Here is a 115,343-nt window from a genome sequence, read left to right as displayed (position 1 = left end):
ACCATGCTCGCGCTCTGGGTAATAGGTCTTGCTGTAATTTGGTGCTTTACTTTAACTCTGCCAAGTCATGATGCTGGCACCTTCTTTTCTCCAGCGCTCGTAGCACAAGCACCCGAAGTTAATTTTGTTCAACAGTATATTCCCTCTAACCCTTTCGCATCGATGGCTGAGGGCAATGTACCTGCATTGGTAATATTTTGTATCGCGCTCGGTCTTGCCCTCATTTCAAACGGCAGAAAAAACCAGCTGCTTGATGTACTTGAAGTTGTCGGGCAAGGTTTGACTGTTATGTCAAAAAAAGTGATTAAATTTTTCCCAATCGGTATTTTCTCAATGACTGCAAGTACCGCAGGTACCATCGGCCAAGAAGAGCTCAGCAATCTGCAAATTTATTTGGTGCTGGTTATTTGCCTAGGTTTTTACCTGATGTTTGCGTTACTGCCGATGTTGGTTGCAGCCTTGACGCCAGTAAAATACCGTGACTTAATCAAGGTAATGCGTAATGCATGGATAACCGCATTCAGTACCGGCAACGTGTTTATCGTACTGCCAGTTATTACTGAAGGGATCAAAGCACACTTACAAAAAATTAAACGCAGCGATGAAGAGTCTGATCATATTGCCGAAGTCTTGGTGCCTATCGCGTACACCTTCCCAAGCCTCGGTAAATTAACAACTTTAATGTTTGTCACCTTTGCAGCATGGTTGACCGGGAGCCCTATTTCGTTAGAACAAATTCCAAATGTTACCCTCTCTGCAATGCTTAGCTATTTCGCGAATGTGCACATCGCCATCCCCTACATGCTGGATAGCTTAAAGATCCCCGCTGATAGTTATCAGTTGTATTTATCTATGTCCGTATTGACTGCTAAGGTCGTCTCCCCGACGACTGTTGTGTATATTTTCGCAGTAACTTTGCTGTGTATTTTCTACAATAAAAAGCAATTACACTTAAAACGCATTCGCTCTGTGTACTACCTGACATTGCTTTCAGTATGCTTACCGGCCTTTATGGTCTTAAGTTTTGCGACCAACAATTACTTAGCCAAAAGTACCAAAGGTGCCGATGATGTAATTGCAAACATGGTGGTTTCAGATCAAGTGCCTAGCGATGTATTAAACCATGTACCTAAAGCCTACCAGAGCGGCGAACTGTCATTGACTAACATAGATATTATTAAAAAACGAAACCTACTGCGGGTAGGGTATTTAGTAGATAATGTGCCGTTCAGTTATTTTAATCAAAAAGATGAACTCGTTGGCTTTGACATTGGGCTTGCGCATAAACTTGCATCTGATTTACAAGTAAAAGTTGAGTTTATTCCTTTTAAAAAGCACCAACTGGCCGAGTACTTAAACAAAGGCTATTTTGACATTGCCATGTCAGGTCTAGAGATGAGTGTTGTAGACTTGAGTAGTGTGCGCTTCACCAACCCTGTCATGGAATTACAACTGGCATTGGTTGCAAAAGATCATAGGCTCAAAGAGCTCGCATCAAAAGAGCAGCTATTAAATAAAGACAAGCTCAACCTTGCCCATGTTGAATACCAGCCACTTATGCATGATGTCGCGAAAAAATATGAGCAAATTCAGGTTACACAACTTGGTAATCACCAGTCATTTTTTGAACAAAGCAGTGACTTTGATGCCCTCGTTATCAGTGCTGAAGCAGGGTTTGCATGGAGCATGTTTCACCCTGAATATGGCGTTGTTGTACCAAAAGGGGCTGAGTTAAAATACCCTGTTGGATTCGCTGTTGCAAAACGTAATGTCGATATTCTGAACTATGTAAATACATGGCTATCCATCCAACAAAGTAAGGGGTCAATACAGAGTAATTACGATTACTGGATTTTAGGTAAAGGCACACAGGTTAAAGAGCACCGATGGTCACTCCTTGATGAACTTTCCGAAGAGCTCAACCAGTAATAAAATACAACGCCAGTTTATACTGGCGTTGTAACCTCCCTATTTAAGCACCATGCAAAAACATGCTACATATAAACTTTTACAAACCCGATTGCACTTGCACTCAATTGCAACAAAATTGCAAATAGCAATTTAAGCTGAAATGACCATTTAACGGTTTTATGCTGAGTAAAGTGCATAGTGAGGTGAGTAGTACAGTGCAATGCCAACACAGATAACAAGATCAATGTTTTTTCTGATACCCTTTGCTTGTTGTTCTGCGCATATGACTTGTCTTTATAAAATGCTAGATACATTATGCCGTTAGTCAGTACCAGTACCGTTGACACAGTGATAAGTAGAACAATATTGTGATCAACCACGGGGATCGTCAACATAGCAAGCGCCACCAAAGACACAGCTACACAGCACTTACTCACATGAATAATAAAAGTATTAAATAGCATAACGATGCCCTTTTATGCTATTGACCGAATTAAAAGTGATCATCGCTCCGCATCCTGCTCTTTTTCCTTATCGCCACCCATCAGTCTTTTTTCATTAATGAGATTAAACAACTCCACAGTCGCCATTGCATCGTTGAGCGCTCTATGATGACCTTGAAGCGGTATATTTAAATCTTGGCAAATTTTGCCAAGAGAGTACGAGGCATGACCAGGGATCCACTTGCGTCCCAATTGCACTGTACATAACTTAGCGCGTTTAAAATACCGCTCTAACCTTGCAAACTCAGCTTTTATAAAGCCAAAATCAAAATTCACATTATGTGCAACAAAAATAGCGTCTTTACTAAACGCATCAATATCATCAATGACCTCACTAAATATCGGCGCGCCATTAACCATTTCATTATCAATGCCTGTCAATTCGGTGATATAACGCGGGATCCGCCTTTGAGGATTAATTAGACTGTGCCATTTCTCGACAATTTGGCCATTCACAACCTTTATCATGGCAATTTCAGTGATTTTATCATGCTCTTTTTTTCCACCCGTCGTTTCTATATCGACGATGACATAGGGTTGCGCGGGCTGCACTTGCCACTGCACTGTTTGTATTGCCACATCAAAACCAGATTCAACCAATTTTTTTATGGTGATCAATTGATTGCGACGTAAGCTATCTCCTGGCGCTTTAACCTCGATAAACTTAACGCCATTTTGGCATATCATTAAATCCGGATACCCGTCTTTCAACCCATTAAAATCTTTACTCATTGCTCGCAAGTGTTTACACACCGCGTCAATAGGTGCGTATTTAGCAAACTCAAACAGTTGCGCCAGTCCATCAGGGTGCCAATACATCAAGCGATTATGAGATCCAAACTTTTCAGACGCCTGCTTAACCAACCAATTTAACAACTGTGCATTATCACAAAAAGCGTTTAAACGCTGCTCTATCTCAGATTCAAATACTTGATAAAACGAGTTATCTTTTATGCACTTGGGTGTACGCTCAAATTCGTTAGAAAATGCATTTCGGGGGTCCTCAAACAACTCATACCAAAAGCTTAAACAAAATAACGAGCGCCATAGTCTATTTTCACAATGATAAGCTGTGGTGCCCGAACGTCCAAACAGTTCGACAAGTCCCTGCTCTACATAACCAACATACGCTTCATCCAGCGCAAGCGGCTCGCCGCTGTCTCTCAGCATATCCGTTAATAATGAGGTTCGAGTTTGTGTAAACTTCAGTCGGTAAAAGTCTTCAGCAAAGAAGAGTAATTTTTCATCGCCAGGCGCATCTAACAGTTGCTCAATCAAATTTTTGCACCGCTGATGATCACCTTTGCTGTAAAGTAAGCGAATGTATTTCTCTTGCGCTTTAGGGTGAGCACTCAAAGTCAGCAATGATTCACTCAATGCGGCATGACCATCAGCCACCATATTTGCCAATTTATGACATAAGTGATCATATTTTATCTGTGCCAGCTGACCTACAGGTTTAGGATACTCACCCGCTGAGACACATTTAGCCAATTTGAGCACAGATTCTGGCGCTAATTCTTTTAAATCGAAGCATAAATTACAATATAAATAGGCACTGAGCGCTTCTTCTTGATGTTCAAAATGCGCATTTCCCTGTTCTCTGTCGTTTTGCGTATGCATAACTCCAAGATCTCGCATTGAGAATTGAGGTAATCCGCCGCCTAACCTGCCAAAAAATAAAAACAAAAAATAAGCCAAATCAGACTTAAATGGAGATGAAAAATAGGGCTGTAATATCTCTGATGATGGCTCAAGGTTATCTAACTGAGCCAGAATATAATCGAGCCAAAGCGCCTTTTTGGCTGATTTAACTGGCGTGTCCGATAAGGCATGTGCTTTGGCAAGCGCAATCAATTGGGTTTTGTTCAGCTCAGATACTAAACTCGCTAACGCAAGCCTGCTATCTGCATGACATAACCAATCAAAGCGTTTTAATTCAAGGTATGCCTGATTAAAATCTTTAATTTCTTCATAAACAAGTTCATCTGCACATACAAAGTCTCGTTTTCGATTTACTACGCGAACCAACAAACACTGGGCATCTTGGGACAGTGACTTAAACGCATTGATCTTTGCTCGTTGGTCCTCACTCAGTAAATCCCAGCTAGTTTGTGCCAAGTAATCAAGTAGCTCATAAAAATGCGTAAGATAGTATTTTTCTGGCAGTGTTTTCAAAACCCAAGCCTGTATATTTAAACAGTACTTAAATATGCCAAATTTCCTGTCATATGGCTATAAATTTTTACTCAGTTACATCAGAGCGCGCGTTTTGTGTACTCAAATGCGCTTTCAAACATTGCAACAAAGTCCCTGGTTGAATTGGTTTTGTTAAATAATCATCCATGCCCGCATCTCGGCATTTCTTCTCATCCCCACTCATTGCGTTCGCTGTTAAAGCGATGATTTTAATGTGCTGATTACTATGGCCTGCCTGCCCTTGACGAATATGCCCTGTCGCTTCATAGCCATCCATTTCAGGCATTTGGCAATCCATGAGCACTAAATCATAAGGCTTTGAATGCTGACAATGACGCAAAGTATTTATTGCTTCTTGACCATTTGTTACGACATCTACAAATTCAATACCTAGCTTTTTCAACATGCTTGTTGTGACAATTTGATTCACATGGTTATCCTCGGCGAGTAATAATCTCGGTTTTGGATCCCATATAACGGGCTCTTGAGCATCACTCTCTTTGAACGATTTTAAATAGTGTGATGTCACTATTGGCTTCGCATTCGCAAGTGCTTCACCATCCTCTCCCACCACAGACAACGCATTATGTAAATCTGTTGTGGTAGCAGGCTTTGGAAAATAACCAGAGAATCCTCGTTTGGCAAAATATGCAGCGTCACCTTGATGGCCCATTGAGGTCATCATAATGAGCTTTATGCTGCTAAGCCTTGGATCTGCCTGCATTTCGGCCCCCAGTTTTGCACCATCCATCACCGGCATCTGCATATCTAATAATGCGATATCGAATAGTGTTTTATTTGGGTCTTTAAGCCTTGTTTCACACTGGGAAAGTGCTTCAATCGCCGATGCGGCCTCCGTCACTGAAGCGCCCCAAATTTCTAATTGCTCACGCAGAACCGTCCGATTTGTTTGATTATCATCAACTATCAGTAACTCTAGTTTGCTAATGTCAAATTTAGGCATTGGCCGATTATTTTGCTCGCCAATATCTAGCGTAATTGAAAAATAGAACTCACTCCCACATCCCTCTTCACTTTTCACGCCAATACTGCCCCCCATCAACTCACACAGCTTTTTAACGATGGACAATCCGAGCCCAGTGCCTCCATATTTACGCGTGGTCGAGGAGTCTACTTGTGAAAACGTCTCAAATAATTTGTGTTGTTTTGACAGCGGTATGCCTATACCGCTGTCGATAATTGAGCAGTCTAATCGTAATTTATCTTGGACTGTGCACAGCTCAGCACGGATTATTATTTCACCTTCATCGGTAAACTTAATGGCGTTACCAACAAGATTTGATAGCACCTGCCGTAAACGACTCGGATCGCCCTTAACAACCGAACTATCTACTTTAACAATATCTAAAATGAGCTCAATACCTTTGCTTTGAGCTTGCAAGGCCGCGGACTCAGAAAAGTCACCAAATAATTCCCTCAAATCAAAATCGAGTAATTCAAGCTCAAGTTTCCCTGCATCTACTTTTGAAAAGTCTAATATATCATTGATTAAATTGAGCAGAGAGTTGGCGCTGTTCATAGCGAGTCGCGCACGGTGCTTTTGCTCATCATCTAATGGGCTATTCATCATCAAATTTAACATGCCCAAAACGCCATTCATTGGCGTACGGATCTCATGGCTCATTGAGGCTAAGAAAGCGCTTTTCGCTTCGCTGGCTTGTTCAGCTTGTACTTTTGCATCGGCCAACGCTTTTTGCTGGCGAATTTGCTCAGTTATATCTTGTAAAATACCCACATAAGCAATCAGCTTTTTATTCTCGTCAAGGACAGGCCCGATGTGCATATTGTTCCAAAATGGCTCACCATCACGACGATAATTGAGTATTTTTTCTCTGTGAGGTTGTTGTAATTTGATTGCTTCGCGGATCGCCTCAACCGCATTCGGGGATGTTTGCTCACCTTGTAAAAAGCGGCAGTTTTTACCAAGTACTGATTCATCATACCCAGTAATGCGTGTGAATGCAGAATTAATAAAGCTCAGTGGCATATCTTTTTTATAGGCGTCTGTGATAACAATACCTACATCACAAGACTCAATGGCATACGCTAACAAATCATTATGCTCTTTGGCCTTTTTCAGCGCTTCTTGGTACATCTTTTGGTCAGTAATATCAGTGAGCGAACCCGACATTCTAATCGCTTTGTTATGCTCATTACGCAGTGCTAAACCTTTTGATCGATAGAAGCGAAAATCTCCGTTAAAATTTCGCATTCTAAACTCAATATCAAATGCCTCGCCACTTTCTAAGTGTGTATTCAACGCACCAAATGTATTGGTTTTATCTTTTGGGTGTACCGCTCTTTCAAGGCTTTCAAAAATATCCGGAAATCCGTTGGTATCATTGCCATCATAGCCTAGCAACTCTCGAAATCTTGGCGAAAAAAACATGCTTCCCTTTTCGATGTCCCAGTCCCATATACCATCATTACTCCCTTTTATTGCCAATTTAAAACGCTCTTCGCTTTTTTGTGTTTCTCTTTGTGAGAGCTGCAGCTGCTTAAAGGGGTTTAGCAATAACTGACGACCGAAGAAAAACAACAATAAAAAGGACAATAGCAAACTGACTACTACTGCTTTTGCAATGGCTAAAATGAACGTATTTACACTGTTTTGAATGATTTGCTGGTCGATGAAAAACTTTATCTCAACATCGGTATCAGGGAGCTGACTTTCAAATAACTGCAAGTAATCAAGTCCAGCCTCTGCATTACTGTACTCAACCCACTGCCCCATTAACTCAACGGCTAGTTCACTTTGACTCATATCAATCGCCAGCAGTGATGCCAAGTCTGTTTTAAACTCAGAGATTAGCACTCCTTCAGTAAACCCGTTGTATTCTATGGGCACTGCTAAAACAAACTGAAATTCTTGCTCTTCATATTTAAGCACCACAGCTTGACCCAGCTCTCCCAATAACATCTGATCAAGCCAAGGTTCGCGGCTAAACTTGCCACTGTATAAAGGAGAGTTAGTAAACACCGGCTCTGATAACACGTTGTATAAATGCAGCGGAACATGTGCCCCAAGTACTTTGTAATCTTTTAAAAAATCAGAGAGTGATGCTCGAGAGATGTCGCTGCCCATAACAGCATTTGACAACATGGGGATCTTGGCCAAGTCCTTTAACAAAATTAAGCGTGTAGATATGAACTGACCAAGGTTACTGACAGCCAGTTTAGCCTCTGTTTGCCGTGCCTGCAGTTGCAGCTCTTTTACCGAACTATCCGCTCTCGTACCAACTAACGACAAACTAATAACAATAGACAGCACTAAACTACACAATAAAAATGCATAAAATGCTCTGTCCGAAGACATACTAAAAACTCTGTTCAGCCAACGAATCATGAATTATCCACCAGCACTTTAGTACTGCCATTCGACTGAAAATATGCCATACATAAGTCATCAATACCCAATGCTTCATGAGCATCAGGGTTTTGAGCACTCCACTTTGAATAAGGGTTTTGATAGGTTTTAATAAGCCCTTTTATAGGTTTATCAATTTGCTCAAGTGCGTTTCTAAATGCCACTCTGTCTTTAGACATATCACCGGTGAGCTCAATTTTATCCATTGCGGCTAAAGCAACTTTTGCAATATCGTAACCGTGGATAAAACCGGTTGGCGCAAAAAGGAAGTCACGCTCTGCAAATTCATCAGCAAACATACGTTTAGCGTTTTTCCAGACTTTATCTGCTTGCTCAGTCAATGGGCGGTGCTGAAAGGAGAAACACGTTTGAATAAAATGCAAATCGATACCGGTTGCCAGATCTACTTTTGCCTGCTCAAAAAAGTTTCCGCCCGTAATGCCCCAGTGGCTAATAATTGGAATTCGTTGCTCCTTTGGATAGTCAGCCATCGCTGAAACCAGCTGCTTGCCTTCAATGGCATTGCCCACAAACAAAATACAGTCGCTGTTTTTTGCGAACATTTCTCTGATGTGAATTTTTGCACTGCTTTCCTTCATACCCCAATCAAACCACGTTACAGTTGCTTCAGGGTTACCCAAAGCTTTACCAATTGATTTGTAATTTGATTTGCCCCAAGGGGTTCTTTCTAACAGTAAATGGGGATTTTTACACTCGCTATGGCGGGCGAACTCAACAAGCTTAATGCCCGCTTTGGTGTCATCCACAGACAAACGAAATACCCAGTTTTCACCTTTATCATATCGTGTGATTGGTCCACCAGCAGCCCACGGCACCAACAACGGAACTTGATTAGTATTAATAAACTCTCGGTATTTTATATAAGGCGGAGAATGTAATCCTCCAAGGACAAACAGTCCAGATGGATCTTTTAAAAAACGTTTAAAATTCAGGAAACTGCGATTGCTGTTACCACGATGGTCACGAGATAACAGCTTAATTTTAAAACCTTGGGTTTGGCTGTCTACTTCTTCTAAAGCGGTCAGAAACCCCATCTTTATCGCTACAGCGGATTGTCGGTGGGTACTATAATCTGAATCATGATAAACATGTATTTCAGGTAAGCTTTTATCTTTCGCAAATAGAGCAGTCGACAAAGCGACACAGAGCACGGCGCAACAGTATTTGAACATAAGCTCGAATCAATTATTTTTAGCTACTATAAAGTTAGTCTATCTTGCCTATGAATTACAATTCCATCAAAGTATTAAATATCAATTAATTGTCTAATCGCTTGCCAAGTCTGTGGACTATTTATAACCCTACCATGGCCTTGACCTCGTGTACTATGTAAACTGGCATGACTGTGTTTTTCAACCTGCGCCAAAGTATGCTGGTATGGCGCATACTTGTCTTCTTCGTCATGGACCATAAAAAGCTGGGATTGCTTCGCCAAGTGATACTCCGCTTGGAGGGATTTGAACACCATATCATGCTCGGTCTCTACTTCATTAAGCAACCGCTCAACCAGTTTTTCCGTGATCCCTGTTGAATATATACGTTCCTGAAATGAATTATAGAAATCAAATGTAGGTGCAATCATGACATGTTTGGCATCATTTGTTGCGTTTACTGCGCTGATTGTGCCCATAGAATGACTCACTATACCCTTCACTTGTTCATCTTCATACTCAGTTAAAACGTGTTTGAGGCCTTTAATAAACAGGGGCAAATTTGCAAACTTGCCAGCACTTTTTCCATGTCCAAAATGGTCAAAGCCCACTACAGAAAACCCTTCATCAATGACTTTTTGCATCAATGGATAAAATTGACTCACGCTGCCAGACCAACCATGTGTAAAAACAAACTTTGGACCTTCTCCACCTTCTACCAAGTTTAGGTCACCATAGGGAGTTTCAAGGTTACGCCTTCTCATCTGTTTAGGGACGTCGACCTCTTTGCGCCCTGCAGCAGGTGTTAACAGTAGCTTTCGAGTCGCATTTAGACTCATTTTAGGGGCGACTTTAGCCATTAGGCTTGATACTCCACGGGTAACATGGAAGCTCATAGATTTTTTATTTTTGTCTGAAAAGTATATTTTACTGCTCATTCGATTTGGCTCCATATTTGTCTAACAAAGCATTAAACCCTGTTTGAAAACGACTACGCTCATCATCTTCAAGTGATAACCAGCGTAGGTTTTGACTTCCGAGATACAAAGAATACAGTTCAAACACAAACTGTTTTGGACAAGTGTCTGCAGCAAAGTCTCCATCTTGAATGGCTTGCGAGACTATATGTTGTAAGTAGCTTAGCCAGTTTTTTAGAGTGGCTTGGATGTGCTCCCTAAGCGCGCCAGGTTGGTCATCAAACTCCGCCGCAGCATTGATAAAAATACACGTTGCCGCATCAGGCTTATACCAATTAAGCCAGTTTTGACAAAGCTGGTTTAACTTTGCCAAGCCCCTCGTATCTTTATCACACGCTAAAATGACATGCTCTTTAAATAAATCAGATGCATATTCAAGTACATTTAACTGCATGGTTTCTTTAGAGTTAAAATGGCCAAATAGCCCAGATTTAGACATGCCTGATGCAGTAGCCAGCATGCCAATTGTCAGGTCATTTAGGCCAGTTTCAGACGCCAATGCCAAGCCTTTCGCTAAAATTTGCTGTTTAGTTTGTTTACCTTTACCCATGACAACCAAAAAAGAACGAACGTTCGTTTTATATTAATCAATACTGTGAGGAGATCAAGATTTTTTTAATGAGGTCTTTTTTCAGTTTAGAGACATTATTCTAAAACCACTAAAAAAACAGAAAATTAACGGCATAAAAAAAGAGCGCATATCGCGCTCTTTTACTTTGCTTAACATGCTAACCCACGTTAGCTGCCAGATCCTGCATCCCCACTCATTTGGCTTTGGATGTAGTTTTGAATACCGATTAAATCTATCAGGCCAAGGTGCTGCTCTAGCCAGTAAATGTGATCCATTTCTGTGTCGTCTAGTAACGCTTCAAGGATTTCTCTGGTCACATAATCTTGCTCTTCTTCACACACAGCAATCACCTTTTTAAGATGATCTTTCACTACCACTTCGGCGGCTAAATCATTTTCGAGCATTTCTTTGACATTACTGCCCACGCTGATGGGCGCACGTGAAGCCGTATCAGGTGTTCCCTCTAAAAATAAAATCCGCTCAGTAATACGTTTAGCATGATCCAACTCTTCTTCATATTCATGAGACAATTTGTCATGCAAACGCGCCATTCCCCAATCTTCGTACATTTTGGAGTGTGCTAAATATTGATCCATTGAACTGAGTTCAAGAGTGAGTTGCTTATTTAGCAAGTCGATAACTTTTTTGGAACCTTGCATAATTTAATCCTCTATCTGTGATTGAAGATAGTTTTCAATACCCGTATTCTTAATTAAGAAATCTTGAGTTTCGAGCCAGTCCACATACTCTTCTTCATACTCTAAGATATCTTCGAGTAACTCTCTACTGACGTAGTCTTGCTCTTTCTCGCACAAGTCAATGGCTTCGCGCAGTGCTGGTAACTGCTCATGCTCGAAAGCAAGGTCGCAGCTGAGCATTTCTTCGGTGTGCTCGCCAATGCGTAACTTTTCAAGATGCTGTAAATTCGGTAAGCCTTCTAAAAATAAAATGCGTTCAATCAAATCATCTGCTTGCTTCATATCCTTGATTGATTTTTTGTAGGCTTTTTCATTTAACTCTTCAAGTCCCCAGTTTTTGTACATGCGCGCATGTAAAAAATATTGGTTAATCGACGTGAGTTCGAGTGTCAAAATTTTGTTCAAAGTGACAATTACTTGCTTACTACCCTTCATAGGGCCCCCTAGTGGCAAAATCAGTTAGACGCTATTTAACACTAGTCCAATATTCGTACTTGGCAAGACTAAATGAAAATAACAAAAAAGTTTTAATATTCTTTTAAAATAAATAACTTATAAAAGAATTAAGAACAATTTTCATTGCCAATAACAATTGAATTAAGGTCTCGATTAACACTTTAAACACGCCGTTGCGATTACCTAACTTAGCTACTTAACTTTCTTCACAGTTTCGACACCTAAGCGTTTAGCCAAACGGACTAAATTTGCTCGGTCGATATTCAATGATCTAGCCGCTGCTGCCCAATTGAGCTGATGAGTATTGAGCGCTTTTAGAATAAGACTGCATTGAAATTCTTCTGTGGCTTCTTTTATTGGCTGCAACACACTCTCCTGTTCAACATGTATATGGCTTTGCAGCTCACCTTTTGAAGGTTCAAAACTGAGCTCACAGTGTTTAGGCATAATTTTGATAATGTCTTTTTGCCAATTAGAATGCTTTGCCTTAAGTGCCGCGCGACTTAATACATGCTCCAACTCTCGAACGTTACCCGGCCAGTCATGGGCTTTTAAACTTAAAAGCAAATCATCATCCAGTAAAAGTTGAGACACCCCTAGCTTCTTGCGAAGCTGCTCTACAAAATAGCCTGCCAGTGGGACGATATCTGTATTGCGGTGTTTAAGGGCTGGAACCTGAAGTGGGAAAACCCTTAAGCGATGATACAGATCTGAGCGAAACCGACCTTCATCCACTTCTTTTTGTAGGTCTCTATTCGTCGCAGCCACAATCCGGACATTCACAAAGTGTGGTTTATCGCTGCCTACGGGCTGGATCTCGCCACTTTGCAATGCCCGCAGTAATTTACTTTGAATATGAAGTGGCAATTCGCCTATTTCATCTAAAAACAATGTGCCCTGATCAGCGACCAAGAACTTGCCTTCACGGTGTTTATCTGCACCTGTGAACGCCCCTTTTCGATGACCAAAAAACTCGCTTTCAGCCAGATTGTCAGGCAACGACGCACAGTTTACTTGCACAAATGGCCCAGTACTGCGATTAGATTGCGCATGCAATTGCCGCGCTACCAACTCTTTACCAGTGCCAGTTTCTCCCTGAATAAGCACACTCAGATCAGAGTTTGCAACTAGGCTAATATCCGACTTAAGCTTTTGCATCGGCACAGACTCACCAACCATGGTGTATTGCTGATGGCTCAACTCATTTAACATCGCAATCCCGGATTTGGCACGCTTAGACAATCTATGCATATTGTCTACTGCACTAAAGTGACTAGACACAGATGCTTGAACCATAGCTAGTAAAGAAGCACCATAACCATCAAAAGCATACGGGCTTAAACTATCAAATGTGATCACGCCCAATAACTTATCTTGCTCGTACATTGCAAAACCCATGCAGGCATGCACAGGTAAATCCCCCGTCTCCGCAATCAACATGCCATCATAGGGGTCGCTCAGTGGACAATCAGCAGGAAAAATCACCGGTGCCGTTGCGCTGTGCGCTATTTCTTTGAGCCTTGGGTGCTCTGATAATTGAAATCGTCTCCCCATGACTTCTGGCGCCAGTCCTGTCGCAGCCAGCGGAACCAAGGCCCCTTGCTCGTGACCGAGCACTGCTATCGCATCTGCACCGATGAAGGCTTTAAGCGCATTCATCACCGCACCACAATATGACACCAAATCAACCTCATTACCTTTTGGTAACGCCTCAGCAAGTGATTGATTAAACGTAATTAATTGGGATAATTCTCTTTTATCCATGTCATATTGACCCATTTATTACAAAAAGACTTTATTTAAAATATGTCAAATTGACTCTAAAGTAAACCAATAAAATCATAACCATTTGTTTTTAAACAATTTAAAAGTTGGCACATCTTGTGCGATGTATATGACACGAACACAACCTAAGTAGGTATACTATGCAAATACAACAAGAGAACTTGACGGGCGTTTTTACTCGTTTACTTAGCGCTTCGAATTGGCTACTTGTCGCCAGTATAGTTGGCTTTGGCCTCGCTATCATCGCCAGTTACCCACTTTCTCACCTGCTATCTATACCTATACAGATCAGTGCGCATATTGGCAGTTTGTTGTTCGCCACCGTATTAAAAATTAGCTATGTAGTAAGGTGCTTGTGCCAGTACAGCTTGGGTTTAGAGGTGCGCTAGTGACGATGTTGCCAATTGAAGAACCTCTACCAAAACCCATCCTGTTAAAGCCAGCTACTTGGCCCTTTTTGATGTTGGGATTTAGACCTTTATTCTGGCTATCAGCGACTTGGGCTGTTATCAGTATGCTCATTTGGGCAGGTGTTTTATCCGGCATTTTACGCTGGCAAAGCCAAGTCCCTGCAACGCTTTGGCATGCCCATGAAATGTTATTTGGCTTTGCCAGTGCAGTTGCTATCGGTTTTCTATTCACTGCGTCTAAAAACTGGACGGGGATCCCAACGATAAATGGCGTTCAGTTGCTATTGCTGAGCTGCTTATGGGTGGCAGCAAGGTTAATTTTTGTATTGTCCGATACCCCTTACATTTGGCTCACTATCTGCCAAGGCTTATTTTGGTTGCTAAGCATTACCCATCTGGCCAATACGCTGGTGCAAGCCAAGAGCAAAAATAACTATCAATTCATCGTTATTTTATCGCTTATGGCGAGTGTCAACTTGACCTTTATCTGGTTGATTGCCACCCACAACTACCTGTTTGCACTTACTTTGTCACATATTGGTGTACTTGGTTTTACTTTTTTAATCAGCATCATTGCAGGACGCGTAATACCGTTTTTTATTGCAAGAGGGTTAAATCTGCAATCACAAACGACGACCCCTTTGCTCAACACAGCATTGTTTTGGAGTGCTTTATTAGGGCTTATCGGTTTCTTTGCTCACCATGTATTGAATAGCCCTATAAACCCAGGCTACTTACTCATTTTAACAGGCCTGTTGCATATCGCTCGAAGCGTGTATTGGTTCAAATTCGCAATCTGGCAAGTCCCCTTACTTTGGTCGCTCTATATCGCATATTGCTTGATGGGCATAGGCTTAGTCGGGTTTGGTGGTGCCTATTTGAACTTTGCATGGCAAGCCAAAGACGCTTTGCACTTGATCACCATAGGTGCAATGGGCCTGATGATTTTATCAATTATGTCGAGAGTGTCGTTAGGACATACCGCAAGACCTCTCAAAGCACACCCACTCCTGAGTGTGGCATTTGCACTGTGTTTTCTATCAGCCCTGATCAGAAGTCTATTTCCTTTATTTATCAATCCGCACGATGCATGGCTTGCCAGCGCTATTTTATGGTCTGGTGCATTTACCATTTTCGTTGCGATTTACACCCCTATTTTAATGAAACATCGCCTCGACGGGCGTCGTGGTTAATTGGAGAATACCTATGTTATCAACTCAAACAATTAAACTGGTTAAGGACACCATTCCTCTGCTTGCGAATGCTGGCCCTGCGGTCACTGATCACTTTTACAAACGTATGTTTAGTCATAACCCTGAGTTATTAGATGTTTTTAATATCAGTAATCAAAAAACCGGCAAGCAACAGTTTGCGCTATTTAATGCACTGGCGGCTTATGCAACCCACATTGATAACCCCGCAGTACTGGCGCAGGCTATTGAGCGCATCAATCACAAACACGCCAGTTTAAACATTTTACCTGAGCACTATCCCATTGTAGGTACTCATCTATTGGCTACATTACAGGAAATGTTTCCCAATGAATGTACACCAGAGATCATTGATGCTTGGGCTCAAGCCTATGGTGCTTTAGCTGACTTATTCATCACCCAAGAAGAGGCGATTTATCAAAATAACGAGCAAAAGTCTGGTGGCTGGCGCGGTCGTCGTCGCTTTGAAATTACCAAGGTTGTACAAGAATCGGAGGTCATTAAGAGCTTTTATTTAACGCCGTTAGATAAACGCCCAGTGGCAAGCTATCAAGCGGGGCAATACCTTGCCATAGATTGTGAAATTCAAGGGTCTGAAAATCGCCAGATCAGACAGTACTCACTATCGCAATCAAATCACAGCGATCATTATCGTATTTCAGTAAAAAAAGAGGGTTTAGTTTCAAGCTACTTGCACACACTTAAGCAAGGCGACGAAATAGATGCATACCCTCCTGCTGGTGACTTTATTTTGTTAGCGTCAGATGCACCTAAGGTATTGATCAGTGCAGGTGTCGGGATCACGCCCATGATGGCGATGCTGCAAACAATCAAATCAAACGCATCAAACACGCCTTGCTGGTTCTTACATGCGGCACGTACGCATGCAGAGCATGCATTTTATGACGATGTAGAAGCTTTCAAGCCACAACTTTCCTCTCTGCAAAGCCATTATTGGATTGAGAATAATGCAAATGGGCACCACGAAGGTCGAATGCACCTAACTGAAATATCCTCTGAATTACCTCTAGAAACCGGTGAATTTTATCTCTGTGGACCAAGCGCATTCATGGCGTTTATAAAAACCCAGTTACTCGATTTAGGTGTTGACGAAAGCCGCATTCTTTACGAGGTGTTTGGCCCTCACCAAGCATTATAACCTGTTAAAAAAGAGCCGAACGGCTCTTTTTTTTTCACCGCATATTTTTGGAATACGGCTTGCTTAAATTTAAAGCAAGGCAAATACAAGGACAGAAGATGCACATTCAAAATACAGCGCACACATATGCGCCAACAGGGCAAAGTACGTTAACAACACCTGCGCAAAATACCGGCCAAGTAACGCAATCAACAAGTACAAGCAGCCCTGAACGCGCATTTGATTTCACCAATATGACCTTAAAAGAACAAAGTGAAGCGGCAAATACACTTTATCAATCAGGTTATTTGACCATGGGTGAAATGGCATTTTTAACCGGTCGTTATGGCCTTATTAAACATGATGGTCAACTGGGTGGTACCACGTTAAATGACGCTAACACCAAACCATTTAACGTGATAGAGCAAATGCGTGAGGACCTCGCCTATGTAAAATCACAGCACCCGGCCAATTCTGATGTGATAAACAATCACGAAGCATTGCTTAAGAAAATTGAGCACTATCAGTACGGTATCAATACACATGCTTAATCATGCAGACAGGCAAATTGTTATCAAGACAGGTTGCCCCAGTTCAAAACTCATCACTATCTATAACTATAATTGCATGCACTGAAAATCAAGGTTTTATTAATTGACTTAATATCAAAAAGTTAAGTGAAATATCGTTTATATAAATACACATTAAACTCAATATTCTGTCTATTTTTCAACCTCACCACTTGATCTCTGAAGTACTTGCTCTAGTTTTAATGTTACTAAACTGTAAAATATGGAGCATATACATGAAAAGGTTTATTCTGATTCTCATTTTAGGCTTTACGTCTTGCTTTACACACTCAGCCTATAGCCGAGATACCCTCGAGTATCCAGTGGTGCTGGTACATGGCTTATTTGGATTCGATAACTTGCTCGGTGTTGATTACTTTTATCGAGTCCCCTCAATCATTCAACAAGAAGGTGGCAATGTATTCGTCGCGGAAGTCTCCTCTGCACATAACTCAGAATTGAGAGGTGAGCAACTGCTTGAGCAAGTCGCTTTGATCAGGGCACTAACGGGTAAAGACAAGGTGAATTTAATCGGCCACAGCCAAGGTGCACAAACGATCCGCTATGTGGCATCAGTAAAACCACAGTGGGTTGCGTCGGTGACCAGTATTGGCGGTGTAAATTGGGGGAGTCGATTTGCCGATGTCGTTAGAGGCGGTGTTGACAGAGGTTCTTTTTCTGAGCAGTTTTTGGCATCACTCGCAAACGCATTAGCCGGCCTAATTGATTTGCTGTCAGGAAAAGCCACTGCACCTAAAGATGCTTTACAAGCACTTGAAGCATTAACCACAGAAGGCACCCTTGCATTTAACCAAAAATATCCAGAAGGCATACCAAATCAATATTGTGGTCAAGGCAACATGCTTGAGCACAATGGTGTTTATTATTTTTCTTGGAGTGGCGCTAAAGCATGGACCAATGTGTTTGATCCCGCCGATACCCCCTTGGCATTTATCTCACAGGTTTTTAACGAGCCTAATGATGGACTGGTGTCAGCCTGCTCGAGTAATTTAGGGCAAGTCATAGGCAATGATTTTAAAATGAACCATTTAGATCAAGTCAATCAAACCATAGGGATCCACCATCTATTTGAAACTGATCCGTTAACTTTATACAGACAACATATCATTCGCTTAAAAGGGCTTAACCTGTGAAAGGAAAATATCTGTTAACGGTGACGATTGCTGGGGCGCTATGCGCCTTAGTTTTGTGGTACTTCGATACCAACACACAAAGCGCTGAGCAAATCGCACTGCAATACCCTACTGTTCAAAAACCTAAAACCCGTGCAACAACCGAGCTTCCTGTTAGCTCAAACCCCATACCAATATGCAGCACAGTGACAAAATCACACAAAGCATACATTGATGATTGGTTAATTACCTTGCAGCATAAACTGCAAGTTGAAAACTGGCCTCAATTTATTCATCAGCTGCCAGCTTGCTTGCAGTCACTCGCCCATGATTACATGCATTATAAAGTGGCGCTCACAGAAATAGATCCAAATTTAAACATGCATGAACGCTTTGAAGCTTTAGCAGTTTTACAAAAACAACACTTCTCACAACAAGTTATTAGTGCATGGTTTAAAGATGAAAACAGCTGGCACGTGCATACTTTAGCACGTTGGCACATTCTTTCTGACCAAACACTCAGTGATGACATGCGCAAATCACTGCTCGATGCACATATCTCTCAACTGCCAAACGCGCAGCGACAGATAATTGAATCATCGCAGCGCTTCATTGAACTCAAAAACAACTGGCACGCAATGGACTATAACCAATTTAGTGCAAACTTTGGTGGTGAAGCTGCTGAGCGTCTTGTTGCATTACAATCAAAGCAACAACAATGGCAGCAAAGAATTCAACACTATAAACAAGCTCATCAGGCGATTGTTGCGCAAGCCCCACTTGAACAGCAAGATGAAAGAGTAAGTACACTCAAACATAGCTTATTCGACAGCAATGAGTTAAAGCGTCTAGACGTTATCTTGGCTCGTGAGCAGGCTCAATCACCATAATTGCAGCTGCTCACCAATAATTTAGACTAAAATACTCTCTCACCCTGCTTTTTTGAGGTCAGAACAAATGCTTTCTTCAGCCCCAACCGTTTATATTTGGCAGTTATCTCTACAGAGCTATGCGCCTTATCACCGTAAAAAACATTATGGAATGACAGATGCTTCGTGTGATCCACATTGATAAACTTACCCATCACGATAATTTGATCTATTTCACGCCCATTGCCATGATGAGACGCTTGAGGAGACAACATCAGCCCCTCCAAGTACCTGACTTGTTTATCCTGTTGCATATAAATACCAGCCAGTACTTGCTTGAAAATAGTCTCTTTTGCCTTCTTAAACTCGGTGAAGGACAAGTGGCCATCTCGATTTGCATCCGCCGCTAAAAAGTTAGATGCCGACAGGGAAATTACGGTATAAACACCTGTTTCATCAAAATTAAGCGTCCCGCGCTCTGCCACCATAAGGTGTGCATTAACAGGCACACTGAATAAAAAAAAGAAAACGAACCAAAAGTGATTTTTAAAGTAAGTCATTACATCTACCTCTTTTTATATTTCACCTTTCACACAACGCTGAAAGTATGGATAACTGTCCGTTGCATAGTAATGATAAATGCCTTCAGGAAATTCAGGTGTGACACCAAAACGCCCATTGCACTCGTCTAAATCTCCACTCCCCGCCACGTATTCCCAATCCTGCGCAAAGGTGCCTAACGCATAAACTGAGGTAGATGGTCGATTGCTGCTGACATTTTCAACCAGTTGATAGCTACCTGTGATCACTTTGAGCGCGGACTGTGCATCATCAGCATCGCTATAGCCATATCGCGCATAAATTGGAAAACCATCTGCCGCCCAACCAATTAATGTCATGGTTGTGTCTGAACCACCGCGAAGTGCTATAAACCCTTCTGGCATGCCGTGGTAATGATATGAGCCATCCGGTTGCACATGAGCGTTATTATCATCGGTACCAAAATCAAAGCTCGTTTGACCCAATGCTTCAATACTCCAGTTTCCCGTGTTTCCGACTAGTGAGCAGTCATTGCCAGAGTCATCACAGGAGCCTGCTGTATTTGCGTCAATTTTTACACCATTCAAAACATAACCCGTTGCACCTCTTGGGCCACCGAGTGTTGAAGTGGTCTCAGTTTTTGTTGGCGTCAGCGAGTAACTGATCGACACTGACGTTTCACCGATCGTATTAGGATTGCCTGGATTTGGGAAAGTACCTGTTTGGTGGTCAGGAATGCCATTTGCTGTTAAGGTTCTTGCACTGCCTGTACAATTCCAATCTGCATTACTGGTTGCTTGAACCGATGCAGAGTCGTTAAACTCATTATGGAAATAATCACATAACACCCCATCGGTTGAGCCTGATGCCGTGGCCGTCCCATTATCAACACCACCTGAGCTATCAGTGCCACCACTTGTGTCACCTGAATTATCAGTGTTGGTATCACTCGTCGAGTCTGATGTTGAAGTGCTATTGCTGGTATCTGAAGTGCTATTGGTACTGCCTGATGTACTGGTATCTGCTGTGTTATTAACACTTTGCTGCGTCGTTGACTCAGTTTGCGTGTTATCACTACTACTGGAGCCACACCCTGTCAACATCAACATAGCTGCACTTGCTGTAAGTACAGATATGTTATGAACAATTGAACCTTGCTTCATTTCAAACACTCCCCTAAGAAAAAACTGTCTCACCAAATGTGGTGAACTATTGCTGTTTTTTTAACTATAGGAGTTGATTGTGCAAACACTGTGCAATCAAATAAATAATTTACAACCTGATTTATTCAGGAATAAAATTAACGTTATGACTTGGAAAGTGTTGGATTTTCTTCGATTAAATTTATCATTGGAATAAAGAGAGGTTTTGGCAAGTTATCCCATGTAAACCATTGCCACTGCTTACATTTATGCGGCTCAAGAATTTGTGCTTCCCCTTCATCACATCGCGCTTCAACAAATATAGTGATGTAATGTTTATCTTCATGCTCAAAAATGTCATTAGTGAAACCGACTTGTTTGACATCAACAACAGATAGCCCTGTCTCTTCAAGCACTTCTCGAGCTGCACACGATTCGATACTCTCGCCAAATTCCAAATGGCCACCAGGAGTTGCCCACGTATTTGCACCATGGGCCCCAATACGCTCCCCCAATAAAACTTGATTATCTCGTTTGATGATAACACCAACCCCGACTCGGACTACTTTGCTCATGGGATTTCCTTTTATAAATGAGTGGAGCTGGATTTTAAACTTATCAAAAGGTTAAGCAAGAAAAATATAGAGAACGCCTCGGAACTTGCAAATGATATTGATTTTCATTACTATTTAATGCATCGATATGAAAGGCAAATTCACTGCTTTTTTGAACAAAGGATAACCATGTCAGCACAATTACTTACTCTAGTCTCATCTACTAACTCACCTTCGCTGACGATCAAATACAATCGTTTAATAGACAGTGCGCAAACCGCTTTCCTGTTTGGCCACCAAGAAAAAGCAGCAAATTGCTATCACGAAGCATTTAAAATCAGTCTCAGAATATTACAACAGCCAAGTGCAAATAGAGTATCGATTAACCGCATGGTGGAAGTATGCAATTTCTACTTTGATCATTGCCCCATTTTCGAAGACTCTGATGATGATTGCTTTTTAGAAGCGGCAGCGGATGCACTCAGCAGCATAGTTAGAAGTCAAAAAGAATTAAAAATAAGAAAAAAAGCACTGGAAGGGTTTAGACATATTGCGTGCTTAGCGTGCGAGCTGGTGCGCTTTAATCAAAGCATTCGTTGTCAGGTTATTATCGATCAATATGTCAGATTAGAGTCAAGCCATGCTCGATGCCTTTCACACTAACTTCCAATTACTGGTAGGCTGTGTCTGGTCCCGACACAGCCTGTGTAATTAGTTAAAATTAACTGTATACGCCCCTAAATAGGTCTGTTGAGTACCCACTTTTTTACTTAAACGACATTCTAAACTGTAAGCTGTGCCCACATCTCTATTACTATCTCCTATGGTACTTGCAGAGACAGACTGATATAAAAACCCTGGATAGCTAGATAAGGTAAAATCTTTCTTTAATAAAGTGGGCTTAGTTGCATAGTGCGACCAATGTCTGCGAACTAAACTACAATACACCGTGCGATGCGGTTGGTGCCAAATATCTAGCCCCTGAAACTTGAGCCCCACTTGGTTGCGAATGGGACACCGGATAGTTAAGTCCTGAGTCGAGGATATATTTGTCACACCCGCTTCTTCAAATGCAATTTCACCATATGCGCCTACCTGCTTACACTCAGTTGGATCGACAGATACGCTTACTTGCGCACTTACTGCAAAAGACAGTAATAATCCTGATACTAATAATATATGTTTCATCATGTTTCCTTCATTTCAACCTTTACAAGAAACCATAATAATTACATAAAAATTACATTTAATTAATATTGATTACATATTAAATAGGCAACAATCATATTTATTGGCTATTAAAAAATCGTTTTCAACTACTTTGAATTTGAAATAGACTCTGGCTCACTCAAAACAGCAGTGCAACCGATACCTTTTGTGCGAGAAACACTTTATTTGGGTAAACCGCACACATATCAGATTGATATAATTTCTACTTCGGTAGCACTGCTACAAACGCCCCTAATTCATATGTGGATACGTAATCCAGTTTGCAAGCAAAGCGATACCAGACCATCTAGCCCACAGTCTGTAATGCTAATGCGTCATCACATATCCGTATCGCGTTCATTTGCCGCGGTAATAACGGCTTTATCCAGTCTCAACTTGCTTATTCGCAGCAAGTTGCACAGCTTTGTTTTCAACAATAGCTTGATCTTGACCTTGGGAAAATATCGCGATAGTTTGCGGTTTTGCTTGGTAAAAATGATGCACGGCAATCACGCTCCCAGGCCCCATTCCCGTATGGCCTGCTGTTTTTAGCTTTTTATCATCATTACACATCAAACCCAGACCAATTGCAGGTTGCGTCCAAGGACGAGCCCCAACATTGACTTTTAAGGGCAGCGTGCGCGTCATTTGCGCTAATACATCCGTGCTGAGAATATCGCCATTAAGCAAATAATGTAAAAATAAAGCAGCATCCTCAACATTGCCTGCTATCAGGCCGTGATAGCACCAGTTCGGATCGTAGTTTTCTTTGCTTCCATAAAGTCTACCAAAAGCCTGACTATCGTTAACCAAAATCGAACTATTCAGGCCAAGTTCTTTAACTAGTAGCCCTTCCACCAATTCAACGAACCCGGTATCACTCAATCGTTCAACTTGTTGCCGCAGAAGCAAATATCCTATATTCGAGTAACACCAGCCACCCCCTGGCTCATAGCGTAAAGTCTCTACATCTACTTTTTCAAATAGTGTGTCTACTGACCAAGGTTTTTCATTATTTGCAACCGCTTGATGATACTCAGGTAAAAAAGAATAATCTCCTAACCCTGAAGTGTGCTGCAGTAGCTGTCGATAAGTAAACGGCTTACCTGGACAATTATCGTCTAAACCTAACTTACCCGAATCGCAAAGGCGCATAACCAAGGTAGCAATTACGGTTTTAGTAAAGCTCCACCAAGGCACTACCACACGGCTCTGTCCACATACCTCGCCTGTCTCATCGACCTTACTGCATATCATTCAATACTCCGCGCTGAATTCACACTATCTTCTATGTATGACGATAGACCCAAAATAAATTAAGTGTGCTAGATTTAGTTTTACGCAAGGGTAAGTGCATTTTCAATCTCGACGCAATTCGTTAAATTGAGTACAACCCCATAATAATATTAAAATTATAGCATTATCATGAAATTATCTCACTTACGCTTTTATTGCTCTGTTGAGAATGTTAGTTTAATCACCAATTTAAAGTGATAGCTCAATAAAGATAGGCTGAAAACAATGACTCAAGATACCAAAATTTCTAATATTCTCGTTGTTTGCATGGGCAATATTTGTCGCTCACCTACTATGGAAGCGGTATTAAAAGCCAAAATCAAAGCCAAAGGGTTATCTGTAAATATCGACTCGGCTGGTACCATTAATTACCATGAAGGTAATGCACCTGATAGACGCAGTGTAAAAGCAGGTGAACGTCGAGGCTATCGCTTTTCAAACATACGCTCGAGACAAGTGCGTCCAGAAGACTTTGAGGTATTTGATCTTATTCTATGTGCCGATAAATTGAATTTTGAAGACCTTAAATCAGTTTGCTCACCACAGTACCAATATAAAATCCAATTATTTTTAGACTACGCCAATGACGAGGTAAAGGAAGTGCCTGATCCTTATTACGGTGAAGGAGATGGATTTGAGCTGGTTTTAGATCTCATAGAAAGGGCGAGTGATAACATTATTAAGCGACTGTTAACTGCTTAACATATAAAACACCACCATATAGCCTGTTACAAAATGCAAGAAGGCGGGCTAGGCGTCCACATCCGATATACCCACAATAAAAATATACTAATAATAAGCCGATGCTTAAGGAAAAGAGATGAAAGAGTTGTCCATCGTTTTAATCGGAGATTTTGATCCAACAGTCCCAGCTCACCAAGGGATCCCACTTTCTGTAGATATTGCCGCAGAAGATCTCAAACTAAAAGTTACCGCGACTTGGCTTGGCACGGATAAAGTGCAAGACACAGATCTATCCCAATTTGACGGTATTTGGTGCGTACCCAAAACCCCCTATGTCGACCCAGAAGGCGCACTTAGAGCGATCCGCTACGCAAGAGAAAACTTAGTTCCATTTTTAGGCACCTGTGGTGGCTTTCAACATGTTGTTGTTGAGTATGCGAGAAATGTCATCGGTTGGTCAGACGCTGCACACGGAGAATCACAGCCAGACGCCAAGCGGCAAGTCATATCGCCTTTAAGCTGTGCCTTGGTTGAAACAACTGAGAAAATCAACCTATTTGCTCAAAGCCAATTAGCCAGTATTTATGGCTCTTTGACAATTCAGGAAGGATACCGATGCCGCTATGGTTTAAATACAGCTTTTCGTGAAGCCCTACTTCAAGGCCCTTTAGTTGCGTCAGCAGACGACGATACCACTGAAATTCGCGCTGTGGAATTGACAATACACCCGTTTTTTATTGCCACACTTTTCCAGCCTGAGCGCGCAGCATTGAGTGACAAACGCTCGCCTCTTATTGCTGCATTTGTTAATGCCTGTGCGCAAAATCAAGGTTTATAAGCCTAATAGTAATATACACTTGCCTTTTTGGACTTGATTAGGTAAAAAAGCCTCCACATTATCTGGAGGTGTGACTTGTCTGATTTTGACGTTGAAACCATTTATGCGCAAATTGCCAATGATTTGCGCTCGACCGGCTTGAGCATTATCGAAAATGCCATTGACCCGAGTATTATCCAAGCGCTCAATGCGCGCATTGCAAATTTAGAGGAAAATACTTTTCAAACAGCAGGGGTTGGCCGACAAAGTGACCACGAAAAAAATGCCAAAATCCGACGCGATAAAATTTGCTGGCTTGATAAAGTGAATGAGCAAGAGGTTGGTTACCTAAATTCGATGGAGCAGCTAAAAGACTACCTAAACAGCCGCTTGTTTATGGGTCTATTTAGCTATGAAAGTCACTTTGCCCATTACGAAGAAGGTGCTTTTTATAAAAAACATCTCGATGCGTTTAAAGGTAAAGCAAACCGAGTTCTCACCACTGTTTTCTACTTAAATGATGATTGGCAAGACAAGGATGGCGGTGAACTCGTCATCTATCAAGCAGAGGATCATGACAAAGAGTTGTGTAGAGTAGTGCCAAAACAAGGCACTCTTGTTACTTTTTTAAGTGACGAGTTTCCTCATGAAGTTTTACCGGCAAATAAATCAAGGTACTCAATTGCAGGGTGGTTCAGAATTAATGCAAGTACCGCAGCACATATTGACCCACCTCGTTAATTTACTTTGACCATAAATCATTTCTAAATAGAGTGTAAAAGGCGTACCCACTTTCTTTGCACTCTACTTTTGATTACAAAATTTAACTACCAAGCCACCGCTAATACCGATATCTTAGCAAGAAAGTCGAGGGAAAATGTCATGTATAAATTTCTGCTACCCATTTTGGTATTAAGTATGATGTCAGGTTGTTTATTTGTATCAAAAGAGGTGCATTATTATGATGAACAGTGCCATATTACAAAGCGTAAACATGTATTAAGCACGGAACAAATGGCTTCGATTGGCAACTGCTCAGGTAGAGCATGTGCAATGGTTATGGCCGGTGCAGGTATCGTCTCCGCTGCAAGTCTAGTTGTATCTGGCACAGTTGTTGTAACTCAAAACACCCTCTCGTGGCTTGAGCAGAGTAAGGGATGTAAGAAATTAGATGCGACAAACCTTGAGAAAAGTACCAAAACCTAATTCGGCAAAATAAGCTCAACCGACAACCCTCCCCGCGCTCTATTACGAATACTGATCTGACCGTTGTGTGCGTCAGTGATTTCTCGACACAGCGGCAGTCCGAGCCCCGTTCCGCTGGACTTGGTTGAATAAAACGGCAGCAGAGCATTGGTCAACACCGCTTCACTCATGCCGGGGCCTCTGTCTGAGACCGTGATTTTAACACCTTCATTGATTGAATAAATACTCAGCGCTATCGCATCAGTTTCAGTCCCTGACTCATAGGCGTTTTTTAACAGATTAATTAGAAGCTGCTCCAGCTGTCCTTTATCTGCTGATATTACCTCGACATCACATGACACTGTGCAGGGCCACTGCATTTTTAGTGCATCCAATAAAGGAGCGAGTACAATAGGCTTTATCTGTGGCGCAGGTAGCTTCGCAAACGTGCCATAACCTTGAATAAACTCACATAAATGCTCAATGCGTTCATCAATGGTGCTGAACACGCGATTGAGTCGCGCTTCATCGAGCTTATTGGCAATAATTTTACCACTGTGCAGCATGGATGAAATTGGCCCCAAAGAGTTGTTCAACTCATGACTGATGACACGAATTACCTTTTTCCATACAGCCACTTCTTGACGGTTTAACTCTTTTGTTAGCTGCTTAAAAATAAATAAATTATGGGGCTGATTATTTAATAAAAGCTTACCCACTGTGCTGTGCCATCTTTGCTCCTCTCCAGATGAAGGGGTGACACTCACTAACCCATCGGTCCCCTGCTCTATCGCATGAATGATCTCTCTCGGGGTCTCTGGACAAAGACTTTTTATCGATTGTCCCTCTAATGCTGCTGAGCTCGCCAATAGCTTTTGAGCGCTTGGGTTAGCAAACACCACAGTACCATTTTCATCCACTAAGATCAGCGCTTGCGGTGCACTTTGCAGCATTTTATCCAACATCATTTCTCGTTGATAAAGCCACTGCTTTTCGTTTCGTAATTGCTTCGCGGTTTCATTGTATAAGTGACATAAATCTCCAAAGCTGTCTTTTGACTGGTAGGCTAATTGATTCGAAAAGTCACCGTCTTTAAAGTTCAAAAGACCAATCTGAAGGGCATCCAATGCTTGTAAAAATGAGTTAAAAAATAAACGCAACAATACACAGGTAAGTACCCAGCAGGACACAGAGGTCAAAAACCACATTGACCAAGAAACAAAAAATGCCACGGGTAAGCACGCCAATAGCGTGCTAATAGCAATGGCGGTACAAGCTTTTTTAATTAACGCTTTTTGGGTATTTTCCATTAATAGTCGATTCCGTGCTTTTGCAAACGCCGATATAAAGCTTGGCGACTCATACCAAACTGTCTCGCTACCTTGGCTATCACCCCTTCACATTGATGCAATGCCTGCTGTAGCTCTTGCTTTGAAGGCTCATGATTTTTTATTGGCGTAGACTGTGTCTGAACTTGAGTAAGCCCAAAATCTGCGACATCTAACTCGCCTTGTGGCTTTAAAACGCCAGCTCGCTTACAGGCGTTTTCAAGTTCCCTCACATTACCTGGCCAACTGTGGGCACAAAGCGCTTTTTCCGCGCTCAATGACAACACTCTTTCTGGTAAGAAGTGATTTACCAAAGGGATGATGTCGTCTGTTCTTTGCTTTAAGCTAGGTAGATTAATCTCAATCACATTTAGTCGATAATATAAGTCTTCACGAAAACGTCCAGCAGCAATATCATTTAATAATTGCGTATTGGTTGCCGATATAACTCGTACATTTACTTTGCGTGTTTCAACCGAGCCAAGCCGCTCAAACTCACCAGTTTGCAACACACGAAGCAGTTTCATCTGGCCTGATAACGGCAGGTTACCAATCTCATCTAAAAATAATGTGCCGCCGTCGGCAGCTTCAAATCGACCTATGCGCTGCTTATTCGCCCCTGTATAAGCGCCCGCTTCTGCGCCAAATAATTCAGCTTCAATCAAGCTATCAGGCAAAGCCCCTGCGTTTACGCGAATAAAAGGCTGATTGACTAACCGAGAGTTTGCTTGAATTATTTCGGCGACCTTTTCTTTACCACTGCCATTTGCGCCTGTAATAAGTACCGACACATCCGACTTGGCTACTTGCAATGCCATTTCAACAGCGCGCTGCATCGCTACGCTTTTATAAATTAAGCCGCATAGCTGCGCATCTGCGTTAAAGTCTAATCGCTCTTGCTCTTGACGGTGCAGCTGTTGGCTATCTTGACTGGCTTTGCCAAGTGCGATGAGGTTAGCAACGCTTATCAGCAGCTTTTCGTCATTCCAAGGCTTTGCAAGATAGTCAGCAGCGCCTGCCTTAACTAAGGAAATAGCCATCTCCAGCTCTGTCCACGCAGTTAATAGAATTATGGGCAAATTAGGATTGATAGCGCGAAGCTGATAAAACAGCGCTTTGCCTTCTTCACCTGAGGTCGTATCCGCAGAAAAGTTCATGTCTTGAATGGCTAAATCAATGCGCTGGTAACGCACAATTTGCTCTGCTTCAAAAGGAGATGAAGCAAGCGCAACTTGATAGTCATGTAATTCAAAAAGTAGTGACAATGACTGCAAAACCGCAGGATTATCATCAATGATCAGTATTTTATCCATGTGCTTGTTTTTATTATGTTACACCCCAATGAGTGTAACATAATATTGTTCCGGCTTTGCTCTAAATACTGCGTGTCGCAACACTTGGCGAAATATTCGCCGCACGCTGAGCTGGCACAAATACCGCAACCAAACTCATCACTATCATCGCTATCGCTGTTAATAGAATAGACATACCCTCTAGAGGAGGCACATCATAAATACCCATTAACTTTCGTCCAAGCAACAATGCACCGACAACACCTATCAACATACCAAGCGAGGTCACCACCATATTCTCCAATAAAAAATGTTTGAAGATGGTTGACTTTCTAGCACCTAACGCACGCCTTGTGCCTATCTGTTTGGTCCGCTTACTGATATTAAAATGCGTTAGGCCAAAAATACCGAGTGCCGTAATGATCCCTAAAAAGACCACTATCGAGATAAGCATTTTGATCATTAATCTATCGCTGGCATAAGTCTCTGCTTTTGATTTATCTAGTGCTTTAACATCCATGACCACGCGTCCACGACTTAATTCCAATAGCAGAGGTTCAATCTTGTTCATGACTTCTGCGCGTTGATGTTCTGTTGTTTTGACAATGAACTTCTGATACCCCGTGCTATCTTGCAATGGTAGAAGCACCAAATTATCGGCGATGTGTGATTTAGGCCACTGATTTTTAATGGTATCAATAATGCCGATCACCTTAGCCGCATTATTGCCACTATATATGGTTTCGTTTAAACCCTTGCCTTCCCCAAATAGCGCATTGGCCACAGCTCTGCTCACAATAGCAACGGTTGGGTACTCTTTTTTTCTATCATACACAACATCGTTTTCGGTAAAGTTGCGACCTTCATTTATCTCAAGGCCCAAAGTACCAACCAAGTTATGATTGCCATACAGGTACCCTGAGTCCACAGACTTACCTTTGAGTTCATCCGGATCCGTACTGAGCGTCCAAGACCCACCACTTCGAGTCAATGGCACCGAACTCACCGACAACGCCTCTATCACACCCGGTAGTTCTTTTAATTTTTGAATATCTTCATCAAACTGCTTTGCCTTATCAATGCGTTTATCATACGTCACAACCAGGTATGAAATAATACTTTGCTCATCATAACCCGTTTGCTGATTCATCTTTTCCAATCTGTCGAACACAATCGACATGGCATTACTGACCAGTGCAAGGGTAATCGCGATTTGCAATACCAGCAATATCGCCCCCGTTTTAGAGCGCTTTAATGCACTTAATATCGGTTTAATTTCTGACATATTCGCACTCCTTTACTGTACTTTAAGATGTGTTGCAGGTGAGGTTTTACACACCACCCAAGCTGGAAATAACCCTGCAATTAAGCAAGCTAAGATGGAAATAACTGGGGCAATCAATAGCATTTTCCAGTCCATTACCGCGATTAAGTCATACCCGCTCATAGTGCCTCGAATGCCAGCAAGACCGACTTGGGCCAGCAACACCCCCACAATTGAACCAAGCAGCCCAAGTAATGCGACTTCAACTAAATGCTGACTAAATATCTGTGTTTTACTGGCACCAAGTGCACGTCTGACCCCAGCATCCGGTGCGCGTTTCATAAATTTCGCAAGCAACAGACCTAAAATATTGGCGACGCACACCGCCAAAAACATAAAGCTCAAACCAACAAGGATTTTATTGTCTGAGCTAACTACATAGTTATATTCCAACCACTGCGGTACGGTTTTGAGGTTGTAATCAAGCGCCTTTCTGTTAAATCGACCAAGCTTTTGCTGCTCTGTCATATAATCCATGACAAACTGCCCATACATACGCTTTTGCGACTCTGAATCAAACTCAACCCAAAATTGCAACCAAACGTTTTCTGAGTTTAAAAAGTCCTCGAATGAATTAATATCCTCACTTTTCCAGCCATTGGTGTTGCCCCAGCTTGGCACCTTGTACGCTTCGATATGAGTAAAAGGCACAAATACTTGCTCCGATGCTTCAAAAGGATCATTATTTACATCGTAGAATTTAACTGTGGGCTGCCAAGTTTTTGTTACGCCAACCACTTCATGTAAGCGCTCACCTAAATATATTGACTCGCCAAGCACCTCTGTTTTTCCAAACAGCTTGTTTGCGAGATCTTCACTTATTACAGCAACCAGTGCAGCTTGCTCACTTTGAGACGCACTCCATACATTGCCGTGTAAAAAAGGCACATCAAACATTTCAAAAAAGTGGCGACTGGTAACCCGTAAACTCTGTATAAAGGGCACACTGTCTGGTCTGTCAATGTGTACAGCCGCGCCTGACTTGAGCATGGCAACCCGCTTTTCCTGCGGTGAGTTTTCGAGTAAATATTTGGCATCCGGATAAGTTAACTGCAAGGGCACATCATCTTCTGTCCGCCATGTATAGCCATCATCTAGTATTTGCAATTGTACAGCGTGTAACTTGTCACTTTTGTGTGCAATGGGGTCTGCACTCATCATGTGATAAACGGAGAGTGTCGTCATAGTAACGCCGATACCTATGCCAATAGCGATAATCATCAACATACTGACAAACGGTGTTTGCTTGATATTTCGCCAAGCCAAATCACTATAATGTAGCAACATATTAAGCCCCTACTGTTTTGCCGGTTGTCTCGCGCGCCACATGCCCACCTTGATAAAGCGTAAAGTCAGCAACCTGCCCATCTACAATCTGAATATTTCGTGGTGTTCTTCTTGCCAGCTCTTGGTCGTGCGTCACCATCACAATGGTGGTACCGGATTGATTTAACTCTTCAAGCAATGTCATGACTTGTCTTGCCATTAAGCTATCCAGGTTACCGGTTGGCTCATCGGCGAGTAAAAAGCGCGGCTCTCCTGCCAATGCACGTGCAATTGCAACACGCTGCTGTTGCCCACCGGAGAGCTGCTGAGGCAAGTGACGCGCTCGACCTGCTAAGCCCACTTGCTCAAGGCATTGTTCAACACGCTTTTTGCGCTGTTTGGCCTTAATGCCGCGATAGCGCAAAGGCACTTCAATGTTTTCAAATAAATCCAGATCAGGGATGAGATTGAAGCCTTGGAAAATAAATCCTATTTTTTGATTACGTAAATCTGAGCGCTGATTATCATTGAGTTTACCGATATCAATGCCATCTAAGGTATATTGACCTGATGAGTATGGCTCTAGGAGACCAGCAATATTCAAAAACGTTGTTTTACCAGAACCTGATGGCCCAGTAACCGCAATAAACTCGCCTTCTTCAACGGTTAAATTAAACTCTCTCAGTGCCTGTGTTTGAACCATTTCAGTTTGGTAAAGCTTTCCAATATTTTGCATATGTAGCATGATATGTTTCCTTTATTTTTATCTAATTAGCACTGAGTCAGCATTGCTGAACGCATCATAGCCAGAGATGATGATTTCGTCACCTTCTTGTAGACCTGTGATGATCTCAATGTCTTTTAAACTGCTTGAACCTGTTGATATTTCAACCCGCTCGGCAAAATTGTCGCGCAATCGATAAGCGAAGTAGCCACCATTATTTAAAAATGGGCCACGCCTTACTGTCAGTACGTTTTTTTTATTTTCTAATTGAATACGGGCATGCACACGCTGGTTTTGGCGAATGCCTGTAATATCTTGATTGGTGAACTTGACTCTTGCGGTGACTTCACGGTCGCTCACTTCAGGCGAGATGGCACTCAGTTGACCAACAAACTCTGTTGCCCCGATACGCATCAGCACGGTCATTTCTAGCCCCAGCTCATTGGCATAACTTTCTGGTACTCTCAGTTCGGCTTCATAAGCGGACAGGTCGACTAATGTCATCAATGATTGGTTTTGGCTGACAGCAGCTTTATTTTGCACCAGCAAATTACCTACGATGCCCTCCACCGTTGCGCGCACTTGTAAATTGTTGACGCGTCGTTTTATTTCCTCTACCACCAGCAATTGCCTATCAAAGCGACTCTTTGCGGAAGCAAGTTCGAATTTGAGTGTGTCGCTACCTATATCCGCTTCTTTTTGCGCATGAGAGAAGTTAACTTTTGCTTTGGCGTAATCATCCTGCGCTTGCTCTAAATCAATTTGGCTAATTAAGCTAGATTGAATTGAAAGCTGCGCACGGCGGTTTTCACGCTCGGCAGCCTCAAGCGATACCTTTGCCAAATCTAGGGACTTTTCAAGGGCCAGCGCTTGACGACGTGCTTCTAACTGCTGCCTCTGCCATTCGCTTTCAAGACGTGATAACTCCGATTCTTGCTGCTTAAGCTCATTGCTCAACTCAGGGCTGTGTAACTGAGCAACAAGCTGCCCCGCTTTAACACTATCACCTGCACTGACATGTAAAGTCGCCACGCCAACTTCAGGGCTATATACAGTCGGCGCATGTGCAGCAACAATTCGCCCATGCGCACCAATCTCTCTTATCAACGTGCCAATTTGAACAGTGGCGATATCAAGCTGTGCTTTATCTACCGAACGCTGTGCTTGTGGCGATATAAATAACCACACTATTGTCAATATGAGCACGGTTATCCCCACAGTGCCCCACACTAACTTGCGCTGAAAAAATGCTCTGCGCTCTGGCACATATTGATCCTGTCCACTGGTATCTTTAATCATCTTAGCCTCTCGATTTATCCTAGTGGACCAAGTGATACCAATAACATGCCAAAAATAAACTACTGAATATTATATACTTTTTGTTTTTATTGTTATTTAAAAGCGTCCGCGGACAGAAAATGTGTCCGCAGCGGACAGGTTGGTGTAATACGATAAATTTATGGCGTAGCAATAGGTGTAAGTCACTAAAGGTGCAGTTAGAATGAGAACAAGATATAGTTATAGATAGAAAAAAATGACAGGAAGCCCGATGCGTACACTATTTATAATACTCGTTTTTTTACTCAGCTTTTCAAGCATAGCAATGCCTGAAAATATCATACTTGTTCGCCATGCCGAAAAACAAAAAGGTGTCGATCCGAGTTTAACTCAACAGGGGATTCAACGCGCAAAGATAATCGCGCAGATGATGTTGCCCTATGAACCTACTAAACTTTACTCCACAGATTACAATCGTACAAAAGCCACATTGGCACCTCTTGCAGATTTAATTGACACACACATTTCGCTTTACAACCCGGGTAGGCTTGATGAATTTGCCCATATGTTAAAAAAGCAAACAGGAACAATCATCGTTGCGGGCCACAGCAATACCACACCCGTTCTAGTGAAACATTTAACAGGTCGAGACGTCGAAATAGCGGAAGATGAATTTGATAAGGTATTTGTTGTTACATTTGAAGATGAGATGGCTAAATTAAAGATCCATAGCTCAAATAAGTAAGCAATACCTAAACCCACCCCTAATCGCTGTGTAATAATGTGTAATGTTTACGCAGCCACAATCTATATATAGTGTACCCATCACTTTGTAGAGCAGTCATATTAATTAGCTGCATCGACTTATACAAAAATGGAGTACCTAAGATATGTCTTTCATTTCACCACCAGGCTCTTATAAATCGAGTTGTCGCAATATCCATTTTGAGGGCATTCCCGGTGAGGAAGACTGCTATATCATCGCGTTATGTCAAAAAGAAGATGGCAGCTGGGTTGAAAGCAGACTCAAGTATGATATCGCCAATATCAATGGCAAGCTCACATGGGCGCCTGATAGAAAGTAATATTCCCTTTTATAAACACATGCATTTCTATGTCGATACCGGGTCTAGGCATGGACCCTTTTTTCCCTTCAAAGCAAAGCAAAAATCGCATCTAACCCCGCGGTCATTTTTTCCGCTTCTTGCCCTGCAAAACCAAGTCGTATATGCGTTTCTCTCTCTATTTTAGTGTGGCAAAACGCCTGTTCAGTGTGGGCAAATATCTTTGCTTCCTCAAGCTTGGCAGGTAAATCTGATATATCTCGTTTTAAGTCAACCCAAAATGCCATGCCTCCATCCGGTTGTTTAAATTCAATATCAAACCCTTGTGCTTTGAGTTCACCGAGTTTTTGTGCCATTAAGTCGCATCGCTGTTGATATAACTTAGTCATTCGACGCAAGTGTCTTTCAAAGCTGCCCGTTGCCATCCAGTCAGCGATGGCAAGCTGCAACAAGACGTCATTCTTATGATTTATAAGCCTTTTTAGCCCTACCAACTGCTGAAGTACCGCAGGTGCTGCTGTGACATAGCCTAACCTTGCGCCCGCGAACATGATTTTTGAAAAGGTAGACAGGTAAATCACAATTTGTGCGGGGTCATTCGCAGCCATTGGCTGAAGTGGTGGACAACGGTAGTGAAACTCATGATCATAATCATCTTCTATGATAAAAACGCCGTGCTGCGCACATAACTTATATATCGCCATTCTTCTCGCAACAGACATGGTGAGTGTGGTGGGGTATTGATGCAAAGGTGTTAAATACAATAAGCGAATAGTCGAGCTGGCAAAACATTGTGCCAAGGCTTCAACACACAAGCCCTGCTCATCTTGTTTAATATCGTAAATGATGCCACCTGCAACCATAAAAGCTTGCCTTGCGGGCGGATAGCCAAGCCGCTCCATTGCAACCCCTTCACCTGGGTTCAAAAACGCTTTTGCTGTTAAAAACAAGGCTTCCTGTGAGCCATTACAGACCAGTACATCGTCACAGGGTAATCCTCGCGCTTTGCGCAAGTATGCTTTTAATTGTGCTCGTAATTCGGGCTCTCCAGCCACATTTTGATAATGAAGTGCATGGGCGTTGCTACTACGACACACTTTATTGATGCTGCGCCTGAACTCATCAAATGGAAACTGCGTTATATCCGGCAATCCACCTGCAAAATTATTGGTATATTCATCTAAAGTCGGTGACGAGTTGTTAGGGATAACCGCAGCAAATTGTGGCGTAATTGGCTCAAATATCGCGTCTTGTTCATTGACTTGTGTGCTATGCACTATAGGCAATTGGCTATTGACCTTATAGCCTTTGCGAAGCTCAGATACCAACCACCCTTCAGCAACCAAGTTTTGCAGCGCATTCATCACCGTGTGTCTATTCACAGAAAAAAGCTGTCCTAAAGCACGAGCTGACGGCAGCTTTTCACCGGGCTTTATATGACCCTTTTGAATCGCTGAGCGCACTTGCTCTGCCATTTGAATATGTTTTGCTTTATTTTTTTTATCTAATTGAAGCCCTGTAAACATCATTTTATCGCAGCAGTATTAGGTGTTATTGAGCGTACAAAACTCTCTGTCTTCTATCAAGCTGGTATAGTCAAGTTTTAAGATCTGGTTGTTTAATCATAACCACAAAAGCGTAATCTTAACGCATAGCAAACATGTATCGTCATTGCCTAAGGAGAAATGTATGTTAAAACCGATATCATTGTGCTCTAGCAAAGTACGCTTAGATCCCCTATCTCATTCACACCTTGATGCATTACAAAAAGTTGGTGAAACCAAGGCGCTTTGGCGTTGGGTCCCGACCAACTATTGTCAAAGCCCTGAGATATTAAAAGACTGGTTTGAGCAAACAGCACAATTTGATCCGCTGGAACAAATTGTCTTTGCCATTATCGATATTGAAACCAACCAAGTAACTGGCAATACACGTATATTTAGACTGGATCCCCACAACCTCCAAGCTGAAATTGGCCATACTTTTATTGGTTTAGACTGGCAGCGTAGTCATATCAATACGCACGCTAAGTATTTATTGCTTAAACATGCATTTGAAACGTTGGGGTTAGTCAGAATTGAATTTCAAACCCATGAGCAAAATCACAAATCCCGCAGCGCCATTGCACGATTAGGTGCACACTTCGAAGCCATTCACCTTAAAAATAGAAAGTTGCCAGATGGCAGCTTTAGAAATACAGCGCGCTTTAGTATCACAGATGATATGTGGCCAGACATTAAACAGCGCCTGGAGTCATGGCTATGAGATATCCGGTCAAAGATTACAAGGAGCAAGAAGACTGTCGACTATTTGAAGTAATTGAACGTTTCCCACTGGCAACGTTCATCTGCAAAGATGATAGGCAAACGCATATTTGCCATCTTCCTGTCAGCCTTTGCAGAGATACACGCACACTCTATGGCCATGCGGTTGCGTCAAACCCGATTAGACATTGTATTTCATCGCCCGTAGATATTGTATTTAGAGGACCTGATACGTATTTATCCCCTAATCAAGTTGAGGGGCTTAGCCTACCAACATGGGACTATGTCACGGTACAAGCTTCAGGTACCTTGCACTCTATCCATGATTTTGAGAAGCAACTAAAGGCAATGCAGCATATTTTAAACGCGTTTGAGGATAAACATGATCCGTGGCAGCTCTCATCTGTACCTGAAAATAGATTAAAAGCCATGTGCAAAAGTTTAATCTTTTTCGACGTTAAGCTGGAAGCTATGTCTGGTAACTTCAAATTAAGCCAAAATAAAACTGTAGAAACGCGGGCTGATATTGCAAAATTACTGCGCAACACCAACCCACAACTGAGCCGTTACTATGAGTAAATATGTTTAATTAAAGTGCACTTCCATCACAGTAGCTGATCGCTTGCCAAGGGTCGTAAGGCCCAGATTTATTGGGCGCAAAATTGTAACTCCAATGCCGCGCTTGATATATCACTCCTTGATAAGCCACCTTTTGGCCTTTGACATTGTAGGCAAGATCAGCTTGCCAAGCACTTGCCGCACAGCCCCCCATTTCATAGTCAACCGTGATAGGAATGCTCAACTCACGACCAAAATCGGGCTGTAATTGTGTCACGGCTGCGTCTAATTTATCACTGTGATGAAGTGCAAGCTCCCCTTTACCTTTACGCTGATTAAAAAATGGAAATGCCAAGCCATCATGCTGACTGTCATGTACTTTTAGTGTATAGCAGCCGGCAGGCACATCGAATGTTAATTCATGCCAACTTGAGTCGGCAAACATATCCCAGTGCTTGATGATTTTTTGCGATTTATCTAGCAGAGACACGCTGCTTTCCGTGCCGTCTTTACCTGTAAGTAGGCGCAACATGGCGCTGTGCTCAACCGCCATTGGTGCCTTGAACTGAACAGCTTGACTATTATTAGCCTCCTGTTGATCATACTCACTGCGAACAGAAATGTTCAGCTTAGCGAGCTCTGGGTCATAGTTCCCCAAAAACTGTGATGAAAACGCAATTCGCTTTGATTCACCTGCTTCAATTTCACCTTGCCAATGGTATTGGTGAGTGCGCAAACCTTCAATACCGTAATCAAACCACAGCTCATCAACCGTTGATTTGCCAAGGTTCTTCACGTCTACCTCAATTTCTCCACACGACAATCCGATTCGATCAGGCATGGCTGAATTAGGCTTAACGATAGATGTAAGCGCAACATCTTCTTCGACTTCCTGCTCGCCATAGGTAACCAAAACCGCATTAACAATATACCTAGGTGCGTCAGTACCATATTGAGATGGCTGCCAACTATATGCTTGCCAATCTAAATCAAATAAAGACGATCCCTCTACTGATGTGCTGACCGGATAGCTAAAAGGCTCAATGGCTTCGCCAGGACACCAGTTGGCACGGGCGAAAAGATAAGTCCCCCCTTGTGGAAAAGTGGCACTCTGATCGCAATCATCTCGCCACAAGTTCTGCTTAACGACCAACTTGCCATCTTGCTCTAATGTGAAGTATCTATCACACCACTCACCACACAGCTCGGCTTTGCCATCAGGATTGTCATAAGACAGCGCATGTCCATGTGCCGTTACAATCATCTTCACTTCGGCGTATTGCTCATCGGCTTCAAAGGTCACCGCTTTCACAGGTAAGCGCTGTGCAAAATCTTCTGCTGTTTTATATGGCCACCCCTCAGAGCCTGACTCATATAAAGGAATGACACGCTTCACCGATTTTGTCTGATATGCGGGTTTAGAAATGAGTTTGGCAGCAATACCGAAGGCACTTTTTTTAGCTCCCCAACCGCCATAGTGAACGTTAAATGTTCCTTCTCCGCTTAACACCGGTGTAAGATGTGATACATCAAAGTAAAAAGTACGACGCCAGTTTCTATCAAACCCGTGCATCCCTCTTTGCATGTAACCGGCATAGGGGGTTATCAAACGTCCAAGTTCATAACGCTTTTCCCCTTGATACCATTCAAGACGGACGGTGTAGTCCCAATCACTACAGCCTTGCTCTGCGCATCCTAATTCGAGTTCCAGTATATGCCTTGATTTTAAATCTGCTGGCAGTAGATTCACCGCGAACCGGTGGTCACCATGTTGGGTAAATGATGTGTATTCTGTCAATATTTGTGTTGTTGCTATTGCTTTACTTGCTAACACCTGTGTACATGTAAATATCAATAGCCAAAAAAGTAAAAACCGCATCGCGCATTCCTTGGTTACATAAAATTAACACAACCATACGGTGATGAACTGAACAAGTAAAGACACAGTGTTCCTTTTTAATCCAGAAATTAACGAGGGATATAGACTTTAGAATTTATTTTTCTAACGCAAAAAGCCGCCAAATGGCGGCTGGTTGGAAACAACATAACAAGAAAACAAGTAAAGAAGGTTATTCTTTCTCTAACAGCTGGCTTGTGCCAATGGCAATTTTTCTCGGTTTCATTGCCTCTGGTACCTCGCGCTCAAGGTCAATCTTCAGCAAACCATTTTCTAAGTCTGCGCCAATCACTTTAATGTGATCACCCAACTGGAATTTACGTTCAAAATTGCGCTCTGCGATGCCTTGATGAATAAATTTGCGTTCGACATTAGACGCTTTATTTTGCTTCTCGCCTTTCACTGTCAGCGTATTATTTTCTGACTCTAATGACAATTCTTGCTCGCTGAACCCAGCGACGGCCATAGTAATTTGATACTTATCTTCATCCAATGCTTCGATGTTATACGGGGGAAATCCAGACTGCTTTTCTGAGCTTCTTTGAGCTGAGTCCATTAGTGATGCTAGGTGATCTAAACCGATGAATGAACGATAAAGTGGTGATAAATCTACAGTACGCATAAGTGTATCCTCATAAAGCGATATTAAGCCGAATTCACTCTTTAAAAAGCAGAGAATTGGCATATTAAACAATGTATTAGTTAAAGTTAGGTCCCTTACGGCGACCTCATAACTCTATCTATGGACGAGGCGATAAGATTTCAAGAAAAAATTTAAAAAAAGATATAGAAAAACTTAAACCACTGTTTTAAAAGAAATTAAAACTCACGCTACAGACCAAACATGTATACAAGCGTGAGCCTAATGCTTAAAACAGGGTGGTATCTGCGTTACTGGCACTTTCTTTAAATAAGAACCTCAGTTCTTGTGGTGGCTTTTTCAAACTCCCTAAAATGGCACTAATTTTTTCGGCGTTATCACCAAATGCTTCAACCATACCCACTAAATCATCGCTGGAACTGGCAATAAGCTCGTCTAAATCATTTTCATCTTGCAGGTCAAACTGAGAAATCAGACCTGAATCGAACAACTGTTGCTTAAGCGTAGTGTTCGACTTATTTTTTGTTTCTTTTAAACTGGCCAAAATCTCTTTATTGGTTTTTTCTATTGATAAAATTTGCTCCACCATTTCAGCTCTGCGATTTAGGTTGCTAATCGCAAGCTCTAGTGCATCCATAACGTGGGCACAAATGTCGCTGAGTTCACCTACATTTTTAACCAGCAAAATACTGCTGCGCCAATTAAATACCATTGGGCCATGGTCAAATTGATGTACCCGCTCAAAGTCCTCATGATGAAGTAACAATTCATGTTCGAGTTTAGCCACACTACCTGAAGTACTCCGAAGTAGCTCACGGTTTTTAAAATGGATAACTGCCCGAAGCCCCAAACTCGACAACGTATTAATGAATATTTTTTGTAACACCTCGAGATCGCTGCAATAATGCGTTGCCTGCATAAACAAGCCAATTGATTTCATGCACGCATTTTGTCTTTGTAAATCCAGCAATAACGATTCTTTTTGCGCTATGTCCGCATGTGCCTCAAAGTAATCATGATCAGCCTCAAGGATTGCAACCACTTTAGCTTTGAGTTCATCTGGATGCGTAGTTTTGCACACGTATTCATTGGCACCAATCTCGAATGCCTTTAATCGACAGTCTGATGACGACAAATTTGAGATAAACACAATGGGCGTATGGCGCAAATGCTCAATTTTACGCAACTCGCAGCACGTCGCATATCCATCCATACCAGCCATCACGATGTCTAATAAGATCACGTGGGGTTTGAGCTCAATGGCCTCTTGCAGACCTTCTTCACCGCTGGAAGCCACACTCACTTCATAATCAGCAAACGTCTGCGAAAGCAACGTTCTATATGTTTTGTCATCATCGATCACTAAAATACGGACGCTCATCCTAGCTCCAATTACTTTATTATCTTCTCTCAATATAGTCGTTAAACGAAACTCCGCCGTATTTAGCTTTCAATTTTTACAAATAAAAAAAGGGCTGCAACTAAGCATGCCCTTTGGTCCCTCTACGGAGAGTGTGAAAAACGAAAATAGTACCTAAACAACTAGAACTGAATATTCATACCCGCATAGACATATCTGCCCAACGTATCATAGGTGTATGGATCCGTGTTTGAGTCATTGTTACCTGAGTAATATGGTGGCTGCTTGTCGAATAAATTGTTAATGCCACCTGTCAACTTGATGGTCTCACTGACAAAGTAACTTCCTGAAATATCGTGATAGGTGACACTAGGTGTACTTGGCGCATAACAGCTACTTGGTTCACTTAAACAACTAAAGCTGTCCATGCCCGATAAATATCTGACTTTGTAGTTAGCACTCCACGCATCAGCTTTCACAGCCAAACTTAAACTTGATTTAATATCAGCATACCCACCCAGGCCAGAGGTAATAAGCCCCGTGTAATCGACCGTTTCGCCAGCCATGGTGATAGTTCTTTCTTTTAGGATTGAAGTGTCCCAACCAGCTTGCCAAGCTAAGCCCGCGGCATCAAAGCTATAAGCCACATTGATGTCATAACCTTGAGTCGTTTCATCACCAATATTTTGTAATTGGTTGTTAAACGTTGCTTTACCATTGGCAATCTCAACATTTGCTGACGAACAAACTGCTGAATCTTGATTGATCAAGTCGCCACTGCTGTTTACACAGTTATCAATGATATATTGGTTGTTCACTTCGCTAATGGCATTAGTGATCGCAATATCATAATAATCAACGGTCAAAGATAAGCCTTCGACAAAGCTCGGCTCATATACTAACCCAAACGTTAACGTATCCGCTTCTTCGGGGGTTAAATTTGCGTTTCCACCCACGATAACTTCAGCTTGACTATCTAGTAACGGATGAGAGATCTGCTCAAAAGATGGGGATTTTCCACCATATAGTTCATCTACGGTTGGAGCACGAAATGCCGTTGATTTCACCCCTCTGAACATTAACTGTTCATTTAATTTCCAAGTAAAACCAAGTTTCCATGTTGAGTCACTACCAAAACTTGAGTAGTCAAACGCTCTGACAGCTGCACTTAAATCTAAGTTTTGTGCAAAAGCCACATCTGCAAGTACAGGAATAGCAAACTCAACAAACGCTTCATTCACATCGTATGAGCCACTGGTAGGCTCAACTTTAGGGTCATTAGCCAGCCCTTGAGAAGTCAAAGAATCCGGTGTATACCACGCTTTTTCAGTCCTTTTTTCAATCCCCGTTGCGAAGCCTAAGTAACCTGCTGGCAATTCAATAAGCTCACCAGCCAATGACGCGCTGAAGTTCAACATCTGGCTACCACCTGTATTTTGCTCGGTATACAAGTAATCCGTCATGTTTTCTGCTGACCATGCAGATTGGTCTAGTGGGTTGAAATTTCCAAGTTCAATGTCTTCGGTCAAACTGCCTATATTATGCAAGTTAGAGAGCTGATCAACTGAGTCGTTACGGCCAAAGTTGACAGCAATATCCCAGCTCCAATCATTATCTAAAAACCCCTCAACACCAACGACTGTTCTGACTGTATCAACCACTTGTGAAAAATCACGCGTGCCAGTATCAGACATGCGACGACGATAGTGTATTGTATCCCCATAGTCTGCACCATGCTCTAAGAGATCATCGCCCATCGCCTCTGTATAAGTAAAATCAAACCAAACAGGTTGAGGCGCCATTTGTTGTTCAGACCAACGCTTTGAGTACATTGCTTCAGTAAATAAAGTAGTGCGGTCATTTAGCTCGTAGTTCACAGTGCCAGTTAGATTGAGCCTTTGCATCGGCGTGTATAAATAGCTATCTGAAGCGTAGTTGTATGGATCTGTCTCAGGGTTATACTCCGCATAGTTCCCCTCTTTATCCCCTTGCAGCTCTTTTCCGTTTTCAAGATACAAATGACCATTCGGTGTAATGGTTGAACCACCACATGTCAGTGATTTTCCGCCATCTACCTCGCTAATTGGGCAAGATGAAAAATCTCTATCTGCTTGACTTGCTGATCCCCTTTCCATGTATTGGATGCCAAATACCATGTTTCCACGGTCAAAACTGGTACCCACAGTCAAATCAATATTATGCTGCTCAGCATCCCCTTCGCCAGACAATCCAGTTTGTGCATTCAGTTCTGCCCCTTCAAAATCATCTTTTAAGATGATATTTACAACGCCTGCAACCGCATCAGTGCCATATACTGCTGAAGCGCCATCTTTAAGCACTTCGATATGTTTAATCATCGCGACAGGGATGGTGTTAAGATCTACCGTGGATGCAGCACCAGTGCCAGAATTAATCATTCTTCGGCCATTTACTAACACCAAAGTACGCTGTGCGCCAAGACCACGTAAATTAATACTCGCATTTCCTCCTGAACCATTATTGACTCCTGGATTGGTCATTGCGCCGGCTGCTGCTGTGATATCCTGAAGCACATCATCAATGGTAACCGCACCACTGGCTTGAATAGCATCCGCGCCAATAAATGTAACCGGGCTTGCAGTTTCCATGTCAGAGCGCTTAATACGAGAGCCTGTTACCTCTATTTTTTCGATTTGTGTGGCTTGCTCATTTGCGAATACCGGGGTTACTGCACTTCCCGTTGACAATGCAATCGCAATACTGATGGCGGTTTTTCTCATAGATACTTTCCTAAATAGATGTTGTTTTGACTTGCCATGGCGCTTGAGGTGACATTAGAGCGGCGAAAATGAATGAAAAATTAATAAAAGCGCAATAAAAGCTCAATACACACCGAGACCCATGAGCGCAGACAATCCTCATGTAAAAACAAACAAAAAACCCATTAAAAATCAAATACTTAAAGCCAGTGAAAAGATAGGAAAAGATGCGTAAAGATGCGTTTTAGGTTGTAAATCAATGTTATACAAGCTGATTGTGCCGAGTAAAATCGAATGTAACAGCTCACTTAAATGCAAAATTAGCAACTGTTAGATGTTCTCACTCCCATTCCCTGCATTACTGAGATAACAAAAATTAATTTAAAATATAAATTATTTAATATCAGTTACTTAACTATGAAAACCCAAAAAGGTTAAATTTATTTATAAAAATTGTGAAATAAAAGAAAGCAGTTGTAGGTCTTGCTTTAAGTCATTCAATTAAGGAGAGAATTATCATGACAACTTTAAGTAAACCAGCAACTTACTATCCAAACTACGAAGTGAATGCCGACGATATTATGACGGTCATTGAGATCTGCCATCCAGACAGCCCTCACAAAAAGCGTGCTTTTGACATGATACAAAACGCAGAAGTCAAAAAGAGGCACCTGATCATGCCTTTAACGGATGTGGTTAAACAGGGGAACTTTGGCGAGCGAGCCAAGGTATATCAAGATGCCGCCATTGAAATGGCTGAAAAAGTCGCTCGTGAAGCCATTCATAATGCCCGATTAAATGTTGACGAAATTGATATGGTTATCGCCACTTCTTGTACCGGGTTTATGATGCCATCACTCACCGCACATCTCATAAATCGTCTGTCACTCAGAGCTGATACAAAGCAAATACCCATTGCGCAACTCGGTTGTGTGGCTGGCGCTTCAGCGATTGGACGCGCATTTGAATATTGTGAGCACCGTCCAGATAGAAACGTATTGATTGTATGTGTTGAAACCTCATCTCTGTGCTTTCATAAAGAGGCGGGTAGACTGCAAGACTTTATAAGCAACTCACTTTTTGCGGATGGTGCAGCTGCGGTAGTGATGCGAGGAGATGACCAAGTTTCAGGGTTAAGATTGACACATAATCAGAGTGTTACCATTGAAGACACGATGCCATACATCGAGTATCAACTGACAGATAAAGGCTTTAAGTTTTCATTGGACAAAGATGTCATGCACTCAATTCCCCACGTAGCGCCTTATCTACAGTCCTTTTGCCAAGAAAAGCTAGAAATCGATGCAAATGACGTCGACAATACCATATTTCACACCGGTGGCAGACGTATCTTAGATGAATTAGAGCGCTGTTTAAACCTCGATCCAGATAAAGTGAAGCACTCTCGAGCCTGCTTAGCTGAGACAGGCAATACGTCCAGCGTTGCAGTTATCGATGTATTACGCCGCACCTTTGAACAAGCCACAAAAGGTGAAACCAGTTTACTTGCCGCATTTGGTCCAGGGTTTACATCCGAAATGAGTGTTGGTATCTGGCAGTAATATTGCCAGCAAAAAAGAAGTACCGATGGGAGATAAGCCATTTTACTCAACACGCAGAGATAAATGGCTTGCCTATTATTTAAGCACCTTCTTCTAGTTTTAAAAGCAGTGCTTTAATGCCTTTTTTGGCACTCAAAATATGATGTTTTAAATACTCACATGCGCTGTCTATCTCTTTATCTCTGCACAGTTGCAGTAACTTTCGGTGCTCTTCTGGCGCAGTATTAATACCACCAGCTAACAAAATGTGCATACGAACATAACGTTCAGAGTTTTTACTATAAACGGCAACAAGCTCACGTGTTTGAGGTCGATTAGCCCTCGAATATAACTTATCGTGAAATTCTGCATTTAATTTGCCAGTCGCAAGCTGAGAGTCCCCGGCAGAAATAGCTTCTTCAAGATCCGCTAAAATGGCCTCCGCTTCAAGCAAATCACGATTAGTTAAATACGTTACCGAGTGCCTAAGCAGCTCTGCTTCCAATAAAGCACGTAAATCAAATATTTCATCTATCTGATCAGCACTAAGACTCGTTACTGTCGCGCCTTTATGTGCTTCAAAGTTAACTAATCCTTCTGCTTCTAACTGCAACAGCGCTTCTCGAACAGGGATGCGACTAACATTAAGCTCTTCAGCCAATGCAGCTTGACGCAAAGGTTCTCCTGCCTTTATCTCGCCGCTTAAAATCTTATCTCTAATCGCTTCGGCAACAAGTTGAGTTCTAGTTTTATGTACAATCGCCATGGGGTTAATCAAAAATTTACAGTGACTTACATTATACGTAGCTAAATCAAAAATGCACGCAGGCCCCGTTTTATCTTTGTATTGCGCGTGATAATAGCCAAGCCTATAAAAGACAGGCTCGGCTAATATGACGGTATTAAATGCCACCTTGTACACATAACGGACGTAAAAAACGCAAAATTGCGCGTATACCTACAGAGGTGCTTTTCACATCTGTTGAAGAAGGAAAAGGTCCGCCATGATTCATCGACATGCATACCTCCACACCAGTAGGCGCTTGGTTATAGATTAAACGACCCACTTTATGGCTCAGAGACTCTATTATTTCGGCTTTTTCTTGCAGTTTATCAGCGTCGCCATAAACGCTCGCAGTTAACTGGCCCTCTAACGCTTCTACCGCGCGTACTAACGCCTCTTCATCTCGATATTTAACCACAATAGCACATGGACCAAATACCTCTTCTTGCAGAAGTTTGTGTTGGATAAAGTCCTCAGTGCTGCAAGTATAAAGCTGAACAGCAGCATGGTATTGCTTACTGAGCGTACCTTGCGCCACTAACGCTGTACTTGGATGCTGAAATAACGTGTCTGTGCGTTTTTTATAAGCCTGTAAAATACCCGTCGTCAGCAGTGTGTCTGAAGGTGCGGCTTCAACCGCGTTAATAGCAGCACGTTCAAAGTCGATATATTCAGTAGGTACAAACCATATTCCTGGGCTGGTACAGAATTGTCCGTGGCCCATAATCATTGAACTCACCAATTGAGTCGCCAATGTCGCTTGTTGATGCGCATCTTGCCCTGTTAATACAATTTGAGGATTTACACTACCCAGCTCCCCATATAACGGAATAGGCTCTTTTCTGTCGTTAATGGTTTTTAGCAATGCTTTTGCAGCAGCAAGCGATCCTGTAAAGCCAACCGCCTTAACGTAAGGGTCTTTAACTAGTTGATGAGACAGTGGGTGTTGACTACCTTGGAGCATTGAAAATACGCCGTCAGGTATCCCGCACTGTTTGATGGCTTTATCAATTGCTTTTGTCATCAATTCATTGGTTGCAGGGTGAGCTGGATGTGCCTTCACTATCACAGGGCAGCCGGCTGCAAGGGCCGCAGCTGTGTCTCCACCGAGCGTCGAAAAAGCATATGGAAAGTTTGACGCACCAAATACAGCCACCACCCCGACTGGAATATGTGTTAAGGCGGTGTGTGGCTTAGCAACAGGCAACCTTGTTTCGTCACCTTCGTCAACACTGTTTAAGTTCAGCGGTGCAAGTTCTTGTTCTAACACCTCAGCAAAAGCACGCAGCTGACCGATGGTTCGTGCACGTTCTCCTTCTAGGCGCTGACGCGGCAAATTAGTTTCTAACATTGTCGTTTCTATAAGCGTATCGCCTAGGGCGGTAACTTCATCAGCAATGGTACTTAAAAACTGTGCCCGTTGACGATTTGACATTCGACGATACGACTTAAACGCCCTATCAGCTGACGCCGTTGCTAATTTTACTTGCGCTTCAGTGGCTTCGAAAAACATCGCAGGTAAATATTCGTTGGTACCCGGACAAAAACTGTTAAAAGTGTCGCCTTGTTGGTTGTGTTGCCAATTGCCCGCGATATAACTCTGTCCATATAATTTCATTGTTACCTCCAGTTATTGATAAGTTTGAAAAACAGTGTTAAATCACTTGAAATCCAAATGCATAAGGGTCATCGTCATCTACGGTTATGCAGTTCGTGCCCGTGCGCACAGCCCAGCCTTGAATACTGGGACGAATTGCCACTTTACCTGCCACTTCGGTCACCTCTTCTACGCGCCCAATAAATTGGCTACCAATATAGCTTTCATGGATAAAATCTTGCTGTGGCTTTAAGTGCCCCTTTGTAAAGAGTTGAGCCATACGTGCGCTGGTGCCAGTGCCGCAAGGCGAACGGTCAATGGCTTTATCTCCATAAAATACCGCATTTGCGGACGTAGAATCGTCATTTTGTGGTTTACCAGTCCAAAGTACATGCGACGCCCCATATACATGGGCAGATTCTGGGTGAATACACTTGATTTTCGCATTAACCGCTGTGCGTACTTCACGACTCATTTTTATTAATGTGTCGGCATCTGTGCTTTCTATGCCCTTAAAATTTCCCTGTGGCTCAACAATGATGTAAAAGTTACCGCCATACGCGATATCAACACTTAATTTTCCAAGTGCTTCAGTCTCAACAGTCACATCTGTATGTGCCAAAAATGCAGGCACATTAACGAGCCTAACCCACTTTACTTTACCTTGATGCATCTCATACTGTGCATCTACTCGACCTGCTGGCGTATCAATTTTGACTAAGCCCATTTCTTGTGGGTGAATTAACCCCTGCTCCAGCGCAAATGTCACCGTGCCAATGGTGCCGTGCCCGCACATAGGCAAGCACCCTGATGTTTCAATAAACAATATGCTCACATCACCATCGTCGCTGCAAGGTGGATATAAAAATGCACCTGACATCATATCGTGCCCTCGGGGCTCAAACATTAAGGCTTTACGGATCCAGTCAAACTCAGCGAGAAAATGCTGCCGCTTGTCAGCCATCGTGGCCCCCCGAAGATTTGGGTGGCCACTGGTAACAAGACGTACAGGGTTGCCACACGTATGGCCATCAATACAAAAAAATGTCCCCCTGTTCATGTTGAAAACCCTTAATTAAGATTAAATTTACTGAGGTCAATGCGGTTGGTGATAGCATCATCATACAAACGGCTTACATAAGCCTTTTCGTCTTGAGTCAGGGATAATCGTGGTGAACGCGTTTTTTCACTGCCTCGCCCTGCCAGCTGCTCCGCATATTTAATACATTGCACCAAGGTCGGCACTGTGTCCAAGCGCAGTAACGGTAAAAACCAACGCCAAATCTCAGTGGCTTCAGCATACCTGCCTTGCTGTGCAAGTTTGTAAATAGCCACTGACTCACGAGGAAATACATTCGTCAGGCCAGAAATCCAACCTGTCGCGCCTAACATCAAACTTTCTAATGCAATGTCATCCACTCCACCAAAAACGACAAAACGCTCACCAAAAGTGGACAAAAGCTCACTGATCCTGCGCGTGTCCTCTGTTGCCTCTTTGACTGAGACAATATTGTCTTCCAACGCCAATGTACGCATACCTTCAATTGACACATCGACACCATAAGTAATCGGGTTGTTATAAATCATAATGGGTAATGCTGTTGAACGAGCAACCTGTTGATAATGGTAGATAGCTTCACGCTCAGTTGAGCGATAGACCATACCCGGTAGGACCATAAATCCGTCAATGCCTATTTTTTCAGCATCTTGAACAAATTCCACGGCCAGTGACGTGGTGGTTTCTGCCACACCTGTAAGTAAAGGTACTCTGCCAGCGACGGCCTCTCTAGCGGCTTGCAAAACTTGTCGTTTTTCATCTGCACGTAAAGAGCAATTTTCACCCACAGTTCCTAACACAATGATGCCATGTACCCCATCTTCAATCAGCGAATTGATCATCGATTTGGTGGTTTCGAAATTAACTGTCTCGTCTTCGTTAAACTGTGTGGTCACTGCAGGGTAAACCCCTTGCCAATCTACGTTCATGGTTATTCCTCTGTTATCGTTCTTGCTTTTTACTATAAGTATATTGTATACAATAATCAATATACCATTTTAGAAAAAATCATAACCTCCAATGAAACATATAAAAAAAGGCTTTAACTCAATGAAAAGTATAAATTTAATAAAATATAAAAAGTTTTCTACGACAGAAGTACACAAGATGCAATTTGAAAAGAGCACACATAAATGACTAAAAATAATAAAATTGCAGTCATCGGCGCTGGCATAATCGGGGTATGTAACGCCGTACAATTGCAGCGCCATGGGTATCAAGTAAGCTTGTTCGATCCCAACGGAGTAAGTACGCAATGCTCTATGGGCAATGCTGGGCACTTTGCAACAGAGCAGGTTTTTCCTTTAGCCGACAAAGCACTGTTAAAAAAGCTGCCCGGTATGTTGATGAACAAGTTAAGCCCTCTGCGCATTGATTGGCGATATTTGGTCAAAGCACTACCATGGTTTGCTCGATTTTGTAGCAATATGCCAGCACGCGCTTATCGCCACAATACAGAAGCCCTGAAAGCTCTTAATCTTGCAGCAATCGATGCATACAAACGATTATTAGGGGAAAATTTTGATGCACATATAACGCGCAATGGGAGTTTACTGACCTTTGAAAAATTCAGTTATGATGACATTGAAAAGCTATATCAGGCGTATGTCTCAAATGGTGTTAACGTTGAGCTGCTCGACCAACAAGCAACACAAGCTTTAGAGCCACAGCTTCATAATACAATTAACTACGCGTTACTTTTCAAAGATGTCGCGCATACGACCGACCCACATAAATTATCGAACACCCTCTTTCAAGAATTTCTCCGCTTAGGTGGTCAGTTCATACAACAAGCCGTTACCAACATCCAGCAACATGACAAAGTGATGGTGGCAACCGATACACAGGGCTCGCTACCTCACTTTGATAAAGTGGTGATTTGCACTGGTGCATGGAGTAAGCAGTTGTGCAAGCAGCTGGGTTATAAACTGCCACTCGAAGCCGAGCGAGGCTATCATAATATGCTCAGCAAGCATGCATTGAGCCGCCCTGTCGCTTCCGCAGATCGTCAGTTCATTATGACACCAATGCAAAATGGACTTCGTCTCGCAGGTACCGTTGAGTTTGCGGGTCTAAATCGTCCGCCCTTTTATACAAGAGCCGCTTCATTACTTACTCATGCAAAGGATATGCTCAAAGGATTTAGTGATGTTCAGCAAGGTTCTTACTGGATGGGCCCTAGACCCTCTTTACCGGACTCACTACCTGTTATTGGTCAAGCCCCTGAACACCCAAATATACTGTTTGCGTTAGGTCACCAACATCTGGGGCTTACACAAGCCGCGATCACCAGTGAACTCATCGCAAATTTGGTTGCAAATCAGCCAACTGTATTTGATATTACCCCTTACAGCATCACGCGTTTTCAGTAGTACTCGATAATAACGAAATAGGATACATTTATGATAGGTATAGGCTTTCAATCAAAACAAGCAGCACTTGATAACCTCAATACAATGACATCAGGGGTACAACCCATTATCGAGGAAGATTACCGAACTCGTATGACCGAAGCACAGGCATACATGCAAGCCAATAATATCGATGCTTTATTCCTTAATGCTGGCACTAACTTAAAGTACTTTACTGGGTTAGATTGGTCAGCCAGTGAACGGCTCGTTGGTGCATTATTGCCAGCCCAAGGGGAGGTTTGTTTTATCGCCCCTTTTTTTGAGCTTGGTACAATCAGCGAATACCAAGTGATCAAAGGTAAAGTTCATGCGTGGCAAGAAGAACAATGCCCCTATCAACTTCTGGGGCAAATATTTACAGAGTGCGGCATATCGCACAATGCCACGCTAGCCATTGACGAAAGTACAGCTTTTTTTGTCGTCGATGGGATCAATAAAGCGAACCCGAACCTGAATGTCATTAATGGACATCAAGTGACCAGTCACTGCCGTATGCACAAATCGGCGAACGAAATCGCTTTAATTCAACGAGCAATGGATATGACACTGGCTGTACAACAAGCCGCAGCTTCCATACTGCACGAAGGCATCACGACCACTGAAGTCGAATCGTTTATAGCACAAGCCCACAAGAAAGTGGGCGCTTCAGGTAATTACTTCTGTATTGTTTTATTTGGTAAAGCCTCTTCATTTCCGCATGGCGTGAAGGAGCCACAAACTCTGAAACAAGGTGATGTGGTGTTAATCGATACAGGCTGCAAACTGCACGGTTATCTGAGTGACATTACCCGAACTTATGTTTTTGGCAAAGCGACAGACTATCAAAGGGAAATATGGGAACATGAAAAACAAGCGCAATTACATGCTTTTAATGCAGCCCAAATTGACGCGACATGCGGTGATGTGGATTACGCAGCAAGAAGCTACTTTGCCAAGCATAACTTAGGGCCAGACTATCAGTTGCCAGGTTGTCCGCATAGAACAGGACATGGTATCGGTTTAGATATTCACGAACGCCCTTATCTTGTCAAAGACAATCCACAACGATTAGCGCCGGGCATGTGCTTTTCCAATGAGCCCATGCTAGTGATACCAGATCAATTTGGTATTCGCCTTGAAGATCACTTTTACATCACTGAGTCAGGCCCAAAATGGTTTACAGAGCCAAGCTATAGTATCGATGACCCTTTTGGACTAGAAAAATAGTACAGACTACGCCGCAGGAAAATACCTGCGGTGTAGATTAAATCACATTAATTTTGTTGGTCACGGATATTCTTCAAATTTACTCTGCCGGAACCATCATTTATCAACTCGAACGATTGTGCATTTCGCACAGAAATACTACCAGAGCCGTCATCAACTGACACTTTGCCTGTGACGTTATCAACGACCACCTTACCCGAGCCATCTTCGATCCACACATTCCCTTTAATATCCTCCACTAAGATTTTGCCCGAGCCATCATCAATATCTAATTCACCTTGAACACTAGAAACCTCAATGCTGCCAGAACCATCATCTATATTTAGAGAAGTAAGATTATCCATGATATTAATCGAACCAGAGCCATCATCAATACTTTGAACACTTGCATGTGACACATCAATTGAGCCTGATTCATCTTTGATCTGTGTAATTAAACTTTTTGGCGCAGTAATTGAAAGATGGACTAACGTATTGTTGACCCCGTTATGGCACACATTGGCTTTTAGCAAAGCTTTATTTCTATGCTGGGATAGATCTAAGCAATAATCCCCTCCTTCGCTTGACTGAAAAATCTCAGCGGTAACGCTAATTTTGTCCGTGTCTTCTCCTATCAATTTGAGGCTGCCCGCTCCTGCATCGATTTTAAATTGGTCAACCTCTTTGGCTGATAATGTCAAAGAGGTGCTTTTTACAAATTCATAATCAGAAGAGTAATATTGGTTTGCTGAAGCGTAAAGTGAAGATAATGCCAGTGCTGTAAACATGAAAGCTTTCATCTTGTTGTCCTTTTTATATGATATTTAACAGTTAAGACGCAGCTACATATAAAAAAGGTTTAAACACGATTTAGGTTTTTCTGTCACGATATTGAGCTTTCCACTCAAGACCTAAACTCCCTCCACAACAGGTTCAGGTCTAAATTAAAAATGGTTGTGCTCTGTCATATTTGTCATATCAAGCAATATATGATTTGAGCTTAACATCACAACTGATTTAATTATTGGACATATCACGAGACGCCTACCTATTTTATTCAGTCGCGATACAAATGTGAGTGAATTCTAGATTATTAGGAAAGTTCAGATATACATTGATTTTGTATAATGCGTCGAATAACGCAATGGGACTTGATGCCACAAGCGGCCGACAAAGCGACCGCTAGATGATAGCGTATATGATGATTCGTGCATTTATTTGCAGCTAAATGATAGATTAATTTGATAAGGTTCGCCCATAGTATCTTCTGCAATACCACCGCCAATCCACATCGCGGTGCCCAAATCATCGACACGTCCGCCACCTAAAATTGACATACCTGCACCTGCGACTTCGACTGCCTCAGCTAAATTGCGATTTTTCAAATATTCATCTTCTGGCATCGAGCCCATGTAAGTAATCGTTTCATTGACAATATACGCGCGCGTGCTGCCGTTCTCACTGCAATAATAGTTGGCTTGTTCTAGCGCTTCTTCGCCTGCTTTTTGTCGAGTTTCTGAAGTTAGGTTGACGTAATGCTTGCCGTCTTGAGATGGTCTTACATTATTATGATGCGCACAGCCACTTGCCAATAGAGCGATCATTGATACGGTTAATAATTTTTTCATTGTTTTCCCCAATCATGTTTGATGTGGAAATCATAGTTCATACGGGTGTGTGAATCAGTCAGGGAATGTTTGAAAATGTAATCTTTCAACTAAATAAATTGACAGTTAAGTGGCTGTTACCGCTATCATCAGTATTTAAACACGAGTGTGCTAGGCAGTGGTCATTAATCAAATGTCAGCGTTAGAGTAACTCCACTACCTACTAGGTTTGGCACTTAAACTAAACTTACTTTACTCAAAAAAAGAATTACTCTTGCTAAAAAGCGTGTAGCAAAACCATACAAGTGCACCTACGAAAAGATAATACAGCATAAATTCTTACCACTTTAAATTTGCCCCAGTCAAATAAGCAACCGGAGGTCAAAAACAATTAAAAGACACCAGAATTCTAACACTCATACCGGAAACAATTAAGGTACAACACACACAATCAGATAAAGTTATGAAGAAAATCATTATTTATATATTTTAAATAAAAAATCATACCTGACTGATTTAAAAGCGTAATATTTTTAAATTCATAACTGCCCATTTAGCATAACCTCTCAGGACAACATACACGTTATACCAAACTAAATAGTAAGTTTTCTACAATGTGAAACGTCGTCATATCGTACAAAACACGGACCCCCTTTACCTGCTCTTACAAGACACCTGTCACTTTTCGAACCGACAATACCCTTTTCAAAGTGAGCACTTGTTAACCATAAAGCCAATGTAAAGGTTAAAAAAACCTCAATCAAACCGAATAAACATGCATCAATGCGTGAATTTATATATCATCCGCGCGATTAAAACTAAAACGTAGGACAACAAGTATGAGTAATTCACAAGTGGGAGGCGCGAATGACGTGGTTAATATCAGCGAATCACGCTGGACCCAACATGATACTAATTGGGTACTCAGTCTGTTTGGTACAGCTGTAGGCGCGGGTATTTTATTCTTACCAATCAACATTGGCATTGGTGGATTTTGGCCCTTGATGATCATGGCTGTGCTTGCTTTTCCGATGACTTATCTGGCACACCGAGGTCTTGCTCGATTTGTATTATCCTCAAAAAATAGCGACTCAGATTTCACCGACGTTGTCGAAGAGCATTTTGGTGCTACCAGCGGTCGCTTGATCTCATTGCTGTACTTTTTCTCAATATTCCCAATATTACTTATTTACGGTGTCGGTTTAACCAATACGGTTGATAGTTTCATGGTAAACCAACTGGAGATGGAATCATTACCAAGAGTTTTACTGTCTGGTGTGCTTGTTGCTGGCATGATCGCAATCATGCTAGGTGGTGAGAAGTTGCTCCTCAGAGCTTTTGCAGTACTTGTTTATCCATTAGTCGGCGTGCTGCTGTTTCTTTCTTTATATCTAATCCCTAATTGGCAACTTCCAGCGATATCTACACCTGATATCGGCTCATTGACTGAGACACTCTGGTTGTCAGTGCCCATTGTTGTCTTTTCTTTTAGCCACGCAGCGGCGATTTCTAGCTTTGCAAATACACAACGCAGACACTATAAGTCAGAAGCCACTCTCAAAGCTGAGAGTATTCTGCGTAACACCGCATTGATGCTCATCGCATTTGTCTTGTTGTTTGTATTTTCGTGTATTTTCTCACTAACCCCTGAGCAAATGACTGAGGCAAAAGAGGCAAATGTATCTGTTCTGTCTTATTTGGCTAACGTATACAACAACCCATTTATTGAAACACTCGGTCCATTGGTTGCATTTATTGCCATTACTTCTTCATTCTTAGGGCACTTTTTAGGTGCAAGAGAGAGTTTCAATGGTCTGGTCACGAAACAAACCTCTATCAGCTATAAAGCAGCTGACAAGCTAGGCGTTGTGGTGATGTTTATCTCTATTTGGATTTGTGCAGTGATCAACCCAAGTATTCTAGACATGATGGGGGCAATATCGGGCCCGATCATCGCCTTGATACTGTTTGTCATGCCAACAATCGCAATTTATAAAGTACCAGCATTACAAAAGTACAAGGGTAAGCTAAGCACATACTTTGTGCTTACGGTTGGTCTGTTAGCAGTATCGGCCTTACTGTTTAATATGTAAGTCAAAAAATAGGTGTGATCGGGCTGATCACACCTATTTCTACCACTACTTTTCATTAATTAAATAAGCCTGATCTCTTCCGTTTGACTTAGCCTTATACAGCCCTTCGTCCGCTTTTTGGATCAGCTCTTCAACATTGTCATACGCGCCATATTGCCCTACTGCAACACCAGCACTGACTGTCACCACATCAAATTCAGATTTACAATGTGGAATTTCAAGCCCTCTAACAGCATGCACAATCGACTGCGCAATTTTAAGCGCCCCTTCTTCACTGGTGTTAGGCAACAAAACAGCAAACTCCTCCCCACCATATCTAAATACGCTATCAAGTGGCCGGTTCACCATTTTCACAGCAACCTTTGCAACCGCTTTTAACGCATCGTCACCTTGTAAATGTCCATACTGATCATTAAATAACTTAAAATAATCAATATCTAGCATAATGATAGACATACACTGCTGTTGCCTGAGGTTTTGCCGAAACAAACGCGTGCACTCCATATCGAAGTAGCGCCGATTAAACACCTCAGTCAGGCCGTCAAAAAAGGAGTACTGCTTTAATATGTCGGTTTGACGCTTATATTTTAAGTGGGTTCTAACTCGATTAACTAATGTCCGGGCCACAATCGGCTTACCTAAAAAGTCAACTGCCCCCGCATCCCAGCATAGCTCCTGTTGATTTTCATTCGTGTTGGAGGTAACAAATATAATGGGAATATCATTTAACTCATCCATGGCTTGAATTTTTTTACACGCTTCAAGCCCTGTCATTCCACCTAGGATCCAGTCCATCAAAATTAAGTCTGGGGGAGATTTGAGGCAATAATTTATAGCCTCTTCGGCACTGTCAACTGCGTCGACACGGCACAATCCATCTAAGCAAGCACCCAGCACTTTTTGCGTCAGTGCTGAGTCCTCTACAATTAAAACTAAACTATCACTGAGGTCGTCAATTTCCTTGAACACGTTACCCTCTAAAAATAATTAGATATGCTTACGTTGTTTATAGCGAATACTTCTACACCTAACAAGAACAAAAAGCGAAATCTTATAAAAAATACTTTTATGTCCTGATGATTCTCAAGTATCGCCTGTTTCCTGACTTAGTTTAATGATTTATCAGGCCAAAACTTTGTCCCTTTCACTGTTGCCTGTAGCGCAAGGCCACTTTGAGTAAGCGTATAAACAGACATATTGCCGTAATATACCTCGCCTTGAATAGCCGCACCTTTATCAGAAGCTTTTGCAGCTGCATCAGCATTACCACCAAAAGTCCAACCGTGATTGACAAAGGTATCTAAGGCTTCGGCAGTGTGGAACACAACAATTAAGCGATAATCTTTAACGCCTAGTCCAAGCCCGACTCCACCTTCAGCCATGTTCATATAGGTAAACTGGCCTGTTTGGTTATTTTGCACAACGCCATAACCCGTGCCCGCAGAGACTAAAAGCAAATTGATGTTTGCATTTGAAAAGACGGCATATCCCACAGCTGAGCGTAGCTGCGCTCGAGTATCTGGCTTTTCCTTGTATAACTGAGAGAGTGTTTCATTCTTCATCTTGATGATTTGAGCACGTTTTTGCACATTATCACCCGCGCCCATAGATGCACATCCCGACACAATTACCATGACCAACATAAGGCTCATACTTATCAACTTCTTCATTTTGAAACTCCTTACAACATTAACAGGCGCTGTCTTCTACAAGGTTAATCACGCCATATGGGGCTAAAATGCAAGATTGAAGTTTAGCGTAAGATGAACAAACGCAAATAAAAATGTATAAAAGTGTCACTGAGCACAGGTAATGCCATAAATTAATACAAGCAATGAGAAAACGCTAAAACGAAAATAAAAAGGCCACCATAAAATGGTGGCCTTTAACACATCATGGGTAATCATGAAAGGGATAAATGTGAAAACAACTTCATTGTAGCGACTAGGTAGTAAATTAAAATCATATTATAATGATTAATTAGTTCGGTTTTTTCGATGCTTTGATTGAACAAAGCTAAGATCTCGGTCCATGTAGGCTTACCTCTGGCTTTTTTCACCTTTCGCTCGATTTATTCTCTACGACCTTTTACCATAACGAAAAACAGTAATTTGATGTTATGTATTATCTCTCTTTTGTTACCCTTATATGGGCATTTTCGTTCAGTTTGATTGGCGTTTACCTCGCAGGTCAAGTTGACACTTGGTTCTCAGCTTTTAGCAGAGTCGCGATTGCGTTGCTTATTTTTTTGCCATTTACTAAGTTATCGAATGTAACTGCGCGCGTCGCACTGACGTTGATGGCAATAGGGGCAATTCAAATTGGTTTAATGTACGGCTTTTACTACCACTCTTTTCTCTACTTAAGCGTACCTGAAGTACTCTTGTTTACCGTCATGACGCCCGTTTACATCACCGTTATTAATGACTTACTAGAAAAAAAACTCCAACTTCACTATCTATTTGTCGCTTTGCTCGCTACTGTGGGTGCGATTACTATTCGCCAAGCTAACATAAATGAAGATTTCTGGTTTGGGCTATTACTCGTTCAAGGTGCTAATGTGTGCTTTGCGCTTGGACAGGTTTTGTATAAAAGATTACCAACTCAGACCCCTTTGCCCGTGCAGCATACTTGTTTTGGTTTTTTCTTTTTAGGTGCCCTAATTGTCACAGGGCTGAGTTACGTAATACTTGGCAACAGTGAAAAACTGCCAACCACCGAGTTTCAATGGGGCATATTAATCTATCTAGGACTCATCGCCTCGGGGCTCGGTTACTTCCTATGGAATAAGGGCGCAACGCAGGTATCCGTTGGCAATTTAGCGATCATGAACAACGTCCTGATCCCCGCAGGGGTCTTAGTCAATGTCATCATTTGGAACCGACAAGCAGACCTATTATCCCTATCACTAGGCAGCGGTATTATTTGTACAGCTTTGTTTATCAACTATTTTTTTGAAAAGAGAGCTGCTCGTCAAAAATGACCTAGATAACAATTTAGAGTGTTTTTAAAAAATGAATTTTACTGTCAGTGCCATCTTCTAATGGGTGGCACGCAACAATGCTGTAGTTGTTTTTTAATAACATCATGAGCATATTTTTAAATTTATTCATTGATTTAACAGCGATGCTTTCAAAACCCGAAGACCGACACCACCGCTCTTGCTCATTTAACAATGTTTGTGCGATGCCCCCACCTCTAAACTCTGGAACGACTGCACCAAGCCAACTGTAAAAATGTTTCTCATCCTCGGCGTACCCAAGCTTATATGCGATAGGTTTACCCTCTCTTTTTGCAACCAGCAGTAATACTGTTTTACCTTGTAAACGGGTTTCTATCAGCTGTTTTGTTTTTGGTGTCAAAAACTCAGGAATTTGATTTTCAATCTCCATGAGCTCGTCAATACTTCCCCGCTCAATTACGCAAGCCATAGGTTACTCCTGTAATTTTTTTCATTTTATCTAAGCAGCAACCGCTACCTCGAAGTTAGTGAGTTTATTTTATTGATTATCCAGCGCACTGTAAAATGGCATATAAGTTACCCCTATGAAAAATATATATTTTTCGAATTAACAACAAAGAATAAAAAAGTTCAAAAACCAAACACCCCCTTGCGTAATAATTCCAAATATCAACTCAATCGGCTCATAATCCACACTCCCCAGTTATAAAAATGTAAAAAAACCTTTGACAAAGTTCAAAATACAACCAATCATTTAAACCGTTCCAATTATTTTGGCACTTACTAACTAAGTAAAAAAACAAAATAACTAACAAGCCAAATAATATGGGAACGAGCCACAATCAATTTTTTTGGAACGATACAAGGTTGCATATATGAAAACGCAAATAACACAGAGTTCACTAAAAAAAACCAGCCTAGCGTGTTTGCTTGGTGCTTTACTTTCCGCTTCAGCAATAGCGCAAACGGATCTGACGTCCGATAACCCCAATGCCATATCAGTTTCCGGCGAAAATGGTACTTTTGAAGGGAAAACCAAAGCTTTTGATAACAATAATTACAGTAAATGGCTGACCTTCTCATCTTCAGGTTGGATAAGCTATCAGTTTTCACAACCACAAAAAGTTACCTCTTACAGCATCACCTCAGCCAATGATGCTCCAAGTCGCGATCCGCAAGATTGGCAGCTGCAAGGTTCAAATGATGGCATTAACTGGGTGGTACTCGACACGCGATACAACCAATCTTTCAATGATCGTTATCAGACAAAGCAATTCACAGTCGCTAACCCACAAAGTTTTGCATTTGTAAAAGTAGATGTGTCCTCCACCAATGGCGCAAACATACTGCAAATCGCTGAAATCGAGATGTTTGCCGAAAATATAACGCCACCAAGTAGCTTACCTATCTCGCAAAGCAATAGCTTAAACGCCGGTCAATGGCAGCACTTTGGCCCGTTTAATGTTGCCAATAAAATCATTGCAACAACCACTGGGACGGGCGATGCAGATCTGTACATGAGAAGCGCAGCTCAACCAACCACACAAGCATTTGATTGTAGCAGCACAACACCAACTGCCAATGAATCATGTAACTTAAAAGGTAATGATGTCTATGTGTCTGTATATGGATACTCAAATACCAGTTACACCATAAACATAAAAGAAGAGGTAACCACACCACCAAATGGTGAGTGGAAAAAACCTCAAGTCGACTTTGTTGATGTAGATCCACAAACTCAAGGGTCTATCTTATTCAAACGCATCATCTCAGATCCAGCAGGGCATATGGCAAATCGCTGTGTCGATGTGGCAAAAATCCTGTATCGCGACCCAGTTGAATCAAATCGTTTTAGAAACCTTCAATTTGAGCTTAGAGCAAAAGATCATTGGGGAAATGAGTTTGTTGCATACAAAATGGGACAAGATGGCTCTGGTGAAATGACCATTGTTGTAAGCACCAGCCACCTAGAGAAAATTTACCGTGACAGTGGTAACTCAGATGCAGCGATCCGCGATGAAATCGATGGCATTTTGTCTCATGAGGTAACACATGGGTATAACAACTCTCCACTAACTCACGACAGCTATGGAGATGGTAAAGCCTACTGGGCATATACTGAAGGGCTTGCTGATGCAGTTAGAATTGGTGAGGGCCTACACAAAACGCGTACGCCTAATGTGACCGACCCTAAAAAATGGCTAGGTGGCTACACCACTACGGGTTTTTTCTTGCACTATGTACGTGTAACACACGATGCCGATTTCCTGTATAAATTTAACAAAGCCGCCAAAGATTTAGGTAATTACACTTGGTCTTTTGAAGCCGCTTTCCAACAAACTGTGGGCAGAAGTGTAGATGAGCTGTGGCAAGAGTACGTCACATTTATCAACAATGGAGGTCAACTGCAGTACTAATATAACCGAAGAGTGAGCCTGTAAAGTGCTCACTCTCTTTGCTCTTATCGCGATCGCACCATTATCCCCTGTATAACTCAGAGGTTTCTTTAACTTAAAACGCCCCTTTGGCTAAATCTAATTTACCTCCTTGACCCTGAGCAGTCGTAAATACTTAGCATATGTCTCGGTTGTACACTATGCTGATGATAGTCAAGATAATTAATTACGATTTAGAGCTAAGTTTAGGGGTATGTGTGCTATGGCAGACAAAGCTAAGGTGCTTATTGTTGACGATGAACAAGCAGTAAGGGATATGATCACCGCCGCCTTAAAACCTTTTTTTGTGTGCGAACAAGCAGACTCGGCAACCCAAGCTTATGACATTCTTGAACATTTCACACCACAAGTCGTTTTAATGGATATTAGTATGCCTGGCATAGATGGCTTGGCGGCATGTGAAAAAATTAAAACGGAGTTATCTCCAACAAATTGTGCTGTCTTTTTAGTGTCTGGCTACAACAATTTGGATATGAGATTACGTGCCTTTGACGTAGGTGCGGATGATTTCATTGCAAAACCCTTCCAGATGAAAGAGCTGATCACCAAAGTACAAAAAGTCAGTGAATTCATTCAATCACAAACCATTCTCAAGGCCAGCGAACAAGAGTCCATTACACTCGCACTGTCTTCAATGCAACAAGCATCTCATTACAGCTTGGTTATGCAATTTTTTAAATTACTCAATCAATGCAGAAATCAAAAACAAGTCGTTAACCAGTTCTTTTCTACTATGAAGCAGCTGGGCATGCTCAGCAGCATCATGATAAACCAAGAGACTATGCAGTTTTATGGCCCAAATGAGACACAAATAAGCCCGATTGAGCAAAATATTTTTGAACTACTTTGCACCAAAGGCAGATTACATCATTTTGGCAGGCGTCTTATTGTTAATGAAAAAAATGTCTCCTTCTTAATTAAGAATATGCCGGAGTCACCTGAAGAAAGCGGTGCCATTCAAGATATTTCTGTCGCAATTATTGAAGGGGTTGAGTCCAAATTACTAGATTTGGCTCGTCAGCAGGCCATGGAGCAAATCGTCTTAGATATCACCAGTGGAATAAGCTCTTTGCAAAATATTTCTGATGAGTATAAAAGCTTGATACTCGATGTTACAAACGACTTAAATCAGCAGATTTCGTCCAGTTTTCATATTCTCGATTTGACTGAAGAACAAGAGCTTTTTATCGCCAATCTCATTGCCAAAGAAGCTAAAAAACTCAGTGCACTTGAGCCTAAAATGGATTTACTCAAGTCAAACCTCACAAACGTCATCGAGCAAACAGACAAATACTTTGCCATGGAGAAAACATCATTACCTGAGGCTGATACTAATATTGATTTCAGCACCAATAAGCCAGAATTATTCTGAACACAACTGAGCGACTCTATTGAGTAATTCTTGGGGGCGAAATGGCTTTCTCAAAAGGTTGTCATAAAGTTGCTCATCAAAGTCAGTGACTTGTTCAACGTCAACATAACCACTTATCATCTGGATCTTAATTTCGGGGCACCTTTGCACCGCTTTTTTAGCTAAGCTGAATCCATTTAAATCAGGCATGAGTACATCAGAAATAACCAAGTCATACTGAGTATGCGTCATAGCCTGCAGTGCATCACTCCCATTATCAAATATATCGACCTGGTGCCCGACTTGGCGAAGCAACTTCGCTACCACATCAGCAAGAGATAATTCATCGTCTACCACAATAATTTTATAGGGCATATGCTGAACTTGACTGGGTATCGCTTCAATATGGGAAACCTGAGAAGATTTAGCATCTACGACAGGAAAATAGATTAAAAATTGTGTCCCTTGCTCACTCGTTTTGACTTCTACTTGTCCCCTACTCCGTTGAATGAAGGCATACACTTGGCTCAGCCCAAGTCCAGTGCCTTTGTCTCCTTTTGTCGAAAAAAATGGGTCAAATATACTATCTATATATTCATCAGGAATACCCGTCCCCGTATCAGCCACCTCACATCTTACATGTAAGCTCGGCGAAGCGCCTATTAAGTCATTTTGGTAAAGCTGAGTCTGGGTTGAAACGCTCACCGTACCAGCGTCTTCAATTGCATGCACACTATTGATAACCAAATTTAATATCATGTCATCAAAGTCATGCTTATCAACGCTGACATTGGGGAGTTTTTCAGCTAGGTGAAATACCAATCTAACGTCTGCTTTCAGTGACTTTTCCAAAAGCTGCCGACTCTCTATCAACGCATTATTCAAACAGAATATTTCCGTTAACTCACTTTCCTTGCGCGAGAAATTCAAGAGTTTTTGCGTTAAATTGGTCGCACGTTCGCCTGCTTTTACAATCGCTTTGACGTGGTTTTCAATGTCTTCATCAAGCTCAGGTTGCATCAGCACAATGTCGCTATAGCCTAGCATTATGCCAATCAAGTTATTAAAGTCATGGGCTATACCGCCTGTCAACTTGCCTAGTGCATCCATTTTCATCGAGCGCCTTAGCTGCTCTTCTTTTTCTTTGATATTGGTGAGATCAACACAATTCCCAATGAACCTTCTTACGCCATTTGGCATCAGCGGTAGCTCGCTAATCGATAAATGCATAGGAAAAACACTTTCATCTGCGCGCTGACCAACAACCTGACGACCAATCCCGATGACCTGCTTATGACCTGTTGTCATATAGTTTGAGATAAATGTATCGTGATGTTTGGCAAATTCATTAGGCATAAGCATTTTGACATTTTTACCGATGACATTCTCTGCTTGATACTGGAACGCAGCCTCTGCAGCTTTATTAAATGTTAAGATCTGCCCTTTATCATTGATTGTGATCACAGGGTCAACCATCGACTGTAATACTTCGTCTTTTTCAGCCTCCTTTAACTCCAAAGACTCAATGACCTCGTGCAGCATCGTAATGTCAGATACCAAAGAAGCATATCGTGGTGGCTCATTTTGAGTTTCGAACACCATAAAGCTTTGCCACTCAGTGACTCTTTGCTGTCCCTGCGCATCTGTGATCGCAATTAATTGTTTTGCAGAAGTCTCATTTGAAACAGTACTCAATAAATAACTTTCTAATTCGGTATTAAACTCTGAGGTGACCACTTCGGCCAAATTACTACCCACAAGGTCATTTTGCCCTACACCAAACAGACTAGATGCAGCCTGATTACAAAATACAATGGTTAATGACTTATCCCACTCAATAATTGCCAATGGGGCATGCCTCACAAGCCCTGCAAGCCTTTTTTGAGTCTGTTGCAAGGTATGATCCGTTCTCTTTTGCGCAGTAATATCAGAAATAACCCCAGCCATGGCAAACTTACGGTCCGATCTTTTAACAATCGGAAATAATGTAATGGCACTATAAAAGGTTTCTCCTTTGTGTTTGTAATGCACCTCTTCTCTTATATAGCTTTCCCCACTCATCACTGAATCCATGCGTTGCTCAATGAAGTCAGCAATGTTTTTCGGGCACGCTTGCAATAGCTGCTTAGAGTCTTTAATCGACTTATCAATAGATAAAAACCGCTTTAACTGACTGTTGAGGTATGCCACTTCGGTATTTTCTTGTAGTAGAAAGACACTTTCAGGAATATTTTCAATAATGGAGTAAAACTTGCGCTCACTCAGTTGCAACTGTAAGTTCAATTCAAACTCTTTTTGCTGATCAACAAACGCCACTAAATAGCAGGCCAGTGTCTGCTTTTTCATATTAAGCTTGGTCACTGACAAGTTAATTGCATGCCATTTATCTTCAAATAGCCAAAAACTTTTGACGCTCTGACCTTGGTTTCTTTCTGCCTCGATAGATAAGCTCAATAGCTGTGCATCATCACAACAGTGAGATAACTTGAAGTGCGAGTTAAATTGCGTTTGAGGTTGTAATTGACCGTATAAGTATGATTCTGCGACATGATTAAGATCTAAAATATTGCCTTTTTCATCAACAATGACAACGGCATCAGTGATCCCCTCAAATAGCGCCTGAAAGTAATCTTTCTGCTCTTTTGTCGCTGCATGACTGCTCGCTAAATCTTGGAATAAGCGATTACTTCTCCTTGCAAGCTCACTCAGTTCATCCATGCCACTAATCTCAATCAGCGCGACATCTTGCTCTGAATTGTATGTATCAAAATGGCGAAAGATTTTTTGTAAACGCTTCTGAATGGAAACATGAAATATCAGCGCAACGAGTAAAGCGGTCACCAACATAATTACAAATAATGGTGTAAAAGCATGCATGGTCGAATTTTGTATGTACCGTGATGCTTGTGAATAATCGGCCAAAATCATCAAATACTTCGGCGGGTTATTTAAATTAGTATCAACAATAAGCCCAACTAATACCAACATCTTTGATGTTTGATCAAAAAGTATTAGGTCTTGTGACGAAGACAAGGCATCTCTAATTTGTTGCGTTGATGCTGGCGTGAGTTTAAAACTCTGTGCGACCTGTTGCGGCACCACACCAACATAGTTGTGATTAGTGCTTGTCTCAACAACGCCGTGGTGATCCAACACCATAGCCAAAGCAACTTCAGAGTGTGTCTTCATTAAACTTAAGTACTCTTCCATTGCATCAAAACGATTTTGTGTATTCATAAATTCGATGGCTGATTTGGCTTGCACAAATAAGCTTTTCACTTCGTCGATACGCGTAGCTAAATGACTGTCTGTGGTTTGCTTTAATGTATACAGTTGCAAAGTTGCAACCTGCGCTAATAAACCAAAAACAACAACCACAAAGATCTTTAGTGCAATGGGGATACGTGCAAAGTTTCTAAACCCGTCCATTAGTCTGCACCTACCAAATTACAGTGGGATGGCCGGTAGAATGCCGTTAAACTAACTTGGCTAACACACTGAGAGTTATGATTAAAATCCAGCAACGCACACACCTTTTTACAAACCCAATGCATTGAGCATAGTACATGCAGGTTAAATAACCTATTTGTTAAAAAGGCGACAATAGAGGTTGATGCGGGCGAAACTCAGGGATTAAAAACCACTTGCACAAAGTGGCTTTCACAAAGTGGCTTTCACAAAGTGTATTTATAAATTAAACGGCGTTAATTATGACAAGATGCGCTTTTGCACGTCTTAATATTAATAAGATGACTATAAGCAACAATAAGGCTACCAATAACCGTTAAGATGGACTCTCCGAACTCTCCAAACCAATCATGACCAAATAACGCAGCAATACTCAACACAACCAACCCAACAATACCGCCGCCAAAAATTTGCCATTTTCGATGAGTCTTGCAGCCGCTATACAAAGCCAAAACACTGGTTAATAAAACGCCTACCAACAACATTTGATGAAACGCTTCCTGTTTTAGAAAGCTAGTCGCTAAAAATGGCAATGCTAAAACCATTAATGGTAATAATAGACAATGTGCTAAACACAACAAAGCGAGACCAATCGATACACGATCTCCTGTTTGCTGAAAACTTCCTAGCATTTACCTCTCCACAAAAAGATACAATATAACATACCAATAAAATATAGAAATGCCACCAGATAAGCAACTTATATTCTGTATCAATGCAAAGAGCGTGAGCACTTGAACAAAATAGTCACAAAAAGTACATGACAAAATCATCAAGTTTTATTCGGTGTGCGATTTGATACCCAAGATAAAAACCACAAGCAAATGAAAAAATTAAAATTTTACAAACAAACAATTAACTTTATTAATTTTTTTTCAGTACACTAGCGACAGCAATCAACAGTTCACAAGGATAATCTATGAGTACGACCACAGCAGACATTGAGTTAGCACAACAAGAATCACCGTTGCTAACTGCGCCAATATTTAAACAGTTTTGTTTTTTAGCGATCCCTACAATTTTAGGCATGCTAATTAGCGGTTTATACAGTTTTGTGGATGCACTCTTTATTTCGCAAGGTATTGGCGCTCAAGCAATGGGGGCCGTTTCAGCCGTATTTCCAATCCAAATGCTTTTAATCGCCATAAGTACGATGCTCGGCAGTGGCATGGCTTCACTCGTCTCTAGATACTTGGGCGCAAAACGACAACATGATGCCAATCAAGTATTTTCGGCCTCGTTTTTACTTGCCATGAGTGCAGCATTGATATTGTGCTTAATCATCTACTTTAATCTAGATAACATCTTTAACCTATTAGCGGTACCTGAATCACTAAAAGCGCAGGCAAGTAGTTACATAACGCCTATTGTATTGTTTTGGGTCGTCGGTTTTGTATGCAACCAAATTACGGAAGGATTTCGGGCATCGGGCAACCCAAAGGCCATGATGCAAGTGCTCACAACAGCTTCTGTTTTAAATATCATTTTAGATGCCATTTTTATCTTTGTATTTGAATGGGGTGTCGCTGGTGCTGCATGGGCGACCATTTGCGCAATCAGCATTGCACTTATAATGGCGCTACAACTGCAAGCTAAAGGTGAGAGCAAAGTTCAATTCAATAAACAGCAACTCTTTAGCCCTTTAAGAGTCCACACTAAAATTATCAGTCTTGGGTTACCTGTGTTGTTATCTCATGGCGGTTTTTCGGTCATTCTCGCTGCAACTATATATTCTATATCAACCGTTTTTGCAGAGAATTCTGAGCCACTCATTACAGCCCATGGTATTTTAGTACGTAGCTATATGTTTTTATTCTTGCCTATAATCGGCATGATGGTTGCCCTTCAAACGCTAGCGGGATTCAATTATGGCGCAGGACAGTACCAAAGAGTATATAAAGCATACATCGTCGCGTGCGCAATGAGTGTCGGCTGGGGGCTTATCGTCACTTTTATACTTTGCCTTAACGCGCAGTGGCTTATCGCACTCTTTACTCAAGATCAGCACGTCACGGAACTCGGTAAACACATCGCGCTCATCTCATTTTGCGCATTTGCACTATCTGGGTTTTGTATGATGTCCAGTGGCCTCTTTCAAGGCATGGGTAGAGCGCTTCCTGCAACCATGCTAGATGCTGCGCGTACCTATATTGTACTTTTACCATTGATGGCAGTACTGCCAGATGCGTTTACTCCTGACGCATTATGGTGGTCTTTCCCGATTGCAGATACAGTTGGCGGACTATTTGCTCTAGCCTTCTCGCTATTTACACTCAAAAAACTAATAAAAAATAACTAGATCTACATCAAGTTATAAAAAATTCATCTTAGTTTTTACATTGCAAATAAACAAATACCGATTTACCTATTGTTTTACCACTTTAGGTAATCGGTACAAATCCAAAGCAAAATCACAATCAAAATTCAAGCTTTCATCAACAAGTATTAATCTCTGAGCCACCTGCAAAAAGATCCCATTACAAGACAACATCTTCCCCAATTTTTTATTAAAACCCTTTAAAATTCATAACATTAATCAATAGTCCATTTTAGCTATTTACACTTCGTGCTCCTAAGTAAAAGCTATCGTGTAATGCGTTGAAATCTCATCTCCACAATTCCTACATATTTATCCCTAAATTGAAAACAAAAATTCATGTACCAATCATGAAACTGGCACACTGCTTTATTTCAAAAAAATGAATTAAATTTAAAATCGCAATAAAGCAAATGCACAAATTGCAATAAACGAAACAGTTTAAAAATTATTACAGACCGAAAATATCATTATTTTAATAACATTCTCGTGATCAATGTTAATTATTGCAAACGATAGTGGTATCATGCTCCTCAGCAATTACAGCGAGTTTAATTAATCATAATCTATTGATTTTATGGAATACGAATTTAACAGTTTCGTGTTTCAGTGAATAAACCGGCTTAACAATGATTTTTAATATTTAAATAATGTTAATTATTAATGAAGTTTCATTTAGAGCTACAAGTTTTTAGGAAAACTCAAGGAAACATGGAACATGACGGTTAGAGAAAATACAATCTCAATCATCGGGGCGGGCATTTCAGGTATAATTTGCGCGCTAACGTTAGCAAAATCAAATGAGTGCAAAAAGAAAACCATTCGAGTTTATGAACATAAAAATCGCGTCGGTGGGCGAGCACATGCGATAAAAGTCAATGATCATTATGTTGACCTTGGTGCAGGACGCTTTTCTTCAGGGCTTCATCATAATGTCAAAGAGCAGGTCAAACTGCTGAATTTGGCGTATGAAAAATTCCCTTTTACACAACTAAAGCGCCCACAAGCATTGCATAAAAGTTTAAAGAGCATTCTGAAAAATTTGAAACCTTTGTGTGACGAGCATGCGCATGATTCATTTGAAGAGTTTTTAACGATTTATGTAGGCAGGAATCAGGCCAGAGAAATGATCAACGCCCTTGGTTATGACTCATTATCATTACCAAACATCACGCCACATATTGCATTCGATATCATTGAAAAACATCCTGAAATCCAGGGGTTTTCTGACAATGCTGGTTATGAATGGTTTAATCTTAAAGAAGGGTTTTCAGCACTTCCTGAGCGCCTATACGAGCAAGCATTAGCGCATGGTGTAGAATTTTATTTTGGCCATGAGTTAATCGAAATAGAAGCTGACAGTAGCACGCCATCACTGAAACTTTTAAATGACAATCAACAAGAAGTCGTCATTGATGAAGGTGAGATGATTTTAACCTTTCCACCCACAGCGATGAAAAAGCTTAATTGCGGCTTCCCACAAGATTGGAGTAACTATACATATGGCTCTATTCCGCTGTTCAAAGGCTTTTTATTTTATGATGCGCCTTGGTGGCAAGAAATGGATTTAGCCGATCACGTTGTCATTACCAATAACCCTATCAGAAAGCTGTATTTTAAGGACAACCGGTATGTATTTTTTTATACCGATAGTGACTACGCAAACTTTTGGCGCGACGCCACATTAAAAGGTGAAGCACATTACTTAAAAACAGTAAAAGAACTCATGGCAGATGCTTTGAAGTGCCATGTTAGCCAACTCCCAGACCCCATTACACACACGTACAAACACTGGGTCCATGGCGTTGAATTCTCACAAGAATCTTGCCCAAACCATCCAAAAACATTAGAGCATAAAAAGTCACACATTATCTCAACATCAGACGCATATACACCTCATTGTGGTTGGATGGAGGGCGGTATTATCGCTGGCACCAATGCTGCAAATACAGTGCTAGAAAGAGTGAGGCAAAGGCAAGTACTTAATCAAAAAGATTGCGAACTTGCGCACGTTTAATTGTCATTAGACACAGACATAATTAAGAAATTAGTAACTAGGAAGTTTTTATAAATGAGTATTCTCGATTTTCCCCGAGTTCATTTTAAAGGGGTTGCGCGTGTTAATGTGCCAACAGGTAATCGTAATATCAGCAATACTTTGGATATATCGACTAACACGGCCCTCAAGGATGGTAAACCCTATGACGTGTCTAAACCACCACACGCCTTTCATGACTACATGAAGTCGATGGGGCCAAAATTTAATGCACAAGGACACATTGACGAAGACGGCGCATTTAACCTCGCATCAGGGTATAACATGCGTGGTAATAACCATTTCAGTTGGGAAAATACACTCGTCACTTCAGTTCAATTACATCCTGGGGAGTATATTACTGATGATAAGCTCGTCGGGAAAAAACTGTCACTGTGGGGACATTATAACGAATATTTAAGAACTTCATTTAATCGCGCACGCTGGGTTGATAATGACCCTACAAGACGAGATTCAGCCTTAATTTATGCCGGTCAGCTCACCATCACCGATCCTAATTCGTCAGCCAACACTGCGCATATTCTTTCAGCAGATATCGACTGTACCCATGGTGTTCGCTGGCTTAACCGTGGTTATATCGAAGAGCCTATTAACCATTTCCTCTATGAGGAAATGAGCGAAGCTCGATTATTTCAATTTACAGTAAGTAAGGACAGTCAAGACTTTATACTCAATCAACTTGGTTTGGACTCTGAGTTTCTGACTGCACTAAAAGATAAGCTTCAAGACCCAGCTGTAAAAGGCTTGCTGATTCAGTACTGCGTAAGCAACTTGTCTCCACCCAAAGCGCCGAATATGCCTGTTTTTTGTGACTTACACGGCACCATTAGTTTATGGCACAACGACGATATGGCCACTTGCCCTACTGGCAGAATCTTAAGACCAGATAACAGCGAGCAATATGCACCAATCGCCTTGTCAATAAAAGATAACTGGTTGAGCCTAAATACCGCAATTAGTTTGCCCCACCAGCGATATGAAGAAACCATGCCAGTTGAAAATGGCATGCCACCAAAACTCAGTGAGAAAGTAGATCTTGGCGACCTCTATTTAAAATCAAATAATGGCCAAGTGATCGCCGTCATACCAAAAGACAGTTACCTCGATAATGCGACTAACTCTGGGATAATTGACATACAGCTCCCTGATATTGATAGCCAATTTGAACAACACTCATTGAAGTTATGTTCCGAACGTCACACTTGGTATGAAAGCGATTGGTATATTCAAGCTGAGCACCATATTGTCGCTATGGAAAGTCCAAATTCAGTCACCGCAGAGCCCTGTTCAATCGAATTGGGAATTCGCAGTTATTATCGTGGAAAACCAGCGTCAATATTACAATTAGCAACACACACGCTGACACCTGACACTGTCACTTGCTGTGCGTATATTGATACTGACGATAGTGGTTATGGCAGCATTAAGGTTGAGAGTTTATCCGCAGGTGGCGCAGAAATATTTTTAGGTGAGTTTTATAGCCCAGTGCAAATTAGAGTGCTCCCAGATGCTTGGGCGCTCGCAGATACGCCAACAGAGCAAGTTGACTACGACTTTCTTTATCAACATGTCATGGCGTACTACGAGCTGTTTTATCCGTTTATGACCGAAGCCGTTTTTAGCATGGCGGATAAATGTAAGTGTGAAACCTATGCCCGTTTAATGTGGCAAATGTGCGACCCCAAAAATAGGGATAAAAGCTATTACATGCCAAGTACCCGTGAAATGCCTGCCGCACATGCACAATTATTCCTAAAGTATTTATGTAATGTCGAACAATCGGCCATGCCTAAAATCTTGCCCAATTCGCAGCCAAAGGTACAAATCAGTGGCAATATAAAAACAAAAGCACAGCTGATTAGTGCACTAAAAGATGCCGTCGATCTTGAGCTATCGATTATGTTGCAATATATCTACAGTGCCTATTCGTTACCTAACTATGCCATTGGTGAGCACTTTGTCTCTATGGGCCGTTGGAGTGAACAACAACTTGAATTAGTAAATGGTGGCGAAGATAGACGATTAAACAGCGGATGGCGTGGCGCTTTACTCGAAATAGCGCATGAAGAAATGATCCATTATTTGGTCGTCAATAACTTATTGATGGCACTTGGTGAGCCGTTTTATCCGGGTAAGCCCGTACTTGGAGAAGAAGCCAAAGACAAGTTTGGCCTCGATACTGAGTTTTCTTTTGAACCCTTCTCTGAGCACATCATTGCAAAGTTTGTGCGCTTTGAGTGGCCCGCGTTTTTTCCAACAGTTGGGAAATCTATTGCAGATTTTTACGCGGATATCACCAAAGGCATTGAAGAGATCCCCGATTTATTTGGCAAAGAGCGGGTCAACCTAGGTGGTGAGCACCACTTATTCTTAAATGAAATTATCAATCGTGAATATCCCGGTTATCAATTTGAGGTGTACGACAAAGAAACTGCACTATTTGCCATTAACTTTGTCACAGAGCAAGGCGAAGGTGTTGCCGCTGACTCACCACAATTCGAAGTCAGTCACTTTAATCGTCTTCGGGCCATCTCTAAAACTTTAACCAACAGCGACATTCCGTTCGAGCCAGCTTATCCGGTGTTAAAAAACCCTGTTTTTGAACCGAGAACAGGCTGTAATCTCGTTACCGATCCTGCTGCTGTAGAACTCATGCAATTTTATAAAGGCTGTCATGAATTGATGTTTCAACTCATGATGCAGCACTTTGCCATTCAGCCACTGGGCAGCATGCGCCGCTCTCGTTTAATGAATGGTGCCATAGATTTAATGACTGGCATTTTAAGACCACTATCGGTTTTATTAATGAACTTACCATCGGGTACGCTGGGCAGAAACGCAGGTCCACCTGTGCCAGAACCAATTGAAACAAAAGTATTTTCAGACCTAGAGCAAGGGTGTATGGCCATCTCAAAGCAGTGTAAACAGCTTGCAGATATGGGCAGAGCTATGGTCTGTGCAAAACCTCCAACAACACAAATTGAGTTATTAGAGTTTTTTCAAAATCAGATGCATGAAATCGCAACTGGCAAACTTTCAAGGGAAGCTTAATCATGAAGAAAATAATCGTCATTGGCGGCGGTCTAGCCGGTGGCCTGACAGCCATATACTTAGCAAAACGTGGATACGATGTACACATCATAGAAAAACGTGGAAATCCCCTACAAAGCCAGGCCGACTATATTGACCAAGTTAGTTCACGCGCCATTGGTGTGAGTATGACAGTAAGAGGCATTGAAGCTGTCGTCGCTGCGGGGATCCCAGTTGAGGAATTGCAAGCATGTGGCGTTGAAGTATCTGGTATGTCATTTTTTATCAAAGGTGAACCTAAAACACGTGAACTGCCGCCGCTTGATAAGCTCAAACCACTGTCATTAAGTCGCAGTGCGTTTCAAGTTTTACTCAATAAATACGCTGAACTGGCAGGCGTTCATTACCACTATGACCAGCGTTGTATTGAAGTCAATTTAGACGATAGCTCAGTCATGACCAAAGACAGTGAAGACAACTTTGTCACTCACAAAGGTGACTTATTGATAGGCGCAGACGGCGCGCGCTCATGTGTGCGCGAGGCCATGCAGTCAAACTGCCGACGCTTTGAGTTCCATCAGTCTTTCTTCAAACATGGTTACAAAACGCTTGTGGTGCCAGACGCCTCAAAAGTGGGTTTACGCAAAGATCTACTCTACTTCTTTGGTATGGACTCAGGCGGCCAATTTGCAGGCCGAGCGGCGACCATACCTGATGGCAGCATCAGCTTCGCGGTTTGTTTACCTTACACAGGGCAAGTGAGCTTACACAGTGATGACCGCACCGCCATGCGTACATTCTTCGACCAGTACTACCCGATGGTTCCAGAAGATATTCGCCAAGATATGTTTGAACAATTTATGGTGAAGCCAAGCAATGACTTAATTAATGTTCGTTCTTCTACATTCCACTATAAAAACACTGCACTACTGATTGGCGACTCAGCGCATGCCACAGCGCCATTTTTAGGGCAAGGCATGAACATGGCCCTTGAAGATGCCTATGTGCTAGATACTTTATTTGAGCAATATGGCGATGACTTTGACAAAGTACTGAGTGAATTCACAGAACTTCGAAAAATCGAAGCGGATGCAATGCAAGATATGGCACGGGCAAACTACGAGGTCCTTAGCTGCTCTGACCCAATATTCTTTATGCGAGCACGATTTGCACGCTACATGAACCAGAAGTTTCCAGATCATTACCCGCCAGATATGGCAGAAAAATTATATTTCACTTCAATGCGTTACAGTGAACTTAGAGACAAGCAAGAAAAGCAAAACGTTTGGTATAAAATAGGGAGAATGAATTAATGAAGATTTTAGTCGTTGGTGCAGGCCCATCTGGCCTGATGTTCGCAAGTGAAACTAAAAAATTAAAGCCAGAGTGGGATATTCGCATCATTGAAAAGAATCACCCAGATGCAAACGTTGTTGGCTGGGGCGTGGTATTACCTGGTCGTGCACCGCACCACCCTGCTAACCCACTGTCTTACCTAGCAAACCATGAAACGCTAGACGCTCAGTACTTAGAGGACTTCAAGCTCACTCACCACAACCAAAGCGCACTAAAAAGCACCGGCGTGACACTGTGTGGAGCAGAGAGAAAGTCTATGGTAAGAGAGCTTAGACAGCTATGTGTCTGCTTAGGCATAACCATTGACTATGAACAACCAGCCCTTGAAGATGCCGAGCTATTATGTAACGACTATGATTTAGTGGTGGTCTCAAATGGCATCAACCATACCACCACTTACTACCGTGACGCATTGAAACCTAAAGTCGAATTCGGTAAAAACCGCTATATGTGGTATGGCACTCCTAAGACTTTTGATGCCATGAACCTGATTTTTAAATCTCATTCTAAAGGCATTTTTGTCGCGCACTCTTACAAGTACTCAAGTACTATGAGCACATTCGTGGTGGAATGTAGCGAAGAGACTTATCAAAAGTCTGGCCTAGATGAAATGTCAGCGCAAGATGCTGAAAAGTTCATCGCATCGGTTTTTGAAGATGACTTAGACGGCAACCCAGTCATGGCACAAGAAGGCCTAAAATGGCGTAACTTTATGACTCTAAGCCATGAACAAGCGTTTGATGGCAATGTTGCACTACTTGGTGACGCGCTACAATCGGGCCACTTCTCAATCGGTCACGGTACCACCATGGCAGTGGTTGGTGCGCAGATCTTAGTTAAAGCCGTGTATGACAACCCAGACAATGTGCAAGCAGCATTGACTGACTTTAACCAGCATGTAATGCCTATCATGCGTTTATTTGACCAACATGCCACTATCAGCCGCCTATGGTTTGAAACAGTGGAAGATAGAATGCATTTATCACCACCAGAAATTGCACAGAGCTTTGCAGAACGCCGTAGCGAATTACCGCCACTGCCCGCAGCACTAGGCCAAGCACTTGAGAGAGCACTGGCTCGTGGAGAGAAATAATATGGACCTGCACAAACAAAAGCAGCGACCTAAATTACCTGCACAGTGGAGCACCAGTTATGTTTCTTACTGGCAGCCTATGCAGCCAGACGACCACATCACATCGGGTTACTGCTGGTTTGATTATACGCGCAATGTGTGCAGAATCGACGGCCTTTTCAACCCATGGTCTGAAGAAAAAACAGGTCACCGGTTATGGATGTCTGAAATCATGTACCCTGCAACTAATGAGTCTTTCAAATCGAAAGTTGCATACAGTCGAGAGCATATGGACAAGCAGAGTACGTTTAAAGAACAAGTATTAAACGACGAAGTTGATCCGTGCCACGAGTTAATTCTAATGCAAGATGTACTCGAGTTGTGTGATGCTCAGTTCCAAGGAACGTGCGAAGTACTGGGATTTGAAGCTGATATTTGGCACTTTCAACGTCCAAATGGTAAAGGTCCCGCCACATATTATTTCAAAGCAGATACCAATCAGCTTTTGAGAATGGTCACAGGTGACCCACAAAAAATGGCTTCAGTTCGAGATTTCCCTAATTTCAACACCCGTGAAATTGATCCGGATATCTTCCAACATGTGCCATTAAAACAACCTGAGTAATAACCCAAGCGTATTGGGAATGAGGCGTGCCGGCCACATTTAACATGTGGCCGGTCACATAATGACCTTTCAAAGAATATTTAATCCAAACGCCTGCTTCACTCTTCCTAATACTTGCTGTGATTTTTGATTTGCCTGTTCTGTCCCTGCCAATAAAACAGCTCTCAGCTGACCAGGATCCGCAATGTACTGTGCTCGTCTAGCTCTTATAGGCGTAATTAAATTCACTAAGCAATCTGCAAGTACGCCTTTGAGTTTACTGTCCCCCAAGCCACCTCGACGATAATGCTCTTTGAGTGATGCAACATAACTTTTATCGTCATGAAAAGCATCCAAGTAAGTAAATACAACATTCCCCTCAACCTGACCTGGGTCATCAACACGAATATGATTTGGATCCGTGTACATCGCTCGGACGGCTTTGACAATTTCATCATCTGTACTGCCAAAAGTGATCACATTGCCAAGTGATTTAGACATTTTAGATTTGCCATCAACACCCGGTAATCGGGATACCTCACTCAATAGCGGTTTGGCTTCAATTAAAACTTGTTTACCGGCAACATGGTTAAGTTTACGAACAATTTCATTGGTTAATTCAATCATTGGAAGTTGATCTTCACCCACAGGCACTAATGTGGCATCAAAAGCAGTGATATCAGCCGCTTGGCTTATCGGGTAACTTAAAAAACCAGCTGGAATAGAAGCGCCAAAGTCTTTGCTGGCAATTTCCGCTTTCACTGTTGGGTTACGCTCCAATCGGGCAACACTGACAAGGTTTGCATAATACATTGCAAGCTCTGCTAATGCAGGAAGCGCCGATTGCAAACAAATCGTCGTTTTAGTTGGACAAATGCCGACAGCCAAATAATCAGCCATCACATTAAATATGTTGTCTGCAACTTTTTTGGGGTTATGACCATTATCAGTCAACCCCTGCATATCCGCGATCAAAATTGTTTGATTATACTCTTCTTGCAAAGATACACGGTGCTGCAAAGAGCCCACAAAATGGCCTAAATGTAATGGTCCGGTTGGTCTGTCACCGGTAAGAATCGTATGTGTCATCGCTGTCTCCTTGTTTATTTACTACCGAAAGAGACAGTGTTTGTGAATCAACTCTCACCTCTCGGCAGCAGTTGAACACACGTATTCAAGCGCCGCTCAATTAAGAGCGCCACCAAGAAAAATTGATAAGTAATTCAGAAATATAAGTATTCATAACTCATTTAAGCTAACACATGAAAAGCCATTCAGCAAGGCTATTTTTCAGACACAACCCCTTCCTCAAGATCCCTAGGGTTGTTCAAAAAACCTCAAGTGAACAAAACTGCCTACACAATAAAAATTCATAAGCGTGAAAAATATTCATTTACTTTTAAAAACATTCAAAGAACAAGATAAAACAATTAAAAAACAGTACCTTATTAATTTACAGCTTTGTATAAAAGCAACAAAACCCACTTCAACAGCCACAAACGAGAGAATACAAATATTTATCATTTGCATATAAATTCACAAAGAAGTAGCTTGGAAAGCCTGCTTAAAAAATGTGTAGCTCGTTTTCAATGCCAATAACCAAGATGAGCACACCCGTTTTACTGAATTGGGTACACTATGAAACGATATTTATTTGATAAAGACCTCGATAAGTCTAGTTGTGGTGTCGGCTTTATTACTCACAAGCAGAGCTTAAAAACACATCAACTTATCCAACACGCACATCAGGCACTATGTATGATCCCACACAGAGGTGGTATGAATGCCGAAGGAATTGGCGATGGCGCTGGTGTAAATATTGATTTATCTCTCACATTTTTTAGAAAAGTGACTCAGCAATCTAACCTAGAATTAGGTGAGTTTGGTGTCGCTAACTTTTTCTTACCCAACGACAGTGCCAATCGTGAAGGTGCACTGTCATTGATAAACCGAGTTCTAGCTACACACAAGTTAGAAGTCATCATGACACGAGATGTCGCAACTGATAGCTCTGTACTCAACCCTGCTAGTCGACAGGCACAGCTGAATATTAAGCAATTTATTTTTGCTAAACCCGTTCATATCAGCAGCCAATCCGTCTTTGAGTCTTTGATACATCAAGCACTTGAAGACATTGAATTGCATGCGTTTACCACTGAGCAACTTCGCGGATTGTATCCACTGTCAATGAGCTCGCAAACACAAGTTTTAAAGGGTCGATTAAATAGCTGGGAAGTAATCCCCTATTTTGCAGATCTCAGCGATCCTGATCAGCAGATCCACACTCTATTCTTTCATACTCGATTTTCGACCAATACTGCGCCAAACCCTATGTTCGCGCAGCCATTTAGAAGAATGGCACACAATGGTGAGTTAAATACTGATAGAAAAAACAGACTCAGTGAGAATGCCATTGCAAAATATAAAAACAAGCGCTTAATATTTCCTGCTGGCCAATCAGACTCGGCTCGGCTTGATCAAACCCTTGCAAGACGCGTTATCGAAGACGATATGCCGATTGATGTGGCTGCGCTGGCTATGATGCCTCCAGCTTGGGAAAATGATGAAAGCTTGTCTAAGCCTGTGCGTGCTATGCTTGAGTACTTCTCATTATATGAGGAAAAAAACGACGGTCCCGCAGCCTTTATTTTTGGCGATGGCGTAAAAGTCGGCGCACGATTAGATAGATTGGGATTAAGACCACTTCGCAGCGTTGAAACCCATGACTATCTCGCAGTAATGAGCGAAGCTGGACAAATCGACTTTGCCGAAGAGGAGATTATTCGCAGAGGCCGTATTGAAGCTGGCGGTATGATTGTCTTTGACCATCAAAACAAAGAGATAAAGCTCACTGCACAAATCATGGAAGAGCTTGCCGCTGAGCACGATTACGCCGCGATGTTAAACAAAGCAAGGCTCACACTGGCAGAGCTCCCCACCGTTAATCAAAGCGATGTCACTCACAATACTCAGCTCAACATTGCTGCACAACATGTTGCGTATAGCATGAACCAAGAAAGCTTTAAGTTTATGCTTGACCCCATGTTGCAAGATGGCTCTGAAAAAATATCAGCAATGGGTTATGGCCTCGCGCCTAACGTGCTGACTCGTGAAGAAGGAGGTGTATCGCGTTACTTCAGTCAGCGTTTTGCACAAGTGACGAACCCGCCACTGGACAGCATTCGCGAAGTCGATGGCATGACTTTACGTGTTGCTTTGGGAGCAAAACCCAATATTAGCCCGACAAGTCACCGCCAAATTGTGCTCAATTCACCACTATTACAACCTCAAGATTTGGCGAAGATCAGTGCCCAAACCGCACTCAAGGTGAGCACTTTACCCATGCTGTTTAATGTTGACCCTCTGCATACAGACCATCAACAGCAATTACTTGATGCACTCAAGACCTTAGCTTGTCGCGCCGAGCAACTAGCTCAGGACGGCTGCGATATTATCATCTTAAGTGACCAAGCGGTTACGCATCAGCAGGCAGCCATTCCAGCACTGCTCGCCGTTGCAACCATTAACCAAAAATTAATCGCTGAGGGGCTGCGATTTAATACCAGTTTAGTATGTCACACAGGTCAAGCTGCCAGTACCCATGATCTTGCTTGCCTACTTGGATTTGGAGCATCCGCGGTGTGTCCTATTACTGTCTACAATCGTGCCGTTGAGTTATTCGAAAATGAACAAGCAGTACTCGATGCACTCGCTCGGTATCAAAAAGCCGCAGAAAAAGCCTTGATGAAAACCATGGGTAAGTTCGGTTTGTGCACAGTCGAGAGCTACATTGGCGGTGAATTTTTTGAAGCCAACTTCATCGACACACACGACCCATTACTCAAAGCCATTTTCCCGAATATTCACTCACCGGTTGGCGGAGCACGCTTTAAAGACTTAGTTGAAAGTGCCGTTAGTTGGCATAAAAAAGTTTTTGACGTACAAGCTGAAGACCAAATACCCGTGCTCGGTTTATTCAAAGAGCGTGCACAAGGAGCAGGCCACAGCTTTGGTACAACCGCTGTACGTGAATACATCAATATGACAGAAGAGAAAATTCAATATATTGATGAATCACAGCTGGAGTCCACAGACACAGGCGTGATCTTGCCTGAGGACGATGGTTATAAAGACTTAGGCTTCGAAGCCAGGACACCTGAGCAAATCGCTCAATTTAAGATAACACAAGCTTACAGAGAGTTTAGCCACAACTTACTGATTGAACGTCATCATCGGCCAGCGGCACTGCGAGACGTACTCGCCCTGCCCTTAGACTTTACTCAACTCAACAGCAAGCAAGCCTTCGTTAATGCGCTCAAATTAATTGAAATTTCAGGCTCTTTTAAAGTGTATGTGAGGGGTCTAAATGTTGAACCTATCGCACAGCACAAATGGCTATTGAGCCACAGCGCCAATAATGCCGATACCAATCGCTATCTGGCTGAGGCGCTTAATCAGCTATTCAAAACAGAAGTGTATGAAGTTCTACCAGCCAATGACAAAATACTCATTGAAACAAGAACTAACTCTACGCTTGATAAGTTGTGTAGCAAATTAGTGAGCGGCGAAGCTCAGATTTCCCTCACTGACGTGCAGCCCGCTCATGAAATCACTGCGACATTCGCCTCGGGCGCTATGAGTCATGGCGCTTTGGTCGAAAAAGCCCACGAGGCTGTTGCACAAGGCACTAATATCGCAGGTGCGATGAGTAACTCAGGTGAAGGCGGTGAAAACTCACGCCGCTACAATACAGTCAAAGCCAGTAAAATTAAGCAGTTTGCCTCAGGGCGCTTTGGTGTGTGGACAGGCTACCTTGCCGATCCTGCACTACAGGAAATAGAAATCAAAATTGGCCAAGGTGCAAAACCAGGCGAAGGCGGACAATTACCCGCGCCAAAAGTGAACGTAGTTATCGCCGCAGCGAGAGGGGGCACGCCAGGGGTCGAACTCGTCTCTCCTCCGCCGCATCATGATACCTATTCAATCGAAGACTTAGGCCAGTTAATTCATGATGCAAAAGCTGCGCGCGTGCGTGTTATTGTCAAGTTAGTGTCTTCTGAAGGCATTGGCACTATTGCTGTGGGGGTCGCCAAGGCTGGTGCAGACGTTATCAATGTCGCAGGTAATACAGGCGGTACAGGCGCTGCGCAAGTAACCAGTTTAAAGCACACGGGGCGTGCTGCCGACATTGGCATTGCTGAAGTGCATCAAGCGCTGAGCGAAAATGGCCTGCGAGAAAAAATCACGCTTCGCTGCTCCAATGCACACCAAACTGGTAGTGACGTAGTTAAATCAGCGATGCTCGGTGGGGATTCCTTTGAATTTGGTACCACCGCTCTGATGATGCTCAAGTGTGTGATGGCCAAAAACTGTAATTTAAAATGTCCTGCGGGGTTGACCACAAACCCTGAAGTGTATCGAGGCGACCCAAGAGCACTTGCACAGTATTTTATGAATGTGGCCCACGAAGTCCGCGAGATCTTAGCCAGCATTGGTTATCGCTCTCTAGCTGAAGTTCGAGGGCGCTCAGATCTATTGCATTTAATATCTCACCCTGCCATGGTCGGTAAGCTAGATATGACTGCAATGTTGAAGCCAGCCCAAGAAATAAAGATTACTACACCAATTTACTTAGAAGCTAACTTTGATATCGACAGTACTTGGTTGCAGCAATTAGAAGGTAACTTTCTTGCAGCCAATACCACACAGTTTGAAAGCGAACCTGTCAAGCTTAACAACTGTAACAAAACCGTGGGTGGTCAATTGGCCATCGATATTGAGCGTATTTTGAATTACCGCTTATCTGATACTGACATTGAAAACCACCCCGCCATAATGCGTCTTGAAAACGGTCGTAAAACGCTCAAACCCAATAGCATTAAACTGCATACAACCGGTTCCGCAGGCCAAAGCTATGGCGCTTTTAATAACTCAGGTATGTTACTGCAACATATAGGGACTTGTAATGATGGTGTCGGAAAAGGAGCCAGTGGCGGACAAATCATCGTCACCAGTGGTAACAGTTCAATAGAAGAAAATGTCCTCATAGGAAACTTTGCTTTATTTGGTGCGACCGGTGGACAGCTTTACGTTAACGGTCAAGCGGGTGATCGATTTGGCGTCAGGAACTCAGGTGCTGTAGCTGTGATTGAAGGCGTTGGCGATTTTTGCTGCGAATATATGACCAATGGGGCCATTGTGAATACTGGCACATATGGCAAAGGCTTTGGTAACGGCATGAGCGGTGGCACCGCTTATCAATACGATCCGTCAGGACAAATAAGCGAACTCTGCTCTCAAGATTCAGTCACTGCTGTGCGCCTAGGTGATGAAGATGCGCTTTGCAAAGGGCAAGAACAAGCGCTATTGCAACACCTAACTGATCATGTCACGGCAACACGCTCCCTAAAAGTACAGGCGCTTTTAGATGACTGGCAAACTACCAAACAACACTTTTATGTGCTGATCCCGAATGCCTTGTTCCAGTACCACTGTGCGGATCGCATTGTGCAAACGCTCAATCGACGCGCCATGCTGGAAGAGCTATCACAGGGCTGGGCTGATAAATCGGTTAAAACGATAAAGTATGCTTATCAAGACTATCACAACACCCATATCAGCTTATTTAATGGTGAACTCCCCGACTATGGTGACTGTGATACTGATCTTGTTTATCGATATATCAGTAGTGCAGGCATTCTCCATAGAGCAGATCAGCTTGTGCAAAAGCAACATGCACAAGGCTATACAGAGGTAAACGCACACTATTTGTTTGATACGTTAGATCATAAGCTCATCGATGCATTAGCTAAAGACGCCAAAGAAGCGCTTGCCAGTTATGACGACCAAGCTCTTAGCTGCTTATTGGCGCAAAAACGTGTGCAAGATTATAAAGATGCCCTCTCACTTAGAGAGGTATGTGACTCACCAGCGATTGGAACCAGTGTGTGGATTATTCACAGAGACAAAGCTGTACAACAAGCTTTACTCGAATACCGTAGCTTAAATGAGTTACTCGCCACACATTATTGTCATGTGCTTTCAGAAGCCGCCAGACACGCTGCGTAAGTAGGAGAAGATTATGGAACAAATTAAAAGCAACAAAAAAGTGCCGTTTTTACCACAGGATATTCCTTTTAACGACGATCAAAGACAGTGGCTAGGCGGCTTCTTAGCAGGTCTGCATACTCGCTTATTGGTCAAAGAAGAACATGTATCAACCACCAGCGCACCGCAGCAACAGGTTAAGCCCATCACCATCATTTATGGTTCTCAGACAGGGAATGCTGAGGGTGTTGCCGAGGAAGCCGCTGAAATTGCTAAAAACCACGGCCTTTCACCTGTGGTACTTGATATGGATGATGCTGAATTGACTCAGCTCAGCCAAGCTGAACGACTTCTGGTGATCACCAGTACATATGGTGAAGGCGAGATGCCTGATAACGCACAAGCACTGTGGGATGATATCACGAGTGACACAGCGCCTCGCTTCGACAACACCTATTTTTCGGTGCTTGCTCTTGGTGACACCAATTACGATGATTTTTGTCTTGCTGGTATTCAATGGGATGAGCGCCTTGAAGCACTTGGCGCAACGCGCATTGCCGATAGGGTCGATTGTGATGTGGCCTTTGAGTCGCCTGCGCAAGAGTGGATTGCTGAAACCTTACCCACCATTGCACAAAAAGGCAGTAACGGGCAAAGTGAAGTCATTCCCACTAGTGCGCCTGTGGCTACTAAAAAAGCCAAACCCAAATTCACCCGCGAAAACCCATTTGAAGCCGAGCTGATCAACGCCTATACACTGAATAAGCCGGGCTCTGGTAAGGAAACATGTCACTACGAGTTTTCGTTGCTTGATTCAAAGGAAGTGTATGACGCAGGGGATGCCATTAATTTGATCCCTGTTAATCGTGCAGATTTGGTTGAAGAATTAATCGCATTGCTTGGGGCCCGCCCTGAGCAGCAAGAGCAGTACGATGGCCATACGCTTGAGCTACAAACTATTTTTAGTGAGCATTTAGAGATCAGAATACCCAGCAAAGAGTTTGTCGCTGAAGTGGCTGCTCGCAGCGGCGACCCGGTATTTATCGCTAAATTAGAAGAAGATGCTCAAACCTTAAATGATTTTATCTGGGGGCTAGATTGTGTTGATCTATTGAGAAAATATGCGCCCAATGCATTCACCGCAAGCGACTTTATCCGTTTATCTAAACCACTTGCGCCAAGAGCTTATTCAATCTCATCGAGTATCAAAAAACATGAAAATCAAGTGCATTTAACCATTGCCAGCGTCCGTTATGAGCAAGAAAACCGCGCCCATAATGGAGTCTGTTCCACCTTTTTGGCAGACGTCTGTAAACCCGGTGATAAAGTGAAATGCTACTTTGCACCAAACAAGCACTTTTCGGTACCCGAAGACCAATCAGCGCCGATCATCATGGTCGGTCCTGGAACCGGTATTGCGCCATTTAGGGGCTTTTTGGAGGAACGTGCGGCCACTGGGGCCACTGGTGACAACTGGTTATTTTTTGGCGATAGGCAAAAAGCATGTGACTTTTTATATCAAGAAGAGCTTGAGCAAATGCAACAAAGCGGCTTGCTTACCCGTTTAGATTTGGCCTTCTCTCGTGACCAAGCGCAAAAAGTCTATGTACAAGACAAAATGCAAGAACAAGGCGCTGAGCTCTTTAGCTGGTTAGAACGCGGTGCCTATTTTTATGTGTGTGGTGATGCGTTTAGAATGGCCAAAGATGTCGATAAGGCCTTGCATGATGTCATTGCCCAGTACGGCGGCTTTGATGAAGCGCAGGCTCAGGCCTATGTCGCAAGCCTTAAAAAACAAAAACGTTATGTGCGAGACGTCTATTAAAAATGAAAAAAGGCTGCACACGCAGCCTTTTCTTTATTCAAACACACTGAGTTAGTTGCTTTTCTCGCCTTCAGTTAAGCCATACATATCTGCAGTAAACAGGCCAATTCCCTGCTCTCTTAAATCACTGCTTGATGAATAAGGCTGCTTGGTTTGATAAAGGTACACTTCACTGCCATTTTGCTGAGCTCGGGCTGCAAATTGCTCAGGCCATCCCCATAAAATCTTACCAAACTGCTCTGGAATAACGAGGGTTGTATTACTACAAGAACCTGGGTAGTAACGTGACCAACCAATAAAAATGTACTTTACAAGGCAGCGTTTACCCACTTCTTTAGAGTACGTCATTTGCTCTGGAAATTGCTCAACAATCTCCTCTGATACACTTTGGATCCCCATAAAACTAATACGGCTGCGCTGTTCAGCGGTTAGCTTATTTAAATGACTTGTCAGCACTTCGATTGACTCTGGACCTGCTGTTTTCACATTAAGTAAAAACGATTTTTCTGGGAATTTCGTAAGCACTTCAGTGAGAGATGGAATAAGGCCAACCCCTTTACCTCTGAGTGGATACACTTCCTCATCACCGACACTGTAGCCATAACCTGCGTCTAAGGATTTTAAATATTCCATGGTTTGCTTTGAGGTCACCCCTTCGCCATTCGTTCGGCAATCTAGGGTCCAATCATGAAAAATAGCCAGCTGTTTATCTGCTGTCGCATGCACGTTCAGGTGCACTGTATCTGCTCCTAATTCAAATGCCTTGTCAATTGCGGGGAGCGTATTTTCGATAAATGGATGTTCAATAGACGTCAACCTGTTTGCTGTACAAGTTTCGTTAGTCACACCTCTGTAGTCAGTAGGTTGTACTAATCCTTTGTAAGAAATAACCTTTCCTGAATTTTGTAGCTCAAGATCAGGTTGTCTTGCAGCTAAAATAATGAGTATTAAAATGGATAAACGTACAGCCCAGTGTTTCATGAATTCCTCAAAAATAAACCTTTAAGCCTCGCATTTTAGCAAAGTTAGTAGGCTTAAGGAATTGTCTAGGCATCGAGGTCATAGGGCACGACTTAATTATATCGTCATTTGCTTTATTTTTATTCATCTAGATGATATTACTACATTTTACTTAACAGCATGTTTACCGCGCTTATCACTTAAACTGTTGCCTATAAAAATGACAATAAAAAGAAACACGATTTACAGCACCTTAGTTATACTCTTTTTGCTGTTGTTAATGATTACAAGCTTATTTGGCAATCAAACCGACAAAGACGTCTCTCGTGTGTTAAAAATCGCAGAGGCGCTCGCTATTTATCACACCAAACCAAGCAACAACTTGGCTGATTTGAACGCTTTAAAGACACTGACTGAACTTCACCCCGAACTGCTCAATACCGTGCCATTGGATAAATGGGGTTCGCCATTTGAATACCGCTATTTAACACATTCTCCACTGACGTTTATGATTTATAGCTCAGGGTCAATTAGGCAAAATAATACATTCACTTTCTACTTATTTCGTGAAGAAAATAATCGATTCATCATGGCCAAAGTTGAAAGTTAAAGGTTAAAAGATAAATAAAAATTAGGAGTACCACATGCTACTTGAAATCGCTATTGGCGATGCTTACGGCGCTGGTTTTGAATTTGCTAGCAAAGAGAAGGTTGAAAATTTTAATAATTTAACAGCTTATCATGAGCATGGACTAGGCATCGCACCAGGTCACTACACAGATGACACGCAAATGTCGATGGCGCTCGCAGAGCTGATGATAAGCTCTGCGCCCTGGGATGAATACACCATTACGCAAAAATTTGTTGAGTGCTTCAAACGCGACAAGCGCCTTGGCTACTCCAAGGGCTTTTATGCATTTTTAGACTCAATTAATTCAGCTGAAGAGTTTTTAGCCCAAATTAAGCCCAACAGCAAAGCAAATGGTGCAGCAATGCGCTCAGTGCCCATAGGCTTATTTCCAAACATTGAAGATGTGCTTAACAACGCAAAAATACAAGCCAAACTCACCCATGATACCGCCATTGGTATTAACTCGTCACAAGCGGTTGCGCTGGCTAGTCACTATTTCTATTACCAAATAGGGCCTAAACAGCAGCTTGCTGAATTTGTTCAGTCTCATACTGAAATAAAATGGGACTGTCAGTGGCAAAATGAAGTCGCATGCTGTGGGTATGAGACTGTCAATGCATTACTAACGGTTTTATTGAATGCAAAAAGCCACTCTGAGCTTTTAATCAAATCAGTGGCGTTTGGTGGCGATGTGGATACTGTCGCAGCATGTGCATTGGGTATTGCAAGCTTAAGTGATGACTATGTGAATGACTTACCTGTGTTTTTATACGACGAACTTGAAAACAAACAATACGGTAAGGATTATCTAATAAAGCTCTCTTCTGACTTGCTAGAAGCTGTCAATAAGCGCAAATAACCAGTTGCACTTTGTATTACCTCACTTGTGGCAACAAGGGGGTAATATTACTGCCATAATGTGAAAAAACGATTTTTAAATGCTTATCTAATTTCTCAAGTTCTGCGCGACAGATATGTTTAAACTTTAAATTTGCGGAGCCCCTGCTTGAATTTAAAACCAGATTGCGTCTAAACCACATGCGCAATTGTGTTGTGAGTAGCGGGTCGTGACCGCTCAAGCACACTTCTATAAATTTGCGCCCTGCGTCAATGTAATCGGTGAGGTTATCAATACTGGCAGGACTATGCTTGAGCATCATTGCTTTTACTGCAAATTCAGCACTGGCAGTTTGATATGCTTGTTCAAATGCATCTTTAGCAATTACCTGATGATAGTCCATAATCCAATATAACTTAATTTTTTGATATTGATAATAATAATCAATATCAAAAACTCTGTAAACGTCACAGACTATTTAAACCACTAACCCATAAATGTTACTTTGCAAATAAGGCCATTCTGAACTTCATAAGCGGCGATCACCTTAATACTTTTGTCTACCTGCTTGTTTGATAATGTTGAAGACTCAGCCAGCTCATGATCAATTAAAAAGCGATCATGTACAATGCGCTTTAAAGAAGTTGCATGTAAGTAGCTTAAGCTATCAAATTTTTTGCCATAGCGTTCAATCAAGGCGTCTTTACCTTTGAACACCAAAGTTTGTGATTGATAAATTTCTACATCATCGCTATATGTCGCAGCAAAGGCATCAATGTCTTGATTGTTATAAGCTTCGAGTTGACGATCAACGATGGCAATCGTGGCTTGTTCTATTTCTGTATGCATAAAGAAGGTCCAAATTCATCATAATTTGGACCGCTATATTATACAAACAATCGCTGGGTGTTAACCGTTAGACATAAAAGATTTCCACCAAAAGGCATTATTATGCGCCTCTCCAGCAGTGAGTACCTCACCGACAATGGGGGTGTTGATTGTCACTTGATACTGTTGTGCAGCTTTAGACACACGCTCTAACGGCTCATACCAAGCATGAAAAGCCAAGTCGAATGTACCATTGTGAATGGGCAGCATAACCTCTGCATTCAAATCAATATGTGCTTGCACGCTTTGTTCGGGCGTCATATGGATATCAGCCCAATCTTTGTCATAAGCACCGGTTTCGATAAAAGTGTAGGTAAATGGCCCGTAGCGCCGGCCTATATCTTTAAAGCCATCGAAATAACCAGAGTCACCACTAAAATAAAGACTTTGCTCACCCGCTTTAATCACCCATGAGCCCCACAGCGTTTTGTTGCCATCTCCCAGTCCCCTACCAGAAAAGTGCTGTGTTGGCACAAAGGCGACCAAGCTCTCACTGTCAACGTGCTCCTGCCACCAGTCAAAGACTTTAACCTTGGTTTTATCCACTCCCCACTGAGCGAGATCCCCTTCCACACCAAGTGGAACAAAAATGTCCTGCGTTTTATCCATCAAAGCCAACACGCTGTCTTTGTCTAAATGATCATAGTGATTGTGAGAAATTAAAATACGCTCAATTGGCGGCAAATCTTCAAGGGAAATGGGCGTTTCTTGAAAGCGCTCAGGCCCTGCAAAACTAAATGGCGATGCGCGTTTAGAGAACACAGGATCTAACAACCAATATTTACCATACACTTTAAGCAAAATAGATGAGTGACCTAATTTGATCATATGTACTTGTGTGTCTGACAACTGTGCCAACATAGATGGCGTCTGTTGCACCATAGGTAATGGCAAGCTCGGCACAGGCGATACTTTTGATTCCGTCATAAAGCGCCAAAAAATACCCAGCGTTTTACTTAAGCTTGGCGGTTGGGTTTCGTTGGTGTTGTGAAACTTCCCCTCTTTAAATTGTGTTGAGCGATAACCTGCTTCATTCACTTGTGCGTCTAAATTTGACACCATAGAACATCCTCCAACCGTTAATCCAAATAATACCGCTGCTACAAAAGACACTTTATATTTAGCTTTCATACGCCACCACAAAAAGTAAACTACACGGTGCAGTTTTTCACAGAGCACAATAAAAGTAAACTACACAGTGCAAGTTTTTTTGATTTCAGCTACACTAGCCCCATCAAAGTGAGGAGTTAATTGATGAAGCTATCAGAGAAAAAACGCTTGCAAATCATTCATGCAGCAGAACATTTATTTGCTGAACAGGGTGCGCAACAAACCAGCATGGATTTGGTTGCCCAAACCGCAGAAGTATCTAAACGCACTGTATATAACCACTTTGATAGCAAAGAAGCGCTACTTTACGCCGTGATCGAAAACATGCTCAGCCAAGTAACCCAAGACCAAGAACTTGTTTATACGAATGACAAACCTATGCGCGATCAGCTTATTGACATCGCAAAATCAGAAGCAGACATGTTGACCTCTGCTCCCTTTTTGCGCATCGCGCGGGTGGCATTTTTAGAGCTGTTGCAAAACCCAGATATGGCTGCACACTTAAATAACACCAAAGTGGGCTGTATGCGCTATTTCGAAACCTTTATTGAACATGCAATCACCGCAAAGCAACTGGAAGTAGATGATATTACGTTCGCTACTAAGCAATTTGTCTTTCAGTTAAAGTCCTTTATTTTTTACCCTCGCTTGTATGGTTTTGAGCTTGATGCTCACATCACCCAAGACAAGGTCATAGAAGAAACCGTCGATATGTTTTTAGCCCGCTATCAAATTAACAGTGAGCGATAAATGAAGTTAGGTAAACGACTTGCAGAAATTAGTCAGCTTGTAGACAACCAGTACACCCATATTTGGGATTGCTGTTGTGATCATGGCCTACTGGGTGCAAATCTACTAGATAAAAACCTTGATGCGACGGTGCATTTTGTTGATATTGTCCCGCATTTAATGGAAGCCTTAGACGCGAAACTCGCACAGTTTTACGCTGACAAGCAGACGCTATGGCAAACCCACTGTATGGATGTTGCAAAACTCCCGCTTGAGGGAAAATCAGGAAAGCACCTTGTCATTATTGCCGGTGTTGGCGGCGATCTGTGTGGTCGGTTTATCAGAAGTATACTCGCCAATAATCCAAGTTCTGACATCGAATTTTTGCTCTGCCCTGTGCATCATCTTTACACCTTGAGACAAACGCTTAATCACCACAATTTGAATCTGATTGATGAGTTGTTAATTAGCGAAAATAAGCGCTATTACGAAATACTGAAAGTGACTAACAACCTGACTGTACAAAAACACTCTGTTTCCTCGGTCGGTGAAGCAATCTGGCAATATCGTGACGAGCAATCCTACGCCAGTGTAAAAGCGTACTTAAGTAAAACCATTGCGCACTATCAACGTATTAATCGCGGTGACAATGACGTGTCAGATATCATTGCAGCGTATGAAGACGTGAAGATTTCTCCCAAAAATTAGCGCACCACTTAAAGCACTGATGAAATTGCCGGTGGTTTTATTGAAAACACCGGCGCTTCTAAAAAGTGGAATTTTTTTATTCTTTTTCAATCGTAAAAATATCGCGATACAACCCATCAGGGAAGCATTGCCTATCCGTTTTAACGCCTCCTAAACGCTCAACCAGTGCCCGAGCAGCTGCATTATCATCATTCATGTAAGTTTGAACGTGTGTAAATTTCAATACTTCATAAGCATATTCAATCGCCGCTTTAGACGCTTCAAGGGCATAGCCTTTGCCACGTCCCTCAGGGAGTAACCACCAAGTAAGTTCCGTTGGCCAATTGTATCCGCGCCAAAATCCACACGTGCCAATATAGTGGCCAGTTTCTTTCTCTTGTACAGCCCACACCCCAAACCCATATAAAGCCCAACACCCCAGATCGGCTTTAAGTCTAGCGAGCACTTTTGCTGGCTCAATAGGTCCGCCGTACATTTTTGATGCACTACCATCGGTATAAAACTGCAAATAGGCATCTAAGCACGCTTCATTTGGCGCAACTAGCCTGAGCCGTTCAGTGTCCAAGGTTTCAATTGTTGTCATTGCATATCCCGTTGTGATGTTACTTTGACAGCGCTAACCTTGCTGCCAGCGCCAAAAACAGCGCACCTAAAATGCCATCAAAATGTTGGCTAATCTTAATTCTTCTCGCAAATACCTTTGCTACCTTACTGAAAATAAATGAAAAAACAAAGTTAACCAGCAATACAATCGTACATAACAACACACCTAAAGTGATGAGCTGCATACTCATTGGCTGCGCATCATTGGTAAATTGCACTAGGAACACACTAAAAAATAAGATGGCTTTTGGATTCATCAAATTATTTAAAAGCCCTTTTAAAACCAGATTACTAGACGATAAACTCTGGACTTTCGCCGAGTTTTCAGACTGTTTATTATTCGTCCACCATGTGCGCAGCATAGTCACACCAAGCCATGCTAAATACAGCGCGCCCAGCATTTTTATAATCATGATCACAGGAGGAAACTGCTGCATTAACTGCCCAAGTCCTAGGGCAACCGCGAGAGTTTGTACAATGCCTGCCACAAAAATACCTATAGATATTCTGATACCTGCCAATACGCCATGCCCAGACGAATAAGCAGAAATGAGGACCAAATCAGGCCCTGGTGATACCGCCAGTATTAAACAGGTCATCACAAAAAGTGGCAAAAGCGCAAGGTCTAGCATAAGTACAATCTCCATCGTTATTACTGCAAAAAACCGACAAGTTTGCCACAGGTTCCCCCTCTAGATAAATCCGTCTTAATGATTGATTTTTATATTTTATGAACAGAGTTAAGTCTTAGCACCCTGCCCATGCTCGTTTTCACGAGTCGTCTTACTCTCGGCGTGTTGAGCCGAGCCATACCAGTTCACTTTACGAGTGAGGAGCATTACCAAAGACAAAACAATAAAGCACATTAAGCTGCCCATAAGCAGTGCATAGTCCTCAGCCCCTAACATGCTGTAAAGTAAGCTATATAACATCGTCAGACCGATGCTAAAATACACACCAAGTTTGGTACTGTTTAAGACCCCAGACACATACCAGCCAAGTAAACCTGTCGCACTCAATGTTGAGATCAAATACGCAGCCCCAAAACCTAAATGTTCACTCAGTGAGATCAATAACAAATAGAAAATTGCCAACGTGATCCCCACAAAACCATATTGCACAGGGTGGATAGGCTCTGAACGCACTAGCTCAAGTAAGAAGAAGCTCGCCATCACAAGTAAAATGACCAACAGTGCATAGTTAATTGCACGATGACTTTTTAAATAATGATCAACCGGATCAACTAGCGCAACGCCCATGGTACGGTGCATAAGCTCTGTGCACTCATTACGCATCACGCAGCCAGTAAATATACTTTGCATATTGGTAGAGAAATAACTGGCTTGCCAACGCGCTGTAAAAGCTTCGTCACTGATGTCTGAACTCAGTGGTAAATACTCTCCTTCAAAACTAGGGTGAGGCCAATTTGCTGTCATGCTTACGTGGGTTTCACTACCAAGTGGCGACACAGCGAGACGCATCATGCCTTGCAAATGCAAGTCGGCAGAGAAAGACAATGTTTCTTTTGATAGTGCCGAAACAGCAATTGGCGCATGAACTCCCTCTTTGATGCTGGTCAACAAGGTGCCCGGTAACATGTCTATTTCTTTGTCCGCTACCTTAAGCACCGAATCAAGGCCTATACCGCGAATATCTTGAATACCAAACACCAAATTGACTGACAGTACCTTGTCTGCTTCAAGATCATTGAGGTGCGACACTGAAAATTCACCGGAGATGGTATTAATAGAGCGGTATAAAGTGGCTTTATAAATGCTACGATACTTCTCAAACGTATCTAGCTTTGCATGAACTTTCAGTGTGTCAGGCAGAACAAACGCTTTGTTCTTAATGGTTTTGGTTTCCTGATTACGTGTTACTGCCCGCTCGTATTCTATGTATAAAAATGGACCAATCAGACGTTGCTCGTCACTGCTGCTTTTGGCAATTTCTTGTTGCACTTGTTGCTGTATAGCACTTCGTTCATCAATTAAATCGGCAATGAACATGATGGGGATCATCAGAAAAAGTATCACCCCAATCAGAGTGACAAATTTAATTCCGATTTTTTCTTTATTTTGATTATTCATAATTAACTCCTCAGGTTTACCAACACTGTATCAATCTCGTTTGGTGTCTCTGTGGAGTTAATGTGGAGTGTTTATGGAGATTTAATCGCGAGTGTGACTTCAACGCCCTCTGGCTGATTGCGAACATTTAAATAGCCAAAGTGTAGCTTAGCCACTTGTTCAACAAAATTCAGCCCAAGCCCCGTGCTTTTATTGCCATTGGCTCTTGGCAGTGAATAAAACCGCTCTGTTAAACGAGGTAGTGCATAGTCGGGTATTTGTTCGCCTTGGTTAAAAATCACAAAGCAGCAATGCTTGTCTCGCTGCTCAATGCGCACTCTGAGTTCACCGCCCTCGATAATAAAATCTAACGCATTGTCAAACAGGTTCAATAACGCTTGGCGCAGTAAAAACTCATCGCCCACAAGGGCAATACTTTGGCTGTCATCCAACTGATATTTCACTGATTTTTGCTCTAGTTTAATGCTCACTGTATCTGCAACGTAATTGACTAAATCACGACTTTGAATATCACTGGTTTGCTCAAGTTCCGGTTGCTTTTCAAGCTTTGCCAACACCAATAATTTATCAATTAAAGATTGCATACGCGCAGACTCGCGCTCAATGTTGCTTGCAAATCGCTGGCGCTTATCTTCTTCGAGGGGCATTTGGAGTAATTCACTGGCGCCTTTGATCCCCGACAGCGGGCTCTTAAGTTCGTGAGTTAAGGTTTCAACATACGTAGCGACATAATCTTTGCCATCTAACTGGTTTCGCATGTCCGAGAGCGCATCACTGAGCTGTGCATATTCATAAAATACTCTGAATGTCGGCTTGCTTGCCTTTTCGCCTTGTCCCATTTTATACGCATAGACAGACAGTTTTTTCAGTGCGGAGTTAATCCGCCAAGCCACTACAGCGCCAACCAGCAATACCATCACACTCATTATCCCGAGCCAATTAAAAACTCGCTGCTTAGACAAGTCTATAAATGGTTGAACAGAGCGATTTGCCTTAGCAACTGTCAAGCTGCCAATGGTTTTGCCTTGATGTATAACCGGAGCAGCCACATGCATCACCGTTGAAAGTGGGTCATTGGGGTCGGTGGCAGTTGATCGCGCCCCGTATTCACCTCGCAAAGTCAGGTATACATCGTTCCACCTAGAAAAGTCACTACCAATATCTTGTTGCCATGAATCCGCCACGACTATCCCATTGCTGTCAGTGACGTATATTCGGTGGGTCATCGACTTTTTATCCACGCCCCAAATTGCAGCATCTACACTGCGATTACCAAACTGCTGAAGTAAATCGGCTATTTTACTGTTTTGCAGTGCGTCATTTGCCAAATCATCCGCAACCAGTACAGCGAGCAAATTCGCCATATCTACCAAGGTTTCTTCTGTGGTCTGTCTAACTGTTGGCTTAATTTCTTTGATAAGTGTCGAACTCACAAAGTAAGTCGTCATGATCACGATAATAAAATAGAGGAGAAACAATCTGATCCCCAGTGGGATTTTAGGCCACCGCTGCATCATGACCCCAAGTATTCGAAGTAATACCCAAATCCACGCTTGGTTTTGAGATGTTCGCTCATATCAACTGTTTTAAGCTTGTTGCGAATTGCTTTGATATGAGAATCTACATTACGTTCATATGCCTCTTCTGCTGGCATCTGGGCAAAATCCATCAATTGTTGACGGCTCAATATACGCGGTGACGACTGTACCAATGCATCCAGCACCCTAAACTCCAGCGCAGTTAAACCAAGTCCAACACCATCTTTATAAAAATCGAAGTTTTCAGATACTAAGCCGCTGGATAATTTCTTTTCCGCTGCAGGCAATGATGTTTGATGAGGCTTAAGTCTGAGCTTTACTCGGGCGAGCATCTCTCTTGGGCTAAATGGTTTAGTGACATAATCATCGCCCCCAATCTCTAACCCTACCACCCGGTCAATTTCGTCAGCGCGGGCAGTTAGAAATATAATGGGCAGTGCCGAAAACTCACGGATCTGTTTACATAGTTCAAAGCCATTACAATCAGGCAAGCCTACATCTAGAATTAATAAATCCGATTGGTTAGTTTGTAGGTGGGTAAGGCCAGCCCCCGCAGTATTGAACCAAACGACATTAAAACCATCCATCTCAAGTACATGTGTTAATGTATCCGCAATTGCAGGTTCATCTTCTATGATGACAATATTCAAAAGGCCTCCAGTGTACAAGCTGTCAATTTGCTTAAAATTTGAAACACTCAGTATAGGTGAGAGTAAAATGATAAACTACAAAAAGCATATTAAAAACGGGATGTTATGCCAAGAGTCAAACTTAATCTGCGGTAAATTTAACCAGTTTCACAGCAACTGGGCTATCTAACTGTTCGAGTGTATTCATAATACATTGATAAGACCATCTTGTAGAGCGGTTACCAGAACCTGCACCAATCAAAGGCATCGCAATGTGCTTATAGCCTTGCTGTTCTGCAAGTGCGATTGCACTTTTCACAGACTGTGTCACTGAGTACTGCGTAGCAAACCAGCATAAATTAATACCTGCGACATGAATAATGCCTTTATAGTCCAAGCTGCCAGCAGAGGTCAGCCTGGCTTCACCAAGGGGAATAGCGCCAAATTTTGCAACCTCTTTGAAAGGCATAGTCCCCGCTTTTCGCTTAATCGCACCAGATACGCCTTGCGGAAGCAATAACCACCAAGGAATGATATTGCGATTCCAGCTATTTACTATGGCATCCACTTTTTGCTCCAACAAATCGCCATGTATCACGGTAACATCAACACTCATACAACGCGCTTCTCCACTTGTATAACTACTTCAACAATCACAGGCACAACCGATAAGACCAGCAACCCTGCCATGGCATAATTAAATACTTGCCTTGCTTTACCTTGGGTGAACACGCGCTTTAGGGCTGTGCCACATAATAGCCAACTACCAACGCAAGGAAATGCAGCCACCAGGAAAACCAATGCAATGGTGACATTTTGCACTACATACCCTTCGCCCACCGTTGTAAAAGCAGCAATGGCACCAGTTGCAACAACCCACGCCTTTGCGTTTACCCATTGAAATAACGCACCATTGATAAACGTCATGGGTCTTTGCGCTTTATGCTCCATTTCACCAGCCGCGGTGCGGGCAATTAACCATGCTAAGTACAACAAATAAAGCACACCAACACACTTGATAATGAAATGTAGACTCGGGAAGAGCGTAAATATCTGACCAAATCCAAGCCCAACCACCATCAGCATGACGCTAAAACCAACGCAAATACCTGATAACAGCGGCAAGGTCTTTTTAACACCAAAGTTAACCCCACTGGTCATCACCATGATGTTATTGGGTCCCGGTGTAATTGAAGTAGAAATAGCGAATAATGCCACGGCAATGATGTATTCCATCTTTTTTTGATCCTTTATTTATTACCAATTGCACTTATTTACCCAATATTCATACACATTAGGACAAGGTTTGTATATAAAAAAGACAACTATTCAAGTTCGTAGCCCAGCAAACTCATTTTTAGGAATTTTTTATTCCTAAATTAAGCTAAAACCTACAATTATATAAGCCTTAGTCTAGAGTTAAGTGTGAGTATAGTAATTTATACGGGTTTGTATTTGGTTAAGGACTGAACAGGGAAAAGATATTTATGACTTATACTAAGCTACTCGTCGTTGATGATGATGCAATCGATAGAAAAACCGTCATCAAGACACTCTCTGGCGAGCAACAGCATTACGATATTGTTGAGGCCAATAGCCTAGTAGAAGCCTATCAATTAATCCAAGACATGCAGTTTGATGTCATTTTATTGGATTTTAATATGCCGCTGGTCAATGGTGTTGAAGCCATCATTGAACTACGCGGTGATAACCACCTTAAGCATACCGCCATTGTGATGATCAGTAATCTTTATGACCATCAACTCGTATTAGATTGCATTAACGCTGGGGCGCAAGACTTTTTACTCAAGCATGAGATCACCAGCTCACAACTTGCACGCTCTATTTTACAAGCGAGAAAACGCCATGAGCTTGAGCAACAGCTCCATGATAGCTATCAACACATTAAAGATTTAGCCGAAAAGGATACCCTTACAGGGCTGCATAACCGCTTTCACTTTGAAGAAGTATTAAATCGCCTGCTGCTTGCCCGTACAAGAAGAAATGACGAAATCGTCGCGGTGATGATGCTCGACTTGGATAAGTTTAAACACATTAATGACCATTTTGGCCATGATGCTGGCGACCGCCTACTGATAGCCGTTGCGGGTAGAATCAAAGAGATATTAAGAGAAAATGAGTTATTGGCACGCTTAGGAGGTGACGAATTTGCTTTTGCCTGTGGCGAGCTAACGAGTATTTCACAAGCCAAAGTCATTGCTAAGCGCATTTTAAGTACGTTTGAAATCCCTTTTGAGTTAGATGGGCATGCCATTCACTGTACCGCAAGTGTTGGCATTGCTTTAGCTCCCATTAACGCAGAGCATGCACTGGATTTAATTAAACTTGCTGATATCGCTATGTATCGCGCCAAACGTCAAAATGGCGAGCATATCGAGATTTTTCAGGATAACGTACAAGAGACGTTTTTACTCAAATACAAGGTAGAATCTGAGCTCAGGCAAGCCGCATTTAATCAAGACTTTCAACTTAACTACCAGCCCATCATCAACAGTAAAACAGAAAAAATAGAGATCATAGAAGCTTTGATCCGCTGGCCATTTGCACATACAACGCAATTGCCAAATGAGTTTATTCCTATTGCGGAAGAAACTGATCTGATCCAGTCAATCGGTAAATGGGTGCTAGAGTCAGCCCTTGGACAATTTGCGGATATGCTTAAAGCAAGCCATTATGACTTTAAACTGGCGATAAATGTCTCTGCTAATCAACTGGCCACTGGCGGCTTTTCCTACATGGTGATTGACGCGCTCAGCCAACTGAATATTCCAGCAAATAAATTGATCCTAGAGCTCACAGAGTCAGCCTTATTACAAGATTGTTCCATCATCAATGAAACTTTAACGACACTATCAGAACATGGGGTAAATCTAGCACTAGACGATTTTGGCACGGGCTTTTCATCACTTCCCCATTTACTGAAATCACCTATCAAAATGGTTAAAATTGACCGCTCAATCATTCAAAGCATCTCACACCCGGACTCGACTAACCATGATATGCTCAAAGGGTTGGCTTACATGCTCTCTAAACTTGACTTTAAAATGGTTGCCGAAGGCGTAGAAACCGCGCCACAAACCTCAGCTTGTAACGAGCTAAATATCCATTATCTGCAAGGGTATTTGTTTTATCAGCCCATGACAGAGCAAAAAGTAAAGCAGTTACTTGAAGATGAGCAAAGAAATTCGGGGCATTTGTCTGTGGTGAACAGTAAATTACCACTTAAGCAGCCAAGTGATAAGAATAACAACTTATAAACTGTGTAAAGAGCGCAAAGCTTGCGCTCTTTAATAATAATGTTAGGCTTTTTTCACAAACTTTGCTGTGACCATCATTTCGCCCACACCATCTACTTTGCAATCAAGTTCGTGGTCTTTTTTGTCTAAAACACGTCTCACCAACGCTTTGGTGCCAATCTTAATCACTTGTGAACTCCCTTTAATTTTAAGATCTTTCACCACAGTGACTTTATCACCATCCACAAGCAAGGTGCCGTTGGCATCTTTAACTTGCGGCGTATCATCTTCTTCGACTTCTGACGGGTCCCACTCATATGCACATTCAGGGCAGATCAACTGGCTTTGATCTTGATATACATACTCAGAATTACATTTTGGACATGGAGGGCACGACATACTTTACTGCCTATATAAGTTTCTTTGTGGGCATGATAATCCCTAGGCGTCAACATCGCGAGAAAAAATCCCCACAATATGCAATTTTTTAGGCTAAAACACGCTTTTTAATGATGTTAGTCAAACTAAATTGTGAGTTGCACTATCGCTCATATTAAATTAATACCCGACCAGCTCACCATACCCTACACCACGGTAACCACCAGAACTCGTCACACGGCCTTCCCAATAAGGTATGCTTAGTTTATTTCTCGAATCTATATTTACTGCTTTTATTTCAATAGGTTCAAAACCATCTACAGAGAGTTGCCAAGCAATTGGGTAAGTCACCCCTTCCAACTCTACACGCTTGGTTGCTACCAGCCCAACTTGCTCGTTGCCAAATGCACGTGTCTTGCCATCGGGATCAATCGAGGTTGCACTACAGTATTCATACCCTTTACCCGCAGCATGAATACAAAATGCCATCAAGCCACCATCTTCAGGGTCCTCGCCCTGCAAGCTAAACCAATCCCACCCAGTTTGATTCGGGTTAATAAAGGCAGCGGACCACTCCCTATCTAACCAAGCTCGACCCGACACAGTATGCACTTTATGATCAAAAACGAGCTCGCCACTCACCTCTAAAAATGGATAGCTGTAATACATAGACGCATGGCCATCTTGCGTTTTTTGGCTAAAACCGTGTTCGCCATGCAGTACTCTGGGGCTATTATCCATTTTAAGCGCAACACGGTAACCATCTTGGCTGGCATTTAAACTCAACGGCAAAAAGGTGCCCTCAGTACTTTGCATCGACCAGTTTTTCAGCCTTGCCTCAAAAGGCGATGCTTGGATAATCACATCCGATGCACGTCCTGATTTTTCAAAAGCGATATGTTGTGTGTCGGTTTGCACTGCAAAATGCGCAAAATAAAATTGCCCATCCCACCAAGGTCCTGTCGGGTCTGCAGAAAATTCAGGTCGGCTGACACGAAATAAGGTCCACTGCACACCAAAATTTTGACCGCTATCGCTTTGTAGATTTGCAGTGACGTACCACCACTCGATCCCCTGCTCAGGATGTGCGCCATGATCTTCTGGAAAAGTTAATATCGTGCCTGCACTCACTGGGTCACCACTTTGCATTGAAAATGGATGTGTTGATGCTGCCTTTTGAGCAGGTTCGCTACACCCTTGCAATAAGCTGGTGATACAGAGCCACACACATAATTGAACTATCGTTTTTATTTTCATTCGCCTCTCTACAACTGGGCCACACTGTCTGCAATATTTCGCTTTAATAGCCGTAACATTGGCAATGTTCCTACTACCAAGGCAAGTACCAGCACCACTAAACAAAAAGCCAATATCCCCCACCAATCAAGTACCATGGCCATGCTCCAACCAAATGCCAGTGGCATCACGTATGTCAACAATACCCACCCTAAAAGAATACCCAATGGTATCGCCAAGGCGATGGTGACAAGTAATATAATTAAGGTTTGGGCTAGTTTAGCTGCCAATAACTGCGCTCGCGTTACACCTAAAGTCTGTAATGTCGCCATTTGCTGAAGCTGCTGTCTACCCAGTGTTAAAAAGCTCACCCATACGCCAAATAGCGCAATCAACATGATGAACAGGTTTAGGGCGTGAGTAACACTAAAAGTATTATCAAACAGCTGTTTTGCGTACTGTTTAAATACTTTATTAATGCTTATTTGAGTGCTGTCTATGGACAGCTCTTCTACCAAGTACTTGGTCATATCGTTGATATCTACATCAGGCGCTAAGGTCAAAGAAAAACCAAACGCTTGATAATTAAAGTCACTGCTTTCAATCACACCGGTTGTGGTAAGTAGTGTTGCCTCTTGCTCTCCGTAATCGTAAAAAATGCCCGTAATTTGGCAACTGAACTGCTTATTGCCCTGCTGAACTTGCACAACCTGAGCGACATCTAAACCATATATTCGCCACCCAGGTTCATTCACTAAGCACGGGGCGATAGCGCCAGTTTTACTGTACAAGTGGTCACTTGTGACTGCTTTCCCGCCCAGTAATTTCACCTGCTGGTGCAAATGCGCATCGCGTCCAAAACTAAGCAGTTTTATAGGTACTGCATCTTGTTCACGAATAACCTCACTGCGAGCTTGCCAATAAACCCCGACGCGTTCGATCTCTGCCATTTGTTCAAGGGTATGATGCATGCTGCTCGACACGACCGCTGGGCGCACATAAAGGTCGGCACTGAGACGATTTTCTAAATGGCCATCCAAGGTCTGGCTAAAACTTTTCACCATCACCAACATACCTATGGCTGCGCCCATAGCCATTAATGTCGCGAGCACGGCGCTCAACAACGATTTAATCTGACCCTGACTATCGGCTTTGAGCCATAAAACCAGTACAGAGTTCGTCGGCCACTGACAGGAGAATACCTGAGAGATAATACCCGGCGTGATACAAAAGAAAATCAGCAATATCACCGCGCAAAGCAGTAAGGCCACCAGCTTACTTTGCGCCAGCAAAGCAAGTAATACAGCGCCAACACAAAGCGCAGCTAAGCACAACCAAAAAACCAACTTATGCTTTATCACCTTAGACAAACGATTCGATAAGAAAAAGATCGACAAAACAGCCGTATTGAGCGCAAATCCTAATGCCACCATGGTCCAATCTAGCTCAACAGTCAAACTTCTATCCAATTGATAGAAACTGCGAAGCACTTGAGTCACATCAACCACTAGCATATTGGCAAGCGTCACGCCAAGTAGCGCGCCAAAATAAGCACATAACAGCCCTAAGGTGCCTAATTCTAAGAACATGGCTTGCTTTAGTTTAATTGGCTGGCAACCTAATAAATATAGCTGCTTGAGTTGAGCTGCCCGAGAGGCAAAGGCCAATTTGATGGCATTAAAACTTAAAAAGGCTCCAACGATGTAGCCGAGTAGCGCCAAGGCCTGTAAGTTAAAGAAAAACGGCCCAGACAGAGTGTCAAATGCTTGATCACCTGCTCGCTCAACTCTGGCTTGGCCTTTTAATACGTCAATCAGTGCAAGTTCATCGGCTTCACTTAAATCAAATACTTCAAGGTAGCTCACCTCACCTTGCGCATTAAGCAGTTTGTCCGCCAAGCTAATATCCATCAGTGCTTGAAAGCCCAAACCTTCCATGGGCGACACAGCATAGCTCATACCATTTAAAGTAAGTGGATTACTATCCAGCCGAGCGAGTAACCTGGGGTCCAAATAAACCGTATCAAATAGCAGACCTACTTGGCTATCTGGCTCTATATCACTGCTATTTTTTTTGCTCGACGCTGATTGCGAAATCCAGTGTAATAAATTCACCCCTTTAATATTGAGCCATTTACCACTTTCAAGTTGTACTCGACCTTCAAGCACCGATTCAAACTGTGTCTCGGTTTGCCATGAAAGCTGCTGCCTAACAGTAACAGGTAAGCGCTCAGTACCCAGTGTCGGTTTGATAAAATGGGTCACTGGTACTTCTAACAGGGCACTGCTATTTGAATACCGTTCGGAGGCCTCCAAGTTAAGGCCAAAAATGGCACTGATCAAGGCGGTGCCTAGGCTAAAGCCAAGTACAAATAAAACCAGCAGGCCTTTATGCCGCGCATAAAACTGCCAAAAAGCAAAGAAGATTAACTTAAACTCCGTCATGCAGCTGTCCGCTTTTTAATCTTATTTGCCTTTCAAATTGCACAGCCAGCCTTTCACTGTGCGTGACCATAATTAGGTTAATCTCATGCTCTTTACATAAGGCTTGAAGCAGTTCTAGCACTTCTTGACTGCGTTCACTATCAAGGTTACCGGTAGGTTCATCCGCTAAGATTACTTTTGGCTGATTGATTATGGCTCTGGCTATGCCTACGCGCTGCTGCTCTCCCCCGCTGAGTTCACTGGGAAAAGCTGACAATTTATGTGCAATACCAAGCCGAGTTGCAAGCGCCATTAGCGCCGATTTTGTCACTTGAATGCCATTTAGACGTGCTTGAAAAGTGATGTTATCAGCAATATTGAGCGCTTCTAATAATTGATAATGCTGGAATATCACACCGATTTGGCGTCGGTAGTGCGCCAATTGGTTTTCATCAAATTCGGATATGACGGTACCATTGACTTTAATTTCACCACTGTCTGGTACCAATAGCCCCGCGAGTAAATTTAGTAGCGTGGTTTTCCCTGAACCACTATCCCCAACTAATGCGACCTGTTGTGCACCTTGGATAGTCAAAGACACCTTATCAATTATGCGCCTTTGAGCCTCACCATCGACTCTGGAAAATACGACATCTTTTAATTGGATCATATCAGCCTCTAGATAATAACGTACTCATTATGCTGCCAAAGGCATATCTGATCTAGCTAGAAGCCATTATAAATTTGTAACATGATATAGATAACCACATGAAAAATTTGACGATTACGACGGTTAATCATATCCATCGATAGAAGGCAATAATGCAACTTTAAACCAGTAGTCTTTGAGGACTTTAAAGGCGTTTGCTAAATCATCAAATTCAACGGGTTTTTGAATGTAAGACGCTGCCCCCAAGGCATAACAAGATTCGATATCCTGAGGGTCACTCGACGTTGTTAATACCACAATTGGGATTGAGCACATGTTGGGATCCGCTTTGAGCTCTCTCAAAAGTTGCCTACCATCCAAGCCTGGCATGTTTAAATCAACCAATGCCAATACCGGCCGTTTTAAATGCTCATGGGTGCTGTACTTTCCGCTTTTATATAAATAGTCTTTTGCATCTTGGCCTGATTGACACCATTGAATTGGATTCATAAAGTGGCTTTTTCGCAAACTTCTCAGTATTGCCTCAAAATCATCTGGATTGTCATCCACCAGCAAGATCAAACCTAAGTCTTTATCCATCATTCAGTCTCCTAGCTTTAAGGTAAAGTTAAAACAACTGCCTTGGCCAACTTCCGATTCGACCCAAATATGTCCACTGTGCCTTTCAATAATCTTTTTAACAAACGTTAGACCTACGCCTGTGCCACGAACTGCGTCATCCTCTTCGTTGAGTCGTTTGAAAATTCTAAAAATATCTTCAAAAAAGCAGGTATCTATCCCAATACCATTGTCTTTGACATAAAAAACTTGCGGCTCCAACACCTGAGTATGAGGATTCATAGCCGCTTTCACCCCAATTTCTATTTGTTTACGTGCGGACTGGTTATATTTAACCGCGTTAGAAATGAGATTACGAAATAGCTCAGATACGCGCGGCTTATCGCAGGTAATACTTGGCAATGGCGAAGGGATCAGCAAATCGACACTTTGCGTGGTTTCTTCAGGTAAAGTCAGCTCTGCGACATTGTCAATTAACGCATTTAAATCCACTTCTTCAATGGCTAAATCTTGCCTACCCAATCGCGAGTAATACAATAAGCTGTCGACCAGCTTTTCCATTCTTGTACATAAAAAACGAATTCTTGATATCCTACGTAGCCCCTCTTTTCCCAGTGAATCGGCATGATCCTCCTCTAAAAAAAGCGCATTGTTGGCAAGCCCCCTTAACGGTTCTTTTAAATCGTGAGATGCAATGTAGGCAAATTGATCAAGCTCAGAGTTACTGATCTGGAGTTTTCTGATGTAAGAATCGATGGCTGATTCGGCGGCTTTTCGTTCAGATATGTCTCGTACTGTTCCCACAAACATGGTTTTACCTTGTACAGTCATCTCATTGACACCCAGCTCTAGTGGAAACAAATGCCCACTGCTGCGCCTGCCAGTGATCTCTCGCCCAACCCCGATAATTTTTTTATCTCCCGTGGTGTGGTAATTTTTGAGGTAAGAATCGTGCTCAGATTGATATGGCTCAGGCATTAACATTTTGACATTGCGCCCAATCACATCTCTAGCCCGATAACCAAAAATATTTTCAGCAGCTGTGTTAAAACCGTGGATCACCCCTTTCATATCAATCGTAATAAGACCATCTAACACCGTATCCATAATGGTCTCAATGTGCTCGACATACGACTTGATTGAAAGGTCAGCCTGCTTACGCTCCGAGATATCCCTGACAGTGCATAGAACCACTTCATCCGCAGGCAATACACTAATGGACAGCTCGAGAGGAAATTCGCTCGCATCTTTTTTAAGGGCAAGCAGCTCTATCCCTGTGCGACATGGCTTCCTGTACAGAAGCGCGATTTTTTCGTCGGTTACATTGTGTAAATATTTAAAGTATTTACCTTGCTCAGATTTAGGAATAAGAAGAGCAATGTTTTTCCCTAATACTTCTTCTTTGCTGTAGCCAAAAATTTGCGTCGCTGACATATTAAAGCTGAGAATTTCTCCCTGCAAATTGGTCATAAAGATCCCATCTATGACGCTGTCTATTACAGTTTCTAGCTGTAACTCTCCAAATTTAGTCACGCTTCGACCGTTTCCTAACGTTGAGCTTGTTAATAAAGTGTAGTCAACGAAGTCAGCCTGTGCAGATTAATCTTTATATATCAGTCCCTAAGATGAGACTAGTCGAGTAGTTGCCATTTACGAACAATTTCATCGTAGCGTCCTGACGCCTTAATCGCGGCAAGTGACTCTCGTAATTTTTTTGCCTGCGCTTTAGAAAACTGTAAATTTGCTGCAAGGTGCAGCTCTGAAGGGAAATCATAAAGGGTCAATTTGTTTTCTAGTAATGCCGGATCTAGCCCTAGCTCATCTAATTCGCGCTGCAACGTTCTCGTATTTGTTAAAATAAAGTCTGTTCGGCCTCGATATAACATGTGCCACATACTTTTATAATGCGATGCTAAAACAAGGTCGTGCTCCTCCGAGAAGCCAGCTTCTTTCAAGTAATACTCACTGTAATACCCCCGAATAGTACTCACACGATACTTTTTAGCCTGCTCAAGTGACTCCAAAGATACGGAGTTTGTTTTTAGACCTATTAACGATGCTGAGCTCTGGCACATGCTGCCTAAAAATTGATAGTTTAAAGCGCGGCTGGGGGTTTTTAACCAGGCTAACATCACCACATCAGATTTTGTTTGCAGCTCATAATGCGCTCTGGCCATCGGCAGTATGTCAAACTTAGCTTGTAAGCCGCTGTGCGCTTTTAGTGCCTTGGCAATGTCAACTAACACTCCATCAGGTTGCCCATGTGCATTTAAATAGTGATATGGCGGTAAATCTTCTGCAACAAACCTGATGGCATTTGCGTGCACATTCGAATTCATGAATGCAATGATGGTAATAATAAAAAGGGTAAAAAAGCGAAATGACATTTTTTTTATTCTTGCTATCGACCTGTCGAGTGTGACTGGTTTTGCGTAAAAGATCAACACAGATATGACTGCGCCGATATGACTTCTTTTTACGCTATATCCAATGCAATCTATCTGATTTATATTACAAAAAGTAAAATATAACGCTAAACTTAACAGTCTCGGTTTTAAAACTTCTGGTCTTATGAGTGACATACCAATCAACACCCCTGCGACCCTATTAGAGATAGAGGAAAACGGCAGAAAGATCCAAGTGATGGAAAATGACACGCTACGTTGGTTTAACATTGACGGCGTCATGCAATCTGCCATGTCCATCTCAGAGCCAAGCAGTTTGGTATTTCCGCATATGCTATTTATGGTCATTGTGACCTATGAGTGCACCACAGCGAATCGAATACTCGATATCGGGTTAGGTGGCGGCGGGTTATTGCGCTTCCTCAGTGATAAATACCCTCAAGCAGACATTGAGACAGTAGAAAAAAGCCAACACATTATTGACTTATACAGACAGTTTTTTAATCCCGAAGAAATTAATAGCAAGGTACATTGCAAAGATGCCTACGACTATGTCGCACAACACACCCACGCCACACCTTTTGACTTAATACTGGTTGATATTTTCGATTCAGAAACACTACTGCCCTTTATTTTTGAGCCGCAATTTTATTCAAACCTCAAACACTTAACCACCAAAAATGGGTGGATAGCATTGAACACGGTATTTACCGATCGCGCACAAATTAGCATGCTATCAGATGTACTGACCGAGATATTTCCTGAAACCATAATTTACGGGTTTAAAGCCGCGCAGTTTGCCAATATTGTTTGGGTGATCGCCACCGACAAGCAAGTACTCAATCCAATTTGGCAACAGCAAGCATTCTTTAGCACAAGTAAAATCGATGGCCTAACATACTTACTCGATGACTAGACACCACTTATCAGTTACAACTGGTGTGCTTGCTTGTCTATGACTGCAATTTTATACGCAGCTTTTAGCATCACGCCAATCGCAACGATATTTAATACGATGCTAAACCACGCCTCAAACATCAGTAGCTCAACCTGGAAATTTCGCATATAGCTTGCCAGCTGATCAACAATCTCAATTGAAATACCGATGACAATGAGCATAAACCCGTAGTACTCAGAGGTCTCATTCAATAATTTGTGCTGCTCCAAAGTCGGATCTTGCTTACTGTCCCAAGCGCGTTTTGAGAGAATTTTTCGACCATCCATGACAGCACCAAACCCAATCAGTAAAATGGTAATGGTTGCTTCATTATCAATGATATTTTGATATCCGTGTTCATCCATATGCCCAAATAAAAAACGTAAATCTTCTACGGTGATATTGGTCACTAACATGCAGATCAAAACCAACGGGAATAATAAAAAAGCTCTATTTAATGCGACAGTGTATATCAACTGACTGGTTCTCGATTTTGGCATCTTCTGCTCAGCGGCTCGGTTTAAAAATATTTCAAACGCTGGATCTTAGTCATTTATCAAAGATTGACAAGCTGATCTAACGTATTTCTTAATATCCAATGCAAGATTAAGGCAGCATTACTAAATCAGACCCACAACAAATAGGTAACACTGTTTTCTTAATTACGCTTAACACTTTTCCCCAGCATCAACCTCACAAAGGCCCTAAACGGTAAAACTTGCATCAAAATAGCAATTAATCGCCAGCGCTTTGTAATGTATACCACCCGCTTTTTTTGCTCTACAGCACACAGGATTTGCACAGCGGCTTTCTCCACTGACGCTAGCCAAAAAATGCCATCGCCTTTGGCCATTTGCGTATCAACAAAGCCAGGACGAATGTCTGTTACGGTAATATTTACCCCAGCTTTGTGGGCACGGCAATATAGACCCTCTAAGTAATTAGACATGTATGCTTTGGAGGCATTATAGGCTGGGCAAGGTCCACCGCGCAGAGCCATGATCGAAGAAGTTGCAGCGATGTGTCCATGCCCTTGCTTAGCAAAATAACGATAGGCTGCATTTGCAATTGCGGTGAACCCTGTCACATTCACAGCAATAGTATCCAGCTCACCATGCAGTGGGAATTCGGGATCACAATGACCCGTTCCCGAATTAATAATTACTGTATCGACCCCTTCCATGTTATCTATCAATTGCTCCAACTTTTCAGCCGCATCATATGGTTTGGTAATGTCCATCACACAGGTGTACGTGTCACTCGATATAGATTGCTGTAATGAAGACAGCAGCGCTTCTCGTCGGCCCGTCATCCCCAACACATAACCTTGTCGCGCCATTTTAAGCGCAAGTGCCCTCCCAATCCCTGATGTCGCGCCAATAATAATTGCTTTTTTCACCATGCCTGCTTCTCGTTTTTGTTATTTGTATGAACTTTGCGTGAGTACTGTCGCAAATACCCAAATGCTGTTAATAACAGCACCAAGACCTTGCTCACGTGCGCATTGGATATATGCGAATGTGAGCAAATAAATGTACATAACAATCATAAGAAAAAAAGAAAAAGGCGTTAACATGGCAATCAAAGGAGTTAAATGGAAATTAAAAAGCACAGGCAATACCCGTGCTTTTTAAAAGCACTCGGCTTACTTTACATCAATGGTTACGGTCGCAGGTGCGCTAGTAACATCATATAAATTATTGCCTTTAATTCGATATCTAAACGAATCTTGTCCTACAAAACCCGCTTTGGGTGTATAGGTAATGGTGTGATCGTCATTTACTGTCACACGACCATTTTTAGCCCACGCATAGACTTCGACACCAAAATAATATGGTACGTTTGCATCGTTGTCTTTCACATTGATTGTCATAGCTTGATTAACCGAAGTCTGCCCACTATCATCGCTTGGGTAGTAGTCATACTCGATATTAAATGCCTCATCAAGACTTACGCGAACCACACCCCATTCAGATGTTTCGCCTGCAGGGTTAATTATGCGAAATGGGATGGTTTCTATCTTGTTTGTTCCATCCGAAACCGACGCATAGTATAAGAGCTTGCCTTTAAACTCAATCCAACGTCTATCTAAAATATTATACGCTACAGCCTGACCATAGACAGTACGCACTTGATCGTAAAAGCCAATTTGATTATAGGCTTTATCTGCATTCAATTGGATTCTCAGTTCGTTGTTTGAGTAATTTGGATCACTAACATGACCATTGCCAAATATATCAAACTCTTCTTGTATTTGCAGACCTGAATTAAACTCGTAAGTTGTTTTATTCAGCACAGGTGCCGCCTGCACACAGTGAGATAACAAGCCTGCGCTTAGCGCCACAGCCAATGCCTTATACGTTGTTTTACTCATTCAAAAATTTCCTTTTAATTATGTTTCATCGTTATTTAAACAACATTCATACTGAAGATTATAAACCTGACCTAGCGTATGAATATATTTATACCAAAATATATCACCACACATAAAATTTGATACTTTTATATTTAAACTTACTTATCAAAAAAGACGAGTCACCTCCAAAAATGAGTTGTGATAATAAATTACATACCTCCCTCTTTAAAGACGAAGCAAAACTGATTAACTTAAAGCTAATTTACAGTATTAAATCTCTGTTCAATACGTTATACCTTTATGTGCAACAATCTGAAACACATCGCTTTGAAGGACATAACACGTCTCACTTTGTAATCACAATATGCGTTGGGCGTCGTTCAAAACTGACAATATTCACACAAAAAACAAGCAACCAAATATAGATTTGATAAGTTGAAAATCCGACATGCACAGGTAATAATCAATGAGCTATTTTGCTTACAAAAGGAATGAATATGTCTCATATTAAGATAAGAATGGCCCATGAGTTAGACTCCAAAAGTACATCCGTGCCTTATCACAAAACATTAGGCGTGTAACATGCTGCAAAATACACATAGCCTCGTTCTTTATGGTCTGATTATGTTCATTGCTGGCCTTGGGATCCCCGTTATGGCCGCTTTAAATGGCGGCTTAGGAAATAAATTACAAAACACGCCCCTTGCTGCAACGATTTTATTATTTGTTGGGCTTTGCATCGCCCTTATCTATTTATTTACCAGTAGCGGTGTGCCAAAAACACTGTTCGTGGCGGGTACACCTTGGTATTTTTACTTAGGTGGGTGCTTTGTAATGTTTTATATTTTGACCATAACTTGGGTTGCCCCAAAGTTTGGCATTGCCAACGCCATTACCTTTGTATTACTCGGCCAGCTAGTTGCAATGACGATCATTGACCATTTTGGCTTTTTTGGTGTGAAACAGTTTGCGCTAGATTTAAAAAAGCTTACAGGGTTAGTTTTAATGATAGCTGGCGTTGTACTGGTACTGAGCAAGCCACAACCATAGTTAATAGTTTTACTCAGCGCCGACATAGACAAAGATTAAACAGGTATTACAGGAGCACACTGATCTGGTCCAAGACGATAATTTTCGATTACTCATTGCGGGGCAAACTTTGGAGCAAACAGTATTAACATCAGGTTGGGAAACACGGATGCACATGGGATAGCCCCCGTCAGTAAATCATTGGTGTTAGATCTCATACAAGAGATACAATAGTCGCTTAGCCGTATTTAATGATGATGACTTTGCGACATGGTCAACAGACGGCACGCTTTAACGAAAAAACTTAGATACTGCAAAATTAATGGTAGATAGCAATACACTTTACTTTTTTGAGAATATAGCGCTAGATCAATAATATAACTCGCGGCTTCAGCCTCTTGCCTTATTATATGGCACGATCATAAGCCACTTTAAATATGTGCATTACTCACACACTCAAAATTAACTTGATCTTGATAAGAATAATTTGCCAAAAATATGCATATACCTAAAATAAATAATGAAAAATCACGGCTGACACATAGACTTTAAACATATAATATCCATATAAAAATTATGGAAGTAGTATATGTCAATTGCCATTCAAGATATCCCGCTCAAGGAACACACCAATGTAATTAATGATGCTTTAGGCCTGAGCCCATACGCAAAATCTCTTGGTAAATTTATACAGCACTGTGCTACACCAATGACCATCGCAATTGAAGGTGACTAAGCAGCCAGTAAATAGAGGTCCACTTACTCTGCCTTATAGTGAAGGTTTACATTTAAGGAAATCAGAAAACTGTCTATAATATTCAGGGTTAGTTTATCATACACTCATTACCCTTAATTGTTTCCTAAAAACATCAAAATACAGCTATGAAAACCACATCATTGAATAAATAGAATGAAGGAACCGTCGCAGTGCTTAAACAATGCATAGTATTTATACTTTCTCTATTGCCCACAGTACTATTTGGTGCCGAAGTGCAGACTCGCATCGAAAAGCATCGAGATAATACGTGGACTGTGACCTATCAGGCTGATACACCAGTAAATAAGCTGGTATTCAATAGGACACCCAATAATTCAAGAGTGAAAAGATGGCAGCCCGACGACTCTAACTATGAGATAACTTTTAACAAAGAACATGCAAAAGAAAGTATCTCCAGAAAAGATGGACGCTTATTCACTGAGGTCAAAATAAGACTCACACCAACCTATACCCCATTACCAAAGGAATATGCGCCATTCTCGCCATTTTCAGAGGATGGCATGTTGCTTCATTCAGGACGATTTTTTGCTTGTGCATCAACCTGTGATGACAATGCCAACGCATGGCCACTCACAATCAAAGCGCCTGGCAATCATATTATTGTTGAAGGCAAAGTACATAAAAACAACGTGCAGTGGATAGGCAAAGACAGTGGTCAAAAAGTCTACGTTGGACATGAAGCGCCAATTCAAGATACCCACTTTGTCAGTTTAATTGATGGCCGATTACCCCCAACCTTAAAGAAGCACATTGAAAAAGACTTGCCTAAACTGATGAACTTTTTTGCAGACAAAATGGGGATACTAGATTATCGACCCGCTTTATTCGCTTCATTTAGTGAAACCGATGACGGTGGATATGGCCATCAAGGTGGCACCTTATCCAATCAAATTTTCCTGCATTGGTATGGAGAAAAAGCCATTAAAAAAGTGAATAGTGAGTCCATTTTTTGGTTTTTTGCCCATGAGGTAGCACACCTTTATCAAAAACAAGGGGCTGATATTGAAAACCCATCAGAGGCATGGCTTCATGAGGGTGCTGCTGAATTTTTGGCTGGGATCGCGTCTGCAAAAGTGGCAAACAATACCGGCTTGTTATCTAAAAAAATAGTGACCGCACAGCGTCACTGTCTTGAAGGGTTAAAACAAGAGCCAAACTACATCCGCGCTGTAAAATCGAACTCGCGATTACATTATAATTGCGGACTTGTACTTATAAACGAAATCAATCACGCCCTTGTAAAAAACGACAAGCAACTCGATATATTTGATGCATGGCTGAGTTTTAATCGACAGATAGAGTCAGGTAAACCGGCTTCTGTGGCAACGTTTTTAAATGGCATACAAACACACTTACCAAGCGAGCTGGTAAATTCAATGACTCAGTTATCTCAAAGCACTGAATTTGATGCTTATGCATTTTTTCAAGCACTCAATGTGGCAAACAAAGGTAAAACGCTTTAGTTTCTGAAACTTATTTGTAGTAGCTCATATCTGAGCTGACATTTTTAACTTATTCATTCGATCAAATCGTACTGTTGATTAGGTCTGCTATGAGCGAAAAGCAAACTGTCGTTCTAGCTCGTTTTTGGACATAAACGTGTTAGAGATGAGGGGCAGCTATGTGCCAGATAAAGTCGCTCACAACGCTTCAAGCTGGGGCTTTTAGGAGCGCAGCGAGTAAAAGTCCCACAGACTTGACTTGTTATGTTTTGAGCTAATTTGAACACTTTTTTATGCCCTTTTTCTTAGCAACTAATTTTAGATGTTCCTTGCTTTGCTCAATAGTTGGCTTCAGTATTTTACAGTGCTCAAGCTCTTTTTCATCATGCGTTTGCTCGTAACCAACAATGTGATAGCACCCACCACCAATGTTTTCACCTCGTCCTTCCTCTTTACATTTGGCCACGGCTTTATAATAGAAATGTGCTCTTGTTGATTTGATGCACGAATTATACGGTTCACGAATTTGCTTAGTCACTTCCGAGCGCAAACTCCTGTACTCAGCCGTCAACTCACAAGCAAAGCTATTGAAGCTCAAAATTAGTAAAAATCCGGACAGTATTCTCATAAAAACATAACGCCTCAATATGGGGCGTATTAAGCTTGGCTAAAATTAGCGAAGAATGAGCGTCAGCCAAGCTTTAGACGTCCCATCCATAATTGCCTTGTTATGTACCGATTTGCTCTGAACTTTCAAAGGAAACGCGCAAACAAAAGCATTTAATACCATTTTGAAACATATACATAGAACCATCCATTCCTTTTTGTCTATTACCAAAGATAAATGGGAAAAGAGATACTTTGATTTTTGTCACTTTCTTCTCATTTTCAAAATCACAAATCAGTAAACCAGAACTTTGGATTATTGAGTTGGAAGAAGAGAAATAAGTCTGTTTCACAATGGAACCGTCATTCTCAGTCCATTCTCTAATTAACGTACCTGAATAATCGGAGTAAAATTGCAGCTTAACGGTTTCGTCAGTACCATCAGCACTTCCTAGCCAACTACCGATTACGCCATCTTTTTTAAATGTGAAGTCAGATATCACGTCTACACTCCCTCAGGTACATAACGCTTGCCGTAAACGGCACAAAATAGCAGGCTAAAATTGGCGACGAAGGAGCACAAGCCTGCTGTATTGTGTCCTTGCTTTTACGGC

At 42.1% G+C, this 115,343-nt stretch carries 100 protein-coding genes (1 of these 100 running past the window's edge); 40 read left to right on the top strand and 60 right to left on the bottom strand.

What is annotated here, in order from left to right:
• On the top strand, positions 1-1,929 hold the 3' portion of the coding sequence (locus N473_RS22800; protein WP_196766465.1) for a cation:dicarboxylate symporter family transporter. Its footprint begins 198 nt before the window's first position; the window shows 1,929 of its 2,127 coding nt (coding positions 199-2,127); its start codon lies beyond the left edge, outside the window; its stop codon occupies positions 1,927-1,929.
• Between the two features lie 65 nt (positions 1,930-1,994).
• Here N473_RS22800 and N473_RS22795 read toward each other — a convergent pair whose 3' ends face one another.
• The 9 genes from N473_RS22795 to norR all read right to left on the bottom strand — a co-directional run bounded on the left by N473_RS22795 (position 1,995) and on the right by norR (position 13,639).
• A complete protein-coding gene (locus N473_RS22795; RefSeq protein WP_063369945.1) occupies positions 1,995-2,375 on the bottom strand; it encodes a DUF1294 domain-containing protein in 381 nt (126 codons plus the stop codon).
• A 39-nt stretch (positions 2,376-2,414) separates the two neighbouring features.
• A complete protein-coding gene (locus tag N473_RS22790; RefSeq protein ID WP_081221375.1) occupies positions 2,415-4,592 on the bottom strand; it encodes an exonuclease domain-containing protein in 2,178 nt (725 codons plus the stop codon).
• Between the two features lie 67 nt (positions 4,593-4,659).
• Positions 4,660-7,950, bottom strand: coding sequence for a PAS domain-containing hybrid sensor histidine kinase/response regulator (locus N473_RS22785; protein WP_231099624.1), 3,291 nt, complete (start codon positions 7,948-7,950; stop codon positions 4,660-4,662).
• A gap of 26 nt (positions 7,951-7,976) precedes the next feature.
• Positions 7,977-9,194, bottom strand: a complete 1,218-nt coding sequence (locus tag N473_RS22780; RefSeq protein WP_063369942.1) for an ABC transporter substrate-binding protein — start codon at positions 9,192-9,194, stop codon at positions 7,977-7,979.
• A gap of 74 nt (positions 9,195-9,268) precedes the next feature.
• A complete protein-coding gene (locus tag N473_RS22775) occupies positions 9,269-10,111 on the bottom strand; it encodes an alpha/beta hydrolase family protein (RefSeq protein WP_063369941.1) in 843 nt (280 codons plus the stop codon).
• A complete protein-coding gene (locus tag N473_RS22770) occupies positions 10,101-10,700 on the bottom strand; it encodes a TetR/AcrR family transcriptional regulator (protein WP_046357296.1) in 600 nt (199 codons plus the stop codon). The genes N473_RS22775 and N473_RS22770 overlap by 11 nt, the downstream gene beginning before the upstream one ends.
• 188 nt (positions 10,701-10,888) lie before the next feature.
• Positions 10,889-11,380, bottom strand: a complete 492-nt coding sequence (gene bfr, locus N473_RS22765) for a bacterioferritin (RefSeq protein WP_063369940.1) — start codon at positions 11,378-11,380, stop codon at positions 10,889-10,891.
• A 3-nt stretch (positions 11,381-11,383) separates the two neighbouring features.
• A complete protein-coding gene (gene bfr, locus N473_RS22760) occupies positions 11,384-11,854 on the bottom strand; it encodes a bacterioferritin (RefSeq protein WP_039609178.1) in 471 nt (156 codons plus the stop codon).
• Between the two features lie 213 nt (positions 11,855-12,067).
• Positions 12,068-13,639, bottom strand: a complete 1,572-nt coding sequence (gene norR, locus N473_RS22755; RefSeq protein WP_063369939.1) for a nitric oxide reductase transcriptional regulator NorR — start codon at positions 13,637-13,639, stop codon at positions 12,068-12,070.
• A 161-nt stretch (positions 13,640-13,800) separates the two neighbouring features.
• On the opposite strand from norR, the gene N473_RS22750 reads away from it, so the two are divergent.
• The 6 genes from N473_RS22750 (at position 13,801) to N473_RS22725 (ending at position 19,011) form a co-directional block, all read left to right on the top strand.
• Positions 13,801-14,049: a hypothetical protein gene (locus tag N473_RS22750; RefSeq protein WP_063369938.1), complete on the top strand. Its 249-nt coding sequence runs from the start codon at positions 13,801-13,803 to the stop codon at positions 14,047-14,049.
• Positions 14,016-15,263 (top strand): NnrS family protein, encoded by a 1,248-nt coding sequence (locus N473_RS22745; protein WP_196766462.1) that lies wholly within the window; start codon positions 14,016-14,018, stop codon positions 15,261-15,263. The genes N473_RS22750 and N473_RS22745 overlap by 34 nt, the downstream gene beginning before the upstream one ends.
• Positions 15,264-15,276: 13 nt before the next feature.
• Positions 15,277-16,440, top strand: a complete 1,164-nt coding sequence (gene hmpA / locus N473_RS22740) for an NO-inducible flavohemoprotein (RefSeq protein ID WP_063369937.1) — start codon at positions 15,277-15,279, stop codon at positions 16,438-16,440.
• A 98-nt stretch (positions 16,441-16,538) separates the two neighbouring features.
• Positions 16,539-16,970: a hypothetical protein gene (locus N473_RS22735; RefSeq protein WP_063369936.1), complete on the top strand. Its 432-nt coding sequence runs from the start codon at positions 16,539-16,541 to the stop codon at positions 16,968-16,970.
• Positions 16,971-17,224: 254 nt separating this feature from the next.
• Entirely contained in the window at positions 17,225-18,142 is a 918-nt protein-coding gene (locus N473_RS22730; RefSeq protein WP_063369935.1) for an esterase/lipase family protein, read from the top strand.
• On the top strand, positions 18,139-19,011 hold the full coding sequence (locus N473_RS22725; protein ID WP_063369934.1) for a lipase secretion chaperone: 873 nt from the start codon (positions 18,139-18,141) through the stop codon (positions 19,009-19,011). Before N473_RS22730 ends, N473_RS22725 begins: the two co-directional genes overlap by 4 nt.
• A 26-nt stretch (positions 19,012-19,037) precedes the next feature.
• Here the strand turns inward: N473_RS22725 and N473_RS22720 are convergent, their stop codons facing one another.
• The 3 genes from N473_RS22720 to N473_RS22710 all read right to left on the bottom strand — a co-directional run bounded on the left by N473_RS22720 (position 19,038) and on the right by N473_RS22710 (position 21,247).
• Positions 19,038-19,550: a hypothetical protein gene (locus N473_RS22720; protein WP_063369933.1), complete on the bottom strand. Its 513-nt coding sequence runs from the start codon at positions 19,548-19,550 to the stop codon at positions 19,038-19,040.
• 15 nt (positions 19,551-19,565) lie between these two features.
• Positions 19,566-20,693, bottom strand: coding sequence for a YHYH protein (locus N473_RS22715; protein WP_063369932.1), 1,128 nt, complete (start codon positions 20,691-20,693; stop codon positions 19,566-19,568).
• Positions 20,694-20,836: 143 nt separating this feature from the next.
• Positions 20,837-21,247 carry a nucleotide triphosphate diphosphatase NUDT15 gene (locus N473_RS22710; protein ID WP_063369931.1) on the bottom strand — a complete coding sequence of 137 codons (411 nt, stop codon included), beginning with the start codon at positions 21,245-21,247 and terminating at the stop codon, positions 20,837-20,839.
• A gap of 168 nt (positions 21,248-21,415) precedes the next feature.
• On the opposite strand from N473_RS22710, the gene N473_RS22705 reads away from it, so the two are divergent.
• The gene (locus N473_RS22705) at positions 21,416-21,889 is read left to right on the top strand and encodes a hypothetical protein (RefSeq protein WP_063369930.1); all 474 of its coding nucleotides are present in this window, start codon (positions 21,416-21,418) and stop codon (positions 21,887-21,889) included.
• A 48-nt stretch (positions 21,890-21,937) separates the two neighbouring features.
• On the opposite strand, the gene N473_RS22700 is transcribed toward N473_RS22705, so the two are convergent.
• Positions 21,938-22,414 (bottom strand): hypothetical protein, encoded by a 477-nt coding sequence (locus N473_RS22700; RefSeq protein ID WP_063369929.1) that lies wholly within the window; start codon positions 22,412-22,414, stop codon positions 21,938-21,940.
• A 402-nt stretch (positions 22,415-22,816) separates the two neighbouring features.
• Positions 22,817-23,692: a serine hydrolase domain-containing protein gene (locus N473_RS22695; protein WP_063369928.1), complete on the bottom strand. Its 876-nt coding sequence runs from the start codon at positions 23,690-23,692 to the stop codon at positions 22,817-22,819.
• Positions 23,693-23,956: 264 nt separating this feature from the next.
• Here N473_RS22695 and N473_RS22690 point away from each other — a divergent pair, with 264 nt between their 5' ends.
• From N473_RS22690 to N473_RS22675, 4 genes are all read left to right on the top strand, one after another.
• Positions 23,957-24,433, top strand: coding sequence for a low molecular weight protein-tyrosine-phosphatase (locus tag N473_RS22690; RefSeq protein ID WP_063369927.1), 477 nt, complete (start codon positions 23,957-23,959; stop codon positions 24,431-24,433).
• 118 nt (positions 24,434-24,551) lie between these two features.
• Positions 24,552-25,253: a CTP synthase gene (locus N473_RS22685; RefSeq protein WP_063369926.1), complete on the top strand. Its 702-nt coding sequence runs from the start codon at positions 24,552-24,554 to the stop codon at positions 25,251-25,253.
• Between the two features lie 75 nt (positions 25,254-25,328).
• Positions 25,329-25,973 (top strand): 2OG-Fe(II) oxygenase, encoded by a 645-nt coding sequence (locus N473_RS22680; RefSeq protein WP_063369925.1) that lies wholly within the window; start codon positions 25,329-25,331, stop codon positions 25,971-25,973.
• 141 nt (positions 25,974-26,114) lie between these two features.
• The gene (locus N473_RS22675) at positions 26,115-26,438 is read left to right on the top strand and encodes a hypothetical protein (protein ID WP_063369924.1); all 324 of its coding nucleotides are present in this window, start codon (positions 26,115-26,117) and stop codon (positions 26,436-26,438) included.
• On the opposite strand, the gene N473_RS22670 is transcribed toward N473_RS22675, so the two are convergent.
• The 6 genes from N473_RS22670 to N473_RS22645 all read right to left on the bottom strand — a co-directional run bounded on the left by N473_RS22670 (position 26,435) and on the right by N473_RS22645 (position 33,650).
• The gene (locus N473_RS22670; RefSeq protein ID WP_063369923.1) at positions 26,435-27,727 is read right to left on the bottom strand and encodes a sensor histidine kinase; all 1,293 of its coding nucleotides are present in this window, start codon (positions 27,725-27,727) and stop codon (positions 26,435-26,437) included. The two genes, N473_RS22675 and N473_RS22670, sit on opposite strands and share 4 nt — an antisense overlap.
• Positions 27,727-29,058 (bottom strand): sigma-54-dependent transcriptional regulator, encoded by a 1,332-nt coding sequence (locus tag N473_RS22665; protein WP_063369922.1) that lies wholly within the window; start codon positions 29,056-29,058, stop codon positions 27,727-27,729. The genes N473_RS22670 and N473_RS22665 overlap by 1 nt, the downstream gene beginning before the upstream one ends.
• Positions 29,059-29,119: 61 nt before the next feature.
• Positions 29,120-30,322, bottom strand: a complete 1,203-nt coding sequence (locus N473_RS22660; RefSeq protein WP_063369921.1) for an ABC transporter permease — start codon at positions 30,320-30,322, stop codon at positions 29,120-29,122.
• Positions 30,323-30,334: 12 nt separating this feature from the next.
• Positions 30,335-31,648: an ABC transporter permease gene (locus N473_RS22655; RefSeq protein ID WP_063369920.1), complete on the bottom strand. Its 1,314-nt coding sequence runs from the start codon at positions 31,646-31,648 to the stop codon at positions 30,335-30,337.
• A gap of 1 nt (position 31,649) precedes the next feature.
• A complete protein-coding gene (locus N473_RS22650) occupies positions 31,650-32,372 on the bottom strand; it encodes an ABC transporter ATP-binding protein (RefSeq protein WP_063369919.1) in 723 nt (240 codons plus the stop codon).
• Positions 32,373-32,390: 18 nt separating this feature from the next.
• Positions 32,391-33,650 carry an efflux RND transporter periplasmic adaptor subunit gene (locus tag N473_RS22645; protein ID WP_063369918.1) on the bottom strand — a complete coding sequence of 420 codons (1,260 nt, stop codon included), beginning with the start codon at positions 33,648-33,650 and terminating at the stop codon, positions 32,391-32,393.
• Positions 33,651-33,900: 250 nt separating this feature from the next.
• On the opposite strand from N473_RS22645, the gene N473_RS22640 reads away from it, so the two are divergent.
• Both N473_RS22640 and N473_RS22635 read left to right on the top strand, forming a co-directional pair.
• Positions 33,901-34,374 (top strand): SixA phosphatase family protein, encoded by a 474-nt coding sequence (locus tag N473_RS22640; RefSeq protein WP_063369917.1) that lies wholly within the window; start codon positions 33,901-33,903, stop codon positions 34,372-34,374.
• A 145-nt stretch (positions 34,375-34,519) separates the two neighbouring features.
• The gene (locus N473_RS22635) at positions 34,520-34,714 is read left to right on the top strand and encodes a CVNH domain-containing protein (protein WP_039609201.1); all 195 of its coding nucleotides are present in this window, start codon (positions 34,520-34,522) and stop codon (positions 34,712-34,714) included.
• Positions 34,715-34,782: 68 nt separating this feature from the next.
• Here N473_RS22635 and N473_RS22630 read toward each other — a convergent pair whose 3' ends face one another.
• Complete coding sequence (locus N473_RS22630; RefSeq protein ID WP_063369916.1) at positions 34,783-36,222, bottom strand: PLP-dependent aminotransferase family protein; 1,440 nt, start codon at positions 36,220-36,222, stop codon at positions 34,783-34,785.
• Between the two features lie 160 nt (positions 36,223-36,382).
• On the opposite strand from N473_RS22630, the gene N473_RS22625 reads away from it, so the two are divergent.
• Positions 36,383-36,958 carry a GNAT family N-acetyltransferase gene (locus N473_RS22625; RefSeq protein WP_063369915.1) on the top strand — a complete coding sequence of 192 codons (576 nt, stop codon included), beginning with the start codon at positions 36,383-36,385 and terminating at the stop codon, positions 36,956-36,958.
• Positions 36,955-37,536 (top strand): FMN-binding negative transcriptional regulator, encoded by a 582-nt coding sequence (locus N473_RS22620; RefSeq protein WP_063369914.1) that lies wholly within the window; start codon positions 36,955-36,957, stop codon positions 37,534-37,536. The genes N473_RS22625 and N473_RS22620 overlap by 4 nt, the downstream gene beginning before the upstream one ends.
• A gap of 10 nt (positions 37,537-37,546) precedes the next feature.
• Here the strand turns inward: N473_RS22620 and N473_RS22615 are convergent, their stop codons facing one another.
• The 4 genes from N473_RS22615 to N473_RS22600 all read right to left on the bottom strand — a co-directional run bounded on the left by N473_RS22615 (position 37,547) and on the right by N473_RS22600 (position 44,132).
• Entirely contained in the window at positions 37,547-39,394 is a 1,848-nt protein-coding gene (locus N473_RS22615) for a peptide-N-glycosidase F-related protein (protein ID WP_063369913.1), read from the bottom strand.
• 190 nt (positions 39,395-39,584) lie between these two features.
• A complete protein-coding gene (locus tag N473_RS22610; RefSeq protein ID WP_063369912.1) occupies positions 39,585-40,034 on the bottom strand; it encodes an Hsp20 family protein in 450 nt (149 codons plus the stop codon).
• Positions 40,035-40,281: 247 nt separating this feature from the next.
• A complete protein-coding gene (locus N473_RS22605) occupies positions 40,282-41,394 on the bottom strand; it encodes a response regulator (protein ID WP_063369911.1) in 1,113 nt (370 codons plus the stop codon).
• A 161-nt stretch (positions 41,395-41,555) separates the two neighbouring features.
• A complete protein-coding gene (locus N473_RS22600; RefSeq protein WP_063369910.1) occupies positions 41,556-44,132 on the bottom strand; it encodes a TonB-dependent receptor plug domain-containing protein in 2,577 nt (858 codons plus the stop codon).
• Positions 44,133-44,629: 497 nt separating this feature from the next.
• On the opposite strand from N473_RS22600, the gene N473_RS22595 reads away from it, so the two are divergent.
• Entirely contained in the window at positions 44,630-45,673 is a 1,044-nt protein-coding gene (locus tag N473_RS22595) for a type III polyketide synthase (RefSeq protein WP_063369909.1), read from the top strand.
• Positions 45,674-45,752: 79 nt separating this feature from the next.
• On the opposite strand, the gene N473_RS22590 is transcribed toward N473_RS22595, so the two are convergent.
• From N473_RS22590 to N473_RS22575, 4 genes are all read right to left on the bottom strand, one after another.
• Positions 45,753-46,418 (bottom strand): GntR family transcriptional regulator, encoded by a 666-nt coding sequence (locus N473_RS22590; protein ID WP_063369993.1) that lies wholly within the window; start codon positions 46,416-46,418, stop codon positions 45,753-45,755.
• Positions 46,419-46,554: 136 nt separating this feature from the next.
• Positions 46,555-48,054, bottom strand: coding sequence for an aldehyde dehydrogenase (NADP(+)) (locus N473_RS22585; RefSeq protein WP_063369908.1), 1,500 nt, complete (start codon positions 48,052-48,054; stop codon positions 46,555-46,557).
• 37 nt (positions 48,055-48,091) lie between these two features.
• Positions 48,092-49,093: a 4-hydroxyproline epimerase gene (locus N473_RS22580; protein WP_063369907.1), complete on the bottom strand. Its 1,002-nt coding sequence runs from the start codon at positions 49,091-49,093 to the stop codon at positions 48,092-48,094.
• Between the two features lie 11 nt (positions 49,094-49,104).
• A complete protein-coding gene (locus N473_RS22575) occupies positions 49,105-50,019 on the bottom strand; it encodes a dihydrodipicolinate synthase family protein (RefSeq protein WP_063369906.1) in 915 nt (304 codons plus the stop codon).
• 204 nt (positions 50,020-50,223) lie between these two features.
• On the opposite strand from N473_RS22575, the gene N473_RS22570 reads away from it, so the two are divergent.
• Together N473_RS22570 and N473_RS22565 are read left to right on the top strand one after the other, a co-directional pair.
• A complete protein-coding gene (locus tag N473_RS22570) occupies positions 50,224-51,462 on the top strand; it encodes an NAD(P)/FAD-dependent oxidoreductase (RefSeq protein ID WP_063369905.1) in 1,239 nt (412 codons plus the stop codon).
• A 30-nt stretch (positions 51,463-51,492) separates the two neighbouring features.
• Positions 51,493-52,707: a M24 family metallopeptidase gene (locus N473_RS22565; RefSeq protein WP_063369904.1), complete on the top strand. Its 1,215-nt coding sequence runs from the start codon at positions 51,493-51,495 to the stop codon at positions 52,705-52,707.
• Positions 52,708-52,754: 47 nt separating this feature from the next.
• On the opposite strand, the gene N473_RS22560 is transcribed toward N473_RS22565, so the two are convergent.
• Together N473_RS22560 and N473_RS22555 are read right to left on the bottom strand one after the other, a co-directional pair.
• A complete protein-coding gene (locus N473_RS22560; RefSeq protein WP_063369903.1) occupies positions 52,755-53,486 on the bottom strand; it encodes a hypothetical protein in 732 nt (243 codons plus the stop codon).
• 414 nt (positions 53,487-53,900) lie between these two features.
• Positions 53,901-54,314 (bottom strand): hypothetical protein, encoded by a 414-nt coding sequence (locus N473_RS22555; RefSeq protein WP_039609218.1) that lies wholly within the window; start codon positions 54,312-54,314, stop codon positions 53,901-53,903.
• 818 nt (positions 54,315-55,132) lie between these two features.
• On the opposite strand from N473_RS22555, the gene N473_RS22550 reads away from it, so the two are divergent.
• Entirely contained in the window at positions 55,133-56,386 is a 1,254-nt protein-coding gene (locus N473_RS22550; RefSeq protein ID WP_063369902.1) for an aromatic amino acid transport family protein, read from the top strand.
• 45 nt (positions 56,387-56,431) lie between these two features.
• On the opposite strand, the gene N473_RS22545 is transcribed toward N473_RS22550, so the two are convergent.
• Complete coding sequence (locus N473_RS22545; RefSeq protein WP_063369901.1) at positions 56,432-57,355, bottom strand: diguanylate cyclase; 924 nt, start codon at positions 57,353-57,355, stop codon at positions 56,432-56,434.
• A gap of 137 nt (positions 57,356-57,492) precedes the next feature.
• Entirely contained in the window at positions 57,493-58,056 is a 564-nt protein-coding gene (locus N473_RS22540) for a YSC84-related protein (protein ID WP_063369900.1), read from the bottom strand.
• A 449-nt stretch (positions 58,057-58,505) separates the two neighbouring features.
• Here N473_RS22540 and N473_RS22535 point away from each other — a divergent pair, with 449 nt between their 5' ends.
• Positions 58,506-59,369: a DMT family transporter gene (locus N473_RS22535; RefSeq protein ID WP_063369899.1), complete on the top strand. Its 864-nt coding sequence runs from the start codon at positions 58,506-58,508 to the stop codon at positions 59,367-59,369.
• A gap of 13 nt (positions 59,370-59,382) precedes the next feature.
• Here N473_RS22535 and N473_RS22530 read toward each other — a convergent pair whose 3' ends face one another.
• Positions 59,383-59,817, bottom strand: a complete 435-nt coding sequence (locus N473_RS22530) for a GNAT family N-acetyltransferase (RefSeq protein ID WP_063369898.1) — start codon at positions 59,815-59,817, stop codon at positions 59,383-59,385.
• 406 nt (positions 59,818-60,223) lie between these two features.
• Here N473_RS22530 and N473_RS22525 point away from each other — a divergent pair, with 406 nt between their 5' ends.
• On the top strand, positions 60,224-61,765 hold the full coding sequence (locus N473_RS22525) for a basic secretory protein-like protein (protein ID WP_063369897.1): 1,542 nt from the start codon (positions 60,224-60,226) through the stop codon (positions 61,763-61,765).
• A 241-nt stretch (positions 61,766-62,006) separates the two neighbouring features.
• A complete protein-coding gene (locus N473_RS22520) occupies positions 62,007-63,176 on the top strand; it encodes a response regulator (RefSeq protein ID WP_063369896.1) in 1,170 nt (389 codons plus the stop codon).
• Here the strand turns inward: N473_RS22520 and N473_RS22515 are convergent.
• Complete coding sequence (locus tag N473_RS22515; protein ID WP_063369895.1) at positions 63,168-66,584, bottom strand: PAS domain S-box protein; 3,417 nt, start codon at positions 66,582-66,584, stop codon at positions 63,168-63,170. The two genes, N473_RS22520 and N473_RS22515, sit on opposite strands and share 9 nt — an antisense overlap.
• Before the next feature lie 275 nt (positions 66,585-66,859).
• Complete coding sequence (locus tag N473_RS22510) at positions 66,860-67,255, bottom strand: MerC domain-containing protein (RefSeq protein WP_063369894.1); 396 nt, start codon at positions 67,253-67,255, stop codon at positions 66,860-66,862.
• A 287-nt stretch (positions 67,256-67,542) separates the two neighbouring features.
• Here N473_RS22510 and N473_RS22505 point away from each other — a divergent pair, with 287 nt between their 5' ends.
• The 6 genes from N473_RS22505 (at position 67,543) to vioE (ending at position 77,079) form a co-directional block, all read left to right on the top strand.
• Positions 67,543-68,922, top strand: coding sequence for an MATE family efflux transporter (locus N473_RS22505; protein WP_063369893.1), 1,380 nt, complete (start codon positions 67,543-67,545; stop codon positions 68,920-68,922).
• Positions 68,923-69,658: 736 nt separating this feature from the next.
• Positions 69,659-70,957 carry an FAD-dependent oxidoreductase gene (locus N473_RS22500; RefSeq protein ID WP_063369892.1) on the top strand — a complete coding sequence of 433 codons (1,299 nt, stop codon included), beginning with the start codon at positions 69,659-69,661 and terminating at the stop codon, positions 70,955-70,957.
• A 54-nt stretch (positions 70,958-71,011) separates the two neighbouring features.
• Positions 71,012-74,047, top strand: coding sequence for an iminophenyl-pyruvate dimer synthase VioB (gene vioB / locus N473_RS22495; protein WP_063369891.1), 3,036 nt, complete (start codon positions 71,012-71,014; stop codon positions 74,045-74,047).
• Between the two features lie 2 nt (positions 74,048-74,049).
• Positions 74,050-75,339, top strand: coding sequence for an FAD-dependent oxidoreductase (locus N473_RS22490; protein ID WP_063369890.1), 1,290 nt, complete (start codon positions 74,050-74,052; stop codon positions 75,337-75,339).
• Entirely contained in the window at positions 75,339-76,475 is a 1,137-nt protein-coding gene (locus N473_RS22485) for a hypothetical protein (RefSeq protein ID WP_063369889.1), read from the top strand. Before N473_RS22490 ends, N473_RS22485 begins: the two co-directional genes overlap by 1 nt.
• A gap of 1 nt (position 76,476) precedes the next feature.
• Positions 76,477-77,079, top strand: a complete 603-nt coding sequence (vioE, locus tag N473_RS22480) for a violacein biosynthesis enzyme VioE (protein ID WP_063369888.1) — start codon at positions 76,477-76,479, stop codon at positions 77,077-77,079.
• A gap of 69 nt (positions 77,080-77,148) precedes the next feature.
• Here vioE and trpS read toward each other — a convergent pair whose 3' ends face one another.
• The gene (trpS, locus tag N473_RS22475) at positions 77,149-78,147 is read right to left on the bottom strand and encodes a tryptophan--tRNA ligase (RefSeq protein WP_063369887.1); all 999 of its coding nucleotides are present in this window, start codon (positions 78,145-78,147) and stop codon (positions 77,149-77,151) included.
• 549 nt (positions 78,148-78,696) lie between these two features.
• Between trpS and N473_RS22470 the strand changes: the two genes are divergently transcribed.
• Positions 78,697-84,126, top strand: a complete 5,430-nt coding sequence (locus N473_RS22470) for a glutamate synthase-related protein (protein ID WP_063369886.1) — start codon at positions 78,697-78,699, stop codon at positions 84,124-84,126.
• Between the two features lie 13 nt (positions 84,127-84,139).
• Complete coding sequence (locus N473_RS22465) at positions 84,140-85,930, top strand: sulfite reductase subunit alpha (RefSeq protein ID WP_063369885.1); 1,791 nt, start codon at positions 84,140-84,142, stop codon at positions 85,928-85,930.
• A 51-nt stretch (positions 85,931-85,981) separates the two neighbouring features.
• On the opposite strand, the gene N473_RS22460 is transcribed toward N473_RS22465, so the two are convergent.
• The gene (locus tag N473_RS22460) at positions 85,982-86,911 is read right to left on the bottom strand and encodes a glycerophosphodiester phosphodiesterase family protein (RefSeq protein ID WP_063369884.1); all 930 of its coding nucleotides are present in this window, start codon (positions 86,909-86,911) and stop codon (positions 85,982-85,984) included.
• A gap of 259 nt (positions 86,912-87,170) precedes the next feature.
• Between N473_RS22460 and N473_RS22455 the strand changes: the two genes are divergently transcribed.
• Together N473_RS22455 and N473_RS22450 are read left to right on the top strand one after the other, a co-directional pair.
• Positions 87,171-87,500: a hypothetical protein gene (locus N473_RS22455; RefSeq protein WP_063369883.1), complete on the top strand. Its 330-nt coding sequence runs from the start codon at positions 87,171-87,173 to the stop codon at positions 87,498-87,500.
• A gap of 34 nt (positions 87,501-87,534) precedes the next feature.
• Positions 87,535-88,380 (top strand): ADP-ribosylglycohydrolase family protein, encoded by an 846-nt coding sequence (locus N473_RS22450; protein WP_063369882.1) that lies wholly within the window; start codon positions 87,535-87,537, stop codon positions 88,378-88,380.
• Positions 88,381-88,396: 16 nt separating this feature from the next.
• Here N473_RS22450 and N473_RS22445 read toward each other — a convergent pair whose 3' ends face one another.
• From N473_RS22445 to N473_RS22435, 3 genes are all read right to left on the bottom strand, one after another.
• Complete coding sequence (locus N473_RS22445; protein WP_039609240.1) at positions 88,397-88,762, bottom strand: hypothetical protein; 366 nt, start codon at positions 88,760-88,762, stop codon at positions 88,397-88,399.
• A gap of 83 nt (positions 88,763-88,845) precedes the next feature.
• Positions 88,846-89,208: a nuclear transport factor 2 family protein gene (locus tag N473_RS22440; RefSeq protein ID WP_063369881.1), complete on the bottom strand. Its 363-nt coding sequence runs from the start codon at positions 89,206-89,208 to the stop codon at positions 88,846-88,848.
• 60 nt (positions 89,209-89,268) lie between these two features.
• The gene (locus N473_RS22435; RefSeq protein ID WP_063369880.1) at positions 89,269-90,309 is read right to left on the bottom strand and encodes an MBL fold metallo-hydrolase; all 1,041 of its coding nucleotides are present in this window, start codon (positions 90,307-90,309) and stop codon (positions 89,269-89,271) included.
• 192 nt (positions 90,310-90,501) lie between these two features.
• On the opposite strand from N473_RS22435, the gene N473_RS22430 reads away from it, so the two are divergent.
• Both N473_RS22430 and N473_RS22425 read left to right on the top strand, forming a co-directional pair.
• A complete protein-coding gene (locus N473_RS22430; RefSeq protein WP_063369879.1) occupies positions 90,502-91,107 on the top strand; it encodes a TetR/AcrR family transcriptional regulator in 606 nt (201 codons plus the stop codon).
• Positions 91,108-91,794: a tRNA (adenine(22)-N(1))-methyltransferase gene (locus N473_RS22425; protein ID WP_063369878.1), complete on the top strand. Its 687-nt coding sequence runs from the start codon at positions 91,108-91,110 to the stop codon at positions 91,792-91,794.
• 76 nt (positions 91,795-91,870) lie between these two features.
• Here N473_RS22425 and N473_RS22420 read toward each other — a convergent pair whose 3' ends face one another.
• The 7 genes from N473_RS22420 to N473_RS22390 all read right to left on the bottom strand — a co-directional run bounded on the left by N473_RS22420 (position 91,871) and on the right by N473_RS22390 (position 97,890).
• Positions 91,871-92,377, bottom strand: coding sequence for a GNAT family N-acetyltransferase (locus N473_RS22420; protein WP_063369877.1), 507 nt, complete (start codon positions 92,375-92,377; stop codon positions 91,871-91,873).
• Positions 92,378-92,396: 19 nt separating this feature from the next.
• On the bottom strand, positions 92,397-93,044 hold the full coding sequence (locus N473_RS22415) for a LysE family translocator (protein WP_196766461.1): 648 nt from the start codon (positions 93,042-93,044) through the stop codon (positions 92,397-92,399).
• A gap of 93 nt (positions 93,045-93,137) precedes the next feature.
• Positions 93,138-94,487 (bottom strand): cell envelope integrity protein CreD, encoded by a 1,350-nt coding sequence (creD, locus tag N473_RS22410; protein ID WP_063369875.1) that lies wholly within the window; start codon positions 94,485-94,487, stop codon positions 93,138-93,140.
• A 71-nt stretch (positions 94,488-94,558) separates the two neighbouring features.
• Complete coding sequence (creC, locus tag N473_RS22405; protein WP_196766460.1) at positions 94,559-96,004, bottom strand: two-component system sensor histidine kinase CreC; 1,446 nt, start codon at positions 96,002-96,004, stop codon at positions 94,559-94,561.
• Positions 96,001-96,675, bottom strand: a complete 675-nt coding sequence (locus N473_RS22400; RefSeq protein WP_063369873.1) for a response regulator — start codon at positions 96,673-96,675, stop codon at positions 96,001-96,003. The genes creC and N473_RS22400 overlap by 4 nt, the downstream gene beginning before the upstream one ends.
• Before the next feature lie 121 nt (positions 96,676-96,796).
• Positions 96,797-97,270 (bottom strand): macro domain-containing protein, encoded by a 474-nt coding sequence (locus N473_RS22395; protein ID WP_063369872.1) that lies wholly within the window; start codon positions 97,268-97,270, stop codon positions 96,797-96,799.
• Positions 97,267-97,890 (bottom strand): LysE family translocator, encoded by a 624-nt coding sequence (locus tag N473_RS22390; RefSeq protein WP_063369871.1) that lies wholly within the window; start codon positions 97,888-97,890, stop codon positions 97,267-97,269. The genes N473_RS22395 and N473_RS22390 overlap by 4 nt, the downstream gene beginning before the upstream one ends.
• A 251-nt stretch (positions 97,891-98,141) precedes the next feature.
• On the opposite strand from N473_RS22390, the gene N473_RS22385 reads away from it, so the two are divergent.
• A complete protein-coding gene (locus N473_RS22385; protein WP_063369870.1) occupies positions 98,142-99,932 on the top strand; it encodes a putative bifunctional diguanylate cyclase/phosphodiesterase in 1,791 nt (596 codons plus the stop codon).
• Between the two features lie 42 nt (positions 99,933-99,974).
• On the opposite strand, the gene N473_RS22380 is transcribed toward N473_RS22385, so the two are convergent.
• The 7 genes from N473_RS22380 to N473_RS22350 all read right to left on the bottom strand — a co-directional run bounded on the left by N473_RS22380 (position 99,975) and on the right by N473_RS22350 (position 107,563).
• The gene (locus N473_RS22380) at positions 99,975-100,310 is read right to left on the bottom strand and encodes a zinc ribbon domain-containing protein YjdM (RefSeq protein ID WP_046357933.1); all 336 of its coding nucleotides are present in this window, start codon (positions 100,308-100,310) and stop codon (positions 99,975-99,977) included.
• A 159-nt stretch (positions 100,311-100,469) separates the two neighbouring features.
• Positions 100,470-101,546 (bottom strand): lipocalin-like domain-containing protein, encoded by a 1,077-nt coding sequence (locus N473_RS22375; protein ID WP_155735713.1) that lies wholly within the window; start codon positions 101,544-101,546, stop codon positions 100,470-100,472.
• An 8-nt stretch (positions 101,547-101,554) separates the two neighbouring features.
• The gene (locus N473_RS22370) at positions 101,555-103,969 is read right to left on the bottom strand and encodes an ABC transporter permease (protein WP_063369869.1); all 2,415 of its coding nucleotides are present in this window, start codon (positions 103,967-103,969) and stop codon (positions 101,555-101,557) included.
• Positions 103,956-104,618 (bottom strand): ABC transporter ATP-binding protein, encoded by a 663-nt coding sequence (locus tag N473_RS22365; protein WP_063369868.1) that lies wholly within the window; start codon positions 104,616-104,618, stop codon positions 103,956-103,958. The genes N473_RS22370 and N473_RS22365 overlap by 14 nt, the downstream gene beginning before the upstream one ends.
• Positions 104,619-104,741: 123 nt before the next feature.
• Entirely contained in the window at positions 104,742-105,200 is a 459-nt protein-coding gene (locus N473_RS22360; RefSeq protein WP_063369867.1) for a response regulator, read from the bottom strand.
• On the bottom strand, positions 105,201-106,709 hold the full coding sequence (locus N473_RS22355; RefSeq protein ID WP_063369866.1) for a PAS domain S-box protein: 1,509 nt from the start codon (positions 106,707-106,709) through the stop codon (positions 105,201-105,203).
• 98 nt (positions 106,710-106,807) lie between these two features.
• Positions 106,808-107,563: a substrate-binding periplasmic protein gene (locus N473_RS22350; protein WP_081221367.1), complete on the bottom strand. Its 756-nt coding sequence runs from the start codon at positions 107,561-107,563 to the stop codon at positions 106,808-106,810.
• Between the two features lie 184 nt (positions 107,564-107,747).
• Between N473_RS22350 and N473_RS22345 the strand changes: the two genes are divergently transcribed.
• Entirely contained in the window at positions 107,748-108,497 is a 750-nt protein-coding gene (locus tag N473_RS22345) for a spermidine synthase (protein ID WP_155735712.1), read from the top strand.
• Between the two features lie 14 nt (positions 108,498-108,511).
• On the opposite strand, the gene N473_RS22340 is transcribed toward N473_RS22345, so the two are convergent.
• The 3 genes from N473_RS22340 to N473_RS22325 form a co-directional block, all read right to left on the bottom strand.
• On the bottom strand, positions 108,512-109,018 hold the full coding sequence (locus tag N473_RS22340; RefSeq protein ID WP_155735711.1) for a hypothetical protein: 507 nt from the start codon (positions 109,016-109,018) through the stop codon (positions 108,512-108,514).
• A 158-nt stretch (positions 109,019-109,176) separates the two neighbouring features.
• Positions 109,177-109,920, bottom strand: a complete 744-nt coding sequence (locus N473_RS22335; RefSeq protein ID WP_196766459.1) for an SDR family NAD(P)-dependent oxidoreductase — start codon at positions 109,918-109,920, stop codon at positions 109,177-109,179.
• 243 nt (positions 109,921-110,163) lie between these two features.
• On the bottom strand, positions 110,164-110,892 hold the full coding sequence (locus N473_RS22325) for an Ig-like domain-containing protein (protein ID WP_063369862.1): 729 nt from the start codon (positions 110,890-110,892) through the stop codon (positions 110,164-110,166).
• Between the two features lie 564 nt (positions 110,893-111,456).
• On the opposite strand from N473_RS22325, the gene N473_RS22320 reads away from it, so the two are divergent.
• The 3 genes from N473_RS22320 to N473_RS22315 all read left to right on the top strand — a co-directional run bounded on the left by N473_RS22320 (position 111,457) and on the right by N473_RS22315 (position 114,144).
• Complete coding sequence (locus N473_RS22320; protein ID WP_063369861.1) at positions 111,457-111,924, top strand: DMT family transporter; 468 nt, start codon at positions 111,457-111,459, stop codon at positions 111,922-111,924.
• A 568-nt stretch (positions 111,925-112,492) separates the two neighbouring features.
• Positions 112,493-112,639: a hypothetical protein gene (locus tag N473_RS26380; protein ID WP_155735710.1), complete on the top strand. Its 147-nt coding sequence runs from the start codon at positions 112,493-112,495 to the stop codon at positions 112,637-112,639.
• 254 nt (positions 112,640-112,893) lie between these two features.
• Complete coding sequence (locus tag N473_RS22315; RefSeq protein WP_155735709.1) at positions 112,894-114,144, top strand: hypothetical protein; 1,251 nt, start codon at positions 112,894-112,896, stop codon at positions 114,142-114,144.
• A 253-nt stretch (positions 114,145-114,397) separates the two neighbouring features.
• On the opposite strand, the gene N473_RS22310 is transcribed toward N473_RS22315, so the two are convergent.
• Together N473_RS22310 and N473_RS22305 are read right to left on the bottom strand one after the other, a co-directional pair.
• Entirely contained in the window at positions 114,398-114,751 is a 354-nt protein-coding gene (locus N473_RS22310) for a hypothetical protein (protein WP_063369859.1), read from the bottom strand.
• 100 nt (positions 114,752-114,851) lie between these two features.
• The gene (locus N473_RS22305; RefSeq protein WP_063369858.1) at positions 114,852-115,232 is read right to left on the bottom strand and encodes a hypothetical protein; all 381 of its coding nucleotides are present in this window, start codon (positions 115,230-115,232) and stop codon (positions 114,852-114,854) included.
• Positions 115,233-115,343 lie beyond the last annotated feature (111 nt).

The organism is Pseudoalteromonas luteoviolacea CPMOR-1 (assembly GCF_001625685.1).
GTDB classification, from domain to species: Bacteria; Pseudomonadota; Gammaproteobacteria; order Enterobacterales; family Alteromonadaceae; genus Pseudoalteromonas; species Pseudoalteromonas luteoviolacea_K.
The sequence above is the reverse complement of the archived record's forward strand: the minus strand, read 5'-3'. Positions and strand labels throughout refer to the sequence as shown.

What these genes read in the sequence shown, in the direction of transcription:
- N473_RS22325 (WP_063369862.1), bottom strand. Translation starts at nt 110,892, where the DNA reads ATGAGTAAAACAACGTATAAGGCATTGGCTGTGGCGCTAAGCGCAGGC.
- N473_RS22490 (WP_063369890.1), top strand. Translation starts at nt 74,050, where the DNA reads ATGAAGAAAATAATCGTCATTGGCGGCGGTCTAGCCGGTGGCCTGACA.
- N473_RS22645 (WP_063369918.1), bottom strand. Translation starts at nt 33,650, where the DNA reads ATGATTAAAGATACCAGTGGACAGGATCAATATGTGCCAGAGCGCAGA.
- N473_RS22695 (WP_063369928.1), bottom strand. Translation starts at nt 23,692, where the DNA reads ATGATATGCAGTAAGGTCGATGAGACAGGCGAGGTATGTGGACAGAGC.
- N473_RS22795 (WP_063369945.1), bottom strand. Translation starts at nt 2,375, where the DNA reads ATGCTATTTAATACTTTTATTATTCATGTGAGTAAGTGCTGTGTAGCT.
- N473_RS22375 (WP_155735713.1), bottom strand. Translation starts at nt 101,546, where the DNA reads ATGAAAATAAAAACGATAGTTCAATTATGTGTGTGGCTCTGTATCACC.
- N473_RS22425 (WP_063369878.1), top strand. Translation starts at nt 91,108, where the DNA reads ATGAAGTTAGGTAAACGACTTGCAGAAATTAGTCAGCTTGTAGACAAC.
- N473_RS22710 (WP_063369931.1), bottom strand. Translation starts at nt 21,247, where the DNA reads ATGAGCAAAGTAGTCCGAGTCGGGGTTGGTGTTATCATCAAACGAGAT.
- N473_RS22340 (WP_155735711.1), bottom strand. Translation starts at nt 109,018, where the DNA reads ATGCCAAAATCGAGAACCAGTCAGTTGATATACACTGTCGCATTAAAT.
- N473_RS22365 (WP_063369868.1), bottom strand. Translation starts at nt 104,618, where the DNA reads ATGATCCAATTAAAAGATGTCGTATTTTCCAGAGTCGATGGTGAGGCT.
- N473_RS22430 (WP_063369879.1), top strand. Translation starts at nt 90,502, where the DNA reads ATGAAGCTATCAGAGAAAAAACGCTTGCAAATCATTCATGCAGCAGAA.
- N473_RS22310 (WP_063369859.1), bottom strand. Translation starts at nt 114,751, where the DNA reads ATGAGAATACTGTCCGGATTTTTACTAATTTTGAGCTTCAATAGCTTT.
- N473_RS22520 (WP_063369896.1), top strand. Translation starts at nt 62,007, where the DNA reads ATGGCAGACAAAGCTAAGGTGCTTATTGTTGACGATGAACAAGCAGTA.
- N473_RS22335 (WP_196766459.1), bottom strand. Translation starts at nt 109,920, where the DNA reads ATGGTGAAAAAAGCAATTATTATTGGCGCGACATCAGGGATTGGGAGG.
- N473_RS22470 (WP_063369886.1), top strand. Translation starts at nt 78,697, where the DNA reads ATGAAACGATATTTATTTGATAAAGACCTCGATAAGTCTAGTTGTGGT.
- N473_RS22460 (WP_063369884.1), bottom strand. Translation starts at nt 86,911, where the DNA reads ATGAAACACTGGGCTGTACGTTTATCCATTTTAATACTCATTATTTTA.
- bfr (WP_039609178.1), bottom strand. Translation starts at nt 11,854, where the DNA reads ATGAAGGGTAGTAAGCAAGTAATTGTCACTTTGAACAAAATTTTGACA.
- N473_RS22525 (WP_063369897.1), top strand. Translation starts at nt 60,224, where the DNA reads ATGAAAACGCAAATAACACAGAGTTCACTAAAAAAAACCAGCCTAGCG.
- N473_RS22485 (WP_063369889.1), top strand. Translation starts at nt 75,339, where the DNA reads ATGAAGATTTTAGTCGTTGGTGCAGGCCCATCTGGCCTGATGTTCGCA.
- N473_RS22420 (WP_063369877.1), bottom strand. Translation starts at nt 92,377, where the DNA reads ATGACAACAATTGAAACCTTGGACACTGAACGGCTCAGGCTAGTTGCG.
- N473_RS22505 (WP_063369893.1), top strand. Translation starts at nt 67,543, where the DNA reads ATGAGTACGACCACAGCAGACATTGAGTTAGCACAACAAGAATCACCG.
- N473_RS22630 (WP_063369916.1), bottom strand. Translation starts at nt 36,222, where the DNA reads ATGATGTTTACAGGGCTTCAATTAGATAAAAAAAATAAAGCAAAACAT.
- N473_RS22500 (WP_063369892.1), top strand. Translation starts at nt 69,659, where the DNA reads ATGACGGTTAGAGAAAATACAATCTCAATCATCGGGGCGGGCATTTCA.
- N473_RS22720 (WP_063369933.1), bottom strand. Translation starts at nt 19,550, where the DNA reads ATGACTTACTTTAAAAATCACTTTTGGTTCGTTTTCTTTTTTTTATTC.
- N473_RS22705 (WP_063369930.1), top strand. Translation starts at nt 21,416, where the DNA reads ATGTCAGCACAATTACTTACTCTAGTCTCATCTACTAACTCACCTTCG.
- norR (WP_063369939.1), bottom strand. Translation starts at nt 13,639, where the DNA reads ATGGATAAAAGAGAATTATCCCAATTAATTACGTTTAATCAATCACTT.
- N473_RS22735 (WP_063369936.1), top strand. Translation starts at nt 16,539, where the DNA reads ATGCACATTCAAAATACAGCGCACACATATGCGCCAACAGGGCAAAGT.
- N473_RS22670 (WP_063369923.1), bottom strand. Translation starts at nt 27,727, where the DNA reads ATGGAAAATACCCAAAAAGCGTTAATTAAAAAAGCTTGTACCGCCATT.
- trpS (WP_063369887.1), bottom strand. Translation starts at nt 78,147, where the DNA reads ATGACACATACGATTCTTACCGGTGACAGACCAACCGGACCATTACAT.
- N473_RS22535 (WP_063369899.1), top strand. Translation starts at nt 58,506, where the DNA reads ATGTATTATCTCTCTTTTGTTACCCTTATATGGGCATTTTCGTTCAGT.
- N473_RS22380 (WP_046357933.1), bottom strand. Translation starts at nt 100,310, where the DNA reads ATGTCGTGCCCTCCATGTCCAAAATGTAATTCTGAGTATGTATATCAA.
- N473_RS22715 (WP_063369932.1), bottom strand. Translation starts at nt 20,693, where the DNA reads ATGAAGCAAGGTTCAATTGTTCATAACATATCTGTACTTACAGCAAGT.
- hmpA (WP_063369937.1), top strand. Translation starts at nt 15,277, where the DNA reads ATGTTATCAACTCAAACAATTAAACTGGTTAAGGACACCATTCCTCTG.
- N473_RS22450 (WP_063369882.1), top strand. Translation starts at nt 87,535, where the DNA reads ATGCTACTTGAAATCGCTATTGGCGATGCTTACGGCGCTGGTTTTGAA.
- N473_RS22565 (WP_063369904.1), top strand. Translation starts at nt 51,493, where the DNA reads ATGATAGGTATAGGCTTTCAATCAAAACAAGCAGCACTTGATAACCTC.
- N473_RS22655 (WP_063369920.1), bottom strand. Translation starts at nt 31,648, where the DNA reads ATGTTGCTACATTATAGTGATTTGGCTTGGCGAAATATCAAGCAAACA.
- N473_RS22620 (WP_063369914.1), top strand. Translation starts at nt 36,955, where the DNA reads ATGAGATATCCGGTCAAAGATTACAAGGAGCAAGAAGACTGTCGACTA.
- N473_RS22555 (WP_039609218.1), bottom strand. Translation starts at nt 54,314, where the DNA reads ATGAAAAAATTATTAACCGTATCAATGATCGCTCTATTGGCAAGTGGC.
- N473_RS26380 (WP_155735710.1), top strand. Translation starts at nt 112,493, where the DNA reads ATGTCAATTGCCATTCAAGATATCCCGCTCAAGGAACACACCAATGTA.
- N473_RS22605 (WP_063369911.1), bottom strand. Translation starts at nt 41,394, where the DNA reads ATGAGCGTCCGTATTTTAGTGATCGATGATGACAAAACATATAGAACG.
- N473_RS22570 (WP_063369905.1), top strand. Translation starts at nt 50,224, where the DNA reads ATGACTAAAAATAATAAAATTGCAGTCATCGGCGCTGGCATAATCGGG.
- N473_RS22650 (WP_063369919.1), bottom strand. Translation starts at nt 32,372, where the DNA reads ATGCTACATATGCAAAATATTGGAAAGCTTTACCAAACTGAAATGGTT.
- N473_RS22395 (WP_063369872.1), bottom strand. Translation starts at nt 97,270, where the DNA reads ATGAGTGTTGATGTTACCGTGATACATGGCGATTTGTTGGAGCAAAAA.
- N473_RS22600 (WP_063369910.1), bottom strand. Translation starts at nt 44,132, where the DNA reads ATGAGAAAAACCGCCATCAGTATTGCGATTGCATTGTCAACGGGAAGT.
- N473_RS22550 (WP_063369902.1), top strand. Translation starts at nt 55,133, where the DNA reads ATGAGTAATTCACAAGTGGGAGGCGCGAATGACGTGGTTAATATCAGC.
- N473_RS22455 (WP_063369883.1), top strand. Translation starts at nt 87,171, where the DNA reads ATGATTACAAGCTTATTTGGCAATCAAACCGACAAAGACGTCTCTCGT.
- N473_RS22575 (WP_063369906.1), bottom strand. Translation starts at nt 50,019, where the DNA reads ATGAACGTAGATTGGCAAGGGGTTTACCCTGCAGTGACCACACAGTTT.
- N473_RS22415 (WP_196766461.1), bottom strand. Translation starts at nt 93,044, where the DNA reads ATGGAGATTGTACTTATGCTAGACCTTGCGCTTTTGCCACTTTTTGTG.
- N473_RS22660 (WP_063369921.1), bottom strand. Translation starts at nt 30,322, where the DNA reads ATGTCAGAAATTAAACCGATATTAAGTGCATTAAAGCGCTCTAAAACG.
- N473_RS22580 (WP_063369907.1), bottom strand. Translation starts at nt 49,093, where the DNA reads ATGAACAGGGGGACATTTTTTTGTATTGATGGCCATACGTGTGGCAAC.
- N473_RS22750 (WP_063369938.1), top strand. Translation starts at nt 13,801, where the DNA reads ATGCAAATACAACAAGAGAACTTGACGGGCGTTTTTACTCGTTTACTT.
- N473_RS22390 (WP_063369871.1), bottom strand. Translation starts at nt 97,890, where the DNA reads ATGGAATACATCATTGCCGTGGCATTATTCGCTATTTCTACTTCAATT.
- vioE (WP_063369888.1), top strand. Translation starts at nt 76,477, where the DNA reads ATGGACCTGCACAAACAAAAGCAGCGACCTAAATTACCTGCACAGTGG.
- N473_RS22730 (WP_063369935.1), top strand. Translation starts at nt 17,225, where the DNA reads ATGAAAAGGTTTATTCTGATTCTCATTTTAGGCTTTACGTCTTGCTTT.
- N473_RS22675 (WP_063369924.1), top strand. Translation starts at nt 26,115, where the DNA reads ATGTATAAATTTCTGCTACCCATTTTGGTATTAAGTATGATGTCAGGT.
- N473_RS22510 (WP_063369894.1), bottom strand. Translation starts at nt 67,255, where the DNA reads ATGCTAGGAAGTTTTCAGCAAACAGGAGATCGTGTATCGATTGGTCTC.
- N473_RS22690 (WP_063369927.1), top strand. Translation starts at nt 23,957, where the DNA reads ATGACTCAAGATACCAAAATTTCTAATATTCTCGTTGTTTGCATGGGC.
- N473_RS22775 (WP_063369941.1), bottom strand. Translation starts at nt 10,111, where the DNA reads ATGAGCAGTAAAATATACTTTTCAGACAAAAATAAAAAATCTATGAGC.
- bfr (WP_063369940.1), bottom strand. Translation starts at nt 11,380, where the DNA reads ATGCAAGGTTCCAAAAAAGTTATCGACTTGCTAAATAAGCAACTCACT.
- N473_RS22320 (WP_063369861.1), top strand. Translation starts at nt 111,457, where the DNA reads ATGCTGCAAAATACACATAGCCTCGTTCTTTATGGTCTGATTATGTTC.
- N473_RS22635 (WP_039609201.1), top strand. Translation starts at nt 34,520, where the DNA reads ATGTCTTTCATTTCACCACCAGGCTCTTATAAATCGAGTTGTCGCAAT.
- N473_RS22350 (WP_081221367.1), bottom strand. Translation starts at nt 107,563, where the DNA reads ATGTCATTTCGCTTTTTTACCCTTTTTATTATTACCATCATTGCATTC.
- N473_RS22665 (WP_063369922.1), bottom strand. Translation starts at nt 29,058, where the DNA reads ATGGATAAAATACTGATCATTGATGATAATCCTGCGGTTTTGCAGTCA.
- N473_RS22685 (WP_063369926.1), top strand. Translation starts at nt 24,552, where the DNA reads ATGAAAGAGTTGTCCATCGTTTTAATCGGAGATTTTGATCCAACAGTC.
- N473_RS22640 (WP_063369917.1), top strand. Translation starts at nt 33,901, where the DNA reads ATGCGTACACTATTTATAATACTCGTTTTTTTACTCAGCTTTTCAAGC.
- N473_RS22585 (WP_063369908.1), bottom strand. Translation starts at nt 48,054, where the DNA reads ATGAAATTATATGGACAGAGTTATATCGCGGGCAATTGGCAACACAAC.
- N473_RS22360 (WP_063369867.1), bottom strand. Translation starts at nt 105,200, where the DNA reads ATGATGGATAAAGACTTAGGTTTGATCTTGCTGGTGGATGACAATCCA.
- N473_RS22700 (WP_063369929.1), bottom strand. Translation starts at nt 22,414, where the DNA reads ATGAAACATATATTATTAGTATCAGGATTATTACTGTCTTTTGCAGTA.
- N473_RS22515 (WP_063369895.1), bottom strand. Translation starts at nt 66,584, where the DNA reads ATGGACGGGTTTAGAAACTTTGCACGTATCCCCATTGCACTAAAGATC.
- N473_RS22610 (WP_063369912.1), bottom strand. Translation starts at nt 40,034, where the DNA reads ATGCGTACTGTAGATTTATCACCACTTTATCGTTCATTCATCGGTTTA.
- N473_RS22435 (WP_063369880.1), bottom strand. Translation starts at nt 90,309, where the DNA reads ATGGTGTCAAATTTAGACGCACAAGTGAATGAAGCAGGTTATCGCTCA.
- creC (WP_196766460.1), bottom strand. Translation starts at nt 96,004, where the DNA reads ATGATGCAGCGGTGGCCTAAAATCCCACTGGGGATCAGATTGTTTCTC.
- N473_RS22530 (WP_063369898.1), bottom strand. Translation starts at nt 59,817, where the DNA reads ATGGCTTGCGTAATTGAGCGGGGAAGTATTGACGAGCTCATGGAGATT.
- N473_RS22595 (WP_063369909.1), top strand. Translation starts at nt 44,630, where the DNA reads ATGACAACTTTAAGTAAACCAGCAACTTACTATCCAAACTACGAAGTG.
- N473_RS22590 (WP_063369993.1), bottom strand. Translation starts at nt 46,418, where the DNA reads ATGGCGATTGTACATAAAACTAGAACTCAACTTGTTGCCGAAGCGATT.
- N473_RS22345 (WP_155735712.1), top strand. Translation starts at nt 107,748, where the DNA reads ATGAGTGACATACCAATCAACACCCCTGCGACCCTATTAGAGATAGAG.
- N473_RS22780 (WP_063369942.1), bottom strand. Translation starts at nt 9,194, where the DNA reads ATGTTCAAATACTGTTGCGCCGTGCTCTGTGTCGCTTTGTCGACTGCT.
- N473_RS22370 (WP_063369869.1), bottom strand. Translation starts at nt 103,969, where the DNA reads ATGACGGAGTTTAAGTTAATCTTCTTTGCTTTTTGGCAGTTTTATGCG.
- N473_RS22465 (WP_063369885.1), top strand. Translation starts at nt 84,140, where the DNA reads ATGGAACAAATTAAAAGCAACAAAAAAGTGCCGTTTTTACCACAGGAT.
- N473_RS22625 (WP_063369915.1), top strand. Translation starts at nt 36,383, where the DNA reads ATGTTAAAACCGATATCATTGTGCTCTAGCAAAGTACGCTTAGATCCC.
- N473_RS22440 (WP_063369881.1), bottom strand. Translation starts at nt 89,208, where the DNA reads ATGCATACAGAAATAGAACAAGCCACGATTGCCATCGTTGATCGTCAA.
- creD (WP_063369875.1), bottom strand. Translation starts at nt 94,487, where the DNA reads ATGAATAATCAAAATAAAGAAAAAATCGGAATTAAATTTGTCACTCTG.
- N473_RS22385 (WP_063369870.1), top strand. Translation starts at nt 98,142, where the DNA reads ATGACTTATACTAAGCTACTCGTCGTTGATGATGATGCAATCGATAGA.
- N473_RS22770 (WP_046357296.1), bottom strand. Translation starts at nt 10,700, where the DNA reads ATGGGTAAAGGTAAACAAACTAAACAGCAAATTTTAGCGAAAGGCTTG.
- N473_RS22445 (WP_039609240.1), bottom strand. Translation starts at nt 88,762, where the DNA reads ATGGACTATCATCAGGTAATTGCTAAAGATGCATTTGAACAAGCATAT.
- N473_RS22785 (WP_231099624.1), bottom strand. Translation starts at nt 7,950, where the DNA reads ATGTCTTCGGACAGAGCATTTTATGCATTTTTATTGTGTAGTTTAGTG.
- N473_RS22615 (WP_063369913.1), bottom strand. Translation starts at nt 39,394, where the DNA reads ATGCGGTTTTTACTTTTTTGGCTATTGATATTTACATGTACACAGGTG.
- N473_RS22560 (WP_063369903.1), bottom strand. Translation starts at nt 53,486, where the DNA reads ATGAAAGCTTTCATGTTTACAGCACTGGCATTATCTTCACTTTACGCT.
- vioB (WP_063369891.1), top strand. Translation starts at nt 71,012, where the DNA reads ATGAGTATTCTCGATTTTCCCCGAGTTCATTTTAAAGGGGTTGCGCGT.
- N473_RS22540 (WP_063369900.1), bottom strand. Translation starts at nt 58,056, where the DNA reads ATGAAGAAGTTGATAAGTATGAGCCTTATGTTGGTCATGGTAATTGTG.